Source organism: Pseudoalteromonas sp. SG45-1, assembly GCF_014164135.1.
Taxonomy (GTDB): domain Bacteria; phylum Pseudomonadota; class Gammaproteobacteria; order Enterobacterales; family Alteromonadaceae; genus Pseudoalteromonas; species Pseudoalteromonas distincta.
Genome location: NZ_JACJEP010000003.1, coordinates 1 through 115,343, shown reverse-complemented (window position 1 = coordinate 115,343; position 115,343 = coordinate 1). Strand labels below are relative to the sequence as shown.

At 39.5% G+C, this 115,343-nt stretch carries 117 protein-coding genes, 3 tRNA genes and 1 other RNA gene (1 of these 121 running past the window's edge); 71 read left to right on the top strand and 50 right to left on the bottom strand.

Annotation, left to right across the window (positions count from 1 at the left end; all coding sequences use genetic code 11):
* Positions 1–800 carry the 3' portion of a thiamine phosphate synthase gene (gene thiE / locus H5117_RS04295; protein WP_182736249.1) on the top strand. 736 nt of this gene lie to the left of the window's left edge, so 800 of the gene's 1,536 nt are visible here — the last part of the coding sequence; its start codon lies off the left edge, out of view; it ends in the stop codon at positions 798–800.
* A 35-nt stretch (positions 801–835) separates the two neighbouring features.
* Positions 836–1,585 carry a HesA/MoeB/ThiF family protein gene (locus H5117_RS04290; protein ID WP_182719903.1) on the top strand — a complete coding sequence of 250 codons (750 nt, stop codon included), beginning with the start codon at positions 836–838 and terminating at the stop codon, positions 1,583–1,585.
* A gap of 813 nt (positions 1,586–2,398) precedes the next feature.
* Here H5117_RS04290 and asd read toward each other — a convergent pair.
* Both asd and rsgA read right to left on the bottom strand, forming a co-directional pair.
* Positions 2,399–3,265, bottom strand: a complete 867-nt coding sequence (gene asd / locus H5117_RS04285) for an archaetidylserine decarboxylase (RefSeq protein WP_004336058.1) — start codon at positions 3,263–3,265, stop codon at positions 2,399–2,401.
* A 15-nt stretch (positions 3,266–3,280) separates the two neighbouring features.
* The gene (gene rsgA, locus H5117_RS04280) at positions 3,281–4,339 is read right to left on the bottom strand and encodes a small ribosomal subunit biogenesis GTPase RsgA (RefSeq protein WP_004336055.1); all 1,059 of its coding nucleotides are present in this window, start codon (positions 4,337–4,339) and stop codon (positions 3,281–3,283) included.
* A gap of 121 nt (positions 4,340–4,460) precedes the next feature.
* On the opposite strand from rsgA, the gene orn reads away from it, so the two are divergent.
* From orn to H5117_RS04260, 4 genes are all read left to right on the top strand, one after another.
* Positions 4,461–5,006, top strand: coding sequence for an oligoribonuclease (gene orn / locus H5117_RS04275; protein WP_004336052.1), 546 nt, complete (start codon positions 4,461–4,463; stop codon positions 5,004–5,006).
* 277 nt (positions 5,007–5,283) lie between these two features.
* Positions 5,284–5,359 (top strand) — tRNA-Gly (locus tag H5117_RS04270).
* Between the two features lie 43 nt (positions 5,360–5,402).
* Positions 5,403–5,478, top strand: a tRNA-Gly gene (locus H5117_RS04265).
* A 43-nt stretch (positions 5,479–5,521) separates the two neighbouring features.
* Positions 5,522–5,597: transfer RNA gene (locus H5117_RS04260), tRNA-Gly, on the top strand.
* Positions 5,598–5,831: 234 nt separating this feature from the next.
* Here H5117_RS04260 and H5117_RS04255 read toward each other — a convergent pair.
* The 3 genes from H5117_RS04255 to H5117_RS04245 form a co-directional block, all read right to left on the bottom strand.
* On the bottom strand, positions 5,832–6,260 hold the full coding sequence (locus H5117_RS04255) for a secondary thiamine-phosphate synthase enzyme YjbQ (protein ID WP_024595808.1): 429 nt from the start codon (positions 6,258–6,260) through the stop codon (positions 5,832–5,834).
* A complete protein-coding gene (locus H5117_RS04250; RefSeq protein WP_024595807.1) occupies positions 6,257–6,724 on the bottom strand; it encodes a chemotaxis protein CheX in 468 nt (155 codons plus the stop codon). Before H5117_RS04250 ends, H5117_RS04255 begins: the two co-directional genes overlap by 4 nt.
* 75 nt (positions 6,725–6,799) lie before the next feature.
* Positions 6,800–7,237, bottom strand: coding sequence for a transcriptional repressor (locus tag H5117_RS04245; RefSeq protein WP_002957918.1), 438 nt, complete (start codon positions 7,235–7,237; stop codon positions 6,800–6,802).
* 95 nt (positions 7,238–7,332) lie between these two features.
* On the opposite strand from H5117_RS04245, the gene H5117_RS04240 reads away from it, so the two are divergent.
* The 8 genes from H5117_RS04240 to H5117_RS04205 all read left to right on the top strand — a co-directional run bounded on the left by H5117_RS04240 (position 7,333) and on the right by H5117_RS04205 (position 13,008).
* Positions 7,333–7,953 (top strand): MarC family protein, encoded by a 621-nt coding sequence (locus H5117_RS04240; RefSeq protein WP_002957920.1) that lies wholly within the window; start codon positions 7,333–7,335, stop codon positions 7,951–7,953.
* Positions 7,954–8,076: 123 nt separating this feature from the next.
* Complete coding sequence (gene dusA / locus H5117_RS04235) at positions 8,077–9,009, top strand: tRNA dihydrouridine(20/20a) synthase DusA (protein ID WP_039485439.1); 933 nt, start codon at positions 8,077–8,079, stop codon at positions 9,007–9,009.
* A gap of 245 nt (positions 9,010–9,254) precedes the next feature.
* On the top strand, positions 9,255–9,935 hold the full coding sequence (locus H5117_RS04230; RefSeq protein ID WP_182736248.1) for a PspA/IM30 family protein: 681 nt from the start codon (positions 9,255–9,257) through the stop codon (positions 9,933–9,935).
* A gap of 9 nt (positions 9,936–9,944) precedes the next feature.
* The gene (locus H5117_RS04225; RefSeq protein WP_002957924.1) at positions 9,945–10,151 is read left to right on the top strand and encodes a PspC domain-containing protein; all 207 of its coding nucleotides are present in this window, start codon (positions 9,945–9,947) and stop codon (positions 10,149–10,151) included.
* A 172-nt stretch (positions 10,152–10,323) separates the two neighbouring features.
* Positions 10,324–10,650, top strand: coding sequence for a hypothetical protein (locus H5117_RS04220; RefSeq protein ID WP_002957925.1), 327 nt, complete (start codon positions 10,324–10,326; stop codon positions 10,648–10,650).
* A 79-nt stretch (positions 10,651–10,729) separates the two neighbouring features.
* Positions 10,730–11,239 carry a copper chaperone PCu(A)C gene (locus tag H5117_RS04215; protein WP_024595803.1) on the top strand — a complete coding sequence of 170 codons (510 nt, stop codon included), beginning with the start codon at positions 10,730–10,732 and terminating at the stop codon, positions 11,237–11,239.
* A gap of 8 nt (positions 11,240–11,247) precedes the next feature.
* Positions 11,248–12,234 (top strand): DUF2333 family protein, encoded by a 987-nt coding sequence (locus H5117_RS04210; RefSeq protein ID WP_182736247.1) that lies wholly within the window; start codon positions 11,248–11,250, stop codon positions 12,232–12,234.
* A gap of 3 nt (positions 12,235–12,237) precedes the next feature.
* Positions 12,238–13,008 carry a TIGR04219 family outer membrane beta-barrel protein gene (locus tag H5117_RS04205; protein ID WP_182736246.1) on the top strand — a complete coding sequence of 257 codons (771 nt, stop codon included), beginning with the start codon at positions 12,238–12,240 and terminating at the stop codon, positions 13,006–13,008.
* A gap of 33 nt (positions 13,009–13,041) precedes the next feature.
* On the opposite strand, the gene H5117_RS04200 is transcribed toward H5117_RS04205, so the two are convergent.
* Together H5117_RS04200 and H5117_RS04195 are read right to left on the bottom strand one after the other, a co-directional pair.
* Positions 13,042–13,929 carry a TIGR03899 family protein gene (locus tag H5117_RS04200; protein WP_182736245.1) on the bottom strand — a complete coding sequence of 296 codons (888 nt, stop codon included), beginning with the start codon at positions 13,927–13,929 and terminating at the stop codon, positions 13,042–13,044.
* Entirely contained in the window at positions 13,898–14,479 is a 582-nt protein-coding gene (locus H5117_RS04195; RefSeq protein WP_024606362.1) for an SRPBCC family protein, read from the bottom strand. Before H5117_RS04195 ends, H5117_RS04200 begins: the two co-directional genes overlap by 32 nt.
* Before the next feature lie 111 nt (positions 14,480–14,590).
* Between H5117_RS04195 and H5117_RS04190 the strand changes: the two genes are divergently transcribed.
* Both H5117_RS04190 and H5117_RS04185 read left to right on the top strand, forming a co-directional pair.
* The gene (locus tag H5117_RS04190) at positions 14,591–16,780 is read left to right on the top strand and encodes an EAL domain-containing protein (protein ID WP_182736244.1); all 2,190 of its coding nucleotides are present in this window, start codon (positions 14,591–14,593) and stop codon (positions 16,778–16,780) included.
* Positions 16,781–16,912: 132 nt separating this feature from the next.
* A complete protein-coding gene (locus tag H5117_RS04185) occupies positions 16,913–19,090 on the top strand; it encodes a YgiQ family radical SAM protein (protein ID WP_149602129.1) in 2,178 nt (725 codons plus the stop codon).
* 161 nt (positions 19,091–19,251) lie between these two features.
* Here the strand turns inward: H5117_RS04185 and H5117_RS04180 are convergent, their stop codons facing one another.
* The 13 genes from H5117_RS04180 to H5117_RS04120 all read right to left on the bottom strand — a co-directional run bounded on the left by H5117_RS04180 (position 19,252) and on the right by H5117_RS04120 (position 29,174).
* Positions 19,252–19,659, bottom strand: coding sequence for a protein disulfide oxidoreductase (locus tag H5117_RS04180; RefSeq protein ID WP_259404239.1), 408 nt, complete (start codon positions 19,657–19,659; stop codon positions 19,252–19,254).
* Positions 19,660–19,861: 202 nt separating this feature from the next.
* A complete protein-coding gene (gene mgtE, locus H5117_RS04175; RefSeq protein WP_002957935.1) occupies positions 19,862–21,220 on the bottom strand; it encodes a magnesium transporter in 1,359 nt (452 codons plus the stop codon).
* Between the two features lie 131 nt (positions 21,221–21,351).
* Complete coding sequence (locus H5117_RS04170; RefSeq protein WP_002957937.1) at positions 21,352–21,624, bottom strand: HPr family phosphocarrier protein; 273 nt, start codon at positions 21,622–21,624, stop codon at positions 21,352–21,354.
* 42 nt (positions 21,625–21,666) lie between these two features.
* Positions 21,667–22,512, bottom strand: coding sequence for an RNase adapter RapZ (gene rapZ / locus H5117_RS04165; RefSeq protein ID WP_002957938.1), 846 nt, complete (start codon positions 22,510–22,512; stop codon positions 21,667–21,669).
* An 18-nt stretch (positions 22,513–22,530) separates the two neighbouring features.
* A complete protein-coding gene (gene ptsN, locus H5117_RS04160) occupies positions 22,531–22,983 on the bottom strand; it encodes a PTS IIA-like nitrogen regulatory protein PtsN (protein WP_182736352.1) in 453 nt (150 codons plus the stop codon).
* A gap of 4 nt (positions 22,984–22,987) precedes the next feature.
* Entirely contained in the window at positions 22,988–23,275 is a 288-nt protein-coding gene (gene hpf, locus H5117_RS04155) for a ribosome hibernation promoting factor (RefSeq protein WP_007580301.1), read from the bottom strand.
* 26 nt (positions 23,276–23,301) lie between these two features.
* Positions 23,302–24,801: an RNA polymerase factor sigma-54 gene (locus H5117_RS04150; RefSeq protein ID WP_002957941.1), complete on the bottom strand. Its 1,500-nt coding sequence runs from the start codon at positions 24,799–24,801 to the stop codon at positions 23,302–23,304.
* A 69-nt stretch (positions 24,802–24,870) separates the two neighbouring features.
* A complete protein-coding gene (lptB, locus tag H5117_RS04145) occupies positions 24,871–25,596 on the bottom strand; it encodes an LPS export ABC transporter ATP-binding protein (RefSeq protein WP_002957942.1) in 726 nt (241 codons plus the stop codon).
* Positions 25,593–26,138, bottom strand: a complete 546-nt coding sequence (lptA, locus tag H5117_RS04140; protein WP_182736242.1) for a lipopolysaccharide transport periplasmic protein LptA — start codon at positions 26,136–26,138, stop codon at positions 25,593–25,595. The genes lptB and lptA overlap by 4 nt, the downstream gene beginning before the upstream one ends.
* Positions 26,128–26,682, bottom strand: coding sequence for an LPS export ABC transporter periplasmic protein LptC (gene lptC, locus H5117_RS04135; protein ID WP_002957944.1), 555 nt, complete (start codon positions 26,680–26,682; stop codon positions 26,128–26,130). The genes lptA and lptC overlap by 11 nt, the downstream gene beginning before the upstream one ends.
* Entirely contained in the window at positions 26,679–27,230 is a 552-nt protein-coding gene (gene kdsC / locus H5117_RS04130) for a 3-deoxy-manno-octulosonate-8-phosphatase KdsC (RefSeq protein ID WP_007580311.1), read from the bottom strand. Before kdsC ends, lptC begins: the two co-directional genes overlap by 4 nt.
* The gene (locus H5117_RS04125) at positions 27,231–28,202 is read right to left on the bottom strand and encodes a KpsF/GutQ family sugar-phosphate isomerase (RefSeq protein ID WP_002957946.1); all 972 of its coding nucleotides are present in this window, start codon (positions 28,200–28,202) and stop codon (positions 27,231–27,233) included.
* Between the two features lie 3 nt (positions 28,203–28,205).
* On the bottom strand, positions 28,206–29,174 hold the full coding sequence (locus H5117_RS04120; protein WP_182692636.1) for a calcium/sodium antiporter: 969 nt from the start codon (positions 29,172–29,174) through the stop codon (positions 28,206–28,208).
* A 255-nt stretch (positions 29,175–29,429) separates the two neighbouring features.
* Here H5117_RS04120 and H5117_RS04115 point away from each other — a divergent pair, with 255 nt between their 5' ends.
* Genes H5117_RS04115 through murA form a run of 7 tightly spaced genes read left to right on the top strand, consistent with a single transcriptional unit; the run spans position 29,430 to position 34,094 of the window.
* Complete coding sequence (locus tag H5117_RS04115) at positions 29,430–30,245, top strand: ATP-binding cassette domain-containing protein (RefSeq protein WP_080945050.1); 816 nt, start codon at positions 29,430–29,432, stop codon at positions 30,243–30,245.
* Entirely contained in the window at positions 30,245–31,024 is a 780-nt protein-coding gene (mlaE, locus tag H5117_RS04110; RefSeq protein WP_002957949.1) for a lipid asymmetry maintenance ABC transporter permease subunit MlaE, read from the top strand. The genes H5117_RS04115 and mlaE overlap by 1 nt, the downstream gene beginning before the upstream one ends.
* Positions 31,025–31,037: 13 nt before the next feature.
* Positions 31,038–31,586, top strand: coding sequence for an outer membrane lipid asymmetry maintenance protein MlaD (mlaD, locus tag H5117_RS04105; RefSeq protein ID WP_002957950.1), 549 nt, complete (start codon positions 31,038–31,040; stop codon positions 31,584–31,586).
* Positions 31,587–31,591: 5 nt separating this feature from the next.
* Positions 31,592–32,272 carry a phospholipid-binding protein MlaC gene (locus H5117_RS04100; protein WP_039485391.1) on the top strand — a complete coding sequence of 227 codons (681 nt, stop codon included), beginning with the start codon at positions 31,592–31,594 and terminating at the stop codon, positions 32,270–32,272.
* The gene (locus H5117_RS04095) at positions 32,265–32,558 is read left to right on the top strand and encodes a lipid asymmetry maintenance protein MlaB (protein ID WP_002957952.1); all 294 of its coding nucleotides are present in this window, start codon (positions 32,265–32,267) and stop codon (positions 32,556–32,558) included. Before H5117_RS04100 ends, H5117_RS04095 begins: the two co-directional genes overlap by 8 nt.
* A gap of 5 nt (positions 32,559–32,563) precedes the next feature.
* Positions 32,564–32,821, top strand: coding sequence for a BolA family protein (locus H5117_RS04090; protein ID WP_002957953.1), 258 nt, complete (start codon positions 32,564–32,566; stop codon positions 32,819–32,821).
* A 13-nt stretch (positions 32,822–32,834) separates the two neighbouring features.
* Positions 32,835–34,094 (top strand): UDP-N-acetylglucosamine 1-carboxyvinyltransferase, encoded by a 1,260-nt coding sequence (gene murA / locus H5117_RS04085; RefSeq protein WP_002957954.1) that lies wholly within the window; start codon positions 32,835–32,837, stop codon positions 34,092–34,094.
* Between the two features lie 86 nt (positions 34,095–34,180).
* On the opposite strand, the gene H5117_RS04080 is transcribed toward murA, so the two are convergent.
* The 3 genes from H5117_RS04080 to H5117_RS04070 all read right to left on the bottom strand — a co-directional run bounded on the left by H5117_RS04080 (position 34,181) and on the right by H5117_RS04070 (position 37,291).
* The gene (locus tag H5117_RS04080) at positions 34,181–35,263 is read right to left on the bottom strand and encodes a trypsin-like peptidase domain-containing protein (RefSeq protein WP_024595792.1); all 1,083 of its coding nucleotides are present in this window, start codon (positions 35,261–35,263) and stop codon (positions 34,181–34,183) included.
* Positions 35,264–35,365: 102 nt separating this feature from the next.
* Positions 35,366–36,718: a Do family serine endopeptidase gene (locus H5117_RS04075; protein ID WP_024606350.1), complete on the bottom strand. Its 1,353-nt coding sequence runs from the start codon at positions 36,716–36,718 to the stop codon at positions 35,366–35,368.
* A 129-nt stretch (positions 36,719–36,847) separates the two neighbouring features.
* Entirely contained in the window at positions 36,848–37,291 is a 444-nt protein-coding gene (locus H5117_RS04070) for a YhcB family protein (protein WP_002957957.1), read from the bottom strand.
* A gap of 134 nt (positions 37,292–37,425) precedes the next feature.
* On the opposite strand from H5117_RS04070, the gene zapE reads away from it, so the two are divergent.
* From zapE to H5117_RS04030, 8 genes are all read left to right on the top strand, one after another.
* The gene (gene zapE, locus H5117_RS04065) at positions 37,426–38,514 is read left to right on the top strand and encodes a cell division protein ZapE (protein WP_002957958.1); all 1,089 of its coding nucleotides are present in this window, start codon (positions 37,426–37,428) and stop codon (positions 38,512–38,514) included.
* Positions 38,515–38,797: 283 nt separating this feature from the next.
* Positions 38,798–39,226 (top strand): 50S ribosomal protein L13, encoded by a 429-nt coding sequence (gene rplM, locus H5117_RS04060; RefSeq protein ID WP_002957960.1) that lies wholly within the window; start codon positions 38,798–38,800, stop codon positions 39,224–39,226.
* Positions 39,227–39,234: 8 nt separating this feature from the next.
* Complete coding sequence (rpsI, locus tag H5117_RS04055) at positions 39,235–39,627, top strand: 30S ribosomal protein S9 (protein WP_024595789.1); 393 nt, start codon at positions 39,235–39,237, stop codon at positions 39,625–39,627.
* Positions 39,628–40,208: 581 nt separating this feature from the next.
* Positions 40,209–40,799, top strand: a complete 591-nt coding sequence (petA, locus tag H5117_RS04050; RefSeq protein ID WP_002957962.1) for a ubiquinol-cytochrome c reductase iron-sulfur subunit — start codon at positions 40,209–40,211, stop codon at positions 40,797–40,799.
* Complete coding sequence (locus tag H5117_RS04045) at positions 40,799–42,064, top strand: cytochrome b N-terminal domain-containing protein (protein WP_002957963.1); 1,266 nt, start codon at positions 40,799–40,801, stop codon at positions 42,062–42,064. Before petA ends, H5117_RS04045 begins: the two co-directional genes overlap by 1 nt.
* Positions 42,061–42,810, top strand: a complete 750-nt coding sequence (locus H5117_RS04040; protein WP_002957964.1) for a cytochrome c1 — start codon at positions 42,061–42,063, stop codon at positions 42,808–42,810. The genes H5117_RS04045 and H5117_RS04040 overlap by 4 nt, the downstream gene beginning before the upstream one ends.
* Positions 42,811–42,890: 80 nt before the next feature.
* Positions 42,891–43,517 (top strand): stringent starvation protein SspA, encoded by a 627-nt coding sequence (sspA, locus tag H5117_RS04035; protein ID WP_002957965.1) that lies wholly within the window; start codon positions 42,891–42,893, stop codon positions 43,515–43,517.
* On the top strand, positions 43,517–43,954 hold the full coding sequence (locus H5117_RS04030) for a ClpXP protease specificity-enhancing factor (protein ID WP_002957966.1): 438 nt from the start codon (positions 43,517–43,519) through the stop codon (positions 43,952–43,954). Before sspA ends, H5117_RS04030 begins: the two co-directional genes overlap by 1 nt.
* A 58-nt stretch (positions 43,955–44,012) precedes the next feature.
* Here H5117_RS04030 and dolP read toward each other — a convergent pair whose 3' ends face one another.
* The 4 genes from dolP to H5117_RS04010 are packed head-to-tail and all read right to left on the bottom strand — an operon-like array spanning position 44,013 to position 47,471.
* Positions 44,013–44,579, bottom strand: a complete 567-nt coding sequence (gene dolP / locus H5117_RS04025; protein ID WP_039485369.1) for a division/outer membrane stress-associated lipid-binding lipoprotein — start codon at positions 44,577–44,579, stop codon at positions 44,013–44,015.
* Positions 44,572–45,165: an SIS domain-containing protein gene (locus H5117_RS04020; RefSeq protein ID WP_002957968.1), complete on the bottom strand. Its 594-nt coding sequence runs from the start codon at positions 45,163–45,165 to the stop codon at positions 44,572–44,574. Before H5117_RS04020 ends, dolP begins: the two co-directional genes overlap by 8 nt.
* A gap of 32 nt (positions 45,166–45,197) precedes the next feature.
* Complete coding sequence (locus tag H5117_RS04015) at positions 45,198–45,569, bottom strand: YraN family protein (RefSeq protein WP_149602130.1); 372 nt, start codon at positions 45,567–45,569, stop codon at positions 45,198–45,200.
* 24 nt (positions 45,570–45,593) lie between these two features.
* Entirely contained in the window at positions 45,594–47,471 is a 1,878-nt protein-coding gene (locus H5117_RS04010; RefSeq protein WP_182736241.1) for a penicillin-binding protein activator, read from the bottom strand.
* Between the two features lie 61 nt (positions 47,472–47,532).
* Between H5117_RS04010 and rsmI the strand changes: the two genes are divergently transcribed.
* Together rsmI and rnpB are read left to right on the top strand one after the other, a co-directional pair.
* Complete coding sequence (gene rsmI / locus H5117_RS04005; RefSeq protein ID WP_154903851.1) at positions 47,533–48,390, top strand: 16S rRNA (cytidine(1402)-2'-O)-methyltransferase; 858 nt, start codon at positions 47,533–47,535, stop codon at positions 48,388–48,390.
* A gap of 41 nt (positions 48,391–48,431) precedes the next feature.
* Positions 48,432–48,809, top strand: an RNA gene (rnpB, locus tag H5117_RS04000) — RNase P RNA component class A.
* Positions 48,810–49,076: 267 nt separating this feature from the next.
* Here the strand turns inward: rnpB and H5117_RS03995 are convergent.
* Both H5117_RS03995 and H5117_RS03990 read right to left on the bottom strand, forming a co-directional pair.
* A complete protein-coding gene (locus tag H5117_RS03995; RefSeq protein ID WP_182736240.1) occupies positions 49,077–50,231 on the bottom strand; it encodes a lipase family protein in 1,155 nt (384 codons plus the stop codon).
* A 32-nt stretch (positions 50,232–50,263) separates the two neighbouring features.
* Positions 50,264–50,794, bottom strand: coding sequence for a DUF6795 domain-containing protein (locus H5117_RS03990; protein WP_154903853.1), 531 nt, complete (start codon positions 50,792–50,794; stop codon positions 50,264–50,266).
* Between the two features lie 320 nt (positions 50,795–51,114).
* Here H5117_RS03990 and H5117_RS03985 point away from each other — a divergent pair, with 320 nt between their 5' ends.
* Entirely contained in the window at positions 51,115–51,453 is a 339-nt protein-coding gene (locus H5117_RS03985; protein WP_259395014.1) for a transposase, read from the top strand.
* Between the two features lie 289 nt (positions 51,454–51,742).
* Here the strand turns inward: H5117_RS03985 and H5117_RS03980 are convergent, their stop codons facing one another.
* Complete coding sequence (locus H5117_RS03980) at positions 51,743–52,822, bottom strand: mechanosensitive ion channel family protein (RefSeq protein ID WP_182694723.1); 1,080 nt, start codon at positions 52,820–52,822, stop codon at positions 51,743–51,745.
* A gap of 127 nt (positions 52,823–52,949) precedes the next feature.
* Between H5117_RS03980 and H5117_RS03975 the strand changes: the two genes are divergently transcribed.
* Positions 52,950–53,903, top strand: a complete 954-nt coding sequence (locus H5117_RS03975; protein ID WP_182670939.1) for a YihY/virulence factor BrkB family protein — start codon at positions 52,950–52,952, stop codon at positions 53,901–53,903.
* A 3-nt stretch (positions 53,904–53,906) separates the two neighbouring features.
* Here the strand turns inward: H5117_RS03975 and H5117_RS03970 are convergent, their stop codons facing one another.
* Both H5117_RS03970 and H5117_RS03965 read right to left on the bottom strand, forming a co-directional pair.
* Complete coding sequence (locus H5117_RS03970) at positions 53,907–54,794, bottom strand: LysR family transcriptional regulator (RefSeq protein ID WP_182736239.1); 888 nt, start codon at positions 54,792–54,794, stop codon at positions 53,907–53,909.
* Between the two features lie 88 nt (positions 54,795–54,882).
* On the bottom strand, positions 54,883–57,987 hold the full coding sequence (locus H5117_RS03965) for an EAL domain-containing protein (RefSeq protein WP_182736238.1): 3,105 nt from the start codon (positions 57,985–57,987) through the stop codon (positions 54,883–54,885).
* Positions 57,988–58,188: 201 nt separating this feature from the next.
* On the opposite strand from H5117_RS03965, the gene H5117_RS03960 reads away from it, so the two are divergent.
* Together H5117_RS03960 and H5117_RS03955 are read left to right on the top strand one after the other, a co-directional pair.
* Positions 58,189–59,031, top strand: coding sequence for a pirin family protein (locus H5117_RS03960; RefSeq protein WP_182736237.1), 843 nt, complete (start codon positions 58,189–58,191; stop codon positions 59,029–59,031).
* Between the two features lie 21 nt (positions 59,032–59,052).
* Positions 59,053–60,027, top strand: a complete 975-nt coding sequence (locus H5117_RS03955; protein WP_182736236.1) for a glutathione S-transferase family protein — start codon at positions 59,053–59,055, stop codon at positions 60,025–60,027.
* 3 nt (positions 60,028–60,030) lie between these two features.
* Here H5117_RS03955 and H5117_RS03950 read toward each other — a convergent pair whose 3' ends face one another.
* The 3 genes from H5117_RS03950 to H5117_RS03940 are packed head-to-tail and all read right to left on the bottom strand — an operon-like array spanning position 60,031 to position 61,075.
* Positions 60,031–60,273 (bottom strand): hypothetical protein, encoded by a 243-nt coding sequence (locus tag H5117_RS03950; protein ID WP_024596383.1) that lies wholly within the window; start codon positions 60,271–60,273, stop codon positions 60,031–60,033.
* Between the two features lies 1 nt (position 60,274).
* The gene (locus H5117_RS03945) at positions 60,275–60,730 is read right to left on the bottom strand and encodes a hypothetical protein (protein WP_024596382.1); all 456 of its coding nucleotides are present in this window, start codon (positions 60,728–60,730) and stop codon (positions 60,275–60,277) included.
* Positions 60,731–60,736: 6 nt separating this feature from the next.
* Positions 60,737–61,075, bottom strand: coding sequence for a hypothetical protein (locus H5117_RS03940; protein WP_002957982.1), 339 nt, complete (start codon positions 61,073–61,075; stop codon positions 60,737–60,739).
* A gap of 496 nt (positions 61,076–61,571) precedes the next feature.
* On the opposite strand from H5117_RS03940, the gene mraZ reads away from it, so the two are divergent.
* The 16 genes from mraZ (at position 61,572) to lpxC (ending at position 79,306) form a co-directional block, all read left to right on the top strand.
* Positions 61,572–62,030 carry a division/cell wall cluster transcriptional repressor MraZ gene (mraZ, locus tag H5117_RS03935; protein WP_007582904.1) on the top strand — a complete coding sequence of 153 codons (459 nt, stop codon included), beginning with the start codon at positions 61,572–61,574 and terminating at the stop codon, positions 62,028–62,030.
* 28 nt (positions 62,031–62,058) lie between these two features.
* The gene (gene rsmH, locus H5117_RS03930) at positions 62,059–62,997 is read left to right on the top strand and encodes a 16S rRNA (cytosine(1402)-N(4))-methyltransferase RsmH (RefSeq protein WP_024606338.1); all 939 of its coding nucleotides are present in this window, start codon (positions 62,059–62,061) and stop codon (positions 62,995–62,997) included.
* Positions 62,994–63,320, top strand: a complete 327-nt coding sequence (gene ftsL, locus H5117_RS03925) for a cell division protein FtsL (protein WP_002957986.1) — start codon at positions 62,994–62,996, stop codon at positions 63,318–63,320. The genes rsmH and ftsL overlap by 4 nt, the downstream gene beginning before the upstream one ends.
* The gene (locus H5117_RS03920; RefSeq protein ID WP_002957987.1) at positions 63,317–65,134 is read left to right on the top strand and encodes a peptidoglycan glycosyltransferase FtsI; all 1,818 of its coding nucleotides are present in this window, start codon (positions 63,317–63,319) and stop codon (positions 65,132–65,134) included. The genes ftsL and H5117_RS03920 overlap by 4 nt, the downstream gene beginning before the upstream one ends.
* Positions 65,127–66,605, top strand: a complete 1,479-nt coding sequence (murE, locus tag H5117_RS03915) for a UDP-N-acetylmuramoyl-L-alanyl-D-glutamate--2,6-diaminopimelate ligase (protein WP_182736235.1) — start codon at positions 65,127–65,129, stop codon at positions 66,603–66,605. Before H5117_RS03920 ends, murE begins: the two co-directional genes overlap by 8 nt.
* Positions 66,602–67,984, top strand: coding sequence for a UDP-N-acetylmuramoyl-tripeptide--D-alanyl-D-alanine ligase (murF, locus tag H5117_RS03910; RefSeq protein WP_165743106.1), 1,383 nt, complete (start codon positions 66,602–66,604; stop codon positions 67,982–67,984). Before murE ends, murF begins: the two co-directional genes overlap by 4 nt.
* Entirely contained in the window at positions 67,984–69,066 is a 1,083-nt protein-coding gene (gene mraY, locus H5117_RS03905; RefSeq protein WP_002957990.1) for a phospho-N-acetylmuramoyl-pentapeptide-transferase, read from the top strand. The genes murF and mraY overlap by 1 nt, the downstream gene beginning before the upstream one ends.
* Positions 69,067–70,401 (top strand): UDP-N-acetylmuramoyl-L-alanine--D-glutamate ligase, encoded by a 1,335-nt coding sequence (murD, locus tag H5117_RS03900; protein WP_182736234.1) that lies wholly within the window; start codon positions 69,067–69,069, stop codon positions 70,399–70,401.
* A complete protein-coding gene (gene ftsW, locus H5117_RS03895) occupies positions 70,398–71,573 on the top strand; it encodes a cell division protein FtsW (RefSeq protein WP_024606332.1) in 1,176 nt (391 codons plus the stop codon). The genes murD and ftsW overlap by 4 nt, the downstream gene beginning before the upstream one ends.
* On the top strand, positions 71,570–72,646 hold the full coding sequence (gene murG, locus H5117_RS03890) for an undecaprenyldiphospho-muramoylpentapeptide beta-N-acetylglucosaminyltransferase (protein ID WP_182736233.1): 1,077 nt from the start codon (positions 71,570–71,572) through the stop codon (positions 72,644–72,646). The genes ftsW and murG overlap by 4 nt, the downstream gene beginning before the upstream one ends.
* Positions 72,647–74,098 (top strand): UDP-N-acetylmuramate--L-alanine ligase, encoded by a 1,452-nt coding sequence (gene murC / locus H5117_RS03885; protein WP_039485322.1) that lies wholly within the window; start codon positions 72,647–72,649, stop codon positions 74,096–74,098.
* The gene (locus H5117_RS03880; protein WP_058154153.1) at positions 74,095–75,015 is read left to right on the top strand and encodes a D-alanine--D-alanine ligase; all 921 of its coding nucleotides are present in this window, start codon (positions 74,095–74,097) and stop codon (positions 75,013–75,015) included. The genes murC and H5117_RS03880 overlap by 4 nt, the downstream gene beginning before the upstream one ends.
* A 1-nt stretch (position 75,016) precedes the next feature.
* Positions 75,017–75,802: a cell division protein FtsQ/DivIB gene (locus H5117_RS03875; protein WP_182736231.1), complete on the top strand. Its 786-nt coding sequence runs from the start codon at positions 75,017–75,019 to the stop codon at positions 75,800–75,802.
* Positions 75,799–77,031: a cell division protein FtsA gene (ftsA, locus tag H5117_RS03870; protein WP_182736229.1), complete on the top strand. Its 1,233-nt coding sequence runs from the start codon at positions 75,799–75,801 to the stop codon at positions 77,029–77,031. The genes H5117_RS03875 and ftsA overlap by 4 nt, the downstream gene beginning before the upstream one ends.
* Positions 77,032–77,052: 21 nt before the next feature.
* Positions 77,053–78,288 carry a cell division protein FtsZ gene (ftsZ, locus tag H5117_RS03865; protein WP_154903867.1) on the top strand — a complete coding sequence of 412 codons (1,236 nt, stop codon included), beginning with the start codon at positions 77,053–77,055 and terminating at the stop codon, positions 78,286–78,288.
* Positions 78,289–78,394: 106 nt separating this feature from the next.
* Positions 78,395–79,306, top strand: a complete 912-nt coding sequence (gene lpxC, locus H5117_RS03860; RefSeq protein ID WP_182736227.1) for a UDP-3-O-acyl-N-acetylglucosamine deacetylase — start codon at positions 78,395–78,397, stop codon at positions 79,304–79,306.
* Between the two features lie 81 nt (positions 79,307–79,387).
* On the opposite strand, the gene yjjG is transcribed toward lpxC, so the two are convergent.
* The 3 genes from yjjG to H5117_RS03845 form a co-directional block, all read right to left on the bottom strand.
* Complete coding sequence (yjjG, locus tag H5117_RS03855; protein ID WP_182711439.1) at positions 79,388–80,062, bottom strand: pyrimidine 5'-nucleotidase; 675 nt, start codon at positions 80,060–80,062, stop codon at positions 79,388–79,390.
* Positions 80,063–80,075: 13 nt separating this feature from the next.
* Positions 80,076–80,621, bottom strand: a complete 546-nt coding sequence (gene yjjX / locus H5117_RS03850; protein ID WP_100218333.1) for an inosine/xanthosine triphosphatase — start codon at positions 80,619–80,621, stop codon at positions 80,076–80,078.
* A gap of 63 nt (positions 80,622–80,684) precedes the next feature.
* Positions 80,685–81,584 carry a phosphoribulokinase gene (locus H5117_RS03845; RefSeq protein WP_002958002.1) on the bottom strand — a complete coding sequence of 300 codons (900 nt, stop codon included), beginning with the start codon at positions 81,582–81,584 and terminating at the stop codon, positions 80,685–80,687.
* A 157-nt stretch (positions 81,585–81,741) separates the two neighbouring features.
* Here H5117_RS03845 and H5117_RS03840 point away from each other — a divergent pair, with 157 nt between their 5' ends.
* Positions 81,742–82,617: a hypothetical protein gene (locus tag H5117_RS03840; protein ID WP_058154159.1), complete on the top strand. Its 876-nt coding sequence runs from the start codon at positions 81,742–81,744 to the stop codon at positions 82,615–82,617.
* A 75-nt stretch (positions 82,618–82,692) separates the two neighbouring features.
* Positions 82,693–83,058 (top strand): hypothetical protein, encoded by a 366-nt coding sequence (locus H5117_RS03835; protein WP_007376965.1) that lies wholly within the window; start codon positions 82,693–82,695, stop codon positions 83,056–83,058.
* Positions 83,059–83,140: 82 nt separating this feature from the next.
* Here H5117_RS03835 and H5117_RS03830 read toward each other — a convergent pair whose 3' ends face one another.
* The 6 genes from H5117_RS03830 to H5117_RS03805 all read right to left on the bottom strand — a co-directional run bounded on the left by H5117_RS03830 (position 83,141) and on the right by H5117_RS03805 (position 88,597).
* The gene (locus tag H5117_RS03830; RefSeq protein WP_182736225.1) at positions 83,141–85,714 is read right to left on the bottom strand and encodes a M1 family metallopeptidase; all 2,574 of its coding nucleotides are present in this window, start codon (positions 85,712–85,714) and stop codon (positions 83,141–83,143) included.
* Positions 85,715–85,862: 148 nt separating this feature from the next.
* The gene (locus H5117_RS03825; RefSeq protein ID WP_138488564.1) at positions 85,863–86,543 is read right to left on the bottom strand and encodes a hypothetical protein; all 681 of its coding nucleotides are present in this window, start codon (positions 86,541–86,543) and stop codon (positions 85,863–85,865) included.
* A gap of 99 nt (positions 86,544–86,642) precedes the next feature.
* A complete protein-coding gene (locus H5117_RS03820; protein ID WP_002958007.1) occupies positions 86,643–86,993 on the bottom strand; it encodes a DUF2750 domain-containing protein in 351 nt (116 codons plus the stop codon).
* A 17-nt stretch (positions 86,994–87,010) separates the two neighbouring features.
* A complete protein-coding gene (locus tag H5117_RS03815) occupies positions 87,011–87,589 on the bottom strand; it encodes a glutathione S-transferase family protein (RefSeq protein WP_024605976.1) in 579 nt (192 codons plus the stop codon).
* A 64-nt stretch (positions 87,590–87,653) separates the two neighbouring features.
* A complete protein-coding gene (locus H5117_RS03810; protein WP_002958009.1) occupies positions 87,654–87,935 on the bottom strand; it encodes a peptidylprolyl isomerase in 282 nt (93 codons plus the stop codon).
* Positions 87,936–88,021: 86 nt separating this feature from the next.
* Positions 88,022–88,597: a glutathione peroxidase gene (locus tag H5117_RS03805; RefSeq protein ID WP_182694709.1), complete on the bottom strand. Its 576-nt coding sequence runs from the start codon at positions 88,595–88,597 to the stop codon at positions 88,022–88,024.
* Positions 88,598–88,678: 81 nt separating this feature from the next.
* On the opposite strand from H5117_RS03805, the gene H5117_RS03800 reads away from it, so the two are divergent.
* The 3 genes from H5117_RS03800 (at position 88,679) to H5117_RS03790 (ending at position 92,463) form a co-directional block, all read left to right on the top strand.
* Entirely contained in the window at positions 88,679–89,167 is a 489-nt protein-coding gene (locus H5117_RS03800; RefSeq protein WP_039485299.1) for a GNAT family N-acetyltransferase, read from the top strand.
* A gap of 119 nt (positions 89,168–89,286) precedes the next feature.
* A complete protein-coding gene (locus tag H5117_RS03795; RefSeq protein ID WP_182711443.1) occupies positions 89,287–91,281 on the top strand; it encodes an ATP-binding protein in 1,995 nt (664 codons plus the stop codon).
* Between the two features lie 54 nt (positions 91,282–91,335).
* The gene (locus H5117_RS03790) at positions 91,336–92,463 is read left to right on the top strand and encodes a PleD family two-component system response regulator (RefSeq protein WP_182693580.1); all 1,128 of its coding nucleotides are present in this window, start codon (positions 91,336–91,338) and stop codon (positions 92,461–92,463) included.
* Positions 92,464–92,497: 34 nt separating this feature from the next.
* Here H5117_RS03790 and queG read toward each other — a convergent pair whose 3' ends face one another.
* The 4 genes from queG to H5117_RS03770 form a co-directional block, all read right to left on the bottom strand.
* Positions 92,498–93,631, bottom strand: coding sequence for a tRNA epoxyqueuosine(34) reductase QueG (gene queG / locus H5117_RS03785; RefSeq protein WP_024594635.1), 1,134 nt, complete (start codon positions 93,629–93,631; stop codon positions 92,498–92,500).
* Positions 93,632–93,697: 66 nt separating this feature from the next.
* Complete coding sequence (locus tag H5117_RS03780) at positions 93,698–94,918, bottom strand: methyl-accepting chemotaxis protein (protein WP_002958016.1); 1,221 nt, start codon at positions 94,916–94,918, stop codon at positions 93,698–93,700.
* A 45-nt stretch (positions 94,919–94,963) separates the two neighbouring features.
* Positions 94,964–95,668, bottom strand: a complete 705-nt coding sequence (locus H5117_RS03775; protein ID WP_024599309.1) for a glycerophosphodiester phosphodiesterase family protein — start codon at positions 95,666–95,668, stop codon at positions 94,964–94,966.
* Positions 95,665–96,531 carry a DMT family transporter gene (locus H5117_RS03770; RefSeq protein ID WP_024594632.1) on the bottom strand — a complete coding sequence of 289 codons (867 nt, stop codon included), beginning with the start codon at positions 96,529–96,531 and terminating at the stop codon, positions 95,665–95,667. The genes H5117_RS03775 and H5117_RS03770 overlap by 4 nt, the downstream gene beginning before the upstream one ends.
* Positions 96,532–96,690: 159 nt before the next feature.
* Between H5117_RS03770 and H5117_RS03765 the strand changes: the two genes are divergently transcribed.
* The 6 genes from H5117_RS03765 to rlmB all read left to right on the top strand — a co-directional run bounded on the left by H5117_RS03765 (position 96,691) and on the right by rlmB (position 102,842).
* Entirely contained in the window at positions 96,691–96,861 is a 171-nt protein-coding gene (locus tag H5117_RS03765; protein ID WP_164487629.1) for a hypothetical protein, read from the top strand.
* Positions 96,858–97,958 carry a sensor histidine kinase gene (locus H5117_RS03760; protein WP_182736223.1) on the top strand — a complete coding sequence of 367 codons (1,101 nt, stop codon included), beginning with the start codon at positions 96,858–96,860 and terminating at the stop codon, positions 97,956–97,958. Before H5117_RS03765 ends, H5117_RS03760 begins: the two co-directional genes overlap by 4 nt.
* Positions 97,958–98,572: a DNA-binding response regulator gene (locus tag H5117_RS03755; protein WP_024599310.1), complete on the top strand. Its 615-nt coding sequence runs from the start codon at positions 97,958–97,960 to the stop codon at positions 98,570–98,572. The genes H5117_RS03760 and H5117_RS03755 overlap by 1 nt, the downstream gene beginning before the upstream one ends.
* Before the next feature lie 98 nt (positions 98,573–98,670).
* Entirely contained in the window at positions 98,671–99,405 is a 735-nt protein-coding gene (locus H5117_RS03750) for an enoyl-CoA hydratase/isomerase family protein (RefSeq protein ID WP_182736221.1), read from the top strand.
* 201 nt (positions 99,406–99,606) lie between these two features.
* On the top strand, positions 99,607–102,102 hold the full coding sequence (gene rnr, locus H5117_RS03745; protein ID WP_058154169.1) for a ribonuclease R: 2,496 nt from the start codon (positions 99,607–99,609) through the stop codon (positions 102,100–102,102).
* On the top strand, positions 102,099–102,842 hold the full coding sequence (gene rlmB / locus H5117_RS03740) for a 23S rRNA (guanosine(2251)-2'-O)-methyltransferase RlmB (protein WP_002958023.1): 744 nt from the start codon (positions 102,099–102,101) through the stop codon (positions 102,840–102,842). The genes rnr and rlmB overlap by 4 nt, the downstream gene beginning before the upstream one ends.
* A 219-nt stretch (positions 102,843–103,061) precedes the next feature.
* Here the strand turns inward: rlmB and H5117_RS03735 are convergent, their stop codons facing one another.
* Together H5117_RS03735 and H5117_RS03730 are read right to left on the bottom strand one after the other, a co-directional pair.
* A complete protein-coding gene (locus H5117_RS03735; RefSeq protein ID WP_182736219.1) occupies positions 103,062–105,218 on the bottom strand; it encodes a TonB-dependent receptor domain-containing protein in 2,157 nt (718 codons plus the stop codon).
* A gap of 212 nt (positions 105,219–105,430) precedes the next feature.
* Complete coding sequence (locus tag H5117_RS03730; RefSeq protein WP_182736217.1) at positions 105,431–106,276, bottom strand: LysR family transcriptional regulator; 846 nt, start codon at positions 106,274–106,276, stop codon at positions 105,431–105,433.
* Between the two features lie 126 nt (positions 106,277–106,402).
* On the opposite strand from H5117_RS03730, the gene H5117_RS03725 reads away from it, so the two are divergent.
* The 7 genes from H5117_RS03725 (at position 106,403) to H5117_RS03695 (ending at position 115,233) form a co-directional block, all read left to right on the top strand.
* Positions 106,403–107,002: a hypothetical protein gene (locus H5117_RS03725; RefSeq protein ID WP_002958026.1), complete on the top strand. Its 600-nt coding sequence runs from the start codon at positions 106,403–106,405 to the stop codon at positions 107,000–107,002.
* 98 nt (positions 107,003–107,100) lie between these two features.
* Positions 107,101–108,183 carry a glycine cleavage system aminomethyltransferase GcvT gene (gcvT, locus tag H5117_RS03720; protein WP_182736215.1) on the top strand — a complete coding sequence of 361 codons (1,083 nt, stop codon included), beginning with the start codon at positions 107,101–107,103 and terminating at the stop codon, positions 108,181–108,183.
* 73 nt (positions 108,184–108,256) lie between these two features.
* Positions 108,257–108,646 carry a glycine cleavage system protein GcvH gene (gcvH, locus tag H5117_RS03715; RefSeq protein WP_149614718.1) on the top strand — a complete coding sequence of 130 codons (390 nt, stop codon included), beginning with the start codon at positions 108,257–108,259 and terminating at the stop codon, positions 108,644–108,646.
* A 175-nt stretch (positions 108,647–108,821) separates the two neighbouring features.
* A complete protein-coding gene (gene gcvP, locus H5117_RS03710) occupies positions 108,822–111,713 on the top strand; it encodes an aminomethyl-transferring glycine dehydrogenase (protein WP_182736213.1) in 2,892 nt (963 codons plus the stop codon).
* 800 nt (positions 111,714–112,513) lie between these two features.
* Positions 112,514–114,166, top strand: a complete 1,653-nt coding sequence (locus tag H5117_RS03705) for an ATP-binding protein (protein WP_182736211.1) — start codon at positions 112,514–112,516, stop codon at positions 114,164–114,166.
* Between the two features lie 460 nt (positions 114,167–114,626).
* Positions 114,627–114,794 carry a hypothetical protein gene (locus H5117_RS03700; protein WP_182736358.1) on the top strand — a complete coding sequence of 56 codons (168 nt, stop codon included), beginning with the start codon at positions 114,627–114,629 and terminating at the stop codon, positions 114,792–114,794.
* Positions 114,795–114,978: 184 nt separating this feature from the next.
* On the top strand, positions 114,979–115,233 hold the full coding sequence (locus H5117_RS03695) for a hypothetical protein (protein WP_182736210.1): 255 nt from the start codon (positions 114,979–114,981) through the stop codon (positions 115,231–115,233).
* Positions 115,234–115,343 lie beyond the last annotated feature (110 nt).

Genomic DNA, 115,343 nt, shown 5'->3' with positions numbered 1-115,343 from the left:
AAGCATATATAAACCAAGGGCTAAAACAGTCGGTACGCTATGGCGAAGGGATTGGACCGGTTGCTCATACATCGTTCCCCACTAATTTAGCTGACTACCCACAAGTAATTGAGCCAGGGAGCTGGCTTGGCGATGAACTCGATTTTGATGTGCCGCTTGATTTTAATATGGCTGCTGATTTTGCAACGTGCGAAAGTAAATCGCTTGGCTTATATGCAGTTGTAGATAGTACCGATTGGCTAGAAAAGTGCTTACAACAAGGCATTAAAACAGCTCAGCTGCGCGTTAAGAATAAAATCCAAGATGAGCTTGATGGGCTCATTAAGCAAGCCGTTGAGCTGGGAAAGCAATACAACGCACAGGTATTTATAAATGACTACTGGCAGTTAGCTATTAAGCACGGTGCATATGGCGTGCATTTAGGGCAAGAGGATTTAGACATTGCTAATTTAGCGGAAATTAAAGATGCTGGGTTAAGGCTTGGGCTTTCTACTCATGGTTTTTATGAAATGCTGCGTGCGCATAATTATCGCCCTAGTTATATGGCATTTGGTGCTATTTACCCAACCACAACAAAAGATATGACAGGCCAAATACAAGGTCTTGAAAAGCTCATTAAATTTGTACCTCTTATGCAAAGCTACCCAACAGTAGCAATAGGCGGCATTGATTTAAGCCGTGCTGAGCAGGTAGCTAAAACAGGCGTGGGCAGTGTTGCCGTAGTGCGTGCGATTACCGAAGCTGATAATTACGTAGAGGCTATAAGCGCTCTGCAAGTGGCCATAAGCAGTGCCAATTAAAACTAACAAGGGTAATACTAATAAGGCTGATAAACGTGAGTGAGCTAAGCGATAAAGAAACCCTGCGTTACAGCCGCCATTTATTGCTTAGAGAAGTTGGGCTTGAAGGGCAATTAGCACTTAAATCCTCAACGGTTGCAGTAGTGGGGGCTGGTGGTCTAGGTAGCCCAGCGCTTTTATATTTAGCCGCTGCAGGTATTGGAACGCTTATTTTAATTGACGATGATGAGGTTGAGCTTTCAAACTTACAGCGCCAAGTGCTTTATAAAATAAATCACTTAGGACAAAGCAAGGTCGCCGCAGCGGGTAAAGTATTAGCGAGTCTTAATAATCAAATAAACATAGTAACGCATTGTCAAAAGCTAGATGAGAGTAATGCAGCTAACATGCTCAAAGGTGCTGACATCGTACTTGATTGCTCTGATAATTTTAGTACTCGCTATAGTGTAAACCGTTATTGTATTAGCAATAAAACACCGTTAATTTCGGGTGCTGCACTCGCAACCAAAGGGCAATTAATGGGCTTTGATTTTAGGCAAAGTGATAGCCCATGTTATGGCTGTGTTTTTCCACAGGGCGAAGCTACACCGGTTATCAATTGCAGTAACGCTGGGGTTATTAGCCCGTTACTTGGTGTAATAGGCTCTATGCAGGCGCAACTTACGCTCAACTTATTGCTGGGGCATGCAGAGGGAGGTGTGTTTATAACCTTTGATGCGCTCACTTTAAAACAACAGCACTTTAAAGTGATTAAAGATTCAGAGTGTAAAGAGTGTGGTAAATAAGTTTTTGAGGGGCTTGTGCCTTTTATTAAATGTAGCGTTAAAGAATTAAAAGCTGCGCTTTTCGCGTGAGCAAGCTTCACGCCTACAATATATCAAACTTTTGCACCAAGCTTGTTGACGCACAGCTTGCTGGCGTGACGAGCAAAGCTCGTAATTTCTATGCTTTGGTGTCTTCTCATTTACTCCTATTTGTGCAATAAGATCTTAAGTGATTTATTCACAAAGAGGTTAAGAGGGCGCTTCGCTTTAGAGAAGTAAAAATAAATAATTACTATGTTTTATGTCTTCTCATTTACTCCTCTTTTACTTCTCTTTGTGCAATAAGGTTTTAAGTGATTTATTCACAAAGAGGTTGAGAGGGCGCTTCGCTTTAGAGAAGTAAAAATAATTACTATGTTTTATGTCTTCTCATTTACTCCTCTTTGTGCAATAAGGTTTTAAGTGATTTATTCACAAAGAGGTTAAGAGGACGCTGCGCTTTAGAGAAGTAAAAATACATAATTACTATGTTTTATGTCTTCTCATTTACTCCTCTTTTGCTTCTCTTTGTGCAATAAGGTTTTAAGTGATTTATTCACAAAGAGGCTAAGAGGGCGCTGCGCTTTAGAGAAGTAAAAATAAATAATTACTATGTTTTATGTCTTCTCATTTACTCCTCTTTTGCTTCTCTTTGTGCAATAAGGTTTTAAGTGATTTATTCACAAAGAGGTTAAGAGGGCGCTGCGCTTTTCGCGTGAGCAGGCTTTGCGCCTACAAAAATAAAAAACCGCGTTTAAATAACGCGGTTTTTTGATTTCTAATTAACGATTTATTTTAGTCGTTAATTTTTGCAAACGCAGTACCTAAGCGAGTAACCACTTCTGGTAGTTGGTCATCCAGTATTTCAGCTTTATCAGCACCCCATGCTAGTACCACAGTAGAGCCTAACTTAAAGCGACCCATTTCTTCACCCTTTTTAAGCGTGATAGCGTTATCGCCAGTGGTTGGGTATTTCCAACTAAATACATCGCTACCTGCTGGTGGCGTGACAGTACCTGCCCAAATAGTTTCTATGCTGGCTACAATTGTTGCGCCAACAAGTACCATAGCAAGCGGACCAATTTCAGTTTCAAAAATTGCTACTACTCGTTCATTACGTGCAAACAAGTTAGGCACGTTTTGCGCGGTAAGTGGGTTTACTGAAAATAAATCACCTGGCACGTAAATCATTTTGCTTAGTGTGCCATCAATTGGCATGTGAATACGGTGGTAATCTTTAGGTGCTAAATAAATAGTGGCAAACTTACCGCCTAAAAATGGTGTTGTATCATCTTGTGAGCCGCCTAGTAGCGCTTGTAAGCTGTAATCGTGACCTTTAGCTTGTATTAGCTGTCCGTCAACAATATCGCCTAGCTGGCTGATTGCGCCATCCACTGGATGAATGATTATATTGCTATCTTCTACCATTGGGCGCATGCCGTCTTTTAAAGGGCGAGTAAAAAATTCATTAAAGCTTTTATAATGAGCCGGATCTGGGTATTGGGCTTCGCTCATATCTACTTTATATTGCTTAATAAATAGTTTAATTAAAGTCGTTGTTAAAGCACCTGCTTTAGCTGCGGCTAATTTACCCACTACGCGTGAAATAAAGTGTTTTGGCATTGCGTACTGCATTGCGATTTTAAATTTGTCTAAACTCACAGTATTTATCCTAAATTATACGCGAGGCGCACGGGCGCCTGCACGGCCATCGGCCATTGTTTCTAAAATTCGGTGGTAGCTGTCAAAGCGCAATTGAGAAATTTTGCCATCTGCTACAGCTTCTTTAACTATACAGCCCGGATCGTTTAAATGTTTACAGTCTCTAAAGCGGCATCCGCCTATAAATTCTCTAAACTCTTTAAAGCACCAGGTTACACGCTCAACATCTAAATGCCATAAACCAAATTCTCGAATTCCTGGCGAGTCGATTAGGTTACCGCCACTTGGTAAATGGTGAAGGCGTGAAACAGTTGTTGTGTGCTGGCCTAGGCCGCTGTTTTCAGATACTTCTTTAGTTAATATTTCAGCGTTAGGTAATACAGTATTAACGAGGGTTGATTTACCCACACCACTTTGACCAACAAAAATGTTATTTTTACCAACAAGTACTTCTTTTAATTCATCAATACCATTACCCGATATATTACTAACAAGGAGTACTTGGTAATCAAGTTTACGATAGATATCGAGAACTTTTTGTATTTCGCTAAGACCTGCGTCATCAATTAAATCTATTTTATTGAGTACTAAAATTGGCTCAATACCCATATCTTCACAGGCTATTAAATAGCGGTCGATAATACTTGGGGTAAACTCAGGTAATACCGCCGATACCATGAGTATTTGATCAATGTTAGCCGCAATAACTTTTACGCCGTCGTAAAAGTCAGGGCGGGTAAGTTGCGAGCGACGCTCTTGCGTGGCTTCAATTACTCCGGCTAAATCACCTTCACTTACTTTGGCACGGCGAAACAATACCTCATCACCACACACTAAATTTGACACGGTACGTCGTATATTACAACGAAGTACATCGCCATTTTCAGTTTCGACATCGGCGTGTTGGCCAAAACGACTGATCACAATTGCGCTCTCGACCTGACCTAAATTATCGGTTTGCCACTCTTGCGCGCCTTTTTTAGCTGGTCTTGAGTCTGCGCTATTAATGCGCTTTTGGTGGTTGGCCTTGATCTGACGCGATTGGCCTTTACTTAATTTTTTCTGTTTTGCCACTGGAGGCCTATAACCTTAGTTAAATGTCGCTTTTCCTAAAAAAAGCTTTAGCTCGACGGTTGATGCTAATATGATATATCGAAATGCGTTGGATCTAAAGGAAAGCACCGCTTAGGTAATTATGACTATTAATAAATCAAATTTAATTTGGCTCGATCTTGAAATGACAGGACTCGAACCAGAGACCGATAAAATACTCGAAATTGCGACGGTTGTCACTGACGCAGACCTGAATATATTAGCCGAAGGGCCAACCATAGCTATTCATCAAAGTGATGAATTACTAAATGGTATGGACGAGTGGTGTACTACGCAGCATGGTAAGTCGGGTTTAACAGCGCGCTGTAAAGCAAGTACATTCGATGAAGAGTATGCCGTGGCACAAACGTTAGATTTTTTAAAACAGTGGGTGCCTGCAGGTGTATCACCAATGTGTGGTAATTCAATTGGGCAAGACCGCCGCTTTATGAATAAATACATGCGTGAACTTGAAGATTTTTTTCATTACCGCAATCTTGACGTGAGTACTATTAAAGAATTAGCACGTCGCTGGAAACCCGAAGTGCTTGCAAAAGTGAATAAAAAAGGCTCGCACCTTGCTTTGGATGACATTAAAGATTCGATTATGGAATTAAAAGTCTATAGAGAAAATTTCTTTAATTTGTAAAAAACACTTGCAAACACATCGGATTATTGTAGAATCCTGCCCCGCTCAAGACGATAACCCACGCGGGGTTAGTGTGTTTGAGTTGTTTTTATTGTGGTCGTTTTACATCCATAATTAAAATGCGGTACTAGCTCAGTTGCTAGAATGTTGAACGCGACCCGTCGCGCTTAAGCGTAAAATAACTGAAGAAATAAAAAATGCGGTACTAGCTCAGTTGCTAGAATGTTGAAAGCGACCTGTCGCGCACCAACGTAAAATAACTGAAGAAATAAAAAATGCGGTACTAGCTCAGTTGGTAGAGCGCGACCTTGCCAAGGTCGAGGTCACGAGTTCGAGCCTCGTGTACCGCTCCAATTTCTAACCAAAAGAAATTGTAGTGTTGAGTGAAAATATAATGCGGTACTAGCTCAGTTGGTAGAGCGCGACCTTGCCAAGGTCGAGGTCACGAGTTCGAGCCTCGTGTACCGCTCCAATTTCTAACCAAAAGAAATTGTAGTGATTAAAAGAAGTAAAATGCGGTACTAGCTCAGTTGGTAGAGCGCGACCTTGCCAAGGTCGAGGTCACGAGTTCGAGCCTCGTGTACCGCTCCAATCTTTTTATATCCTTTCAAAATTCTCTGTATTAAAAATCATAAATAAAATTATAATTTAAAATCTCTCTTATCTACTTTATTCTATGTACAATATTCAGCATTAAAGTTTTGGTTGTTAGAAATTATTACTTCGCGCGCCTAAGATTTACGTCTATAGAGTGGCGTATTTTGAATCTATGAGGGTATGGCTGAAGAAAAACAGAGGTTAACATTTTAAACCGAGAAGCTTGAGTTAAAAAAGCTCCCCCTGAATAGTTGCTATAACTCGTCTAGAGCCACCAGAATCACGATGTTCACCTAAATAAATACCTTGCCATGTACCTAACGCTAAATAACCATTTGAAATAGGAATACTTAACTCGCAGCCTAACGTACTGGTTTTTATGTGTGCAGGCATGTCGTCGTCACCTTCATAATCGTGGCGATAATAAGGCTGACGCTCAGGAACGAATTTATTGAAATGGCTCTCCATGTCCATACGAACAGTGGGGTCTGCATTTTCGTTTATTGTAAGGCTCGCTGAGGTATGCTGAATAAATAAATGCAACAAACCAACTTTATAACTCGCCAGTTCAGGCAGCTGAGACAATATTTCATCATCAATTATATGAAAACCTCGCGGGCGAGGCTTTAATGTAATTTGCTTTTGCTGCCAACTCATAGTTTATCGAAACTAACTTCAATGTTTGCATTACCAGCATCACAGCTAAATGGCATGATGATTTTTTTACCTTGGCTTTTGTGAGTAATTGTATGACCCTTACCCGATACCACAATAGGCGTTGCCATATCAAAGTCGAAGCCTTTCTCGCCAAGTAAATTTTTAGCACCACCTGTTACCATGTTGGTTATTTCGCCAACCATATCAGTAACTTCTTCATCTATAGCATCAGGGCGTTCGCCAAGCATACGCTCCATGATGGTTAATGCTAGTTCTTCATCAAATGTTATTGAAAATGATCCTCGCGTTTGCGGGCCAACCATCCCAATCAAACCTGATACATCACCACAGGCTATCTCATCAGTTTTAATGCGAGGTTTACCTGGCTTCAATTGAGTTTGAGCCATAGTGCTCAAAACATTAATTAAAGAAGATAAAAAAGGATTGATGAATTCTACATTCATAGTGGCTACTCTTAAATTTGTTCTGTGAAATGACTATATAGTTTGAGTATAGTCACTAAGGATAACTTTGAAGGATTATGATGCTCTGCAAGATTCACATTTACCATGTGCTTCTATTGTCTGCCCTGATACAACAAACCCACCTTCGGCAGCTAAATTATTTAGCTCATGCGAAATTACACTCGAGTGTAATTCTTTGACAAAACCACAGGTATCGCAAATTAACAATTGTACTGGGTGTATATGATCAAAATGATGACACAGCATAAATGCATTTGTGCTTTCAATTTTATGAATAAAACCTAGCTCAGCTAAAAAGTCTAATGCACGATAAATAGTTGCAGGTTTAGCACCCGTTTCAGTTATTTTTAATTGCTCAAGCAAATCGTATGCACCAACACCACCTTGTGCGCTGGCTAATAGGCGAAATACTTTCTCGCGGATAGGCGTAAAACGCGCGCCACGGTTGTCACAAACTTGTTTTGCTTTACTTACGAGTGATTCTATATTCATCATTACTCTTATCCTTATGCTACCGTGATATACTAACATACTGTGTTGTAGTTGCAGCGTTTTTATTAAGCGCTTTTTACCTAGGAAACCCAGTAATGCACGAACTATTAGCTATATTTATTTTCTTTTTTGCGGTTATAGACCCCATTGGTACTGTACCTGTATTTATTGCAGTCACACGTGGTGATGATGAGAAATTTAAACGTAAAGTTATATATAAAGCGGTAGGCGTATCTGCATTAGTGCTCTTATTTTTTGTACTTGCAGGTGAGCAATTACTTAACGCAATTGAAATTCCGCTTTCTGCTTTTCAAATAGCCGGCGGTATCATATTACTTATTTTTGCGCTCTCAATGATATTTGGTGAAAGTAAACCAGAAGCCGAAATTAAAAGTGTACGCGACAGCACTGAAACCGCTATTTTTCCGCTTGCGATTCCCTCTATCGCGAGCCCTGGCGCTATGTTAGGCGCCGTATTAATGACTCGTAATGAAGAATATACCTGGGTTGAGCAGTTACTAACGTCTTCGATGATGCTTGCTGTATTAGCGGTTGTACTGGTTTTGTTACTGCTTGCAACACATGTACATAAATTAATTGGTGATAGTGGTGCAAGTATAATAAGTAGAATTATGGGGCTTATTTTAAGCTCGGTTGCGGTTACCAATATTTTAAATGGCATAGCCCATTATTTTGGCTTGCAGGTTTTCTCTTAACATTGATGCTCGCTAGGCTTTTGTGTAAAATGCAGCGCCTTTTAAGCTGTGCTTAATAACTTTAATACCCTGAGGTTTGCTTTGAATAAATGTACTTTGGATAGACGCTTTTCTGTGGCCCCAATGCTTGATTGGACTGATCGCCATTGTCGTACTTTTCATCGCAAAATGACTAAACATACTGTGCTTTATACTGAAATGATAACCACAGGGGCTATTTTATTTGGTCGAGGCGACTACTTACATTTTAATAAACACGAAGGCCCAGTTGCGCTGCAACTTGGTGGCTCTGATCCTAAAGCGCTTGCGCAATGTGCAAAACTTGCAGGTGAGCGTGGTTATGACGAAATAAATTTAAATGTAGGTTGCCCGTCAGACAGAGTTCAAAATGGCCGATTTGGCGCATGTTTAATGGCTGAACCTCAATTAGTTGCTGAGTGCGTAGCAGCAATGAAAAACGAAGTAAGCATTCCTGTTACCGTTAAAACGCGTATTGGTATTGATGAGCAAGATTCGTATGAGTTTTTATGTGCGCTTATTGAAGCGTCTCATAAAGTAGGGTGTGATGATTTTATTATTCATGCTCGTAAAGCATGGCTTAATGGTTTAAGCCCGAAAGAAAATCGTGAAGTTCCACCGCTTGATTATCCACGTGTTTATCAACTTAAAAAAGATTATCCGCAGCTAGACTTAAGCCTAAATGGCGGTGTTAAAACAATTGAGCAGAGCCTAGAACATTTGCAACATATTGATGGTGTAATGATTGGGCGTGAGGCTTACAGCAACCCATTTATGCTCAATGACGTTGATGAGAAAATTTATGGTGATGCTGCAAACACGCAGTCACGCCACGACGTAGTGCGTTCAATGTATGACTACATTGAAGAAGAAATGCGTTTGGGTGCTAATTTTTGGCATATTGCACGTCACATGCTCGGTATTTTTCAGGGGCAGCCTGGTGCGCGAGGTTTTAGACGCCACCTTTCTGAAAGTGGTCACGGTAAGCAAGCTGATTTATCGGTAATGGATAAAGCATTAAGCTTTGTACCAGAATAAAAACTAAGCTTTAAAAATTCTAAATTTTAGCCACTTTCGAGTGGCTTTTTTGATCCTAAAAATTAGTCAAAATCATAATTTATTGGCCAATTACACTCTATGTTGTTCAGCTTAAAGTCACTAAAATTTAGAGTGATTGTTGTTTACCATTATGATTTTAAATGCTTTATTTTCTTTTTGATGGACTTGGCACAACTCTTGGAATCTTCTTGTTGAAATTAATTAAAAATCAACAGGAGAATACCATGGGAATATTTAACCGCGTAAATGATGTAATTCAATCAAACATTGTCGCCATGCTTGATAAAGCAGAAGATCCAAAAAAACTTTTAAACCTAATGCTTACCGAGATGCAAGATGCATTGAATGAGTGTCGTAGTACAGCAGCCGCTTTATTGTGTGAAGAGAAAGTAATTAATCGCCAAATTGATACTAAAAAAACAGAATTAGCAGCTTGGCAAATAAAAGCAGAACGTGCGGTTGAGAAGGGCAGTGATGACCTTGCTAAATCAGCTTTACTTGAGAAGCAACGCGTTAACGAAAGCATTGAAAATAAGCAAACTCAACTAGAAACATTGCAAGAGTCTATTGCAAAAATTAAGTCTGATTGTGAACGCTTGCAGCAAAAAATGGCTATGGCTAAAACTAAGCAAGCTCAGTTAATGCAACGCCATAATGTTGCTATTGCTAGAGGGCGAATCAGTACGCAACTACAAAGCGATAAAGTAGCTCATGCGTTGTCTCGTTTTGAACAAATAGAGCAGCGTGTTGAAGGTATTGAAGCTCAAGTAGAGGCTTATGAGCTGACTGATACAGCAAGTTCTACCAGTGCCCAAATTGAGTCGTTAGTTAAAAATGAAAAAATTGATGCTGAGTTGGCTCGCTTAAAGGCGAACTTAAATACTAATTTAAAACACACTGCTTAGGAGATTGCTATGAACAGCTTTAATCGTCAACAAGGTTGGTATAAAGATACTCTGAATAAAAAAATATCGGGTGTTTGTAGTGGTTTAGCCCATAGATTGGACTTTCCGGTTTGGGCAACACGCGTAGTTACTATTTTGTTGTTTTTGAGTTTTCCGTTTGCAGTTGCACTTGGCTATTTTATAGCGCATTGCTGCCTTGAAAATAAAGAGTATTAATACCAACAGGCATAAATATTTGAACAATTTAACGAATTAAATCACCCTATAACGTTGTTAAAAATTTTAATTTAGAACAGCTAGGTATAAAAATTTTTGCCTAGTTATAGCGCAATTTTCTTATCGTTAAATAGGCCTCATATATAAGCCGGTTGGTATAAGGAGAGTTACTATGAAAGCTTTGGCAGTATGTGTAATTATCTATTTATTACTGTTTACTGATTTAATAACGTTTGTGCAGATTGATTCTTGGCAGTTGCCGTTATGGATTGCTGACATTAGTTGGGCTGGGCTCGAGCTTGTAGGTGCTTTGGCCGCAATTATTGCTGTAGTTGCGGTAGTGGCTTTAATTACTATGGGATTAGTTGGTGCGGGTGTAGTGGCATTAGCAGGGACTGTTTTAGCGCTTTTATTCGGATCTATAATGATTGCATGGCCGTTACTATTTGTTGCAGTGTTGTGTTGGCTTGTTGCCGATAACAAAAAAGTAGCCTCTTAATCCTTAATTTGACTGACTATTATAGGTTAACTATGTTAAATTTAGCCTGTAATTTAAAGTTTTCATAAGGATAAGAATGATGACGAAACTATGTTTTTCGATGGCTTCTGCATTAATATTTAGTTTTTTTTCGTCATCGTTGGCGGCGCACTCAGGACACGATCATGGTTCTGATGTGGCTGTGCTCGAAGTAACTAACGCGCAGGTTAGAGAGTTTTTACCTGGCAGTACTTCAACTGTAGGTTATTTAACCCTTATTAATCACAGTGGAGCCGCAGCAACTTTAACTAAGGCAACTATTGATGGCTTAGGGCGTGTTGAAATACACGAACATTCACATGTAGACGGCATGATGAAAATGCAACAAGTTGAATCGGTTGAAATTAAGGCGCACGAAAGTGTCAGCTTTCAGCCTGGCGGTTATCATTTAATGGCATTTGAACCACAAGAGCCATTAAAAGTAGGACAAGAACGTAAACTCACACTATATTTTAGTGACGGTAATCGCTTATTTACTAATGCTCAAGTCGTGTCGCTTGAAGCGCAAGCTAAGCAGTCAAAACCATCTACTCAACACGCTCATCATTAGGAGTACACATGTCGCAACATAAAGGAAAAATAGCAGGAATAATTGTTTTACTGCTTATCATTTTTTACGCAATTGCTGTTTATTGGAGCACAGAACCTTCACGTTTTGACGTTGTTGCAAACGCGAAAGAGCAAGCGCACCTTCGTAATGAAAAAATAGTAACGGGTTATGTAACTACTTCTACATTAATTACGGTAGCCAATACCTTACTAGATAAACCGGGTGGCTACTTATCAAATGATGTAATACCACCAAGTATTATTATGGATGATATGCCAGCGTGGGAATATGGCGCACTAGAAATGGTACGTGATTTATCGCTTTCTATGCGAAAAGATTTTAGCCGTTCTCAATCACAATCAACGGAACATGAAGCCCTTAAAAAGGCGCAGCCGCAGTTTAATATAAGCTCTGAGGCATGGGCATGGCCAAGTGCCGAAGGTGAGTACCAAAAAGGTATTGACTACTTAATGGTATATCGTGGACAAATTGCTAATGAGCATGAGCGCGATAGCCAATTTTACGCACGAGCAGATAACTTACGTAGTTGGCTTAAAGAAGCTGAAAAACGTTTAGGTAGTTTAAGCCAACGTTTAAGTGCCAGTGTAGGCCAAGAAAAAGTGAACACCGATTTAGCGGGTAATTCATCTAATAAACAAGCAACTCTTGCGCCACTGCAACAGCAAGTAAGAACACCGTGGTTAGAAATTGACGATGTGTTTTACGAGTCGCGCGGTGCTACTTGGGCGTTACTGCATTTTTTACAAGCGATAGAGTATGACTTTAATGACGTGCTTGAAAAGAAAAATGCACGTGTAAGCTTACAACAAATCATACGTGAACTTGAGGCGACTCAAGAAACAGTATGGAGCCCACTTATTTTAAACGGCAATGGTTTTGGCTATGTGGCAAACCATTCTTTAGTTATGGCAAATTATATTTCTAGAGCCAATGCGGCTTTAATCGAACTCAGCGAACTACTAGCTCAAGGATAAAAAATGAAAAAGTATTGTTTAGCAGCAGCCCTTTCAATGGCATGTTTAGCACCAGCAGCGCAAGCTGACACTCTACTAGGTTTATACGTAGGTGTTGATGGGTGGAAGTCAGATAACGATGGTCAATTTTCTTATAAAAATAATGCATCTCAAGATTTTAATTTTGAAGATGAGACTTTTGTAAGTTACTACGCGGCACTTGAGCACCCTGTACCATTAGTTCCAAATATTAAATTAAAGTATACCGAGCTTGAGTTAAATGGTTCTGCGCTACTTACAGATACATTTAGCTTTAATGGCTCTGATTATGTTGTAGGCTCTACGGTAAATACTGTAAGTGATTTAACACACATCGATTACATTTTTTATTATGAGATTTTTGATAACGATTTAATCTCAATTGACTTAGGTTTAAATGCTAAGCAGTTTGATGGTGATATTGTTGTAAATGGTACTACTCAAAATGGTGGTGCTAACTTTACCGAAACAAAAGATTTCTCTGGTTTTGTTCCTCTTGCGTATGGCCGTGCCGAAGCCGGCTTACCATTTACTGGTTTAAGTGTATTTTTTGAAGGTAGCTTTTTGGCTATTGATGATAGCAAAGTACAAGATTACCAAGTAGGCGTAGCGTGGGAACTTATTGATAACCTAGCAGTAGATGTTGCTGTTAAAGCAGGTTACCGCTCTATGGTATTAGAACTTGATGATGTAGATGATATTACTACTGATATTGATGCATCTGGCCCATTTGCGGGTATTCAGGTTCACTTTTAATTAGTATTTTCTAATTAAACATAGCGTGGCATATTATTTTATTGCGTGCCACGCTAAATCAAACTCTCCCTCCAGCGCATTATTAATTAACTGCTTATAAATTTTATTTACAGGAAAATTAATGAGTTTAGATAACTCATCACCTGTTTGCGTGAATTTATAATAGCTCAATACCAAATCACTACTTTTTGCTTTTAACGTTACTTTTTGCGATAAAAATGAAAGGGTAAGTTCTTGTCCCGCTTTAAGCACTGCAGATTCAATTTCTTTTCTATACAGTAAATTAAGATCCATAAGTGTTAAAATATCAGGAAAACTAATACCTGTTTTTCCTAAATTTAGAGACACTTTATTGCCTTTTCGTAGCAAATCAAACAATGACGGTTTTTTGTAAAAGCCGAGTAAAATAAAGTGGCTGTCGTCTTTTTCGTTATAGCCTGAGAGCGATACACATTTTTGCAAAGAGTCAGCTTCTCGCTGTGTCATATGCTTTAACGTTTGCAGGCTTTTAATTGAAAACGTACCAGGGTTGAGTGTTTCTCCCGTTAAAATTTTGGCCCATAAAGTTTGCATTGACGCATTTGAAGTATCTTCGCACAGTGCGATAAAATGCTCTACCCAGTCAGCATCAGGTTGTTTAGTACTTGCTACATCGGGGCAAAACCCCATAGCCATTGCTAAAATTGACTCTATATTTTGTTGTTGTTTTATTAGTAGTAAATCTTGGCGCTTTTGGGCACGAGCTAAAACAGAGTTTTCACTGTTGATATGATAAAGCGGCTTAACTTGGCCTTTAGTATCGTAATTTTGTTCGGGGGTAGGCAGTACTCCGTTACTGCCTATTTTTGTTATAGGGTAACCAAGTAAGGATTCGATAATGTTAGCAAGGTTAATTCTCGCTTGTGCTGTCTTGACTGTCATGGCTGTGCATTGTCCTTTGTGAATGACTAAGCTGAGCAACAGTTTTAAGGTTATTTAACCCCATTGAAACTGTATTCCGGAGCACATATTCGCTCAAAATTGCGGTGTAACCCGATATTAAAGGGGCGGTTGTTTGTCCGTTAATCTTACATATTAAAGTGACGATACCGTTTTGCTCACTAAAATTAAAAGTCCCCCTAATAATATGCTCAGCATTTAAAAGTATATTAAAGCTGACCTTATTTTGATTCACCGAAGTTATGATCATTTCACCATACCCCCATTTTCCTTTCCAAGACTGATGAGCACCTAGGCCAGAGCTAGGTTCGCCCAAGGTAAAACGTATACTTGGGTCTACTTTTTCCCATGGAGACCATTTTTGCCATTGATTAAAGTCAGTAATAAGCGGTTTTACTGCGTCAATATTTGCATTGATTTCTATTGTTTTATTTACACTATAACTTTGAGGAAGTATTAGCCCTACCAGTACTAATACCAATAGCAATAACAGTACGCCTTTGATCAATATTTTTAATGGTTTAATAAGCACACCTTTTATTAGTTTTTTGAGTTGAAATACAACAACTTTTTATTAATCGACTATAGTATGAATTAGATTATAAACCAAAAATAATTTATAAATTGCTACCTAGGAGAGCGAATGTCGTCAGATCAAAACGATTTTTTATTTTTTGAACAAGACTATGAAGATGATGCAGTAATTGAGCCGACTAAGTTTTGGGATATTTTAATTGTTGATGACGAACCTGAGATCCACTCTGTAACAAAGTTAGCTTTGTCTGGGGTTGAGTTTTTGGGGGCAGGCTTGCGATTTCATGATGCCTATTCGGGAGCTGAAGCAATAGAGATTTTAGCTGAAAATAACGATATTTCAGTTATTTTTTTAGACGTTATTATGGAAACTGACGATGCTGGCTTGCAGGTTGTAAAAAGGGTGCGTGACGAATTAAATAATCAACATGTGAGAATTATTTTAAGAACAGGGCAAGCTGGTAATATACCAGAAGAAAAAGTAATACGTGAATACGATATAAATGATTATAAAACTAAAACAGAACTCACTCGCTCTAAATTAGTAACATCGCTCATAACCGCTATTCGCTCTTACGAGCAGGTATGCCAGCTTGAATATCAAAGTGATGCAATGAACACGATTGTTTCTGCATCAAAGTCTATTTTAGGGCTTACTGATATTAAGCAACTATGCAAAGAAATCATCAAGCACATGAGTATTATTTTAAAGTGTTCACCTCGGGGGCTTGTGTGCAGCAAATTAGACGGCGATGACTTTATTCAAGTATTAGGTGGTTGTGGGCATTACGAAGACTACTTTGGTGAAAAATTAATTAATGTTGATAGCAAAGTATTTAAACAAGTTGAGTTGTGTTTTGATTTATCAAAGCATCAACATACAGACTCAAGTGCAACATTTGTATTAAAAAGTAAGCATAGAAAAGCGGCTTTATATATAGAATGTGACCATGTTCCTTTGCAAGCACAATTGCAGTTTGCTGAAATCTTCTTAACAAATGTGAGTGTTGCCCTGGATAATATAAGGCTGTTTGTAAAGTTAAGAGATGCAGCTTATAAAGATGTGCTTACAGGTATTTCAAATCGTACCAATTTTATTGAACGGGTAGAGCGTTATCAAAAGCCGCACGTGAATGATTATGTATTTGTACTACTTGATATAGTTAATTTTGCAGATATTAATAATGGCTTAGGGCAAGAGGTCGGCAATAAAGTATTAATTGGCATTGTGCAAAGGTTAAAAGAAAACTACCCAACAGCTAAGTTACTATCTCGTATTGGTGCTGATGTTTTTGGTTTTATTATTCGCCGTGATGAACTCGACTTAAAAAAATTGAATGAGCAGTTAGGTGTTCCATTTTGCGCAGAAGAGCATACATTGCCTATCGATTTTAGATTGGGTTTATGCCAACAGCAAGACTTTCAAAGTAGCGGGATTGATACACTTAAAGTTGCTTATATTGCACTTAATCAAGCTAAAAAAACAAAACACAAAGAGGGAATTTATTACAGTGTAGACATGCAAGATAAAATGGCTTGGCGCATAGGAATTATTAGGCAATTACGCCATGATTTTGCTCGAAACAAGTTAGAGGTATGGTATCAACCTCAACTTTCATTAGATGACTTGTCTCTAATTGGGTGTGAGGCATTACTTAGGTGGCCTACCGGTAATGGGTCGTATATATCGCCAGCGGTATTTGTTCCACTTGCAGAAGATGCGGGCTTGATTGTTGATATAGGGCAGTGGGTTTTAGAGCAAGCTTGCCAACAACAAAAGCGCCTAGAAAATATGGGCACCGAAATTTGTATTGCGGTTAATGTGTCTGTTCCGCAGTTTAAAGTAAAAGGTTATGCTCAAAAAGTTAAAAATACATTATTAAAATATGGCGTTAAGCCAAAAAACATAGAATTAGAAGTCACTGAAAGCGTAGTAATGGATGAACTCGAAACTGTTATTAATACACTTAGAGAGCTTCAAGAGCTAGGGATGGAAGTTGCTATTGATGACTTTGGGACTGGCTTTTCATCGCTTAGTTATATACAAAGTTTACCCTTGGATAGATTGAAAATAGATCGTGCATTTATTAAAGATCTGCCAAATGATGACACTGGCGCTATTGCTGCCTTAGTTATTTCTCTTGGTGCTAAGTTGGGTTTAAAAACGATTGCTGAAGGCGTTGAAACACAAGAACAAGCTCAGTTCTTAAAAAACTTAGGCTGTGATGAGGTACAAGGTTTTATGTATGCTAAACCCATGCCTGAGCATGAATTGATAGAATTTATAAATAAACGCTAAAAAAAGATTAACTTATTATTTAAGCTAATGAACGATTTAGAATTTAAAGCGCGATATGCTTTGACTACTTTGTATATATAAAGAATTTAGTAGGGTATAATTCGCGCCTTTTGTTATTCTACGGCCACAATTATGAGCACACTCAAAGCTAAGCGCGCCTTATTTTCATACCCTAAATACTGGGCTGAATGTTATGGCACCGCGCCATTTTTACCAACTACACGTGAAGAAATGGATGCACTTGGCTGGGATAGTTGCGACATAATAATAATTAGTGGTGATGCGTATGTTGATCATCCTAGTTTTGGGATGGCGGTAATTGGCCGTGTACTTGAAGCGCAAGGCTTTAGAGTGGGGATTATTGCCCAACCTGCATGGGACTCTAAAGATGCATTTATGGAGCTCGGCAGACCGAATTTATTTTTTGGTGTAACAGCCGGCAACATGGATTCGATGATCAACCGCTATACAGCGGAAAAACGCATGCGCCACGATGATGCTTACACGCCTAATAACGTTGGCGGTAAGCGCCCAGATCGCGCCGTGATGATTTACTCGCAAAAATGCCGTGAAGCATACAAAGGTATCCCAATTGTTATTGGCGGTATTGAAGCCAGCCTTCGCCGTATTGCTCATTACGACTATTGGCAGGAAAAAGTACGTCGTAGTATTTTATTTGATGCAAAAGCCGATATTTTAATTTACGGTAACGCAGAGCGCCCGCTAGTTGAAGTTGCACACCGTATTGCGGCGGGTGAAACGATGGATACGATTCAGGATATTCGCGGCACGGCTGTTATTCGAAAAGAGCCTCTACCTGGTTGGCGTGGCAGTGATTCTACCGCTATTGATAAAATTGGTAAAATCGACCCTATTCCAAACCCATATGGCGCGGATGATGTTGGCTGTAGTAAATCAGAATTTAAACAAGCGGGTATTGATTTAAAAGCAGAAGCGGCAAAACCAATCATGGTTCAGCCTGCACGTCCTAAGCCGTGGGAAAAAACCTATGTTAAGTTACCTGCATATGAGCAAGTAAGTGTTAACAAACCTCTATACGCCCATGCCTCGCGCATTTTACACCAAGAAACAAACCCTGGTTGTGCAAGGGCGCTTTACCAACGACATGGCGATCGCTCTATTTGGGTAAACCCGCCAGCATATCCATTAGAAACACATGAAATGGATGCTGTATTTGGTTTGCCGTATCAGCGTATTCCTCACCCAAGTTATGGTGATGCTAAAATCCCTGCTTACGATATGATTAAAACGTCTGTTAATATTATGCGTGGCTGTTTTGGTGGTTGTTCGTTTTGCTCAATTACAGAGCATGAAGGGCGCATTATTCAAAGTCGTTCGCAAGAATCTATTATTGAAGAAATTGAACAAATTAGAGATAAAGTTCCCGGCTTTACTGGTGTTATTTCTGATTTAGGTGGCCCAACGGCGAATATGTATAAGCTGCGCTGTACTAGTAAAAAGGCCGAGAGTACCTGTAGACGCTTATCATGTGTGTATCCAGATATTTGTAAACACATGGATACAGATCATACGCCAACAATAGATTTGTATAAAAAAGCACGTGAAGTTAAGGGTATTAAAAAGGTATTGATTGCTTCAGGTGTACGTTACGATTTAGCTGTACGCGACCCGCGTTACGTTAAAGAATTAGTAACGCATCATGTAGGCGGTTACTTAAAAATAGCGCCAGAGCATACAGAGGATGGTCCATTATCAAAAATGATGAAACCAGGTATGGGAGCGTACGATCAATTTAAAGAACTATTTGATAAGTACTCTAAAGAAGCTGGTAAAAAGCAGTATTTAATTCCTTACTTTATATCTGCTCACCCAGGTACAAAAGATGAAGACATGGTAAACATGGCTTTATGGCTTAAATCAAACGACTTTAAGCTTGATCAGGTACAAAATTTTTACCCATCACCTATGGCTAATGCGACGACTATTTACCATACAGAGATGAACTCTTTGCGTAATATAAAAAACAACTCAGAAGTTGTTCCTGTACCTAAAGGCGCACGCCAACGTAGATTACATAAAGCTATTTTACGCTACCACGATGCAGCTGGTTGGCCAATGATACGTGAAGCTCTACGTAAAATGGGTAAAGCTAATTTAATTGGTAAAGGGCCTAACTGTTTAGTGCCAGAAGAAGGGCGCGATGAAAAAGCAGGTAAAGGTGGTAAAAAAAGTGGGCGTCCGGCACTAACGCGACATACTGGTTTTAGCCAATTTAAAAAGGCAAACACTAAGCCAAAAGTAGGCGGTAATCGTCAAAGTACACGTTAGTAATTTTATTTGCTAATAGATAAGGCTAATTGCGGTACGCGCTTTTTCATACGCAAATTAAGTAAGCCTTGCTCTTTATTATCTATTTTATTGTAGGTGATAAAGAGTGAGGTTTTAGAGCCCCCTCTCTTTAGATATCCTGTGCTAAGTTTAGCTTTTTTTTAAAGCATTGATGATAACCACAAACGCAATTTAAGTGACCATAATGGCTGAATGCCGGTGAGTCCTTGCGTCATTTTATTATCTTTTAAGATTATATAAGATGGCGTGACTTGTCCCTGCCAATCGGAAAATATCTCCCCGTGTTGATCGTTAACAGTACTGAAGCTGTAGCCTTGCTCATTTAAATAATCATGCAGCTCTTGATCAGAGCCTGATTTTATCGCGATGCTCACAACAGGGTATTTATTCTCGTTTGCGAGTTCGTTTATGGCAGGGGAGTTAATACTACAAATAGGACACCAAGTTCCCCAAAAATACACAAGCGTGGGTTTATCTTGGCTCATTGCTGCTAAATTAATGTTTTGCCCTTTATAGTCGATTAATTGTAATTGAGGATTTGCTGGCATGACAGGTTGCCGCCACCAATTGACGGCGGTATAAATGACGAAAAATATAGAGCCATATACCAGTAGACTTTTTAATATGGATACGCTTTTTTGTTTTAGCGTTTTTTTAGGTATGTCATTTTTATGTTTGGTATCCGTTGCCATAGCTACTGATTTACTCTAAGTATTTTTGCTGTAGTTTTTTACATTTAAAGCGTTTAATTTATATCAGCAACCATGTAGCAGTACCTAAAAAGGCGAATATACCAACAATATCAGTCACTGTGGTTAGCACCACACTCCCTGCAAGAGCAGGGTCTATATTCATTCTTTTAAGAATTATTGGAATACTTGCACCAGCAACACCTGCCACCACTAAGTTCATAAACATAGCGAAGGCGAGTACGCCACCAAGCATAAAGTCCCACTGCCATAGCGCAATAACACCCGCAATTAATAGTGACCACAAAATACCGTTTAGCGCGCCAATGGCCAGTTCTTTCATCATCAAGAAACGTTGGTTTGTTTGGTTTATATGACCTACTGCAATACCACGGATAACAAGCGTTAATGATTGGCTACCAGCAACACCACCCATAGAAGGGACAATACCGTTAAGCACAGCCAAAATAGGGAGCACATCTAAAGTGCCTTCAAAAAAGCTAGCTACAAAAGCAGCTGCAAGTGCGGTTAGTAAGTTAACTCCTAGCCAAACTGAGCGTTTTTTAGAGCTTTTTAGTACTGGCGCGAATGTATCCTCTTCATCATCAAGACCGGCTAGGCTTAATAAGCTATGCTCGGCATCTTCTCGGATTACATCAACGATGTCATCGATAGTAACACGACCGAGGAGTTGGTCGTTATCGTCCACCACTGGGGCCGATATCCAATTATGACGCTCAAATAATTGCGCTACTTCACTTTCATCCATTGAGATTGGGATAGACTCACAATCTTCATCCATTAAATCGCGGACAATTTTTTCTGGCGGATTAGTTAATAATGTACTCAGCGATAAAGCGCCTATAAAGCAGTTATGTTTATCAACAACATATAAATCATCTGTACCCTCTGGTAACTCACCACGCAGTCTAATATAACGAAGTACAACATCGAGTGTTACATCAGGGCGAATGGTCACCGTATCGGTGTTCATTAGCGCACCTGCTGAACGCTCTTGATATGACAGTGCTTGCGTGGCACGTTCACGGTCTTGAATGTCCATCGCGCTAACAACGTCTTTATAGACGGTATCTGGCAGGCTACGTAATACTTCACCTAAGTCATCGTGGCCCATGTCTTCAGTTGCGGCGGCAATGTGCTTAGGTTCCATTTGGGCAATAATGCCTAAACGAACATCTTCAGATAATTCTTCAAGAACATCACCCTGCACATCAGGATCGACCAATTGCCAAAGCAGTCGGCGAATTTTATGCGGTGATGATTCTAATAATAATGCGGTATCACAAGGAGCCGTTTTTGCGAGCATGCGCCTAACTTGAACAAATTGACCACTATTGAGTGACTTCGTCACCTGCTTTAGTTGCTGTAGTGGATAATCTTGTTCAAAAGCTTCTGGCATTGGCGTCCTTTATAAATTGTTATATTACTTTATGGGGGGAGGTGAGTTAACTGGCGTTACTAACCTATTTATTTTATATATCTGTTTTAATTGAAGCACTAGTAATGCGAATATTGTTTTTATAAAACAGGTTATTCTTGTTCATTAAAGCGTTGTGCTATTAATTCTCCAACAGCGTGTAAAGCTTGCTCAGAATCAGGGCCTTTACAAACAACTTTAACTTCTTTTCCTTGGCTACTTTCAAGTAACATTAATGCAAGTACGCTATCGCCTGCTGCTTCTTTGTCATCTTGGAATAATGTGATTGTCGCATCAAATTGTACTGCTAATTGCGCAAGCACAGTAGCTGCTCTGGCGTGTAAGCCTAATTTGTTTTTTATTAAAAAGGTATCTTCACAATGCATAACTTACTCTACCTAAGCTGAACAGGTGATTATTCAGCTATATTATTTTTCTTGTTCGCGATGGCGAATTTTTACATTGGGATGTGTCATTGCAAAACTTTCACCGATAGTTTGCGCTAAATACACAGAGCGATGTTGCCCACCTGTACACCCAATAGCAATGGTTAAATAACTGCGGTTATTTCGTTCTAAATGCGGTAACCACGTTTGTACAAATGTTTGAATTTGCCATGTGAATTTTTGCACTATGCTGTGATTAGCTAAATAGTCTTTAACCGGTTGATCTAACCCATTTAAAGGCTTCAACTCTGGTTCCCAGTGTGGATTTGGTAAAAAGCGTGCATCAAATACGTAGTCTGCTTCTTTTGGTATACCGTGTTTAAAACCAAATGATTCAAATGTGACAATCAGTTGCTTATCTTTTTTACCTAAAATCTTTTCACGAATAGATTCAGCGAGTTGATGAACACTTAAATCAGTCGTATCTATCATAAAGTCGGCGCGAGTGGTTAATACATCAAGTAATTCTTTTTCTTTTTTGATGGCTAAATCAAGCGGCAACGAGTCTATTGATAGTGGGTGTAATCTGCGTGTTTCAGAAAAGCGTTTGATCAATGTCTGATCGTCGCTATCTAAATAAAATAACGTAGGGTTTGCAAAGCCTGGTAAGTATTCAAGAATATCGTTAAATTCATCTTGTTCTTTAGGGATGTTGCGCACGTCTATGCTAACAGCAATTTTATCGTAGCTATCAGACACACTGCGAACTAATGAAGGTAGTAGGTTTACTGGAATATTATCTACGCAATAATAACCTAAATCTTCTACAACGCGCAAAGCAACCGACTTTCCAGAACCAGAACGGCCGCTTATGATAATTAACTCCATTTAACACCCTTTATAAAACTATGATTGATCAACAATAACTTGGTAAAGCTCAGTATCAGATTTTGCACTGCGTAACTGTTTACAAAAATCTTTGTTGTTTAGTTTATCAGCAATGGTTGCTAGAGTCTTTAAGTGCTGCTGGTTATCGCCATCTGGTATGATGAGTGCGACAAAAATATCAACAGGGCGATTATCGATTGCATCAAAGTTTATTGGAGTTTCGCTAACGAGCACTAAAGCCAAAGGCTCTTCTGCACCGCTCATTCTTCCATGAGGAATAGCAATGCCACGTCCTATACCTGTACTACCTAATTTCTCTCTGCTCATTAAAGCATTAAGAATATCTTGTTGCGGTAAATACGGAAGTTTGTCGTGAGCAAGTTCGCTAATGAACTCTAAAATTCTTTTTTTGCTATTAAAAAGGACCGCAGCTTTGCTGCAGTCCTGGCATATAAGTGAACTTAATTTCATCATATTAGTGTCGAGCAAGCTTCTCTTTGTGTTTGATTACTTGGCGATCGAGCTTGTCGATCAACGAGTCAATAGCGGCATACATATCTTGATGTTCTGTAGAGGCAAATAGCTCAGCACCGCTTACGTGTATTGTGGCTTCTGCTTTTTGATTTAATTTTTCTACATCGAGAATGACATGAACATTATTAATATGATCAGAGTGTCTTTCAAGCTTCGCAAATTTAGTATTAATATAGTCTCTTAGTGAATCGGTTAATTCTACGTGACGACCAGTTAAGTTTAGTTGCATAAGCATTACCCTCTTAGTTTAGCGTCTTAAATCAGACTTTTACGCTGATTTGACGGTGGAATAGCAAGAGATTCGCGGTATTTTGCGATTGTACGTCTCGCTACTTTAATTCCTTGCTCAGCCAATATATCCGCTATTTTGCTATCACTCAATGGTTTTGCTGAGTTTTCTGCTGCGATTAATTTTCGGATAAGCGCACGTATTGCTGTAGATGAACATTCACCACCGTTTTCAGTACTTACATGGCTTGAGAAAAAATATTTAAGCTCAAATATACCACGGGGTGTATGCATGTACTTTTGAGTAGTTACGCGAGAAATTGTCGATTCGTGCATTTCTACCATTTCAGCAACATCATTTAAAACCATTGGTTTCATGGCTTCAGGGCCATGTTCAAAAAAGCCTTGTTGTTGCTTAACAATACAATTAGTAACTTTTAATAGCGTGTCGTTTCTACTTTCTAAGCTTTTAATAAACCATTTAGCTTCTTGTAAATGTGAGCGAATAAACTGGCTGTCGCCACTTGATTTTACAGTGCGAGACATTGCTGCGTATTGGCTATTAACACGAATTTTAGGCATGCTATCTGGGTTTAATTCGACAACCCAGCGGCCTTTAATTTTTTTAACTGACACATCAGGAATAACATACTCAGATTCTTCCCTTACAATAGTATCTGCAGGTTTTGGGTTGAGAGTATGTATTAGTGTCATTACTTCTTTAAGCTCTTCTTCTTTGAGCTTAGTTTTTTTCATTAATGTACGATAGTCGCGAGCTGCTAATAGATCAATATGCTCGGTTAAAATCATTTTCGTTTCATTAATATAAGGTGTTTCTTTATCAAATTGATTAAGCTGAATACACAAACACTCTTGTAAACTACGTGCAGCAATACCAACAGGATCAAACAGTTGGATGCGTTTTAATACCGCTTCAATTTCATCAAGTTCGACTTCGTTATCATCTTCGTTTTCTTGATTAAAGCTTTCTAAAATCTCTTCGCAGCTTAGTGTTAAAATACCTGAATCATCGACAGCTTCTACAATAGCAATAGCAATAGCTTCGTCTGTAGGGCTAAATGGCGTTAGTTGTAATTGCCACATTAAATACTCATGGAGCGTTTCAGTAGAGGCGCCTTGGTATATTGATTCGTCTTCAGGCATTGGACCTGATGAGGCTGCAGGAGCGGCACTCATGTACTCATCCCAACTGACATCCATAGCCATGTCGTCACTTAGCGTGTCTTTTGCAAGTGCTTCACCAGTATCTTGTTCGTATTCGCTCGGAGCATCATCAGCAGATGCGCTAACAGTTATGTCATCGGTATCAGCTTTTTGCTCGTTTTTACCAGCAGCGTCTTCGGAATAGTCTGCCTCTTCAACCTCTAATAGTGGATTACTGTCGAGAGCTTCTTGTATTTCTTGCTGGAGATCCAATGTACTGAGTTGCAACAAACGAATAGCTTGTTGCAACTGTGGAGTCATTGTAAGTTGCTGGCCCATGCGCAGCTGTAGTGATTGCCTCATGTATCTCTAACAATCCTTTTATGTTGTTATAATTAATACTAGCAGATGCTTAAAGACATGGCGTAAATGTTACAGCCTAAATTGCTCGCCTAAGTAAACATCGCGTACTGTTTTATCATTTAATACGTGTTCTGGAGTACCTGATGCAATCAGCTCCCCATGAGAAACAATGTAGGCTTTTTCACAAACATCAAGGGTCTCTCTTACGTTATGGTCGGTAATTAATACACCAATCCCACGATTTTTAAGATGTTCTATTATTTTCTTTATATCTAATACCGAAATAGGGTCAACACCGGCAAACGGTTCATCCAGTAATATAAATTTAGGATCTGCTGCCAGCGCTCGTGCTATTTCTACACGACGACGTTCTCCCCCCGATAATGCCATACCTTGGCTATCACGAATGTGTTGTATGCTAAATTCATCTAATAAGTTATTGAGCGTGTCTTCTCTGGCTTGTTTATTTAGTTCTTTGCGCGTTTCTAAAATGGCCATTAAGTTTTGATAAACAGTCAGCTTTCTAAAAATCGATGACTCTTGTGGTAAGTAGCCTATGCCTAATCTAGCACGACTATGCATAGGTAAAAGAGTAATATCGTTATCATCAATAGATATTTTACCTTTGTCGCTAGGAACAAGCCCTACAATCATATAAAAAGTCGTTGTTTTACCAGCACCGTTAGGGCCAAGTAAGCCAACTATACTGCCAGCTTGTACTTCAAGGCCGACGTTTTTTACAACTTCACGACCTTTATAGCTTTTTGCCAATAGTTCTGCTTTTAATGTGCTCATGGTTGACCTTTATCGCCTTTTTTACTTTTTTTAGTTTCGATCGGTACTAAAATTGTGTGAACGCGGTCAGTTGAGTTTTCATCTTTTTCGGCACTGATGAGCTGCTGCTCTATGTCGTAGGTAATGCTTTTAGCATTTATTTTTTGTCCGGCTTGCGATACTTGTGCATTACCAACAAGCGTTAAAAAACGCTTAGATACATCATAACGTACTTCGTCAGCACTGGCGCTCATAGTCGTGCCGTCTGGTTGCTTTTCTTCAAAGTGCGCAGGGCTACCTGTGGCAATTAATAATTGTTTATTATCACCAAGTTCATCACGTTTGTGTACTTCGAGGCGATCGGCTGTAATGCGGCGATTACCGTGAATAATCTCAACGTTTTTCTCAAAAATACCCACATTAGCTTTCAATTGACCTTCTTGCTTGTCGGCACTTATTGAAATTTGATTGGCAGCAGGTTGCGTGTTTTGCTCTGCAGCACTACTATTAAACGCTAGTATAAGTGTAGGAATTATAAGTGATTTTAATATTTTATTGGTCATAATATATGGTTCGCGTATGGTTAATTAGTTTTATCACTTCGGTTTTCAAGTCGGCTTCTAGGCCTTTACCGGTGATTTTTAAATTGGGTCCAGTGATAATGACGGGTTGCTCCGAACGCATTGTTAATAACTTTATATCAACCTGAATATTATCAGCATTGATTTTGTCTATCATGGCGTTATCGGTTAAATTTTTGGCAACCACATTACCTTCTAAAATTAATTGTTTATCTTCATATAATGTTGCTTCGTCTGCATTTATTTGCCACGTTTGTTGCTCGTTATATAAAGTAAAAATGGGTTTTTCAAAAAACGTGAAACCTAATTGCTGGTATAGCTCCATTTTAGCCGCAGTGACTTTGTGGCTAATTTTACCTTGCTCATCATAGGCTGTTTGTTTGAGCTCAATAGCTATGTAATCAGGCTTAGCAACAACTTCAGGCTCAGCCTGAGGCACAATATTTGTTTGTGTAAAATAAGGGTACCAAAGCCAAACCATACAGCTAATGAATAAAACGCTTAATATTATGCGCGCTGCATTCATGAACTAGTGCCTTGTGTAGTCAATGCTTTACCATTTTCAAGCATGAGCAAATCGGTGAGTTCTCTCACAGCGCCAAAACCACCAGGCATTTGCGTTACATAATGTGACAAACGCTTAATAAGAGGGTGGGCATCATTTACTGCAACGGCAAAGCCTACTAACTCCATAACAGGCATGTCAGGACCGTCATCACCAATATAAGCAATTTGTTCATCGCTAAGGTTGAGTTTATCTTTTAATTCTTGATAGGCAATGAGCTTATTTTCTTGGCCTTGATAAATATGCTGTACGGTTAAGCTGCTCATACGTTGTTGTACTATCTGTGAATGACGACCAGTAATAACAGCTACTTCAAAGCCACTGTTTATAAGTGCTTTAATGCCAAAACCATCTTTTGTATTAAATGCTTTTAGCTCTTCACCTTGATTGCCAAGGTAAATACGGCCATCAGAAAATACACCATCAATATCGCATATAAGTAGTTTTACTTTTTTAGCGCGTGCTTTTGCATCATCGCTCAGCGGTTGATAGAGTTCTTCAAATTGCATTTATAACACTCCTGCTTTTAATAGGTCTTGCATATTTAATGCGCCAATAGGTTGGTTTTTCTCATTGACGACGATTAGGCCATTTATACGTTTACGTTCCATAATATTGAGCGCTTCAGCGGCTAAAATATCTTGCGTAGCTGTAGTGCATGACTTAGTCATAACAACATCTATTTGTGTTGTATGAATATCAATTCTTTGTTCTAAAATGCGACGTAAGTCACCATCGGTAAATAACCCTACGAGTTGCTGATTTTCATCAACAATGGCTGTCATACCTAATCCTTTAGCTGACATTTCTATTAGAGCATCTTTAACTGTTTGTGAAACATCAATAATAGGCGTATTTGCGCCGCTGTGCATAACATCTTTTAAAGTAAGTAATAAGCGCTTGCCTAAACTACCACCTGGGTGAGATAGCGCGAAGTCATCAGCTGTAAAGCCGCGAGCTTCTAATAATGCAACTGCCATGGCATCGCCCATCGCAAGCGTTGCAGTGGTACTTGATGTAGGGGCTAGACCCAATGAACAAGCTTCTTTTTCTACTTTAATGCACACATGTACATTAGCAAGGGTTGCCATGGTTGATTGTGTATTGCCAGTCATCGCTATCATTTTGGCACCAAGTCGTTTTAAAACCGGAATGATATTTAAAACTTCGCTGGTTTCCCCTGAATTAGAAATAAGCATAACCACGTCATTTTTAGTGATCATACCTAAATCACCATGACTTGCTTCACCAGGGTGAACAAAAAACGCTGGGCTGCCAGTACTTGCAAGGGTTGCCGCTATTTTATTGCCAATATGGCCTGATTTTCCCATGCCAATAACAATAATACGGCCTTCACAGTCGTACATTAATTGGCACGCGTTATGAAAATTTTCATCTACATATTGTGCAATATCACTAAGTGCTTGGCGCTCAACATCTAAAACGCGAAGGCCTTGTTCAATAAAGTTTAGCGTTGCCATCATTTACCCTACTTGACTAAAAATATACCCTTGGTAACCCAAAAACGCTATTAGCAATAAGCCGCCTTCTACCCTATTGATACGCTGGGTGCCTCTAAAGTTCAATGACATAATAATAAGAGCAAGTGTTGCACCAATCATAATTAATATATCTCGGCTTACTAACGATGGATCAATTGCTGAAGGATTAATAATACCTGCTAGAGGTAATACAGCTAAAATATTAAATATGTTTGATCCAACAATATTACCTAGTGCTAAATCATCTTCATTTTTAAGTACACCTGCAACCGAGGCGGCAAGTTCCGGCAAGCTAGTACCAATGGCAATAATTGTTAAACCAATGACTAAGTCGCTTAAGCCGAAGTATTTAGCAATATCAACAGCTGAGCCGATTAAAAAATGAGAACTAACCGGCAAGAGTACCATGCCAACAATTAACCAAAATACCGCTTTTTTAGTAGGTACGTCGTTTGGTACATCGTCGCAGGCTTCTGAGACAAATGGGTCATCTTGGTTTTTTGCACGCATAGATACAATGATTAACCCACCGATGAATACGATAAAGCCAACTAAAAGCGCAACACCTTCACTAAATGAAAAGTAGTTATCTGAGAACACATACCAAGTAGCTAAAGATACGAGCATCACTAATGGCATTTCACGTTTTAACGTACTAGATGAAACTGAAAGAGGGCGAAATAGAGCAGTGATACCTAACACAAGTAAAATGTTTGTAATATTAGAGCCAACAGCATTGCCAACGGCTGTGTCGGTTTTGTTAGCTAAAGCGGCAGAGGCTGAAACCATCATTTCAGGGGCTGAAGAGCCCATGGCTACAACGGTCAAACCAACAATAAGTGTAGGTACACCAAAGTTTTTAGCAAGAGCCGCAGCCCCATAAACAAACCTATCGGCACTCCAAACAAGAGCTGCAAAACCAAGAATTAAAATAACAAACGAGGTAACCATTGTGTTAAGCCAGTTATACAAAATACGGATGGCGCGAATAGTAACAAAAGCCAAGATGAAAGTATAAATAAAAGAGTAAGGTCAACTAGGTAACAATGTTGCTTTTAAACAGCTAATTTAAAAATTTAAGCCGGGGTTAAGCTGTTTTGAGCGAGTCTTATAATCCTTTTCATGGGTGTATTACAAAATCTTACGAATTGTTTTTTCCATCTTTGACAAAAAAGCTTTAAAATAGGGGCACTAGTGAACATTTTTATGGAGAGCGACTTGTCGCAATCAATAGTAGAAGTCAAGGATGTTAGCTTTTCGAGAGGCAATAGAACCATATATAAAAATATGAGTTTTAGCGTTCCTAAAGGTAAAATTACTGCGATTATGGGGCCAAGCGGAATTGGCAAAACCACTATGTTGCGTTTAATTGGTGGTCAGCTTAAACCAGATTCAGGTGATATTTTATTTGAAGGTGGCAGCATTCCTAAAATGTCTCGTAAAGAGTTATACGAAGCACGTACTAAAATGAGTATGCTTTTTCAAAGTGGTGCGTTGTTTACTGATATGTCGGTATTTGACAATATCGCGTTTCCTATAAGAGAGCACACAAAGCTAAGTGAAGACCTGATTCGATTAGTTGTGTTAATGAAACTGCAAGCGGTTGGACTACGTGGCGCTAAAGATTTAATGCCATCTGAGTTATCCGGCGGTATGGCAAGGCGTGCTGCACTTGCACGCGCTATAGCACTTGATCCAGAGCTAATCATGTACGATGAACCATTTGCAGGGCAAGATCCTATTTCGATGGGCGTATTGGTTAAGCTAATTAAGTCGCTCAACGAAGTATTAGGTTTATCGTCTTTAATCGTGACGCACGATGTAACAGAGGTAATGAGTATTGCCGAACACGTTATAATTATCGCCGATCAAGGGGTAATTGGTTCTGGTACTCCAGATGAAATGCGTAATCATGAATCTCCTTTAGTTCAACAGTTTTTAAAAGGCTTGTCGGATGGTCCTGTACCATTTCATTTTCCGGCTCAGGCTTATGCAGACGAACTACTTGGAGAAAAAGCATAATGTTGGATTTATTTCAAAAGCTAGGGCATAAAACGCTAGGACGCTTTGCGGCCCTTGGTCGTTCTGCTTATATGCTGTTTAGTGCATTAGCGCATGTTCCTAATTTTAAAAAAGGCACACCGTTACTTGTTCGCCAGCTCTATATGGTTGGTTCGCAATCGTTACTCATTATTATGGTGTCGGGTTTGTTTATCGGTATGGTGTTGGCTTTACAAGGTTACACCGTATTGGTTGGTTATGGCGCTGAGGATAGTTTAGGGCCGTTAGTGGCACTGAGCTTATTGCGAGAACTAGGCCCGGTTGTTACTGCATTATTATTTGCAGGACGCGCAGGTAGCGCTTTGACCGCTGAAATTGGCTTAATGAAAGCTACAGAGCAACTTTCATCACTTGAGATGATGGCAATCGATCCGCTAAAACGTATTATTGCACCGCGCTTTTGGGCGGGTTTTATAAGCATGCCATTGCTTGCATTGATATTTTCAGCTGTAGCAATTATAGGCGCTCATTTAGTGGGGGTAGATTGGCTGGGAGTTGATACAGGTAGTTTTTGGTCAATCATGCAATCGCAAGTGTCGTTTCAGCAAGACATACTAAACGGTATTATTAAAAGCTTTGTATTTGCCATAGTGGTGACCTGGATTGCGCTTTATAAAGGATATGACTGTGTGCCGACCTCAGAAGGGATCAGCAAAGCAACCACCGAAACGGTTGTTCATTCGTCATTAGCAGTTTTAGGTTTTGACTTTATTTTGACAGCGGTAATGTTTACCAGCTAATAGGGTATAGATAATGAATTCACGGAAATTAGAAATTTTAGTTGGTTTTTTTGTAGCACTTGGCATTTTAGCTTTTGCGATGCTTGCACTTAAAGTTGCCAATTCAGGTATTAGTGGCTCTGGCGAAACATATACGCTTAATGCCAAGTTTGAAAACATCGGCTCGTTAAAAGCGCGTGCGCCAGTAAAAGTAGGTGGTGTTGTAATTGGCCGTGTTGAATCAATTTATGTTCACCCACAAGAGTTTTTACCAGTCGTTAATATGACCATTGACGCACAGTACTTATGTCGTTTTTCAGACACAAGCTCAATCTCTATTTTAACGTCGGGTATTTTAGGTGAGCAGTACTTAGGTATTCACCCTGTAATTTCTCCAGATTCTGCTAAGCAACGTTGTTTAGGCGAAACAGTGACAGAAAACAAGCAAGATGAAGCAATTGACGATTTATTTGGTGTGGAAAGTAAAGCACTAGGTGATGGCGATTCAATCACTGATACTAAGTCTGCCATTGTACTTGAAGAATTAATCGGGCAGTTTTTATTCAACCAAGGTAGTGAGTAATTATTATGTTGAAAAAGTTTTTAGCTATTGTAGCAATTGGCACAATGACGCTAACTCAAAGCGTAAGTGCAGCAGATGTGAAATTAGTCGATCCTAATAAAATGGTACGCCAAGTTGCCGATAATACATTTGCGCGCATTAAAAAAGATCAGCCATTAATTGTTAAAGATCAGGAATACCTTCGCGTAATAGTTGAAGAAGAATTAATGCCTTATATCGACTATAAATATGCAGCACTTCGTGTACTTGGCAGTGAAGTATCTAAAGTTCGTGCAATTACCGACGAGGCTGAAAAGGCCAAAGCAATTAAAGAAATTCAACGCTTTATTGGTGTATTTAGAGAGTACTTAGTTGCTACTTATGCAGGTGTATTTACTCAATACACAAACCAGAAAGTTGAGTTTGGTGCAGAGCAAGCGTTTAAAGGTAAAGACGTCGTTGTTGTTAAGACTAAAATTATTGAAGACGGTAAACCTGATATCAGAATCGATTTTAAAGTACGCGAAGACCGCGACGGTGAATGGCGCGCGTACGATATGATTGCCGAAGGTATTAGTTTACTGGATGCAAAGCAAAGCGAGCTGCAAGGTATTTTGCGTCAGCAAGGTATTGATAATGTAAGTAACCTTTTAGAGCAAAAGAGTCAGCTACCAGTTCAGTTTAGAGGCAGTAACTCGAATGACTAAATTGGCAATAAGCCAAGTTGATGGACAACATTTTGGAGTAAGCGGTGAGCTTACTCGAAATTCAATTGGCGATGAACAGCTTCTGAACAATAAGTTATTAACTAAGCATAAAATCATCTATTTCGACCTAAGTGGAGTATCAAGGGTTGACACAGCTGGCTTAGCTTGGTTAATTCACTCTTTTGCAGAATTAAAGCAGCAAGGCATTCGCCTTGAATTGCAAAACCTACCTGAGCAATTGCAAAATTTAATGCAATTGGGTCAGGTTACAACCCTATTTGAGTGAGAGTTATGGAAACTAGCCAAGTCGAAACATTATTACGCGAAGAACTTCAATTAGCTGAAGTACATGTAAAAGCCAATGGTAGTCATTATGAAGTTGTTGCAGTAGGCGAATGCTTTGACGGTTTAAGCCGAGTTAAAAAGCAGCAGCTAGTTTATGGTCCATTAATGAATACAATTTCAGATGGGACAATTCACGCAGTATCTATTCGTGCATTTACTCCTGTAGAGTGGAAGCGTGAACAAAAATTCATTTTACCGCAATAACTAGGGCCTCCTAATGGATCAATTTGTAATTCAAGGTGGCACTTCACTTGCTGGTGAAGTGACTATTTCGGGCGCTAAAAATGCCGCACTTCCTATCTTATTTGCTTCACTATTAGCTGATGGTAAAAGTATATTTACTAATGTACCGCGTCTTCGCGACATAGTGACTACTGAAGCCTTATTAAAAACTTTAGGTGCAGATGTTAATTGGCAGGGCGATACGCTAGTAATTGACGGTGCAACGGTTAATAAAACATTAGCGCCTTACGACTTAGTAAAGCAAATGCGCGCCTCTGTGCTTGCATTAGGCCCTCTAGTTGCACGTTTTGGTGAGGCTCAAGTGTCTTTACCTGGTGGGTGCGCTATTGGTGCTCGCCCTGTTGATATCCATATTCAAGGTTTGGAGCGCATGGGCGCACAAATAAACGTTGAAAATGGTTATATTAATGCCAAGGTTAATGGTCGCTTAAAAGGCGCTGAAATTTTTATGGAAATGGTAAGCGTAGGTGCTACCGAAAACCTATTAATGGCAGCGGCCCTCGCTGATGGTAAAACCATACTTGATAATGCGGCACGCGAGCCTGAAATAATTGATTTAGCTAACTGCCTAATTGCTATGGGCGCTAAAATCACAGGTGCAGGTACTAGCCGCATTGAAGTTGAAGGCGTTGAGCGTTTAGCTGGCTGTGAACACAGTATTTTACCTGACCGAATTGAAACTGGGACGTTTTTAGTCGCAGCAGCAATGGCTGGCGGTGAAGTACTTTGTAAAAATACAGACTTTCATTCTCTTGAGCCTGTGATTGAAAAGCTACGTGCTACGAATGCGCACCTAGAAGTACATAACGATAGTATTTATCTTGATATGCGCGGCCGAGAACTTAAAGCCGTGAATATTAAAACAGCTCCACACCCAGGTTTTCCTACGGATATGCAAGCTCAGTTTACAGCATTGAATGTAGTAGCAAATGGTAGTGCAACGATCACAGAAACGATTTTTGAAAACCGTTTTATGCATGTACCAGAGTTGCAGCGTATGGGCGCTAATATTCGTTTAGAAGGGCATACCGCAATTTGTGGTGAGACTGAAAGCTTAACGGGTGCGCAAGTGATGGCAACCGATTTACGCGCTTCAGCTAGCTTAATTTTAACGGGTATAGTGGCACAGGGTGAAACGGTTGTTGACCGTATTTATCACGTTGATAGAGGCTATCAGCGCATTGAAGATAAGCTAAGTGCGTTGGGTGCAAACATTAAACGTAGAAGTAGCTAAGTAGATAACTAGTTAAGCTATTTAAAAAAGGTCGGATACGCAAATTGCTATCCGACCTTTTTATTGACGATTGGTATTACTCTTTATTAGAGCTTTGTTTCAAGCTCAGCTACCACCACCATGATTTTTTCTATTTTGCCATCTCTGTATAGCTCAAATTCTATTTCTTTACCGGGCTCCGTATTACCTATTTTTTCAAGCACTTTTTGTGGGTTTGCTACCGAAAGCCCTGCAATTTTAATGACGATATCTTGCTCTTCAATACCCGCTTGCCATGCTGGCCCCAAAGGGTCTAAATTAGTAATGCGCATGCCGGTAACCGGCGTTAGGCTGTCGTTTACTTCTTTACCCGTACTATCTACTGCTGTGCCTTCAAAGCCTAAATAGCCGCGCACAACCCGACCGTGACGAATGAGTTTACCCATCACTTTTTTAGCAAGTGAGTAAGGAACCGCAAAAAATATTCCTTGAATATTCAAGTTCTCACGCGTTTTAAATTGTGCAGAAGTAATGCCGACTAAATCACCATTGGAGTTAACTAATGCGCCGCCGGAGTTGCCCACGTTAATAGCTGCATCCATTTGCAATAAGTTATTGTAAGGGCTATCTGTAATTTTTTGCTTACCCGTTGCACTAATAATGCCTTGAGTGATTGTTTGCCCTAAGTTAAGCGGGTTGCCTATAGCAAGTACAACATCGCCTACATTTGATACATAGCTATCGTTTACGGGAATCACCGGGAGGTGATCTGCATTGATTTTAAGTAAGGCTAAATCAGTAATGGTATCAAAACCAATTAGTTGCACATCAAAAAATCGTCGGCCATCGGTTAAGATAACCATAATTTGGTCTGCATTATTCACAACATGGTAGTTAGTAAGAATATAACCGTCCTGCGACATAATGACGCCAGAGCCTAGCTCTTGTACCGTGTTTTTTCTTTTATAACGAGGTTCTTTGGAAATGCTTTCTGAAAAAATAGTAACTACAGAAGGAGCTGCTCGTTTAACTGCATCAGAAAAACTCAAGTGACTCGCACTCATCGCGCTTGGAAGGGGAACATTAGGAAGTAAGGCGGCTCGCATATTAGGGCTGAAAAAAACCACTAAAAAAGCAATACTTAGACCTGCAAATAAAGGGGGAAGAATAAATTTTATTAATTTCAGCACAGTTTTCTTATTATGTAAGTGAGCAATCTCTTTATGATGACATAAAAAAAATAACAGCGGCAAGTGCCACTGTTATTTTTATTACATTAATAGTGCTATTTATTACTGAATTAAAATAAATATAGACTCACGACCACGTTGCACGCCAAGTACGATATTACCTTTAGTGTTTTCGATAATCTTATTCATATCACGAATAGTCTCTACTCGTTGGCGATTCACTTGCATAATAATATCACCTTCTTCAAGGCCAACACGGGCAGAAGGTGAGCGAGGGTCTACAGACGTAACCTCAACACCTTTATTACTATTTTTTTGCACGTTTTCAAGTGTCGCGCCTTGGAACGCAGGATGCAGCTCTTCGCCTGTCGCTGTAACACCTGATGCACCATCAAGAGTTACTTTTACCGTTTTAATTTTACCATCGCGGTAAATACCTAGTTTTATTTCGCGGCCTTCACCTAGCGTAGCAATTTTGCTGCGCAGCTCGTGGAAACCACTAATATCACCGCCATTAATGCTAACAATTACGTCACCTGCTTTTATACCTGCTTTACTTGCAGCAGTGTCGTCCATTACTTGCATTACATAAGCACCTTGTTTAACGTCAAGTTGCTGCGCTTTAGCAAGGCCTGCATCAAGTGGGCGGCCAGAGATACCCAGCGAACCTCGGCGTACTTCACCGTGTTCAACAATTTGATCAACTAAGTTTTTCATCATGTTTGATGGAATGGCAAAACCAATACCCACGTTACCGCCAGAAGCACCTAAAATCGCAGTGTTAATACCAATCAATTCACCGTTTAAGTTAACTAATGCACCACCAGAGTTGCCTTGGTTAATAGCAGCATCGGTTTGAATGAAATCTTCGTAGCCCTCAATATTTAAACCACTACGACCAAGAGCACTAACAATACCAGATGTAACTGTGTGGCTAAGTCCAAATGGGTTACCAATAGCAACAGCAAAGTCGCCCACTCGTAAACTGTCTGAATTTGCGAGTTTTATTTCAGTTAAGTCATCAGCGTCTATTTGTAAAAGAGCGATGTCTGATTCTGTATCAGTACCAATTTTAGTTGCTTCAAATTCACGGCCATCTTCGAGGGTTACTACCATTTTTTCGGCATCTTGGATTACGTGATTATTAGTGACTACATAACCCTCATCAGCATCAATAATCACCCCAGAGCCTAATCCACTAAATTGACGCTTTTGACTGCGAGGCTGTTGCTGTCCAAAAAAGTATTCAAGCGGATCTGCACGGCGGCGTACTTCTTTTGAGCCTGAAACTTGGATACTTACAACACCTGGAGATATTTTCTCTAGCATGGGGGCAAGAGTTGGTAGTTGTTGACCATTTACTGCAATTGGCATTTTTGCATAAGACGCTACTGGGCTCATTAACAAGCTTGTAGATAAAATAGCTGCGCTGATAAGTGATAATTTCATTTTCATAGTCAGGGGTAACTCCACTTAAGATAAAGCAAAACAAAAAGGGCTACTTTACAGCAGCCCTTTTCGGTTTATTAAGATAAAACAACAAAGCTGTTATATCTAAAGACTATGGGGTCAAAAAAAAGTTCATCAAGATGCTTTAGAATGTTCTGAAACTTTATTTTGACCAGCAAATAAACCTGATTCACCTGATACATAATCAGCTGGTTGTGCTGCGGCTGTAGAACGATCGCATTGACGCTCTTTTAATGAAGCCTGCAGTTGTTCTGTTGTTTCTTTTGAAAAGAATGGTTCAGCTGGTGCTTTATTTCTATCTTCTAGAAGAAGCTGGTTTGTTTCTTCAACGTGACTAAGCAGTTGATCATAGTTTTCTTTCATTTTATTTACGAGCTTACCAGTATTCGCTAAATGATCAGCTACATCTTGGCGATACTGCTCTAACGCATTTTCAGCTTGCTCTGCTTGCTCTTTTAATTCATCTTGTTTGAACTGTTTTTTAGTAACAAATGCGCCAATAAAAAATGCTACAACAGCAACAATAACAATCAAACCTACCCACATAACTGTGCCCATAAAAACTACCCCTTTGGGAAAATAACTAACGAATGCCGATTCAATTATAAATCATACTAAGTGTAATATACCCCGAGTTATGATGCGTGTTAATATGCTTTGCAAATTAAACTGTGTTTTAACTGTAAATAGATATGACTCCTTGGCAAACATACCAACAAGACTTAAAGCGAGATGACTTTGTACACGACGCAGCACAAGAAAATGCTGTGCGCCATTTACAACGTCTATACGATGACCTAACTCAGACAAAGCCAAAACAAAAAGGCTTTTTTGCTAAGCTATTTAGTAAAGAAGAACCTGCGCCTGTAAAAGGTTTGTACTTTTGGGGGGGAGTAGGGCGTGGTAAAACTTATTTAGTTGACACTTTTTACGAATCATTACCGGGCACACGTAAAATGCGTGTGCACTTTCATCGATTTATGCACCGAGTGCATAACGAGCTTAAAAAGCTAAATAATACGGCTAATCCATTAGAAAAAATTGCTGACACTTTTAAAGCAGAAACAGACATTATTTGCTTTGATGAGTTTTTTGTACAAGACATTACTGATGCCATGCTATTAGGTGGCTTAATGGAAGCGCTATTTGCACGGGGCATAGTACTTGTAGCAACCTCTAATATAGTGCCAGATGAACTTTACAGAAATGGCTTACAGCGAGCTCGTTTTATGCCAGCTATTGAGCTTGTTAAAAAAAATACCGAGATAGTTAATGTAGATTCAGGTATCGATTATCGCTTACGTACTTTAGAGCAAGCTGAAATTTTTCATAGTCCGTTAGATGAAGATGCGGATAAAAACCTATTTGAGTACTTCGATAAGTTATCGCCAGAGCCAGGGCAATTAGATGAGCCGATAGAGATAGAAGGGCGAAAAATCAAAACGCGTAAAGTAGCTAAATGCGTTGTGATGTTTGAGTTTAGTGAATTGTGCGAAACAGCACGTAGCCAGGTCGATTACATGGAGATTAGCCGCTTATACAATACGGTGATTATTTCTAACGTAAAACAGCTAGGTCAAACTAATGATGATGCTGCTAGACGTTTTATTGCTTTAGTGGATGAATTTTACGAGCGCCATGTAACTTTAATTATATCGGCTGAAAAACCTATTACCGAACTTTATACCCAAGGTAATTTAAATTTTGAATTTAAGCGTTGTATTAGTCGTTTACAAGAAATGCAATCCTTAGAATATTTAGCTAGAGAGCATTTAGTTTAAATAAGTAAGTAAATGTGTAATAGGGCAACTATAAAAAAAGAGGTACATATATAGTACTTCTTATTTCTGAAATTTCTTGTGGAAAAAACAACCGGCGAGTAGCAATGTGTTTTAAGTGCTGGTATACTCCCGCGTCTGCCACGTTGCGTTCTATGTCCTCATATAGTCTAGCCACTTGTGAGCGGCGCAAAAGTCTAAAACTCGAAGGGGTTATAGCAAACTTAGAGCAGTAGTTAATATTAACTACTTGTGGTTTTAATTGAAAAACATTGGATTTTTATAAATGAAAACGTTTGTTGCTAAACCAGAAACAGTAAAACGTGACTGGTACGTAGTTGACGCTGAAGGTAAAACTTTAGGTCGCATCGCTACTGAAATCGCTCACCGCCTACGCGGTAAGCATAAAGCTGAATACACTCCTCACGTAGATACTGGTGATTACATCATCGTTATCAACGCTGAAAAAGTTACTGTAACTGGTAACAAATTCAAAGATAAAGTGTACTACGCTCACTCTGGTTTTCCAGGTGGCCTTAAGTCTACTACTTTTGATAAACTTCAAGCTGCAAAGCCTGAAATGATCATCGAGAAAGCTGTAAAAGGCATGTTGCCACGTGGTCCTTTAGGCCGCGCTATGTACCGTAAACTTAAAGTTTACGCAGGTACTGAGCATAATCATGCTGCACAACAGCCTCAGGTTCTAGACATTTAAGGAGCACCATCATGGCAAATCAATACTACGGTACAGGTCGTCGTAAAAGTTCAAGTGCTCGCGTATTCTTACGCCCAGGCACTGGTAACATCGTAATCAACAAACGCTCTCTAGAAGAGTATTTTGGTCGCGAAACAGCACGCATGGTTGTTCATCAAGCTCTTGAGCTAGTTGATATGACTGAAAAATTTGACCTTTACATCACCGTTTCTGGTGGTGGTACAACTGGTCAAGCTGGTGCTATCCGTCACGGTATCACTCGTGCACTTATGGAGTTTGACGAGTCACTACGTCCACAACTTCGTAAAGCAGGTTTTGTTACACGTGATGCACGTAAAGTTGAACGTAAGAAAGTGGGTCTTAAGAAAGCGCGTAAGCGTCCACAGTTCTCAAAACGTTAATCTATACGTTATCAAGAATTCAAAAACCCAGCTTATGCTGGGTTTTTTGTTTTCAAATCAAAAAGTTTACATTTGCTACTTAATTTAAATTTGTTTATAGCGGTCGCCATACTTGGTATTGCTGTAATTAATGATGATCAAATTTATTAATAACTGCGTATTAATCGAACGAAAGTTAAAAAACACTCAGATAGCTGCAAAAAAGTTAAATAATTATCGTAATTAGTTTAAATCCATCAGTTAATTGGTGGAATTTTTTGCTACAATTGGCGTGGAAGTAAAATGAGTGAGTTTAACGACACTATGTACAGTTTTTACTGTTTCCTCTTAGTGGTGTTGATCTCGGTCAGTATATTGTTTTTACAGAAGCGTTATTATAGTCGTTCGGCTTTATTCTCGAGCTAGCTTAATCAAATTTTTGATCAAGTCAGGTTTATTCGAGCATAGGGCTTTGAATAACCTTGTTTTAATCAAGGGTTTTAATTATGATCGCTTCTATTTTAAAAATTTCGAATAATTAACCTGCTGTAACTGATGTTCTCAATATAGCAAGTGTTGAGAATCATAGTGGAGATAAGTGGATGAGCAATGCGCCTGTAGACAATGGCCGACGTCGCTTTTTAACCATAGCTACCTCTGTTGTAGGTGGTGTTGGTGCGGCTGGGGCTGCTGTTCCTTTTATTGCGTCTTGGAATCCAAGTGAGCGAGCTAAATCTGCGGGTGCGCCTGTAGAAGTAGATATCAGCAAACTTGAGCCTGGACAATTAATACGTGTCGAGTGGCGTGGTAAACCTGTATGGGTTGTATCACGTACCCCAAAAATGCTTGAGCAGATGAAAGAACATGAAGGTCAACTTCGTGATCCGCAATCGCAAGAGCCACAACAATTAGAATCATCAACAAATGATTACCGTTCATTACGTCCAGAAATATTTTTGGCTGTAGGTATTTGTACGCATTTAGGATGTTCACCAGGCTTTTTACAAGGTAATTTTGGTGAGAAAGTAGAAGGGACTGATGACGGTTTCTACTGCCCGTGCCACGGTTCTAAATTTGATATGGCTGGTCGAGTATTTCAATCGGTACCTGCACCATTAAACTTAGAAATACCACCTTATACTTTTCTAGATGACACCACTATTTTAGTGGGCGAAGAAAGAGGGGTAGCCTAATGTTTGGTAAGATTATTGGTTGGATAGACGACCGAATCCCAATGACACGTGTTTGGAACATGCACATTGCACAGTATCCAGCACCTAAAAACTTTAACTTCTGGTACTTTTTTGGCTCACTAGCCATGTTAGTACTAGTAAACCAAATCCTAACAGGTATTTGGTTAACGATGAACTTTGTTCCGTCTGCTGAAGGTGCTTTTGCCTCGGTAGAGTACATCATGCGTGATGTAGAATATGGCTGGTTACTACGTTACTTGCACTCAACAGGTGCATCAGCGTTTTTCATCGTTGTATATATGCATATGTTCCGTGGCATGATCTACGGTTCTTACCAAAAACCGCGTGAATTACTGTGGTTATTTGGTATGTTCATTTTCTTAGCGCTAATGGCTGAAGCATTCATGGGATACTTATTACCATGGGGCCAAATGTCGTTCTGGGGCGCACAAGTAATCATTTCATTATTCGGTGCTATTCCGGTTATTGGTGATGACTTAACACTTTGGATCCGTGGTGACTACGTAATATCAGGTGCAACGCTTAATCGCTTCTTTGCATTACATGTAATTGCACTACCACTGGTTATTGTAATCTTAGTTTTCTTACACATTGTTGCTCTACACGAAGTGGGTTCAAATAACCCTGAAGGTATTGAGATTAAACGTAAGAAAGGCTCAGTAGCTGAAGAAGATAAGCCTAAATTTAAATTCCACGAGTATTACACTAACAAAAAAGACATTGTTGATGCGATACCGTTCCACCCTTACTACACAGTTAAAGATATTGTGGGTGTGGTTGGTTTCTTAATACTGTTTTGTTGGGTTGTGTTCTTTATGCCGGCGATGAATGGCTTCTTTTTAGAAGGTCCAAACTTCGAGGCAGCTAACCCACTTAAAACACCTGAGCATATTTTCCCGGTTTGGTACTTTACGCCATTCTATGCAATCTTACGTGCAATCCCTGATAAGTTAATCGGTGTTGCGGCGATGGGTGCATCGATTGTAGTACTTGCATTACTACCTTGGATAGACCGTGGTAGAGTTAAATCGGTTCGTTACCGTTGTGGTTTCCATAAATGGAACATTGCAGGCTTTGTTGTAACTTTCGTTCTTCTTGGTTGGGTGGGTGCAACTCCACAAACTGATATGAAAACGATTATTTCTCAAATCTGTACTGTGACTTACTTTATGTTCTTCGTACTGTTGTTTGTATACAGTAAGAACGAAAAAACTAAGCCATTGCCAGAGAGGTTAACGAAATGATGAAGAAGCTTATTATTGGTTTATTTGCTTTATCAGTAAACTTGTTGCCTAACATGGTTATGGCAGCAGGTCCGTCGGTTCCTTTAATGGAAGCGAATAACGACCTTACTGATCAACCATCTTTACAACGCGGTGCAAAGTTGTTCATGAACTACTGTCTTGGTTGTCACCAAATGCAGTATCAACGTTATGAGCGTACTTTTCGTGATATCGGTATCCCAACAGAAGTTGGTTTAGAGCAGTTAATTTTTGACGGCTCTAAAGTAGGTAGCCATATCACCAACGCAATTACAAAAGACGATGCAGCAAAATGGTTTGGTGCGGCTCCGCCGGATTTAACTCTAATTGCACGTGTAAAATCACCAGATTATATTTACACGTACCTAAAATCGTTTTATAAAGATGAATCTCGCCCGTTTGGAGTTAACAATATTGTTTTTCCATCGGTAGGTATGCCTCATGTTCTTCAAGAACTACAAGGTTTACCAACGCCTATCACTAAAGAAGTAGAAGAACATGGCCACACTGTGACCAAAGTTATTGCTACTGAAACTGATGGTACGGGTGAATTAAGCGTAGATGAATACGACCAAGCGGCTCGTGATTTAACAAACTTCCTTGAGTACGTGGGTGAACCTTCACGTCTTGAATCGGAAGCACTAGGTATTAAGGTAATAGGATTCTTAATAATTCTATTTATCTTGGCATTTATGCTTAAGAAAGAATACTGGAGAGATGTTCATTAACTTGAACATTTTTAAAGGTAATTTTGCAATAGGGGCTTAAGCCCCTTTTGCTGTTTTAGTTATTTAATGGAGGTATAGGCATGGCCGTAGCTGCCAATAAGCGCCCTGTAATGACCCTTTTTTCTGGTGCTAACTGTATGTATAGCCACCAAGTACGTATTGTACTTGCGGAAAAAGGTGTAAGTGTAGATATTCATTTGGCTGAAAAAGATAACTTGCCAGAAGCACTTCACGAAATTAACCCTTACGGCACAGTGCCAACACTGATTGACCGTGAGCTTGGTTTATACCAGGCAAACATCATCATGGAATACCTTGATGAGCGTTTTCCTCATCCTCCACTAATGCCTGTTTACCCGGTAATGCGTGGTCGTAGCCGCTTAATGATGCATCGTATTGATACTGACTGGTACAGCCTAGCTGACAAAATCAGTAACAACACGTCAGATGCTGCTCAAGCTCGTAAAGAGCTAACAGAAGCATTACTTGCTGTAGCACCTATTTTTAGCGAAGCACCTTACTTTATGAGTGAAGAGTTTAGCTTAGTAGATTGTTATTTAGCTCCACTATTATGGCGTTTACCAGAGTTTGGTATTGAGCTTAATGGTGCAGGTTCTAAAGAGCTTAAAGAGTACATGATCCGTTTATTTGAACGTGAGTCATTCCAAGCCTCTTTAACTGAAGCTGAGCGTGAGATCCGTTTATAATGACGCCTAATCGTCCTTATTTATTACGTGCTTTTTTTGATTGGATAGTCGATAACGAGTGTACACCGCATTTAGTGGTAGACGCTGGGTTTGCAAATGTACAAGTGCCAACACAGTTTGTTCAAGACGGACAAATTGTTTTAAACATAAGTCCATCAGCGGTCACACAGTTTTCGTTAGACTTAACCCAACTTAGCTTCAATGCGCGCTTTGGTGGTCAGCCAATGCAAGTGTATGTGCCTCTAGGTGCTGTGCTTGCAATATACGCGCGTGAAAATGGCGAAGGAACAGTCTTTACTGCAGATGAGTTTTTAGAGGACGAAGACGATTTTGTGCCTGAGCTTGAAAGTGTTGATTCATCAGCTGAATTTATTGATGAAACACCACCAGAAAAGCCACAGAAGAAAAAAGGCTCTCATTTACGCGTTATTAAATAATAAGTAAATGCAAAAAAAAACCGCTTAATAAGCGGTTTTTTTATGTCTGTATTTTACTTTACATATATTCGAATACTTTAATTACACGCTCTACGCCAGATACATTTCGGGCAATGTTTACAGCTTGAGTAGACTCAGAGTCAGATACTAAACCCATTAAAAATACTTCAGCGTTTTCAGTAACTACTTTAATGTTATTACTGCTAATGTCTTTTGCTGTTAGTAGCTGAGCTTTTACTTTAGAAGTTAACCAAGAGTCATGCGTTTGTGTAGTAATACCAATATTTGAGCCAATACGAATTTGGTTATGTATCTTACGAATACCTGAAACGCCCTCAATGGTGCGCTGCGCTTCGTTTCTCATTTCTTCATTAGATACTTGGCCTACAAGTAAAACAATACCGTTAACGCTTACAGCGCTTATATTGGCAAACTTTTCAAGGCGTTCTACTTCGCTAAGTGCAATACTGGCTTTTATTTCAATATTGTTATCGTCAATTTGAGAGCCAATGGTACGGCGATCGTTCGCTGCAGTTACTGCACTGGCTGTACCTGCAACAACAGCAGCTGCGCAGCCTTGTAGTAATACAACAGTACCTAAAACAATAAGAGAGCGTTTAAACATAATTTTCATCCTGAGGGAAAAGCGTTAAATCAACAAGTTCGCTTAAACAATGTAAGTTAACTAAATGGGATTCGATAATGCGGCTAGGGCGTTTAGATGGGGATCTAATTTCAACATCGTTAGGGCCAAGTAGGCCAACCAACTCGCCACCATCATCACCAACCATAACTATGACCTTCATATCTTTAGTTAGTGCAGCTTCAACGGCAGAAATAACATGTTTTTCGTTACCGTTAATAGCCAGTACAAGCAATAAATCACCTTGCTGAGCAAAAGCGCGGACTTGGCGAGCAAATGTATCGTGATCGTCTACCTGAGTACTTTGCCCAAGATTAACGTTTTCTTGCGATAGAGCGATTGCCGGCAAACAAGGACGCTCGGTTTCATAGTGATTAACCAATACTCCCGCCATGTGCTGGGCGAGCATGTGGCAATTTGCAGTACCGCAGCAAATGAGTTTATTTCCGTTGATCAGACTTTGTGCAATAGTAAATGCAGCTGACTCAAGCGCACTAGGTAGCACTTCACCAGCAGCGATTTGAACTTGAATGCTTTCTGTAAAAATTTCTTTAATTGTGTCTTGCATAGCCTACCAATAATTTATCTTTGTATTTGCGTTTAAAATACATTTTTAAGCCAATTAATATTAGGAGATGCTTCTCCTGTAATGGCTACATAATCAATTCTTAGTGCTTGGTTAGTTAAATTTTTAGCTGCTAAGTAATGATAAATACTACGTTTTAATCGAGCTTGTTTTTGTGGGCTAAGTGCATAGTTGGCACCGCCACGGGCATTATTTTTGCGAAACTTGACCTCAATGAATACAAGGGTGTCGCCTTCTTTCATAATGACATCAAGCTCGCCAAAGGGGCAGTAATAATTACGTTCAATGGGTGTTAAGCCTTGAGTAACTAAGTATTTTTGCGCTTCAAGCTCATAATACAGGCCTTTTTCGCGACTATTGTGCCACAGCTCTTTAAACCACGACATGCCGCCCCCTTAACTTAATAAAGTTTAATTTATAGTTTGTATATCACCCGCTGATTGCATAAACAATGGTACCGGGCGTTGTGTTTCTAATTGCACAGGCTTAATGCGACGGTTTGTATATTGAGCCCAGTCGAGCATACGTTCTATATGGCCGCTGGTATTAACAGATAGCTTACCACTTAAACCACTATATTGATTGCCTGGCATTACGCTTAACTGTCTAATGTCATGTAATATTGATACAGCATCGTACGCCATTGCAAATAAGCGTTGGCTAATATCAATTTGCTCAGGCCATAGAGAGTTGTACTGCTGGCGTAAATTATGTTGTTTAATTTGTGAATCAAGCATCCACGGTAATTCTGTGAAGTATAGGCCGTCTAAGTCGCCTTTGTCTGTACTGTCAATTTGTTTACTATGACTTTTAGAGCTTGCATAAAGTGGAATGCGATCAGCAAATGTACTGACGTTTACATCAAGGTAAGGTTTAATTAAGCGAGTTTCTATGGCATCACCCAAAATATAAATAACGTCTATATCACTGCGTGAACGCGTTTCGTTTTCTACTTCTTGCTTAAATAATGCTTTAACTGTTTGTATGCGATCTTTTGACTTATCAACTTCTAATAAGCTGGTAATTGTGTTTGGCATATCTTTTTTATCGTTATAAAAACCGATTTGTGGCTTGGTTTCGCTGTAGCGTTGCCACTGTAGGTTAAAATAATCAACTAAACGTTGGCCATTTGCATTATTTGGCGCAAGCAGCATAGGCTTTTGATAGCCCTTAGTTAAAAAGTGTTCCAGAGCTTGTTGTACTTCGTGCTCAGGGTTCAATGCAAAGTAATAATGCTGAAGCGAAATGCGCTCACCATCAAAGGTGTTTAAATGCAGTACCGGAGTATCAATAAGAGTTTGTGCATTGGCTAGTTTATCAATATTTGCTTTAAGTAGAGGACCAATTACAAAATCAGGCTTTATTTCTTCAAGTTGCGCTGCGATTTCCTCAGTGCTTAGGTTTTCATCAATAAAAATAGTGTCGTTGATAGTTTGCGTATCAAGTGCAGCTAACACACCCGCTTTAAGCGCATCACCTAAGCGTTCGTTAGGGCCTGATTGTGGAAGCAACACAACTAAACGCTCTATATTAATAGGGGCGAGCTCAGTAAGCATTTCGTCTTGTTCAGGTAATACAGAAAAAGCCGGATGCCCAATATAGCGCCTGCGCCAATTATTAATTGCTTGGTCTAGCTCCACGCCACTACTTGCATATACTTGATAGTATAGACCAAGGTTTACCCAGCCTTGCTGGATAACCGAACCACGGTTAAAACGTTCAAGCGCATATGAAGAGAGCTGTTTTAAGTTATCCCACAAATTTTGATTGAGCTGAGGGATTTCTATATTGTTTTTTGTAGCTGTTTCAGAAGCTCTAAAGAAATAGGGGGCAGCTTTTTTTGGAAAATTTTGCGATGCATAAATACTGGCTGTTAAAAACTGATGCCAAGCAAAATGCTCAGGTTGAGTAAGTTGTCCGTCTAGCGATTGTAAAATCACCAAAGCTTGATCATTCTTATTCTGTTGTTTTTGTGCAAATGCAATATAAAGACGGTTTTGGATTTGATCAACACTTGCGGTTAATTCAAGCTCATTACCAATTTTCTCTAACAAAGGCCAATTTTGCTCACTAATTGCAGCATCACGGGCGCTATACAATAACTGTATTTTATCGGCACCTTGGCGGTTTTGCGCCAATTGATAGATAGATTGCGCACTGGTTGCCTGATTTTGCAGTGCATTAGTGCGGTTACTTACGTTATCGCTGTTTTTAGTTGGTTTTTCGGTTGTGCTACACGCCGATAACCCTGACAATATAATTAATAGACTAACTAGTTTAAGTCGCACAATGATTTCCCAATACGTTAACGCGATTTGCTTATATTACTGACTGACGCAGGAGACCTCAATGTTAAATGAGGAGAATTCACAGAAAATTGGCACTCTTTACATTGTTGCCACCCCAATTGGCAATTATGACGACTTAAGTCACCGTGCCATTGCGACATTATCGCAAGTTGACTTAATAGCTGCTGAAGACACTCGCCATACCGGCAAGCTACTTAGCCACTTTGGAATTAAGGCAAAAACGTTTGCATTACACGACCACAACGAAAAGCAAAAAGCACAACAAATTATTGATCAACTTAATCAAGGTTTAAATATTGCTTTAGTATCTGACGCTGGTACGCCACTAATTAGTGATCCAGGCTACGCGGTTGTAAATCTATGTCGTGAACAAGGCGCTCATGTTACACCTGTTCCAGGTGCATGTGCTGCAATTACAGCCGTATGTTGTTCAGGCTTACCAACCGATCGTTTTCAGTTTATTGGTTTTACGCCAGCTAAAAGCAAAGCTCGCCAAGACTTTTTTACCGAAGCTGTTAACTCAGGTATTACCAGCATAATGTACGAAAGTACGCACCGTATTATGGCAAGCCTTGATGATTTAGCACTAGCTCTTGGTGATGAGCAGCAAGTTGTGTTTGCTAAAGAGCTAACCAAAACCTTTGAAACATTTTTTAATGGTAGTGTAAGTGAGCTTAAACAGTTTTTAACAGATGATCCCACTAAGCAACGCGGCGAAATTGTATTAATGTTGCCGGGCAAACCAAAACTAGTAGACGATGTTCCACCAGAAGCGCGCAAAATGCTGGCACTGCTTGAGAGTGAAATGCCAATGAAAAAAGCCTGTGGCGTTGTTGCTGAATACTTTGGAATGAAGAAAAACGCTTTATACAAAACAATTATTGAAGAAAAAGAGTAAATTTTACTGCGCTTGGTATTAGCCTCATGTATACTGCGCGCCGAGTCAGCCAAGATGATCGCTGCCTGTGACGAAAATGATCAGGGGGAGGAAAGTCCGGGCTCCATAGGGCAGAGTGCCAGCTAACGGCTGGGGGGCGTGAGCCCACGACAAGTGCAGCAGAGAGGAGACCGCCAACCTCGGTTGGTAAGGGTGAAAGGGTGCGGTAAGAGCGCACCGGGCCGCTAGTAATAGTCGGTTGCAAGGTAAACTCCACTCGGAGCAAGACCAAATAGGGTTCTATCATTTTAAATAATGAACGCGTGGCCCACGTTGGAACCGGGTAGGTTGCTTGAGCCATAGAGCGATTTATGGCCTAGACGAATGATTATCACTTTCTTCGGAAAGGACAAAACCCGGCTTACCGGCTGACTCACTCATTAAATAGAAAGCCCGCAGTTAACGCTGCGGGCTTTTTTGTGCTTGTAAATTAAGGCAAGTAATTAGTTTTTGGCTATCTGTTTGCAGTACTCGTTAGAATTTCAACAAAGAGTGATAACCGGGCAGTGAGAAATTATGATGTATGAAGTCAAGATTTGGCCCCGTTGGCTTTTGCACATTGGCTTTTGTTAAATTTCACATAACACTAACAGCTTTACTTGTTAATAAAAAACCGCCATTTGGCGGTTTTTTTGTATAATTTCATTTTAGGAAGGTTTTGCTAATGCTATCGCTTCACCCGCAAGTGCGAAAATATTTTTAAGCATTAATTGTAAAATATGTCTAATCGAAGCGTAAGTAAAAGAAATTACCTTAAATGGATAGCCACAAAATGTTAGTATGTGCCCTAAAATCCCTTTTATATCTTTGGTACAGTTTTTAGAGAAGTCAATGCTATCAGCTAATGCTTTAGCTATCTGATCGTACACTGTGAGAGCGTTCGATAAATGATTTTGTATCGCATATAGCTTACCAGTATCACGTAAATGAGTTATTAAAGCTGCACCAATTTTCCTAGCCCATTTAGACGTGCGGCTACATTCGAGCCGTCTATCATAATCAAGCCTTACCTCTTCTTGAATTCGTTTTTCCATTCCTTTGTTGATAGCAGAGTAACTTTTGAAGTTGCTTGCTGTATGTAAATATCCTGGCGTCTCATTAGTCATACTATGTGCTTTTGGAGTAATAGTGGCAGCACCGTGTAAAATATATTCTTGTTCAGTATGCATAAATGGCCACACAGGCACTAAAGGAACTGGATCTGCGGCATGTACGCAACGATAGATGTTGTTATCTGTTGCGGACTCTGTTTTTACAGCAAAGCTATTATAACCAACGCGCGGCGCACCAAAAGTATATAATTTTACATTGGCACCGAAACGTTGCTTTAGCCAGTTAGCAGCTAAGTTTGCTAAAGCCCCACCTAAACTATGACCTACAACATGAATGTTTAACTTTTTCTTAGTGCTTTTTTTAAAGTATAGTTCTAACTGATTTTTGAAAGAGTTAAATGTATGGTTAAAGCCTGCATGTACAGGTTGATTATTACTACAAGTACTTAAGCCACAATGTAAATCAGTGACAACATCACGAACTTTAGCCGTGCCTCGTAAAGCTAAAACATAATCATCTTCATCTTCATATGCTCCTTTCTTACCCTCTGCAATGCAGCCAAAATTGGTCGAGTGGTTAAAAACTCGTTCGAGAATAGAACCACTTACACCTTTTATAGATTCTGATTCGAATGAAAATAAAGAGCTAATTCTTTCAAAATATGGATTAGCTCTCAAGCCTCTTTTGTCAAGGCTTTCGTATGAGGTAGCTGCAAAATTAGCAGCTATTGCAGGGCTTAAAACATTCATTAATATTTCCTTATAATTTAGTTTTTGATTTATTAATTATTATCCGTTTCAATTTCTGAAAGGTCAAAATAAGCATTTTGTTCCACTACTTCAAAATCATCAGACCAACGACAAATACTTAAAGCCTCAAATTTATAGCCTTCAGTTTTCTTATTCTGAAATTTAAAAAGAACCTTTCCATTAGAGATGTCGGCTATTAATTGCCTTAACTTTCTTGCATATTCCTCTCGATATTTAACGCCTGATAATCTAGAACCCCAAAGGCAATATTCTTCATTATTGTAGGATAGATAAATAGCTTGAGAAGTGAAAATCTCAGCAAGTGGGACTGCTGGTTGATTAGAACGGATATTAATTTCAGGTAATGAGAAGCCCCCATTATTATCCGTGTAAGTGAAATCTTCAACACTTTTACCATCAGAAAAATTCAATACTCTCTCTATTTTTACATTCGATAAAGGTTTGCCTTTTTCACTAGCTTGGCCTTTTACCTCAGGGCACAAGTGCACTTTGTAAGCACCAATATGATTACCAAACTTTTTAAGTGTTGTTAAAAATGACATAAACAAGAAGCCTTAAAAATAGGCTGTGAATTTTTTGTGGGGAGGCTACATGATTCCCTTGCAAACTTTAATATTCACATGCCTTTGTAAATAGATCTCATATGATAAACAAGCTTATATAAAGTACAATAGTTAAAACTTAAGATGTATAGATAAAGCGAAAGATAAAGCTGGGCGCGAAGAAAATGACTTTGAGCTAAGGTCATTAATATAAAGGTAGGAGGGTGTTAACTGCTTTTTAGCGATTCGGCAGGGTCAAATCTTACCTTCATACATCAATGATCTAGATTTATAGTTTATTGCTCATTGAGTTTATTATTATGGCTAGACCACTACGAATAGAGTATGAAAATGTGTTTTATCATGTGATGAATCGCGGAAGAGGGCGTGAAAACACCTTTTTGAGTGATGACGATTCTAAGCATTTTTTATACTGCATTGAGGAAGCCAGTTTTCGTTTTAATATTGAAGTGCATTCGTATTATTTAATGACCGATCATTACCACCTACTAATAAAAATCCCTGATGCAAACATGGGCAGAGCCATGAAACATATTAATGGTCTCTATACGCAATATTCTAATAGAACACATAATACAGATGGTGAACTGTTTAGAGGTCGATACAAGGCGGTGTTGGTGGATTGTAGTAGTAACTAGACCAGACTAGCTGTGGGCATCTGACCAATGAAGTAAATTTAAATCCAGAGAAAAAAGAAGCAATGCGGGCGGCATAAAATTTTATTTGATGCGACAACTAACTTGAAAAACTCCGCAAACAAAGGGCAAAAGTCGATTAATATCCTATAAAGCCTTTTGCCTTTTCATAAGATACTTCCTAACCAGCGTTAATATATATTAGCGTTGATTACTTATTTTGCTTATTTTGCTTATTGGGTCGAGAGTATTAATATTGAGCTAAATACTAATATATACAACTTCAGCATTATTAAATAATATTTTTACCTTGTTCTGGGTCTCTTGATTGCTCTGCTTGTTCACGTATTTCGTCGGTATCACTGCTCACATCATCAAGTGTTTTAGTTTGATCAACTGTTTCACTTTTTTCGCTTTGCACTTGCGATGGTTGTTTTTCCTCTAAATTAGAAACATTTTCACTAGGGTCGGTGAGTATAATTCTTTCTCGTGCATCATCAGGCATGCTGATGTTTTGTTTTGTGAACTCATTGACTAATTCGCGCATAAGCTGGGAAGCTACTTTTAATGGACTGTGTTGCTCGCTATTAACCCAAAAATACAAAACGAAGTTAATAGTAGATGAGCCTAAGTTTTTTATTAAAACCTGCGCAGGTGGATCGCTAAGCACCGCATTTTGTTGATTGGCAATAGCTAGGGCAAGAGTTTGTGCGCTGCGTATATCATTATCATAGCCAATACCAATTTCTACTTTTCCGCGCATTTTTGGATTGGCAGTCAGGTTTTTAATAGTATTTTTATATACCGTCGCATTGGGTATTTGAATATGATTGCCATCGTAATCAACAAGTGTGGTTGCTCTTGCGGTTACTTTTTTAACAACGCCTAAACGATTGTCTACTTCAATTACATCGTCGATTTTGAAAGGCCTCTGTATGCTCAGTAATAAACTAGCGATAAAGTTCTCAGCTATGTCTCTAAAGGCAAAACCTAATATAAGTCCTATTAGTCCCGTTCCACTCATAATGGCGACAGCAAACTCGGTAAGCCCTGCTAAACGCAGGAATAAGTACACGCCAAATAAAATAATTAAAGTGCTTATACTGCGCCTTACAACTAGATGAACTAGTTTACTGTCAGTCATGTAGTCAACAGGCTTTATAAGCAATCGAGAAAGTGGCCCTGCAATTAAATAGCTTAATGCTAAAAGTATTATACCGAGTAATAGTGTGGGTAATATTTGCGCTGTTGCATGAAGTAATTGCACAGCTTGTTCATGAAAAAACTGCCACGTAAACACATCGCCTTGAAAACTTTGCGTGCTGGGAGGCGTATTGTTTAAAGCTATAATGTTTGATTGGCTACTAGGCATGGCTTATCGTCCGTGTTTGGTTTTTATAATCGCTAATATTAGGTAACAGCAAGTTTAGTACCAAATACTTTATTTAACTTGGCAAACATTTTGCTGTAGTAATGTAATACAAATATTGAGGTTTAGAATGAAAGAAGCTAAACGAGGACAGCAAGCTGAGCAGCCTGGTCATATCCCTTTTATAGGTTGGTGGGATATTGTTAAGCGCATTTTTAAGCAAATGAGTGAAGATAACTTATCTATAGTGGCAGCGGGTGTGGCATTTTATGCGTTACTTGCTATTTTTCCGGCCATTGCGGCGATGGTATCTGTGTATGCGTACTTTTCATCCCCCGCAGATATTAGTGATCATTTAAGTAAAATAGTTACTTTGCTCCCACCAAGTACCAGTGAACTAATTTTATCTCAGGTTTCTAGCCTTGCTAAAACATCAAGTGCAAGCTTGAGCTTAAGTGCAATTGGTACGCTTATACTTACCATTTGGAGTAGTTCTAAGGGCAGCCAAGCACTTATTACTGCGTGTAATATTAGTTATCGTGAATATGAAAAACGTTCATTTTTTAAAGCTCAATTAGTACGCTTTTTATTTTCGGTAGGGGCGATTGTTGTCGCAATTTTTGCGTTATTAATTATTGGTATTTTGCCTATTGTGCTTAATTTAGTGGGGCTAAAAGAAAGTATAGATTTATTAATTAAACTCATCTCTTGGCCATTATTAGCTTTTACCTTTAATTTTGCATTGGTACTTTTATATCGTTATGCCCCACACCGTAAACCGGCCAAATGGCGTTGGATCACGATGGGTTCGTCTATTGCTACTGTGCTTTGGATTTTGGCATCTATAGGTTTTTCTTTTTATGTGTCGCGTTTTTCTAGTTACAACGAAACTTACGGCTCACTAGGTGGTGTAGTGATCATGTTGATGTGGTTGTACATCAGCGCTTATATAATCACATTAGGTGCTGTTATTAATGCTGCAACTGAGCAGCAAACAGGTAAAGACAGTACTATAGGCCCAGCTAAAGAGCGCGGGCAGCGAGGCGCCTATGTGGCAGATCACCTCGATGTAAAAAATGAATAGCTATTAGCTAGCTAAGTTAGTGAGAGCCGTAAGCTGCTCTTTAAACTCTTGTGCTGCAGGACCAAGCCTGTCGTTGTCGTTGCACATTAAATATAAATTAAGGGTACGGGTTGTACCTTGGTCTAAATTAAGTGGGATGAGCGTTTTATTTTCAATTAAATGTGCTATTTGTGTTTTTGGCAGCCAAGCGTAACCCAAATTTTGACTAACCATATCAATAGAGTTGCGTATATGGCTGACTGTCCAGCGCATATCAGCACCTAACCAGCCATCATTGTGACTGGTGTGGGTTGCTGAGTCGCGAACTACTATTTGCCGGTGTAGCTTTAAATCGCGAAAGTTGAGTTGTTCAGTTTGTTGGTGTAATACATGGTCTTTATGCGCAACGGCTATAAACTCTATATCGCATAACGTACTGCAACTAATTCCATAGATAGGGATTGATGAAATGGCTAAATCAACCACTGAGTTATGTAGTAATTCGTTTGCACCGGTTAGCACGCTTTCTACTAAATCAATCTTTAAAAGCGGGTAAAGTTCACTCGTGTTAGCAAGTGCCTGGTATAAAATGGTGTGTGGAAAAACCTCATCAACAGCTATTTTTAACGTGCTTTCTACGCCTTCGCTTAGTGTACTTGCTACCGATTCTATTTTAGTTGCTTCTTCAATTAAAAATTCAGCTCTGCGTAAAATTAGTTTACCGCTATCGGTTAAAAATGCTTTACGACCTTTTACTTCAAGCAACTTAATTTGCAAGGCGGCTTCAAGTTTTTGAACAGCATGGTGTACGGTTGACTGACTTTTATGTACAGCCGCACTTGCGCCTGCGAACCCGCCATGATCTACAACCGCTTTAAACATTCGCCATTGCTCTAATGTTGCTTTTGCCATTTTTAAATCCTGTTACTACTTATATCTGATTGCTTAATTTGACCGCGCAGACGCATTATTTATTGCGTAACAGTGATTTTTTGTTTATTTATTTTAATAAAGCGACTTTTTTATCAGCTAGAAGTGCCATAAAACTGCTTTTATTTAAAGGTCTTGAAAATAAATAACCTTGTCCGTAATCACATCCGGCTTCAAGTAATAGCTGCATTTGTAATTCAGTTTCAATTCCTTCGGCGATTACTTTTAAGCCTAGTTGATGCGCCATAACAATTATAGCTTCACACAGTGCAAGTTCTTGACTGCCTACTTGGATATTATCAACAAAACGTTTATCTATTTTTAAATAATCGGTATCCATTTCTTGTAAGTAAGCGAGTGACGAATATCCTGTACCAAAATCATCAAGGGCAAGCTGCATTCCTGATTTTACTATTTCTTTTAAGCGACGTTGCGTTAATGCTTCGGGGTTAATCATTAGGCCTTCAGTTATTTCTGCCACAATTGAGGATGCAGGTAATTTTGCAGCTTTTAGCATATCGTACCATTCATCTATACCACTCTCTGGCGTGGATAACTGCACTGGCGACACGTTTACACTTATTTGAAAAGTGTCATCGGTTAGGGTTTTTATATCGTTAAGCGTTTGCAAGGTTTGAGCAAATACAAATTGGCCAATTGCATTTATTTGCCTAGTTTCTTCAGCAAGAGGAATAAATGCGACAGGGCTAATTAGGCCTTTTTCGGGATGTTGCCAACGAATAAGTGCTTCAGCTTTATGAATATGTAAATCATTCAAAGCAACAATGGGCTGATAAAACAACTCAAACTGTTCAAGTTCAATGGCACTTCGTAAGTCTTTTAATAGCACCATGCGCGCGTGTGCATATTCGCGCATGTCAGCAGAGAAAAATTCAAAACAGTTACGACCATTACTTTTTGCTTTATACATAGCCTGATCGGCTGCTTTTAAAAGCTGTTCAGTATTTTCACCATCATTAGGGGCGCATGCTATGCCCATGCTGGCGCTAATAAATAACTCTTCGTTTTCAAGATGCAAAGCCGACGATAGGCTAAGCAAAATATTACTGGCAATTTGATTAATATGACGCGTACTTTTTATACGATTAAACACAATAACAAACTCATCACCACCAATACGTGCCACAAACTCAGCATTTTTTGCCGACTGGACTATACGCTGAGATACGAGTTTTAATAAGTTATCACCATAGTGATGGCCTAATGTGTCATTAATATCTTTAAAGTGATCTATATCTAAAAGCATGACAACCAATTGATTGTCGGGAGTAACAATGTTTGAAAATCGTTGATTTAATCGCTCCTTTAACTCTAAACGATTTGGTAAGTCAGTTAGGTGATCATAGTGAGCTTGTCGCCAAATTGTTTCATCGGCTTGTTTTTTCTCAGTGAGGTCTGTAAATATCGCGATTCGACGAATAGGTGCGTTGTTTGTATCATAAACCGTATCGATTGTGAGCCACTCAGAGTATAGCTGCCCGTTCTTTTTACGGTTAATAACCTCGCCTTGCCAGCGGCCTGTTTGCTGTAATTCAGACCACATTTTATTGTAAAAATTCTTATCATGTTTTCCTGATGAAAGAATTGAAGAGGAGCGCCCAATAACTTCTTCTTTACTATATAAAGTCGTTTTGCAAAACGCAGGGTTTACATCAAATATTATACCCGCTGGATCGGTGATTGCCATGCCTTCACTACTGTTGTTATACACTAGCGAGGCAAGGTGGAGTGCTTCTTCATTTATTTTTCGTTGTGTTATATCTCTTAGCACAACAACGTATTCATTTTTACTTTGCATTGCACTAATACGCGCTTCAAAGCTGCGTTTAGGATCTGATTTTTCGAGTGTAAATTCTAAATTACTCGAAACATCAAGCTTAGATAACTGCGATAACAAAAGCTGAACATTGCTGTGTGAAAGTATTGATGATAAATGAGGTACTGCAGTGCTGTTTGGGTTTACTTGAGGCTTAAATTGCCCCGTTATGTTGAGAATATCGCCATGGATGTTAATTCTAACGTAACTGTCGGGTAGAGTATTAAGCAAGCTGGTAAGCTCATCGTGCTTGTTTTTTAAATTAGCTTCAGCTGTTAACCTAGTTTGCGCCATTGATTTAAAGCGCTGATAGAGAGTATTTAGCTCTGGATTATTTGGCTGTGTTTTTTGTGACGGCATTTCGCCCTTAGCCAACACGTTTGTTGCATTTGTTAGATTATTAATTGGGTCGATAATGCTGGTTTTAAGCAGCTTACGTGCAATTAAACATAGCACTAGCAGTGATAAAATAAACACACCAATCGCTATAAAAAAATTATTATTTATTTGCTTTAAAGCATGCGTAATAGGAAGTGCAATATGTATATTTAAGCTGTTATTACTCGGATCTTTATAAATAATAGAGTGATGAAGCATTCGATCTTCACCCTCAATAGATTTTATTTTTGTTAATGCCTCATTATCAATCGAAGAATCAGTTGCTAATAAAGTCTTTGCAATATTATCGCCAAGGGCTGCAGTTGTTGGTGGGTAACGCGCTAAAATTTTTCCATTAGAATCAGCGATTGCAGCAATAGAGCCAGTCGGCAGTTCAATATTATTAAAAGCATTGTTCCACCAGTCAAGCGCAACAACGATAACTACAACGCCCTGAATTACATTTTTTTTATTAATGATAGGCAACGCAAAGTTAAGGGTGTTTTTTTGCAAGTTTCTATCGTGCTGAAAATAACCTACCGACAATTGGTTACTTTTTAAGGCATTTTGAAAATACGCACGATCTGCAATACTTATTGTTTTGGTTAATCCGCTTGTTGTACACATAACAATGCCATTTGGATCTATAATCCCGATATTGGCAACATGGGCATAAATAGCTCTAAATTGATTAAAATAATTAGGGCAGGACGTTGCTATATTTTCTTTCTTACTTTCCTCTTTAGCCAAATAACGCGCTAAACGGTCAATATCATCGACTAAGTGCTTTTGCTGTAAAATTAATTGCTTAGCAATGTTTTCTACTTTTTTTTCACTTTGCTCAATAGAGTGGTGGCGTTCAAGCAGCAGAGTAAAAATAATTACAGCGGTGCCCGGAATACTTAGCAATATAAGCAAACGATAAAGCTGATGTTTGAGAGAATAAGTAAAAATAACCATTCCTTAGTTTCGTATTTTGCAATAACAATTGTAGCCAAATTCACTCCAAATAACCATAGTAATTATAAGGTTGAAAATGTAACCAATGAATCAATGTCGTTCTATTTTTTAGAACCTTAAGCTCGATTTAAAGACATAGTTGTTTTGTTTAATGAATGATTTAATAGCCTCATAAACTTATTCTTTAGAGTGAATTAAAAAATGAAAATATCAAAAATACTTACAGCTTATGCAACTCAAGATGGCGATGGCGTGAGCATTAGCCGTATACCTGGGTTTGATGGTAAATATTTAGATCCGTTTTTGATGATTGATGAACTTAAGTCAGACGACAAAAAAGATTATATGGGAGGCTTTCCAGAGCATCCGCACCGAGGAATTGAAACGTTTACTTATATTCTAAAAGGTGGCTTTGAGCATCGTGACCAAATGGGTAACAAAGAAGCAATTAAAGCAGGCGATGTGCAATGGATGAGCACAGGGCGCGGCGTCATGCACAGTGAAATGCCACTCGCTGATGCTATAGATGGTCTGCATGGCTTTCAAATTTGGATAAACATGCCAAGCGCAGAAAAAATGCGTGATTCACGTTATCAAGATACGACTAAAAACCCAGCTCCTAGTTTTACAAATACGCAAGGCGTGACGTTAAAAGCACTTGCGGGATCGTGGCAGTTCGAAAGTGAAACGCTTGCAAGCGAGCTGCAAAGTTTAGCTGCTAATGCGGCGCTCGCTGATATTACATTACCTGCTGGTAAAAGCATTTATTTAGAGCCTCTTAGCCAACAAAAAGTAATGCTTTATATTCATAGCGGCTCACTAATAATGAGCGACAATCAAACAATACCAGCGGGTAAGTTACTTATTTTAGAACCAGGCAGTGATATTAATATTAGCTCTGAACAAGGCGCTGGCGTTTTGGTTTTTGCAGGCGATCCACTTAATCAGCCAATTGCTCATATGGGTCCGTTTGTAATGACGACGCAAGCTGAAGTACAGCAAGCAGTGCGTGATTATCAAAACGGCGAGTTTGGCAAAATATAACGGTATTTTTAGGAGAGTTTTATGGGATTATTAGTTAACGGCCAATGGCAAGATAAATGGTACGACATAGATTCAAGTAACGGTAAGTTTGAACGCGAAACGGCGCAGTTACGTCACTGGGTAACTGTTGATGGTAGCGCTGGAATAACGGGCGAGGCTGGTTTTAAAGCACAAGCGAACAGGTATCATTTATATGTATCACTTGCGTGTCCTTGGGCGCATCGAACGCTTATATTTAGAGCGTTAAAAGGGTTGCAAGATTTAATTACGGTGTCGGTTGTTAGCCCTGATATGCTTGATAGTGGTTGGGCTTTTGATACGCAAAACCACAGTACTGGTGATGCTTTATTTAATAGTAACTACTTACATCAAGTGTATACAAAAAATAATCCTAAGTATTCCGGGCGAGTTACAGTACCCGTATTGTGGGATAAAAAGCTAAATAAAATTGTCAGTAATGAGTCTGCCGATATTATACGTATGTTCAATAGTGCGTTTAATGAGTTAACAGGTAATAACGATGACTACTATCCGGAGGCACTACGACCAAAAATTGATGAATTAAATGCGTTGATTTATCCAAATATAAATAATGGTGTTTATCGTACGGGATTCGCAACAACTCAAGATGCATACGAAGAGGCGTTTAACGATTTATTCAAAGCACTCGATAAAGTAGAAGGGATACTGAGCAAGCAGCGTTATTTAACAGGTAATAGCCTCACCGAGGCAGATTGGCGACTATTCACTACACTCATTCGGTTTGATAGTGTGTACGTTGGCCATTTTAAATGTAATTTACGCACAATTGAAAGCTATCCTGCATTAAGTGGATACCTTAGGGAGCTATATCAAGTTAAAGGAGTGGCTGAAACAGTTGATTTTTATCATATTAAGCGTCACTACTATTTTAGTCACACAATGATCAACCCAACACAAGTTGTGCCAAGTGGTCCAAGTATTGATTACTTATCTGATCACGGTAGAAATGTTTAGCGCTTAAGCTATCAAGTTCACTAGCCAGCCGTATTTTCTTACGAAGCTGGTTTCGCTTTTACCCGCTTGTACTGCTGCACCTGCGATAAAGGCACTTGAAAGCCCAACTTTGGTTACGGCAAAACGCTTTAGTCTATATTGGAACGCTGCATGATGTTGGCGTTTCAATTCACTGCGCGTATCCATTTGCTTACTTAGAGCATCAACGTTTTCATTAGGTGCTTTAATTAAGTAGTTAACTAACATACTAATTTCCTTGTAAGTTAAATAGCTGCTTTAAACTTTTAAGTGTTTTACTAAAGCCAATTTTATTGCTTAAGTAAACTGTATTTTTCCAAAGCCATATTAAACAAGCAACTTGTAGTAAAGTAGCTGTTGCTATACTTAGCCATACCGACCCAAAAACATCGTATACACCGTATCCAACAGCACCTAGAAATCCTGCCCACAACAAAACCAAACCACTGGCAAAGCATCCTAAAAATATAGTGATCAATGCAAGCGATCTAAGCGATAACCGCCATTCAGCTTTAGCAAGCTGGTGGGTGATCTTTCCTTGAGTTTGGTAATCATCCTTGAGCTGCTTAGAATACTCTAAAAGCATTGCAACATGATCTTGCCAATCGTCCTTTTGGCTATGTTGCTCAGTAGTTTGGTCTTGCGCATTACCATCCTTGGTTGCTGTTGTTTGTGGGTTATTCATCACTAATTACTTACGACGAAGTAGTGATGTGATTAACATACCCGCAGCAAAAGCAATACCCGCAGTTGCTAATGGATTTTCAGAAGCAAAAGCACGAGTTTTTGCAGTACATTCGCTTAGTTTTTCACGTGCAATAAGTTGTTTTTCGCTCAATGCATCTGCTGAGCTAGAAGCTCCTTTACGCACACTGCTTTCTGCTGTTGCAGCTTTGCTAGAAAGTGCATCTACAGCATCGTGCGCCGCTGATGTTGCTTTCTCTGTAAGAGGAGACTCAGTATTTGTTAGTTTAACGTCAGGCTTAACATCTGAAGTTGTATTTGGTTTCGTATTCGTTGCAGTAGCCATAATCAATCCTTAATAAGTTAAAAATTTAAATAGTGATTTAGATGATGCAATGATTAAACCAAACTTGTTATTTATTTTAACTGCCTGAATTTGATGTATTTTGTTTATTGTTTTTAATTTTTGATAATTAGTATTTTAAAATAAACAGTAACTATTACTACACGGCTAGGTAAATTTTACAAAGAGGATAAAAACGCCTTAAAAATTGTAAATATTCATTGGTTATTCAGTAAGCAATGCATGTAAACAGAAAGTTATAAAAGCAAAGCTGATATTTTTCTTTACCTCAATCCCACTTTTTCCCACGTAATTCAAACGCTTCGCTTGAGCCCTTATTTTTTCTAGCTTTGAGACTCACTAAAGCTGGTCAGCTTACTTGACAAAATGGCTTGTCAAGCCCTAAACTGGAGCACTGTGGTAAAAAGTGGTTTTTAGTGGATCTCATTGGATAAAATAAACAAAAAATTGAATAAAACAATTTCAAAGTAGGTTTTTTATGTTTCGTGGCGCGAGTTCACTGAGTTTGGATGATAAGGGGCGTTTTGCGGTACCGACAAAGTACCGAGAATCTCTGTTGTCTGAAGATCAGGGGACAGTTATTTGTACCGTCGCATTAAATGAACCGTGTTTATGGTTATATCCATTGGCTGAGTGGCTCGAAATAGAAAGCCGTTTAGCGAAAATATCTAATATGAATCCACGAGCTCGACGAATGCAACGTATGTTGCTAGGTAACGCTACAGAGTATCAACTTGATAAAAATGGTCGAATTTTGCTTGCGCCGTCATTACGTGCCCATGCATCTCTTGGCAAAAAAATCATGCTGGTTGGTTTGATGAATAAGTTTGAAATTTGGGACGAGGCGCGTTGGCACGAGCAAATGCAGCAAGATACTGAGCTTGAAAGGCTTGGTGATTTTGAACCTAACCAAGATTTAGATAATTTTACACTCTAACGGCACAAAAAAAGGCACACAATAGCTAATGACAGCGCAATTTGAACACGTATCCGTATTAATGGATGAGACCATCGATGCCCTTGCAATTAAGCCAGACGGTATATACATGGATGGTACATTTGGACGTGGTGGCCACTCTGGGCAAATTTTAGCACGCCTTGGTGATGAAGGTCGCCTGCAAGCAATTGACCAAGATCCACAAGCAATACAATCAGCTGAAAAATTTGCTGATGACCCACGTTTTGCAATTGCACATACTCGCTTTTCAAACCTATACGAAGTAGCACAGCAAAACGATCTAATTGGTAAAGTCGATGGCATTTTATTAGACATTGGTGTTTCGTCACCACAATTAGATGACGCTGAGCGTGGCTTTAGTTTTATGAAAGACGGCCCACTCGATATGCGTATGGACCCTACAACAGGTCGCAGTGCAGCACAGTGGTTAGCAGAGGCTGAGTTGGATGATATTACCCACGTAATTAAAAAATTGGGCGAAGAAAAGTTTGGTAAACGCATTGCACACAAAGTACTTGAAGTTCGTGAGCACACGCCAATCACAACTACCAAGCAGCTTGCTGACCTTGTTGATGAAGCTGTACCGGTAAAAGATAAGTTTAAGCACCCTGCAACACGTACTTTTCAGGCGATTCGTATTTATATCAATAGCGAGCTTGAAGAGATTCAAACAGCGCTACAGTCTGCAGTTAAAGTGCTAAAGCCAGGCGGACGTTTAGTGGTGATTTCGTTTCATTCTTTAGAAGACCGTATTGTAAAACAGTTTATTAGAAAACAGAGTAAGGGAGAAGCATTACCCAGAGGTCTGCCTTTAACTGACGCACAAATAAATAAAAATCTGACGTTAAAAGCAGTGGGTAAAGCTATTAAGCCAAGTGCTGCAGAAGTAGAGCGTAATCCACGTTCTCGTAGTTCTGTACTTAGGATTGCACAGAGGTTGGGATGAGTAAAAAAGCGAGCTATCGGCAACCTAATTTATTCTTTGAAATATTAAAAGGCCTAGGAGCTAATAAGCTAACCTCGGCCTTGTTGGTTGTGATATTCGCTTCTAGTTTAGCTGTTGTGCAAACAACCCACTTAGCTCGTGGCCAACTTATACAGCAAGATCAATTATTACAAGAACGCGATGAGCTCGATTTAGAGTGGCGCTACTTACTTGTTGAAGAAGAATTTTATTCGCAACATGCACGCATTGAAGAAGTAGCTACATCACAATTGAAAATGAAAAGACCTACGAGTCAAGATGAGCAGGTAATAATAGTACAATGAGAAATAGAGGCAAAAAACCAGTCACTAATTTAATCACATGGCGCTTTATGCTGGTGTGTGCAGTTGTGTTTATGGTGTTTGTAACACTCGTATCTCGCGCTGCTTATTTACAAGTAATAGAACCTGATAAAGCACGTTCAGAAAGTGACAAACGTACCGTGCGCGTTGAAAAACTACATGTGCAACGCGGGATGATTTTTGACCGTAATGGTAAAGAGTTAGCGGTAAGTGTGCCTGTTGTAAGTGTATATGCTGATCCTAAAGCATTGCACAAGTCGCTAGTCTCTAAAGTAATTAAACAAGCACGTAAAAGCGGCGAAGATCATTTATCTTTAGCTGAAAATACCGCTGAGCTTGATAAGCGTACTGCACTTTATTATAAAAACGATTTACGCTGGCGTGAGCTTGCTGATGTATTGCGCATTGATCCTAAGAAGATTAACTCTCGACTATTAAACGATCCCTCGCGTCGCTTTGTTTATTTAAAGCGCCAAGTTACTCCTGCTGTAGCAAATTATATTGGCGATTTACGCCTACCAGGTATTCATTTACTAGATGAATCTAAACGCTATTACCCCGCCGGTGAGGTTACCGCGCATGTTATTGGTTTTACTAATATAGACGGTAAAGGCATTGAAGGTATTGAAAAGCTATACGAAAACGCTTTAACGGGCGAGGAAGGCCGCCGCACTATACGTAAAGACGCACAAGGGCGTGAAGTAGAAGTGCTTGACGAGCGTGAGCGCGTAGAGCCAGAAAGTATAGAACTAAGTATTGACCAGCGAATTCAAGCTATTGCCTACAAAGCTGTAAAATCAGCTGTACTGACTTACAAAGCCACATCGGGCTCAGCTATGGTAGTTGATGTTAAAACCGGTGAAGTGCTGGCAATGGTAAATAGTCCTTCATTTAATCCAAATAACTTAAGCGATGCTGCACCTCATAAGCGTCGTAATCGCGCAATTACAGATTTGTTTGAACCAGGCTCAACTGTTAAGCCTCTAGCCATTTTAGCTGGGCTAGACTACGGCGCCATTCAGGCAGATGACACGATTGATACCTACCCAGGTTGGATGCGTTTAGGTGGTAGTTTAGTTAGAGATACTCGTAATCACGGCGAACTAACACTGCGCGAAATACTAAAGTACTCCTCAAATATGGGGGTTGCGAAGGTTACTCAGTTAGTGCCTAAAGATTACCTTGTTGGCTTATATCAAAAAGTAGGCTTTGGCAGTGACACCGGTACTGGAATGGTAGGTGAAAGCAGCGGTTTGTTTTATCCAAATCGTCGTTGGTCTGACTTTGAAATTGCCACTTTATCATTTGGTTATGCAATTTCGGTAAGTACTGCGCAAATGGCGCGCTTTTATACCATGTTAGGCGCTGGTGGAGTTAATCGACCACTGACTATTTTAAAGCAAGATAATATACCTGAAGGCGAACGTATTTTTAAACAAAAAGACGTAGAAGCCGTAGTCCACATGATGGAAAGTGTATTTGAAAAAGACGGTACTGCTCGCAACATAAAAGTTGATGGGTATCGTGCTGCCGGTAAAACAGGTACATCTAAAAAAGCCGTAGCAGGTGGTTATGGTGATGAATATGTAGGTTACTTTGCAGGTGTAGCACCGGCAAGTAATCCTCGTTTAGCCGTGGTAGTTATGATTAATGAACCAGGTGGTGATGTGTACTATGGAGGTGCCACCGCTGGCCCTGCATTTGCAGAAATCATCTCTAACGCATTAAGAATATTAAACGTAGCGCCTGACAAGGAAGAGGTTGCGTACGTACAAGGTAAAGATAACGATGCGTGATTTAAAGGATATTTTAAAATACATCGAAATAGATGCGCCCTCGCAACTGGTAAAGCATTTACGCCTTGATAGCCGTGAAGTAACGCCAGGTGATGTATTTGTTGCTATTAAAGGCCATACACTTGATGGCGGACAATTTATTGCTAAAGCAATTGAAAATGGCGCAATAGCTATCATTGCTGACAGATTATGTGAATTTGAAAGCAGTTTTGAGCCACTGTATTTAGTCTCAGAGCTTGATAAAAAGCTTCCAGAATTAGCTAGTCGCTTTTATAGCCAACCAAGTCAGACTCTTGATTTAATTGGTGTAACAGGTACAAATGGTAAATCGACTACCACAGCAATGATTGCCCACTTAGCACAATTTTGTAGTACTGAGTCGGCTATTATAGGCACTTTAGGTTATGGCCATCCTGATAACTTAATTCCACTGATAAACACTACGCCTTCAACAGTTGATTTACAGCATATTTTGAGCGATTTAAATTCGCAGCATAAAAAGCTGGTAGCCATGGAAGTATCATCTCATGGGTTAGTGCAACAACGCGTTGCTAAATGTCAGTTTAAAGCGGCTGTGTTTACTAATCTTTCGCGCGATCACTTAGATTACCATGGTGATATGGCAAGTTACGGTGATGCGAAATTAATGCTTTTCCGTGATTTTGAGCCGCAAGTTGTAGTGCTCAATCAAGATGACTTTCAAGCTGAGCAATGGCTTGAAAAGTATGATTTTAATAACCTAATTTGTTATGGCCGCAAAAACTTAGCTCCTAAGAATGCCCGATACGTTTATTTTTCTGATGTTGAATATTCAAGTGAAGGTATTTCGGCGCAGTTGTCGACAAGTTGGGGTGATATTTCAATTAAATCGCCTCTGTTTGGCGAATTCAACTTATATAACTTAACGGCAGCGCTCGCTACATTACTAGGGCTAGGTTATCCGCTTGAACAACTAGTTGCTGGTTGTGCGCAGTTACAGCCAGTCGCTGGTCGAATGCAAGCTTTTAGTCAAGCTGGCATGCCAACGTGTGTTGTTGATTACGCCCATACACCCGATGCACTTGCACTTGCATTACAAGCATTGCAGTTGCATGTGCCAGGTGGTGTAAGTTGTGTATTTGGTTGCGGTGGCGACAGAGACAAAGGTAAGCGCGCATTAATGGCGCAAGCTGCAGAGCAAAACGCTAATAAAGTGATTATTACCAGCGATAACCCTCGAACAGAAAATCCTGATGACATTATTGCAGATGTAGCAGGCGGTCTAACCCATCCTCAAAATGCACATCTAGAGGCTGATAGAGCAACTGCAATTCGTTTTGCTATAGAAAACGCTACAGCTGATGATGTTATTTTGATTGCAGGTAAAGGCCACGAAGATTATCAAATTATAGGCGATAAGCGCATCGACTTTTGCGATCGCCGCTATGTACAAGAACAACTAAAAAAAGCAGTAAGAGGGATAACACAATGATCCCAATGGATTTTGATTGGTTAGCTAATGTGCTAACAACCGATTATCAAGGTGATAATCAACACGTGCTTAATATAAATACTGATACTCGCACAGTGTGCGATGGCGAAGTGTTTTTAGCACTTAAAGGGCCAAATTTTGATGGCCATAAATTTATAGCTGAGGCTAAACAAAAAGGCGCTATAGGCGTTATTGTTCAGCACAAAGTTGATGTGGATATTCCACAATTTATAGTAAGCGATACACGTATTGCACTAGGTACAATTGGCACCGCTGTTATGGCCCAAGTGGCGCCTAAAACAATTGCAATTACAGGGAGTGTAGGCAAAACCACCGTAAAAGAAATGTGTGCAGCAATTTTGTCGGTTCACGGTGATGTATTAGCTACTAAAGGTAATTTTAACAACGATATTGGCGTCCCTCTTACGTTATTGCGCTTAGAGCCTCAACATCGTTTTGCTGTTATTGAGCTAGGTGCAAATCACTTAGGTGAAATTGCTTACACAACGGCAATGACAAAACCAGATGTGGCCGTTGTATGTAATGTTGCAGCAGCTCACTTGGAAGGTTTTGGTAGCTTAATGGGCGTTGCAAAAGCTAAAGGTGAGATTTTTGATGGCCTAAAAGATGACGGCGTTGCCATTGTTAATTGCGATAGTGAATTTAGCCAGTATTGGTTAGATAAACTTGAAGGGCGTAATGTTAAACGCTTTTCTACAACCGAAAAACTAGACATTTGGGCAGAGAACATCACGCTTGATGCCAATGCACGTGCAAGCTTTACGCTTTGCACTAAAAACAAGCAAGTGCCTGTTACTTTGGCACTACCTGGTAAGCATAATATTAGTAATGCACTTATCGCTGCGGCGCTGACCAGTGAATTTGATGTAACCCTTGAAGAAATAGCCAATGCACTTGCCACAATGGGTGATGTAAAAGGGCGCGTTAATTTAATTGAAGTGTCTGATTTACTTACCGTGGTTGATGACACCTATAATGCCAATGTTAAGTCGGTAAAGGCTGCGATTGACTTGTTAAGTGATATGCAAGGTCACCGCATTTTAGCACTCGGAGATATGGGGGAGCTTGGTGAAGATGCACGTAAGTATCATCAAGAAGTTGGCGAGTATGCACTTGAACAAGGGATTGATGAGTTATTTACATTAGGCGTGTTAAGTAAATACGCAAGTGATGTGTTTGAACTTCCTAATCGCCACTTTTCGAGCCGCGAACAGATGCAGCAAAAAATTCAAGAAAGTATTAATAAAGTGAATAAAAAAACAACAATAGTAGTGAAAGGATCGCGCAGTTCTCGCATGGAATTATTAGTAACCGATTTAGTTAATGGCCAGCAACAAGCCATCAATGGAGTATCATAATGTTAGTTTGGCTGGCAGAGTATTTAACACAGTATTTTAGTGGTTTTCATGTTTTTTCGTATTTAACGCTACGTGCCATTTTAGGTATTTTAACTGCGTTAATTATGTCTCTTTATTTAGGGCCTAAGTTAATTCGTGGTTTGCAACGTATGCAAATAGGTCAAACAGTTCGCGACGATGGTCCGCAATCGCATTTGTCTAAGTCGGGTACACCGACTATGGGTGGCTTACTTATTTTAGCGGCTATTTTTACCAGCACGCTACTTTGGGCCGATTTATCAAATAAATATGTGTGGGCAACACTGTTTGTAATTGGCTCATTAGGTATTGTTGGCTTTGTTGATGATTACCGTAAAGTTATTCGTAAAGACCCAAAAGGTTTAATTGCTAAGTGGAAGTACTTTTGGCAATCGGTCATTGCATTAGTTGTAGCTACTGCTTTGTACTTTACCAGTGCTCAAGCATCTGAGACATCTCTTGTTGTTCCATTTTTTAAAGACGTATTACCACAATTAGGTTTGTTTTATATTGTGCTTACATATTTTGCCATAGTAGGTACATCAAACGCGGTAAACCTGACAGATGGTTTAGATGGCTTGGCGATTGTGCCAATTATTTTGGTGGCTGCAGCATTGGCAATTATTGCTTACTTAACAGGTAATATTAACTTTTCGGCTTACTTACATATTCCACATTTACCGCTAGCGAGTGAGCTTGTGGTTGTGTGTACTGCCATTGTGGGCGCAGGGCTTGGCTTTTTATGGTTTAACACTTACCCAGCACAAGTATTTATGGGCGATGTTGGCTCATTAGCACTTGGTGGCGCATTAGGTATTATTGCTGTTTTAGTACGCCAAGAATTACTGCTTATTATTATGGGCGGTGTATTTGTAATGGAAGCACTATCGGTAATATTACAAGTGGGGTCGTATAAATTGCGCGGACAACGCATTTTTAGAATGGCGCCGATTCATCATCATTATGAATTAAAAGGTTGGCCAGAGCCTCGCGTTATTGTGCGCTTTTGGATTATTTCTGTTGTGCTAGTGCTTGCTGGCTTAGCTACTTTAAAGATTCGATAAATGCAGTATTTAAACGAGATAAAAAACAAACAAATAACAGTGCTCGGACTCGGTGTAACCGGTCTGGGCATTGTGCGTTTTCTATTATCTCATGGCCTCGCCCCCAAGGTCGTTGATAGCCGAGCAACCCCGCCGGGGATTGATTGGTTAAAAGAGCATGCGCCAAATCTAGATACCCACTTTGGTAATTTAGATGACGCTGAGCTTTGTTCAAGCAATATGATTATTATAAGCCCTGGGCTTAGCTTAAAAATACCAGCTGTTGCAAATGCAATTAACGCAGGTGTTGAAGTGATTGGCGACGTTGAGTTATTTGCTCGTATTAATACAAAACCAGTTGTTGCTGTTACGGGCTCTAACGGTAAATCAACCGTGGTTACCCTCGCTTATGAAGTATTAAAAGAAGCCGGCTATAAAGTTGCTTTGGGTGGGAATATTGGCACAGCGGTACTTGATTTACTCAACGATGATTTTGATGTGTATGTACTTGAGTTATCTAGTTTTCAGTTAGATACCACAACGAGTTTAAAACCTGTGAGTGCAACGGTATTAAATGTGTCAGAAGATCACCTTGACCGATACGACAGTTACCAAGCTTATATAGACTCAAAGCTAAGTATTTATGGCGGTGCAGAGCTTATTGTTGTCAATGCAGACGATATTCAAACACATCCAGTTGAGCGCGGTACAACCCCCCTAATCAGCTTTGGTGCTCAACAAGGTGATTACCATTTAGCGCAGCATAATGGCGAAACTCATTTTATGCTTAAAGGCGATGCCTTTTTACCTGTTGATACGCTTGCGGTAGTGGGTAAACACAATTATTTAAATACGCTTGCAGTAATGGCGCTTTTAAGTCCGTTTGAAGTAAGTAAAGATCAATATAAGAACGCGTTAGGTCAATTTAATGGGTTGGCTCATCGCTGCCAATTTGTAGCTGAGCTTAACGGTGTAAAGTATTTTAACGATTCAAAGGCAACGAATGTTGGAGCGACCATTGCTGCAATAGATAGCTTGGCTAGTGATGGTGAAAACCTGATTGTTATTGCAGGTGGCGATGCTAAAGGCGCTGATTTAAACGCACTTAAACCCTACATAGAACAGCATGTAAAAGCATTAATTTGTTTTGGTAAAGATGCAAGTGACTTAGCTGCGATTACCAATAAAAGCTATTTAACTAACAATATGGAAGAAGCCGTTGCTTTGGCCAACGTACTTAGTAGTACAGGCAATATTGTTTTGTTAGCACCTGCATGTGCCAGCATTGATATGTATAACAACTATATGCAGCGCGGTGATGACTTTATTCAATGTGTTATGGCAGGGCAACTATGATTGCTTTTGCCGATATAAGAGATGCATTAACACCAAAACCTTCAGGTCAGTTGTATGATGTACCGCTGCTGTACTGCGTAATTATGTTAATTGGTGTTGGTTTTATCATGGTAACCAGCGCTTCAATGCCGACCGCTGAGCGGTTATTTGATGACCCATACCATATTACTATTCGCCACAGCATGTTTTTGGCAATGTCTTTTGTGCTTTTTTGGATAAGTGTTTGTGTGCCAATGGATTGGTGGAAACGTTCCAACCCTTATTTATTAATACTAGGCATGGTGTTGTTAATAGCGGTATTGATTGTTGGGCGTGAAGTGAATGGTGCTAAACGATGGATACCTATTGGCCCTGTTGGTTTTCAGGTTGCTGAGGCCGCTAAATTATACTTTTTTAGTTATATTGCGGGTTATTTGGTAAGAAAACGCGAAGAAGTACAAGAAAATATTAAAGGCTTTGCAAAGCCAATAGCTGTATTTGCAGTGTATGCGCTGCTTATTTTGCTGCAACCTGATTTAGGCACAGTGGTTGTTATGTTTGTAACAACGGTTGGTTTACTGTTTTTAGCTGGCGCTAAATTATGGCAGTTCTTTGTACTTATTCTAACTGGCGTCGGTTTGGTTGTATTACTGATTATTGTTGAACCATATCGAATGGCGCGTGTTGTCGGCTTTTTAGACCCTTGGGATGATCCTTTTGGTAAAGGTTATCAGTTGGTTCAATCTCTAATGGCTTATAGCCAAGGTGGTTGGTTTGGCCAAGGCTTAGGTAATAGTGTACAAAAATTGCAATATTTACCTGAAGCGCATAACGATTTTATTTTTGCTGTAATAGGTGAAGAACTTGGTTTAATAGGCGTTGTAAGTATTTTAATGGTATTAGCTACTTTAGTATTTAGAGCGTTATTAATAGGCCAACAAGCGCTTAAGTGTGGCAAAGAATACGAAGGCTATTTTTCGTTTGCCATTGGTATTTGGTTTGCATTTCAAACCATGGTGAATGTAGGTGCGAGCGCAGGTATTTTGCCAACTAAGGGTTTAACCCTGCCATTTATTTCTTATGGTGGCTCAAGCTTGTTAATTATGACCATTGCCACGGGCATTTTATTGCGCGTTGATTTTGAAACCAAAATGGCAACCAAACAAGCCACCTCACGTGGAGGCAAGCGATGAGTAAAAAATTAGTAGTAGTGGCTGGTGGAACTGGCGGACACATTTTTCCTGGTATTGCAGTGGCTGATTATTTAAAACAGCAGGGCTGGCAAGTTAGCTGGATTGGCACACCAGATCGAATGGAAGCAAGCGTTGTACCTAAGCATAATATAGATATTGATTTTATTAATGTAAAAGGTGTTCGTGGTAACGGATTAAAACGTCTTATTAAAGCCCCATTCATGGTAGTTAATGCAGTATTGCAAGCGCGTAAGGTATTGAAAGAACAGCGCCCTGATGTAGTACTCGCAATGGGCGGTTATGTTACGGGACCCACGGGAATTGCCGCAAAGAGTTTAGGTATTCCGTTAATTATTCACGAGCAAAACGCTGTAGCGGGTATGAGCAATAAACTGCTAGCTAAGGTGGCTACACGTGTATTAGCAGCATTTCCAAGTGCTTTTGCACAGGGTCAAGCCGAGCTAGTAGGTAACCCAGTTCGCCAAAGCGTTATGAATATAGCCAAACGCGATGTATCAAGCCCTATTAATATTTTAGTAGTGGGCGGCTCGCTCGGTGCACAAGTGCTTAATCAAACATTACCAGAAGCATTTAAAGTACTAAATAATACAGCTCCTATAAGCGTATGGCATCAAACAGGTAAAGGTCATTTATCTACTGTAGAAACAGCTTATAAAATGCATGGCTTTGCGGATGGTAATACAAAAATAGCTGAATTTATTGATGATATGGACGCGGCGTATAGCTGGGCTGATATTGTTGTTTGCCGCGCTGGTGCATTAACTGTTAGCGAAATTGCAGCAGCAGGTAAAATGGCTGTTTTTGTTCCTTTTCCACATGCCGTGGACGACCATCAAACAGCAAACGCACAATATTTAGTGATGGCTAATGGCGCATTATTAATGCGACAAGGGCAGTTTAATAAACAATCAATTGTTGAACTATTAAGCCCATATTTAGCCCAACCTTCATTAATTACTGAAATGGCTACAAATGCAAAAAAACAAGCCATTTTAGATGCCACAGCAAGCGTAGCAACGCACTGTGAGCAAGTAACAAATAAGAGAAAATAAGTGAAAGAAACGTCAGTACAAGAAAAACACACGCGCCCAGCAATGCGCCGAATAGAAACCATTCACTTTATTGGTATTGGTGGAGCCGGTATGGGCGGTATTGCTGAAGTACTCGCTTTTGAAGGCTACCGTATTACAGGTTCTGACATTGCTCATAGCGCTATGACAGATCGCTTAATTAAAGCCGGTGCTGAGGTATTTATTGGCCATCATGAAAATAACGTGAAAGATGCCAATGTAGTGGTTGTTTCAAGCGCGATTGATGAAACAAATCCTGAAATTATTGCAGCTAAAGCCGCAAGAATCCCTGTTGTGCGCCGCGCAGAAATGCTCGCAGAGCTAATGCGTTTTCGCCACGGTATAGCGATTGCGGGAACGCATGGTAAAACAACGACAACAAGCCTAATTGCAAGTATTTATGGACAAGCAGGGCTCGATCCAACTTTTATTATTGGTGGCTTGTTAAATAGCGCAGGTAGTAACGCAAAAGTAGGTAAAAGTGATTTTTTAATAGCAGAAGCTGATGAAAGCGATGCGTCGTTTTTACACTTGCAGCCAATGGTCTCGGTCATCACAAATATTGAAGAAGATCACATGGATACTTATGGCGGCAGTCTTGAAAAAATGAAAGACACGTATGTCGATTTCATTCATAACTTGCCGTTTTATGGTTTAGCTGTTGTATGTATTGACTCTGAAGTTGCAGCTGAGCTTATCCCGCGCTTTGGTCGCCCAGTTATTACGTATGGCGAATCGAAGGATGCTGATTATCGCATGAGCGACTTTAGCCAATCAGCTAATACGTGCACATTTACAGTAACTAACAAGCAAGGTGAGTGTTTAACTGCCACGTTGAATATGCCAGGTAGACACAACGCACTTAATGCAACCGCTGCGATTGCTGTGGCAAAAGATCAAAACATTGCGAATCATGCAATTTTAGAAGCGCTGCAGAAGTTTGAAGGCATTGGCCGTCGTTTTCAGCACTATGGTGAATTTGAAAACGAGCGGGGCAATGTGATGTTAGTTGATGACTACGGGCATCACCCTTCAGAGGTTGCAGCAACAATTGCAGCAGTACGTGAAGGTTGGCCTGATAAGCGTTTAGTAATGGTATATCAACCTCATAGATTTTCTCGTACACGCGACTTATACGAAGATTTTGTAAAAGTACTTGCTGATGTAGATCAGTTGCTATTGCTTGATGTGTATAGCGCTGGTGAAGATCCTATTGTAGGGGCCGACAGCAAAAGCTTATGTCGTAGCCTTCGTCAACGTGGCAAAGAGCCGCTACACGTAGCAACAAATGCTGAGCTTGCAGGTGTTTTGGCCGCAAATTTACAAAACAATGATTTAGTATTAACCCAAGGCGCTGGTAATATAGGTCAGTTAGTTAAAACATTAGCTGCAACGGGTATGTCGATAGAAAAACTTAAGCAAGGTGAAGTATGACTCAGGTAAACACACAATTTGGTAAAGTAGCGGTACTGCTAGGTGGTAACTCAGCAGAGCGTGAAGTGTCTTTACGATCGGGTCAGGCTGTTTTAAATGCGCTGCAAAATAGTGGTATTGATGCAATTGCATTTGACCCACAAAGTCGTTCTTTGTGGGAGTTAAAAGAATTAAATGTAGATCGCGTTTTTATCGCTTTGCATGGCCGTGGTGGCGAAGACGGCACAGTGCAGGGAGCACTTGAATTTATGGACTTGCCTTACACGGGCAGTAATGTACTAGGTTCAGCACTTGCTATGGATAAAGTACGTTGTAAGCACTTATTTAAATCAGCGGGTTTAAGCACTGCACCTTATACCGTAGTTGATGCTAAAAAAGGCTTTGATGCTGCAGCCATTATGGATGAATTTAAAAAGGTCATGGTTAAGCCATCGCATGAAGGTTCAAGCATAGGTATGGCGCAAGCAAGTACAACACAAGAGCTTGAAGATGCACTAGCTAATGCATTTAAGTTTGATAACCAAGTACTTGTAGAGCAGTGGATCACTGGTCGTGAATTTACAATCACGGTGCTTGGCGACGATGTACAACCAGTCATTGAGATGACGACACCTAATGGCTTTTACGATTACCAAGCTAAGTATCAATCAAATACAACCCAGTATCATTGCCCTGCAGATTTATCAGAGCAAGATACTAAGTACTTACAAGCCATATCGCTAGATGCGTTTGATTTAGTGGGTGCAAGTGGTTGGGGTCGTGTTGATGCTATGCAAGACGAGCAAGGGAATTTTTACCTGCTTGAAGTAAATACAGTACCAGGCATGACTGAAAAGTCACTAGTACCGATGGCTGCAAAAGCGAACGGGGCAACTTTTGAGCAATTAGTTGTTCGCATTTTAGAGCAAACGCTTTAATATGCATCCCCTTTTAGAAAAAGCTCAACAACTAAAACAGCAACTTAACTTAAATTGGTCGCTGATTTTTGGAGTGAGTTTTTTTCTGGTTGTGGTTATAGGCTTAGTACAAATAACCACAGTTGTATCTGATTGGTTAGTTGAAAATAAAGATGCTCAAATTAAGCACCTTACAGTGCAAGGACATCCCAAATACACAGATGAAACGGCAATTATAAAAGCAATTAAAAAAGCCGATTTAAGTAGTTTTTTTGAACTTGATGTTAAGCACGTGCAGCAGCTAGTTCAAGACTTGCCTTGGGTTGCTACCGCTTCGGTACGTAAACAATGGCCTGATACTATACAGGTGTATGTAGTTGAACATGAAGTAGTTGCTCACTGGAATAGCGACTTGTTGCTCAACCAAAGTGGCCAAGCATTTCAAGCCAGCAGCGATAAGTTAGATGATAACTTACCGCAGTTATATGGCCCAGAAGGTAGCGAAGAAGAGGCGTGGGTTGCTTTTAAGCAATTTGATGAAATGCTCAGAGTTAATGGTTTAACATTAACAAGTTTGGCATTATCGGAGCGTTTTTCGTGGCAACTTTGGCTAGATAACGGGATTCGCTTAAATTTAGGGCGTAAAGATAAAGCCAAGCGTGTACAACGTTTTATAGACGTTTATCCACGAATGGAACAACGTGCAGATGCACAAGTAGATACAATCGATTTACGGTATGATACCGGCCTTGCAGTAAGCTTTAAGCCAATGCAAGAAGAACAATTACAAAATAAGAGTAAGGCATGACTAAGTCAGCAGAAAGAAACCTAGTAATAGGATTAGACGTTGGCACCTCGAAAGTGGTTGCCACGGTAGGTGAAATCACCGCAGATAACAAGCTCAGCATTGTTGGTGTGGGCAGCCAAGTATCTCATGGTATGGATAAAGGCGGCGTTAACGATTTAAACTTAGTGTCTGAGTCTATTCGACGAGCAATAGACGAGGCCGAGTTAATGGCTGATTGTCGTATAAGCTCTGTGTATTTGGGTATTTCTGGCAAGCATATACAATGCCAAAACGAAAGTGGTGTGGTGGCAATCAATAACACCGAAGTCACTGACGAAGATATTGAAAACGTAATACATATTGCGCGTTCTGTGCCTATTTCAGCAGAGCGTAAAATGCTGCATGCATTGCCGCAAGAATACAGCATCGATATGCAAGAGGGCATTAAAAACCCACTAGGCATGAGCGGCGTTCGTATGGAAGCGCGTGCACATATCATTACGTGCTCAAACGACATGGCAAAAAATATCGAAAAATGTGTAGAACGCTGTGGTCTTGAAGTCGATCAACTTATCTTTACTGCCCTTGCGTCTTGCTATTCTGTACTAACAGATGACGAAAAAGAGCTAGGTGTTGCAGTACTTGATATTGGTGGCGGTACTATGGATATCACCATTTATATTAATGGCGCACTTCGTCACTCTGCCGTTATACCTGTAGCGGGTAACCAAGTTACTGGTGATATTGCAAAAATATTTCGCACACCTATATCACATGCAGAGTCACTCAAAGTACAATACGCATGTGCTAGTAGCCAAATGGCAAGTAGCGAAGACACAATTGAAGTACCAAGTGTAGGCGGGCGACCAGCAAGGTTGATGTCGCGCCATACATTATCTGAGGTGGTAGAGCCTCGTTTTAGAGAATTATTTGAGCTTGCGATGGAAGAAATTCGTCGTTCAGGCTTAGAAGACCAAATTGCGGCAGGTCTCGTTATAACAGGCGGAACTGCTAAAATGACTGGCGCTATGGAAGTGGCAGAAGACATCTTCCAAATGCCAGTAAGAATAGGCAAACCAATCGGGATGGTTGGTTTGACAGACTATGTAGATGATCCTTCGTACGCAACCGCTGTTGGTTTGTTACAATACGGGCGTACCATGCAATCGATGAATGCACAAAAGTCGAAAGTAGAGGATAACAATAATTGGTGGAACCGCATTACTAAATGGTTCCAAGGCGAGTTTTAAGACTCAAGTCGGAGAGTAAACATGTTTGATATAATGGAACAACACAGCGAAGAAGCTGTAATAAAAGTAATCGGCGTGGGCGGTGGTGGCGGTAACGCTGTTGAGCACATGGTAAAACAACAAATAGAAGGCGTGCGTTTTATAGCCGCTAATACGGATGCGCAAGCATTACGTAACTCTGCTGCCGATATTACAGTTCAACTAGGCACGCAAATAACCTCTGGGTTAGGTGCGGGCGCAAACCCTGAAGTAGGCCGTAAGTCGGCTGAAGAAGATGCAGATACAATTCGTGCCAGCCTTGAAGGCGCCGATATGGTATTTATTGCAGCCGGTATGGGCGGTGGTACAGGTACTGGTGCTGCACCGGTAGTTGCTAAAATTGCTAAAGAACTCGGTATTTTAACCGTTGCAGTTGTAACACGTCCTTTTGATTTTGAAGGTAAAAAACGTGCAGCAGCCGCTGAACAAGGCATTAATGAATTGTCAGAAATTGTAGATTCACTTATTACAATTCCTAACAATAAATTGCTTAAAGTTTTAGGGAAAGGGACTACACTTCTAGATGCCTTCGCTAAAGCTAATGACGTATTATTTGGTGCGGTACAAGGTATAGCAGAGCTAATTACACGTTCTGGTTTAATTAACGTGGATTTCGCCGATGTTAGAACAGTAATGTCTGCAATGGGTACTGCAATGATGGGAACGGCGTCTGCGTCAGGTCCTGATCGTGCACAAGAAGCTGCAGAAGCAGCTATCTCAAGCCCACTACTAGAAGACGTTGATTTAACAGGTGCTAAAGGTATCTTAGTTAATATTACCGCTGGTATGGACATTGCGATTGAAGAATTTGAAATTGTTGGTAATCACGTTAAAGCACTTGCGTCAGAAAACGCAACGGTTGTTGTTGGTGCGGTAATCGATCCAGAAATGACTGATGAGCTACGTGTAACGGTTGTTGCAACTGGTTTAGGCGGCGATCGTCGTCCACAGTTTGGTATTGTTGATAACGGCTTTAAAAAAGCATCAGGTTCTGATGTTGCAAGCACATCAAACCAAACGAGCAGCATGTACGTACCAAGTTTTGCAAGCCAAGATACAAACGCTGAAGAAAATACGACTAAAGAGCAAGCGCAAAGCAAAGAAAAAGCGCCTTCAACGAGTTCAAGTTCTTCAGCGCAAAATAGTAAAAAAGCAGATAAATCAGAAGGTGGTGATTATTTTGATATTCCCGCTTTTTTACGTAAGCAGGCAGATTAACATTTAATAATACTTTTGTTTGAAATATGTACAAATATTGAAAGGCAAAAGGATTTATGTTAAAATCCGCCGTCTAACTGTAACTGATTTAAAAGTGAGCATACCTATGATTAAACAGCGTACGATTGCACAAGTAGTCAAAGCCATAGGAATTGGACTTCATAAAGGTGAGAAGGTCACAATAACTCTCCGACCTGCGAGCGCAAATACTGGGATTGTATTTCGTCGTGTCGACCTTGATCCGGTTGTTGATTTTGAAACAACACCTGAAGCCGTTGGTGATACGCAGTTGTGTACCTGTTTAATTAACAAAGATGGTGTTCGCTTATCAACTACTGAGCATCTTATTGCAGCTGTTGCTGCAATGGGCATTGATAATCTAATTGTAGAATTGGACAACTCAGAAGTGCCGATTATGGATGGTAGTGCATTACCATTCATATATCTGTTACAAAAAGGCGGAATTGAAGAACAAAACGTTGCTAAACGCTTTATCCGTATTAAAGAAAAAGTACGCATTGAAGAAGATGGTAAGTGGGCTGAAGTTGAACCATATGATGGTTTTCATATCGACTTTGAGATTGCATTTAACCACCCAGCTATCAATGAAAGTCGCCAACGTATTGGGTTGGATATAACAACGCAAAGCTTTATTGAAGAAATTAGCCGTGCGCGTACTTTTGGATTTATGAAAGATATTGAATACATGCATGCAAACAACCTAGCGCTAGGTGGTAGCATGGATAGTGCTGTGGTACTTGATGAATTCAAAGTTTTAAATCCTAATGGCTTACGTTATAGCGATGAGTTTGTTAAGCACAAGATATTAGACTGTGTTGGTGACATGTTTATGACAGGTCATAACCTTTTGGGTAAAGTAACTGCATTTAAATCGGGTCATGATTTAAATAATAAATTACTACGTAAAATTATGGCTACAGAGTCAGCATGGGAGTGGGCAACATTTGAAACGCCTGTGACGATGCCTGCACCCGGTCTTGAGTTAGCTCCAGCCTAAAAGCAGTAAAAGAACAGCTCACAAACAGTTATAAAAAATGACGCTAATTAGCGTCATTTTTTTTGCGTAAAATTTACTCTATTATAACTCTAAAAGAGCTTGTAACTGATTTAAATGAGTTACTGTATAGGTTGGTTTTATTCCATCGGCTAATTGCTCACCAGGGTGTTGTAACCAGCAAGTATCAATACCTGCATTGTTGCCGCCAAGTATGTCGCTTGCAGCAGTATCACCCACCATAAGTATCTCGCTTTTATCTGGGTTACCCATTAGCTCAAATGTGTGCTCAAAAATCGCTTTATTTGGTTTTGCTATACCCACAAGTTCAGATATTACTAACCATTCAAACATATCTTTTAAGCCAGTATGCTCAAGGCGTACGGTTTGTAAGCGGGCAAATCCGTTAGTAATAATACCTAATCGAGCATTTGGCTTAAGTTTATTTAAAAGCTCAATAGCACCAGGTAATGGCTCGCAAATTTGCGCCATAGCATCTAAAAAAGCATCGTTTAGCTCTTTTGCGGGCACATTAAGTTTTGAAGCCCATTCATTAAAGCGTGTTACTTGTAAGTAATCTGCGCTAATAGTGCCATTTTGATAATCAACCCACAGCTGCTTATTGGTTTTTTGATAATGAATATAGTCGTCTTGGCTAAAATCTACGTTGTAAGCTTTAAACATGCGAGTCATGCCCGCTAAAATATCAAACCTAAATAAGGTTTCGTCTGCATCAAACAATACATAGTTGTATTTCATTAAACTTCCTAAATTAATTTGTTTGGCTGTAGAGATCTACGTGTAGAAAGGGCGCCATAGCTAAAGTGAGTGCTTGTGTATAGGTGCTTTCGCGCGTGGCATGATTGTTTGTAAGTAACCCAATAGCGCCCCCTTTTTGTTTAACGTTGGTGGTATTAAATGCTTTGTCCATTACATCGCCAAGCTCTTCGCCATTAAGTAATGCGTTATAAAGCACTTGAGGCAAGGGGAGGTTGCTGCTGCGCCCTACAACCTGATTTAAGGCATTATCAATAACTACGTAAGCAAAGGTTGCTGCACCATAGCTAAATTGCTCTGCACCGCCTTCCATTGCCACGTAGTAGTGAGCTTGGTAATGCTCTTTGCAATAATTAACACGGTTTTGTGCGCCAACACGTGTTTCTTCTTCGCCAATAGGTTGATCTGGCACATTGGATGGAGCATCAACACCTTGGCAATCAATTTCATGTTCAGGGAAATACATTGCAAAAATATGTTTAGCAGCGTTAATTTTTACAGGGTTTTTAGAACCCACAATAATTTTTAATGAGTACAACACAATGTCCCTTATTGTTACTAAAATCAGCAGTGTACGTGAGAGAGCTCAATCTTAGAAGAGGAGTTAAATAGGTATATCCAAAGGTGCTAAGTTTTCCAGTGCACGCTTTTTCAAAATAATATCTTTAATAAGTGGAGTAAGAACCAGCTCCATAGCTAAGCCCATTTTGCCCCCTGGTACTACAAGCGTATTAATACGAGACATAAAACTGCCTTCGATCATCCGTAAATAATAAGGAAAATCAACATCATCAATCCCCCTAAAGCGAATAACTACAAAGCTTTCATCAAGAGATGGAATATCTTTGGCGCTAAATGGGTTTGATGTATCAACGGTCGGCACGCGTTGAAAATTAATATGGGTACGAGAAAACTGCGGGGTAATATGATTTATATAGTCATCCATACTGCGCACAATAGAGCCCATAACCGCTTCGCGAGAATGGCCTCGTTCGGATGTATCGCGTATTAATTTTTGAATCCATTCAAGGTTAATAATTGGAACCATGCCTATTAATAAATCGACATGCTTTGCAACGTCTACATCTTGATCAACTACACCACCGTGTAACCCTTCATAAAACAAAATGTCAGTATTATGGTCAAGATCTTGCCAAGGTGTAAATGTACCTGGTAATTGATTGTACGGAACGGCTTCATCAAAGGTATGTAAGTAGCGGCGTAACTTTCCTTGACCTGTTTCGCTATAGTTTTCGAACAGCGTTTTTAAAGCGCCAAAGTCATTGGCCTCTCGGCCAAAGTAACTAATATGTTTACCTTCTTGTTGTGCTTCTCGAACTTTTTTATCCATTTCGGGGCGAGTGTAACGATGAAAGCTATCTCCTTCGACAAAAGCCGCTTGAATATTAAGGCTACGGAAAATATGTTTAATTGCATTCGTTGTGGTGGTTGTACCCGCACCAGATGAACCCGTAATCGCAATAATAGGATTTTTAGCTGACATGTTAATTCTCTTTTTTAGGACCAGGTTTTATAACCAGACTAAACTTAACATTATTTTAAGTCGTTTGGGTATCTTAAGAGTTGACTGACTTAGCTCAAGTGACGCCATCAGCAAATAACGTTATCATGAGGTGCTTAAAATTAAAACGAGAGAAAGCATGAAACTTATTAAACCATTACTTGGATTATTTTCTATAGCAGCGCTGAGCCCGATAGTGGTGCAGGCTAGCATGCCAAAAAGCCAAGTATTACTTGCTGATTTAAATACACCTTTCGGGGTACAAGTTAGTATTGTGAGCGATAAAAATAGTTATAACAACCAACCGCACTTAACAAGTACAGGTTTATACTTTACTCATGAAGTAATTAATAAAGGGCAAAGCCAAACTGATATTGCTTATTATGATTTCACGTCAAAAAAAGTTACCAATATAACTAACTCTCCCGTAAGCGAATACTCACCAACAGTTATGCCAAGTGGTGATGCGATATCAGCGATTGTTGTAGAAGCTGACGGTAAGCAAAAATTGTGGCAATACCCACTCAAAAATGAAGATGCGCCACGTCGTATTTTTGATTGGATTGAACCTGTTGGATACCATGCATGGGGTGTCCAAAATGATTTAGTGATGTTTATTTTAGGAAAGCCTCACACGCTCCAATATACTTCTGTTGCACAAGCGAAGGGGGAAATAGCTGCCAGTAATATTGGCCGAACGCTTATTTATAACAACTCAATGGCTGCATTTTTATTTAGTTACACTAAAAACGAGCAACACATTTTAGCGAGTTTTAATCCACAAGATAAACAAGTTGAAGATCTATTAAGGTTACCGGCTCAAGTTCAAGATTTTATTTTAAAAGATAATGCGACCATTGCTTATGCTATTAAAAACCGCGTTTATCAGCGTAAACTTGATGGAAGTGATGAAGTATCGCAATGGCTTAATTTAAGCACCTACTGCGAAACAAATATAACAAGAATGAGTTACAACAATGAAAAACTCGCTTTTGTATGTGATATAACAAAGTGAAGCAGACAAATAAATTCAGATTTTATTGTGTGTATGCGTTAATCTAATACGCAAATTAACTAATAGGGATTACACGTGGCTTATAGTGCAGACGAGCTGACAGAACAGCTCATTAAATTACAGTGCAGAAGTAATTTTAAGATTAAAAATATTGCAGAGTACATGTTAGTAAACTCTAAAGAAGCATTTTATACCCACAGCGAAAGCGGCAAGGGTAAAATAGTAATTCGCCCAGCATTTGAAGTGTTTAGCGATGATTTTAATGATATTGATGGCGTGACGCGTGCGCAAGGGTACTTCCATAGCAGTGAGATGACACGCTTTCCTACGCGCATTTTTAAAAGCGCTCAACCTATTCACTACGGTGTTGCGTTTAAAATAAATTCTGAGCAAGCAGCCAAAGATTTTATAGCCAAGCTAACTATGATTATTGGTAATTAATAAAGCAAAAATATAAACGTAAAAAGCCGCTGAATTTATTTTCAGCGGCTTTTGTATTTTTATAGCTCAATAAACCTAATAATTACTTACTTTTTAAAAAGCTATTAACCGATTCAAGTTCACGTGTTTTAAGCGTGATACAATCGTTTGTGCTTTCTTCAAGCTTACTTAATGTACGAGCGTAACCAGCTACATCAGCTACTTTTTCGTTAAAGAAGGTTTTTGTTGTCGCTAAACTTTCTGCATCACAGCTTGCAGTTGTAAAGTACGGCAAGTTAGGTATAAAGAACGGCGGTAAGCTTGCTGTTACTTTATCGTAGTTACTGTAAACCCAATCAATAAATAATGCTTGGCGCTCATCTGTGTAACTTTGACCTGACAAAATAGTACGCATGTCAGATGCCGTTACTTCATCCGTTAAGCTATAAGCTAATACCGCTTTTTGTAACTCAGGTTTACCAAAAAAGCCCATAGCTGCAAGCATGTTTGTGCGTACTTGCGGATCTTTAGTCGTTTTAAACGTTGTCATGAATTGATCAAGCAGCGCTTTGTCACCATGAAAAGCAGCAAGAGTTAAGTACGTACCCGCTAAGTATGGGTCTACCTTTTGTGGATCATTTAAATAAACCTGCGTTTGTTCTTTGGCTTTATTGATGACGTTTTGATCTTCACCATCAAAACCTAAGCGTGATACAACGGCTGCACGAAGTTGTGCAATAGCACCATCTTCACCCGCTTTTGCTTCTAAACCATATTTTTTAGCAGCAGGCGTTACTGCACCGCGAATAAATTCAGGCCATAGGTCTTTATTGCTATCGTCTTTAAAAGTGCGCTGTTGCGACACTAAGTAACCTAGTGCGGTATTTGCTACGCGAGGGTGGCTATCGCTTACGAACACTTCAAGTGTTTGCATTAACTTAGCAGCAGATATAACACCAGCATCAAGTAGCGCATCAGTAGCAGATAGTAACGCTAAGCGTTCACGGTCACTCAGTACGCTTGGCGCCTTTTTAACAAGTGCGCTAAATTGTGCATCATCCATTACCCAGCGGTAGTAGCCTAATGCACCTTGGTCGGGATAAATCCACTCTGGTTCAAAGTCTAAATCTAGTGTTTGGCTTTGTTTATTAAGTAATACGTTTGCTGTTTTCACTTTATCGCCAGCACCATATTTAATTGCCACCGGTACATTCCATAACTGCTCTGGCGCATCAACGCCTGCGTTTACAAAGCGGCTTTGTGAAATAGTTACTTTGCTACCTTGTTGAGTTACTTTAACTAGTGGGAAAGAAGATTGCTCAATAAACGATTTTAAAACACTCGCTACGTCTTTATTTGACGCTTTACCAAGTGCTTTCCATAAGTCGGCCGCTTCAGCATTTTTATATGAAAACTCTTTTAAGTAGCTTTGAATACCTTTTTGAAATGCATCTTCGCCAATCCAGTTTTCAACCATAGCAAGTACTGAGCTGCCTTTACTGTAAGCAAGACCTAAACCGTCCATAATGTCGGCTTCAGTTTTAATTGGCTTACGAATAGGCTTGGTGCTTAGGCGTGCATCAAGTGCCATTACGTTGTTTTGTGGCAGGTCTAAGTGCGATTCAAACTCAGGGTTAAGCTGTTTAGTAATTTTTGCAGCCATCCAGCTAGCAAATGCTTCGTTTAACCATAAGTCGTTCCACCATTTCATGGTTACTAAATTACCGTACCATTGGTGAGCAAGTTCATGAGCAATAATTGATACATTACGCTGTTTTTTACTGCGTGTTGCTGCAGCTAAATCAACTAATAAAATATCTTCTCGGTAGGTTACTAAGCCTGAGTTTTCCATTGCGCCAAATGGAAACTCTGGTACCGCTACTGAGTCTAATTTTTTGTAAACGTAAGGAATACCAAAATACGCTTCAAGTGCGCCTAGTACTTTTGGCATGTTTTCTTTTGCGTATTGGGCTAAGTGAATTTTACCTTGAGGGGTAATTACACGACCAGGAATTGGCATGCCTTTAATATCTAATTCTTCAAATGGGCCAACAGCCATCGCGACTAAGTATGAAGGAATTGGCGGCGTTTTATCAAAAAAGTGTGTGGTCATATCGCCATCAACCGTTGTTTTTAGTTCTGGCGTATTTGAATATACTTTTTGTGATGTAGGCGCGGTAATCGTTAACTGAAATGGAATTTTGTAACTTGGCTCATCAAAAACAGGAAATGCACGGCGTGCATCACTCATTTCAAATTGAGTAAATAAGTAAGGTGTGCCTTGGTCTAACGTTTTGTATAAACCAACACTTTGACGGTTATATGGCGCTGAAAAATCAACTTTAAGGGTGTATTTACCTGGTTGAATTTGCTCATCACAGCTAAATTTAACTTTACCTGTTTTAAGCATTTCGTTGTTTAAGTCACAGTTTTCGTCGCCAAGCAGTTGCGCCATTTTAACAGCGTAAGCTACGCCATTTAATTCAATGTATTTTGTTGGTTTTAGTACTTCTAGGGAAATCTCAGTCATCCCTGTGAATGTATCTTGGCTCGGATCGAGTGTTAACGATACCTGTTGTGAACTTGGTTTTGCGAGTTTTTCAATAACGAATTCGTTAGCGTTTGCAGCACCCATTGCCAAAGCAACGCTCACTGTTAAGAGGCTTTTAAGAAACATAGTGATCCCTAGATTGTTGTTGTTAGAAACTACCCTAAATAGGCTTTTTTATGCTCATATTATTAGGGGGTTAGATATCCTAACAGTTTTTTTTAATAGAGTAATTGATTATAACGATGACTTTAAGGGGAAATAGTAACAAAGTTTGTCAGTGGCTTTCGCGTGTTATAAAACGCTGCCAATGCAGGTGTGAGTTAATAATACGTATTTTTTGGATCACGTTATTTAATAAAAGCACGTCCTTAAATTCATTATGTGGGTATTCGTTAAATCCCATGAGATAATTAAAGGCGTCTTTAGAGTTGGCTTGCAGAGCATGTATACGCACTTGTTGCTCAAAGTTAAGACGAAGGCTGCTTATGGCTGTTTTCATACCGAGTTGATCAACGTTTGGTATATCACACTTTTGTAAATAGCCGGCTCGCTCACCTTCACCTGAAAACCAAATACGGACTTTTTCACTGTATCTGCCAGTTTTAGCGGGTAAGTCGAACATTAATCGTTGTTGATTTTGTGATTTTATGAATGCTAAATATTCATTAAACCCGGCATCTATAAGTGCCTGATGCACTGGAACTAAGCGAGGTTTTATCTTACCGTGAGTATGAAAATTAAAACATAAGACATCTTTTTCAAGGGACAGATCATCAAGCGTTAGATAGCCAATTTCATCGCTATATGCACCACTGTAGTATGCAATTAGAGGAAGCCAAAAATGCCAGTGTTTTGGTTGCTCACGTGCAACTTTAAAATCACCGTATATATATCCATTATAAAGAGTGTGCAGTTCCATGGCTGAAAAGGGCCGGCGACCAAGATGGGTTTTCAACGTAATACCTTGAAAATAATGATGTGTTTTATTTTATACCCAACTAGCAGTAGATGCTAGTCGGGTTTTATCCGCTCTTAAAATAAAGCGTATAAAGTATTATTCACTTAATGCGCGAGCTAAACCAGTAGGTTCAATCTCTGTACATACTTGGTCATCATTCCAGTTAATGCCAACAAGTGCGTTATCTTCATTTAAATCTTCAACCCATGCATCTAAAAATTCATCAAGATTTATTTCTACAGGGCTGTAGTCTTTCCACTCTTCTTTACATTGCGCTTTAGCTGCTTCTTCACTTTCCCAAAGCAGTAGTACGTCAGTTTCGTCAAATTGGTTAGAATCGCACACTACAAAGCCATTATCTTCTGCACCAAGTGCCCAAATTACTTCGCTAACACGTACTTTTTCTACAAAGTTAACTAGTTGTGATTCAATTTCGATATCGCTCATGTGTTTACCTTTTTAAATTAGTGACGAGGATTAGTATCTATTGCTGCTTGACGCTTGCCATATTGCTTATGAAAAGCAACAAGCTCTGAATACTGACTAAAGTCAGTTAATTCACGAAAGCAAATCCAATCAAGCAGGCAGTATAAACTGATGTTGAGGTATTCACAGCTTTTAAATTCTTCATCGCTTAAATGGGTATTTAAAAAGCTTAATGTTTGTTCAATTCGTTCGTTTTGCAAATTAAAAAAGAGTTTATCGCTTTTGGTGTCAAATCCAGAGCGTTCACATAGCAGCATTTCTACTAGCGAATCGTTACAGGCATTTATAGTCGTAAGTAAGTGCTCTTGCGGCCACGTTAGTTTTGGTTGACCTGTTTTTTCAAGTAAATAGCGCAATATAGAATTAGAGTCACTAAGTGTTAAGTCGCCATCTACCAGAATGGGAATCTTTCGAGCTGGATTTTTACTGGCCATAGTAGGGCGATCTTGCTCAGAAAATATATCAAGACTCACAAGCTCTAGTTTACAGTTGTTTTGTTGTGCCCAAATTCTAATTCGGCGCACGTAAGGTGAAGGTACAGAACCAATTAATTGCATAATTACTCCATAAAAAAGCCGCATAAGCGGCTTTTATAAAACGTTACTTACGATACAGTTAAATTTATTCTGAACGGCTAGTAACTTCAAGTAAATGATAACCAAATTGAGTTTGCACAGGGCCTTGTACTTGGTTAATTGGAGCTGAAAACACAACTTTATCAAACTCTGGAACCATCATACCAGGACCAAACTCACCAAGAGCACCGCCATCTTGACCTGATGGGCAGTTTGAATGCGCTTTGGCTAATTCAGCAAAGTCTTCGCCTTGCTCAATTTTTGTTTTTAAGTCTAAGCATTGTGCTTCACTGTCTACAAGTATATGTCGTGCGCTTGCTACTGTCATAAAATCTCCCGAGTATAGTGTGGTGTTTTTTTAACCGAATTAAAATATCATTCTAGTTAGTTTCAACTAATTGTACCAGTATAAACTTATTTATCAGAAAGCACAGTTTCAATTGCAGCAATCATTTGTTCTGAATCAGGTGCTGCTTTGCTGTTAAACCGTAAAACCGTCTCACGATCAGCAGACACTAAGTACTTATAAAAGTTCCAATTTGGAGAGCTAGTTTGCTCATTCAAATATTTAAAAATTGGATTCGCTTTACTACCACGCACTTCGCTTGTAGCAAACATAGGAAAGGTTACACCATAATTTACAAAGCATACTTTTGCAGTTTCTTTTTCACTATCCTCTTCTTGAAAAAAATCATCAGAAGGGAACCCTAATACGACTAAACCTTGTTCTTTGTATCGTTGATATAGCGCTTCAAGGCCTTTAAATTGGGGTGTAAAACCACAGTTGCTTGCCGTGTTTACTATTAATAAAGGCTTATTTTTAAATTGGCATAAATTAATAGATTCTTTTGAGCGAAGCTTTCGAACATCGACATTGGTAAAATCTTGACAGTCTTGGGTAGAGGTTTGGTTAATAGTTGATGATGTTTCAGCGTGGAGTGGGGCATTAATAAATAAAGCCATTAATCCTATTATAATTTTTTTTAGCATTACATTACCTAAACTTTTCAATTGTTTGATTGGATAATCATACGCTAATATGAAACAAATTGATCAACCTTTGAATGACCTATGACAACCCGTTTAGCAACTATTGATGATCTTAATGAAATTGTAGCCATTTATAACGAAACCATTGCAGGGCGAATGGTAACTGCAGATACCGAAGAAGTTACTGTTGACGAAAAGCGTGACTGGTTTAATAGCCATAACGATAAAAGGCCTATTTATGTTTACTGCGAAAATAACCAAGTACTTGCTTGGGTAAGTTATAAATCGTTTTATGGGCGTCCTGCTTACGATGGCACAGTAGAGATGAGCATTTACATTACCCGTAAAGCACAAGGTAAAGGGCTTGGTAAAAAGCTAATGATATTTGCTCAAACACAAGCTAAGCAATTAAATATTAAAGTATTGCTTGGTTTTATTTTTAGTCATAATTTACCCAGTGTTAAATTATTTAAGCATTTTGATTTTGAAATATGGGGCGAGTTACCAAGCGTTGCCATAATGGATAACAAGCCCTACAGCCTGACTATTTTTGGAAAGCATCTTAAATAAACTGTTTTTTGAAAGCTTGTAATATTTTTTTACAAAATAACGATAGGGCTTTATGCCAATTAAATAAAAATAGACTACGCTATTAGGATATTAAGTTTATTAATTTGAAGTGTGGCTTGATGATTCGAAAAATATTAATTATTGATAGTAGTAGTGTCATCGCGATGCGTGTGAAAGTGCTTTTAGAATTAATAGGGTGTGAGGTCGAATTAATTCATTTCAGCATGCTAGACATGTATACCAATATAGGCGATTACGACTTAGTTGTTGTTGCCCATGGTGTGCCTGTTGATTCTATAAAACCGCTTGTAAGCGAAGTAGCGCAAGAGCGCTTTATGCTGCTTGCGCCAAAAGCACAAAGCGGTGAACAACTAACTGCGTTTAGCGAGCTAAATCATATTGCGCCTGACGCAACCGTGGTCTACCCATTTTTTTCTAATAAAGAAATTACTTCTCTTTTAGAGAGCCTATTAGAATTAGGCTCTAACCATATTTTGCAATTACCTACTATTTTACTCGTCGACCATGTTCCTGAACGTCTCGAAAAAATGAAAAATAGCTTAATCGGTGCTCATATCGAGACTCATACTGCAACAACCTCCGCAGAAGCTTTAGAAATTAGTAAAGAAAAGCAAATAGATATACTGATAAGCGATTTTATTTTAGATGACGGAACAGGTTTAGGAATTTTTTCAAATTTAAAAGTAACCCAACCGCATTGTCGTTGTTTGTTATTTACCTCACGCCCTGATCAAGTTTCAATGATCGACGCAATTCGTCAAGGTGTAGAAGACGTACTTATTAAACCTTTAAACGATAGCTCACTATTACAATCAATACATAAATTATGGCAAACAGAGTTATTAAAACGTCATAACGCAGAGCTTGTAGAAAGGCTACAAGATACGGTTGATGCCCTAATTGAAAAAGACAGCCTACTTCAGGTTATTTATAAACATACGCCCGATGCAATTATGTTATTTGAAAAGTGCGGTAGAGTGATAGAAGCTAATGATGCTTGCTTGAGACTATTTAACTTACCGTTTAATGAACTCGAAGGTAAATCAGTATTTGATTTTTTAGATGATGATTCAATTTTAGGTATTAAAGATAAGATTTCGACATTAAATAGTAATCGACAATTTAGCTGCGATTTACGTTTATCTAAAACAGCAGGAGGTTATATACCCTTAGTTGGCTCTTTTAATGAGATAGATCACCATGGCGAAATAGCACTTGCGGTCATATTTAAAAATGTAACCCATCTTAAGCAAAAAGAGGATTTATTACTTGAAGCAAAAGATGTTCTTGAAGAGCAAGTAAGAGCGCGTACTTCACAACTCGAGCATGCTAAAAATGTGGCTGAGGCTGCAAACTTAAGTAAATCAGAATTTTTAGCAAACATGTCGCATGAACTTCGAACACCTATGCACTCTATTTTAAGCTTTTCTCGTTTTGGTTTAAGTAAATTAGAAGCGGGAGATTTTGCAAAAGAAAAACTCATTAAGTATTTATCGCGAATAGAGAGTAGTGGTGAGCGTTTACTGTCGTTACTAAATAATTTACTCGACCTATCTAAGCTAGATGTAGGCAAGTTTCCATTTAACCCTCGTCCCTATAATTTAGCGAATATTATTAAAACAAGTATTGATGATGTGTCTGGTACGGCAATGGAAAAAGAAATTGAGATTATATTTACCGCACAGCCATTACCTGTAATTGCACAATGTGATGAAGAGCAAATAAACCAGTTACTTCGAAACGTACTAGGTAACGCACTTAAATTTAGCGAACCTAAAAGTAAAATACGGGTAAATTTAGAGTCAGATAATAAGCTTGCTACTATAGAGGTTACCGATAATGGGGTCGGTATACCAGAAGATGAGTTGGAGCATATTTTTACTAAGTTTGTGCAAAGCAGTAAAACAAATAGTGGTGCTGGTGGCACAGGGTTAGGCCTTGCATTGTGTAGAGAGTTTGTATCTTTACACCAAGGTGAAATCACTGCACGTAACAACGAAAATGGTGGTGCAACTATATCTATACAAGTGCCATTAGAAATAAACTTAGACGAGCATTTAGCTGAAGATCAGTTAATACAACACACTAATTAATTGTTTTTTGGCATACCAAGTAACTTTTTAAAGAATTTGAATGGATGATAAATTATGGCCTTAACTAAAATACTTGCCGTTGATGACGAACCCTTTAACCTTGAAATTATTGAGGAAATTTTAGAGGAGCTTGATTTTGAATTACAAGTAGCAACAAATGGTCCTGAGTGTTTAAACATGGTTGAAGGTTATATGCCTCAGGTTATATTACTCGACGTAAGTATGCCGCAAATGAACGGCTATGAAGTATGTAAAGCACTTAAAGCAAATCCAAATACCGCACACATTATTGTTATGTTTGTTTCTGCTCGCGGCACTGTTGAAGAACGCATGGAAGGCTATTCTGTTGGCGCAGAAGATTATATTGTAAAACCTTTTGGCCATGACGAACTTAAATCTAAGCTTAAAAATTTAAATCAAGTACTCGTTGAAAAGCAAAGTCTAGAAAAGCAAGTTGAAGATGCAACATCAACTGCATTTAATGCAATGGCCAATAGCAGTGAAATGGGGCAAATAGTTAACTACGTTGAAAACATAGGCTTTATTAACGATCCTCAAGAGCTAGGTAAAGCGCTTGTAGATTGTCTGCAGTCTTTTGATTTACAAAGCAATGTAGAATTTAGAGAAAATAATGAAATTAGCCACTTTGCGCTAAACGGCGTGTGTTCACCTATTGTGGTGGAGCTATTTGAAATGCTGAAAAACAAAGGGCGCTTACATGAGTTTTCGCACCGAATTTTAGTTAACTATGAATTGATTAGCTTACTCATTTTAAATATGCCCGATCATGACCCTGATAAGCATGGTCGTATACGCGACCACGTATGTTTTATTGTCAGTGTTACCGAACAGCAGCTACGCGCCATTATGACCAAGAAAATGCTTGAATCACAACGAGCGAAACTTAATGCCGTAGCAAGTACTGTTCATAGTAAGTTTCATAGCTTAATTAGCTTGTTGAATGAAAACCGTCAAAACAACGAAAAAGTGTTTAAACAGTTACAAGAAGAGCTCGAAGAACGTATCCCATCAATGGGACTGGATGAAGATCAGGAGGTGTTTATTTATAAAAAAGTAGATGAAACTATCCAAAACTCAGTAGCAAGAGAAGAGTCTGTTAAACAAGTCAAAGCAGCCTTTACAGAGATAGAACAAGATCTATCGTTACTTTTGAAAAACTAGTTACTTCGCAATATAAAGGTTTACTTAAGCGGTGCTATGCATCCCTTGGTAAGCCTTTTTCTACAATTCTAATTAACCTAGCTGTTTTACGAATTTGTAATCGTTGTTTATCGTTTTGCTGAGCAAGTGCCCATTCAATATGCTCTAAAACAAGTTCGCTGCATATTTGGCTTTTATCTTGTAGGGCATTAATAATAGCGGGGCTGAACTCTGCATTACCTAAACCAACTGCTAAATTACGTAACCAACGTTCGTGGCCAATGCGACGAATAGGGCTGCCTTCGGTGTTTTTTAAAAATGTAGGCTCATCCCAAGCAAACAGCTCAAGTAAATCTTTATCTTTTAATTGAGTGCGAGGATGAAAATCATTTTCGTCAGTTATTTGTCCATAACGATTCCAAGGACATACCAACTGACAATCATCACAACCATAAACACGATTGCCTAATAAAGTTCGGTACTGCTCTGGTATTGGCCCTTGGTGTTCTATGGTTAAATACGATATACATTTACGTGCATCAACAACGTAGGGCTCTACAATTGCACCTGTTGGGCAAAGAGTAATACAAGCAACGCATTTACCGCAGCCTTCAAAGGTGTTTTCTGCATCAATTGGTAGAGGTAAATCAATAAATAGCTCGCCTAAAAAAAACCACGATCCAGCTTCTTGGTTAATTAATAACGAATGCTTACCACGCCACCCTAAGCCGGCTTTTTCGGCAAGTTGACGCTCAAGTACAGGGGCTGAATCTACAAAGGGTCTAAAGCCATACTCGCCAATTTCTTGCTCTATTTTTTGGCCGAGTTTTTTTAAACGATTACGCATTAATTTATGGTAATCGCGACCTAATGCATAGCGGCTTATATATGCTTTTTCTTTATTTTTTAAGGTTTTTGCAAAGCCAGCATCGGGAGGGAGATAATTCATTTTTACGGATATAACACGCTGTGTACCAGGCACTAATTCAGCAGGGCGGGCGCGTTTCATACCGTGGGCAGCCATATAATCCATCGAGCCGTGGTAGCCTGCATCAAGCCAACGTTGCAATTGGGCTTCGTGCTTAGATAAGTCAATATCAGTAATGCCCACTTCGCTAAAGCCAAGCTCTTGCCCCCAGGTTTTTATTTGTAGGGCTAATTTTTCATAGTCTGGGGTAGGGTTGCTCACACGCTTTACACACTTAAATTAATAGCTGCGTAATTTACCATATTTCTCTGAGCCCGAAAACGCTTCTTAGTGCACAAAGCGCTTTAACTGTTGTTGGGTTTGCAAGCTAAGCTGTTGAGATTGCTCGCTATCGGCTAATGCCGTATCTATTTGTTGTTTAGCTTGCTCCCCTAAAGCTACGATTTGCTCTACCGATTGGTGAGTCGTACTTTGTGTGCCCTCAAGCAAATGTACAGCACTGGCTATTTGTTGCAGCTGCTGCTGGTTGTGCTCAAACTCACTAAGCATTTTAGTAAAGCCATCACAGGTTGCACTAATTGAGCTTTGTGCGTTATTAGAGTGAGTCATTAATTGCTCTGACTCTTTATTTGTCTCGTTTACCAAATCATTCATCTGACTTATAAAGTCGCTAATCTGCCTAGTTGCGCCACTTACCTTTATTGAAAGCGTGCGTACTTCGTCTGCAACTACGGCAAATCCTCTGCCAGCTTCACCCGCTCTAGCTGCTTCTATTGCGGCGTTGAGGGCTAACAAATTAGTTTGATCAGAAAACTCTTCAACCATTTTTAAAATACTACGAATGTTTTCACTGTTCTCTTTTAGTCCCGCAATTGTATTTGAAAAGCTACCTAGCATATTAGTAATAAGTTTTACCTGCTCTACTAAAGCAGCGAGTTCTGACGCAGATAGTTTTACAAAGTTAAGGTGTTCATTATTAACGTTATGTACGCTATCTGTATTATTTACTATGTCTTGTAAGCTTTGGGTTATTTGCATACTGGCATTAATAATACTGTGGCTTAGCTGTATTTGTTGCTCACTTGATTGCTCAGTATTTTTCATTGATTCAGTGACTTGTGTATTGCTGTGTGCACTCGCTTGAGCACTGTTATATGTTGTGCTGAGTAACTCACTTAAATGGGCAGTAAATATATTGTATTGTGAACTTAAATCTTTAAATTCGTCATACGAAAAGTGGGGAAGTTTTGCTGCTAAATTTGCATCTTGTTGGTTTATTTCTATCAAAGTATCGCGCATAGCAGTAACAGGGCGAACAATTAAAAAACGCATATAAAAAAGAGTAAAAATAAAACCAGATATAATCACAAGCGTAAGCAGCCAAAATAGCCCTGTACTTTGCTGTTGTTCGCTTAAACTCTGATGCAGCCAAAATAACGTAATTGCTTGGAACAATAATACAAAACTTAAATTACCGACTATTTTACGGGTTAACGTAAAAAAGAATGTTTGCTCTATATAGTTATAAATTTTCATGAAACCACTCATTATGCTCAAGCCCTACGATTGTTATTTAAGTGAGGGGAATGTAAGTTAGCCTTTTTGTAACGACAACAAGTAAGCTTTGGTTCGCGCTGGGTAATTTGTAAAAATTCCGTCTATGCCATACTCAAGCATTAGCGCTATATCTTCTTCCCTATCGACTGTATAAGCATAAATCTTTAGGCCTCTTTTTTTTGCATCCTCTGCAAAGGCCTTATTTATAAAGGTTTTATCTGCATGTACGCTATAAGCGTTTAAATCACTAGCAAACTTTGCATAGTTAATTGGAATAGAAGAAGTAAGGGCGCCTATTTTAAGCCATGGTAGCTTGTTTTTAAGCCACTGTAGTTGATGATGATCAAACGATGATACTAAAATATTGGTTTTCGATATTTTTTTAGCTTCAATGTTTTGTTCTAATTGAGCCACAAACCTTTCTAGTGCAAACGTGTGTTTAAGCTCAATATTTAATAAAGATTTATTGTTATTCCAATCAAACAGCTGCTGAAGAGTAGGAATTTTTTCACCATTTCCAGCATCAAGCTTAGAGAGCTCATGAGCGGTAAAGTTACTCACCCTGCCTTTACCGCTGGTGGTTCTATCAAGCCATGAATCGTGTATTACCATGTAATCATCGAAGGAACTTTGAATATCTACTTCAATACCATCAACACCTACTTTTAACGCTTCTAAAATAGCGCTTTTGGTGTTTTCAGGAAAATCCCCACTGGCACCACGGTGTGCAAATACTTTCATTGTCGAGCCTTTTTAGTGATTGACCACGTTTCAAAACAAGCGGCACTCACTATGAGTGCTCCACCAACTAACGTCATAACAGTAGGACGTTCATGAATAATTACTATAGCCAGTATGGTGCCATAAAGTGGCTGCAAGCAAGAAATTAACCCCGCAGTTGCCGCTGATAGATGCTTTAAACTTGCTGCAAATAACGAGTGCGGTGTAGCTGTAAATATAACACCCGCTACAGCAATTAAAATCAGGTCATGATTACTAACCTCATACACTGGTACTTCTATAAATGCACACAACATAATGCTTGCCACTAAGGTTTGATAAAACATCGTTTGCGGCCCGCCATATTGGCTAAAGTAGCGCTTATGAGTAATGTTTCTTATTGAAAAAAACAATGCTGATATCACACCTGTTATTACACCTAGGGTTACATCATCGCCCAAGTTTGCACTTGGTACTAATAAGTAAATACCTAAAACAACCACCGCTGCACTTATTATATCTTTTGCTTTTGGCCTGCTTTTATTAAATAAGGGTTCTAAAAACACCGTCATTACGGGGTAGCTAAAAAATGCCAGCATTCCAATAGTTATACCGGCCATTTGCATACCAGCAAAATAGGTAACCCAGTGAATACCCACCGCAACACCTAAAAATAACGCAATAAGATAGTCTTTAGGTTTGTTGAGTTTAATTTGTTTTTTTTGAAAATAAAGCATGGCTAAAATAGCCATTCCTGCAATTGCAGTTCTGTAAACGGTAATATCTAAAGCATTTAAACCAATAAGTTTGGCAAATAGAGCGGTCCCGCCAAAAAGTAATACCGCTATGTGTAAATAAATTAAACTTTGTTGCTGAGGCTGCATTTAGTTTCCTTGTTGTACTTTTTGAATATATTAACATTGCTTAAAAATTCTTAAGATGAATTTTTTACCGCATGACAAAAGTCATTAAAGTTGATGACACTTCACACTCTTATTATTTTTGTACGCGGGCATAGTTACCTTACTCAACAGGAGGTAATTATGAATTCTTTAATTTTAATCAGCTTAACTATTAATGAAGTGCTAGAGGCATTAAGTTTTACTATTACGTACGCAGATTGCTTTATGCTGGTATGCATTTTTATGTTATTTATATTTATTAATAAAAATAGTGCTATAAGTAAAAATAATATGCCAGAGGTATTAGTATGAGCTCGTTAAGCAGCTTTTCTCAACAAAGTGATAAAGGTTTTTGGAAATATGGACATTTAATTTTTACCGGCTTTTATTTACTCCCGCTAATAATTAATTTTGCGAGCTTTACAGTTAACCAAATTGTTATGTCTTTAGCCTTCTATATTGCTTTTATTCTTTTGTATGTAAAAGCAATAAACTGTAAAAGCGCAGGGGTGACTAAGTTATTTGTAGCCATGCTCTTAATTTGTTTTTGCGCTACTTTTTACACCACAGGTACGCCTACTTTATTTGGTTTCGTAGCCTATATAGCAGGCTACTCTTACAGCTCCCGTCAAAGGATTTATGCTGCGATCGCAATTATATTCACGGTTTTATTAAGCACATATATTGGAGATATAGGTAAGGTTCAATACTTTTTAGGCGTTGCTTTGATTCTATGCGCCACATTATTTAGTTACGGTATTGCAGCAAAAAGAGAAAGCTTATACAAAAAGCGCGAACAAGAAAGCGCTAACCAACTAGAGCAATTAGCAGCTATTGCAGAGCGAGAACGAATAGCTCGCGACTTGCATGATATTTTAGGTCATTCACTTTCATCTATTGCTTTAAAAGCTGAGCTTGCTAATAAATTAAACCAAGGAGAGCGCTACGCTCAAGCAAATAGCGAAATTGCACAAGTGGCCGATTTGGCAAGGCAGTTACTTAGCGATGTAAGAAGCGCCGTAAGTGATTTAAAACAGCTTAATCTTGTCAGCCAAGTAGCACAGTTAAAGCAAAGGTTAATAGAGCAAGGATTTAACGTTTCATTTAATGTGGTTTTAAATGCTCTGCCCGCTAAAGTAGAGGGTATAGCAGGCCTTGTAATTAAAGAGGCAGTTACTAACTTATTACGCCATAGCAATACAAAAAATTGCGAAATAAATATAGAACAAACAGCGCAGCAGTTACTTATAACCGTAATTGACCATGGTCCGTGCAGTACATTGAATTCGGGCAATGGCCTAAATGGTATTAAAGAGCGAGCAGAGCAACTAAATGGCAGTGCAGTATTTGCCTGTGGCGATAATTTTACTTTAAAAGTAGTGCTTCCAATTACAGCTAAGGATTTATAATGATCAGAGTATATTTAGTGGAAGATCAGGCGCTTGTACGCGACGCAGTAGCAGCATTGTTAGGGCTTGATTTTAATATTGAGATTATTGGTCAAGCAAGTAACGGGCAAGATGCACTTAATGCAATTGAGGCGCTTGATAGTGATTTGCATCCCGATATAATTTTAACCGATATAGAAATGCCAACCATGAATGGTATAGAGCTTAGCGAAAAAATAGCCGCTAAATTTCCTGCTATAAAAATGGTTATTATGACTACATTTTCTCGTGCGGGTTATATTAGGCGAGCGCTTACGACTGGCGTAAAAGGTTTTATTTTAAAAGAAGCACCAAGTGAAGAGTTAATAAATGCGCTTAAAAAAGTAATGCAGGGACAAAAGGTAATTGACCCAGAGCTTGCTATTAATGCATTAGACGACGCAGATCCACTTACGGATAAAGAACGAAAAGCCCTTAAACTTGCAAGCGATGGCCTTAAAACAAGCGACATAGCCAAGCAGCTATTTATTAGCGAAGGGACTACGCGTAACTACCTATCTGATGCCATTGCAAAATTAAACGCCACTAACCGCATAGATGCTGCGCGTATAGCTAAACAAAAAGGGTGGCTTTAATTAGTGGGTTTATAAATTATAAGCAAAGTATTACTATGATATGTAAAAGTAACGAACAGCGCTTAAAATTGGCTTAAAAAGCGCTAAAAGAGGTTTTAATGGCAAATTTAATAGAACTAACAACCAAAAATAATATCGCTATACTCACCATGAATACTGCTGAAAACCGCCACAACCCAGCGTTTTTGGCTGAGTTTAATTTACACCTAGACCACATTGAAGCAGAACAAAATATTAAGTCAGTTATTTTAACGTCTTCAAGTGATAAAAACTGGTCATTGGGTATCGACCTTCAATGGATGTCTAATCCAAGTATTTTACCTGCAGCAATTTCAGACTTTATGATTCAAATAAGTGACTTATTTAAACGTATAGTTACTTTTCCTATGCCTATTATTGCTGCGTTAAACGGGCATACCTATGGTAATGGTTCTGTACTTGCGTGTGCGTGCGACTTTAGATTTATGAAATCAGACAAAGGCTTTTTTTGTTTTCCTGAAGTGGATGTAATGGTGCCGTTTGTTCCATCGATGTTTCCTATAATTAATAAAGCTATTTCGCAAACTTTCTTTAATCGTCTAGCTATGTCAGGAGAGCGGGTTGGTGCACAGCAGTTGCTAGAGAACAAAGTAGTTGAAGCTGTGTTTGCAAATAACGACGAACTACAAGCGGGTGCACTTGAGTTTGCCCAGCAATTTAATAAAAATCGTTGGATTTACGCTCAAAATAAAACACAAATGAATAAGCAGATTTTACTTACAATGAAAGAAGAAGACCCAAGCTTTATTGATAATATAAGTAAACTGCTGTGGAAAAACCTACAAAAAAAATAGTATAGATTTTAGCATTGCTACGAGATGACTAAACACTTTGCAGTTAAGGGATCGTTAAGCCCCATTGCGCTAGATTTTTAAACTATACAGCAAGGTAAACAGCAAGGTAAAAGTGCTTTCTTAAAAGTTTAATAGCTTTTACCTGTCTCATTATAACTATATGGGTTAAAATACCTACATAACCAACTAACAAGATAGTGAATGTCAAACCAAGATCCAAATCTCAGTCGAGAACAAGAAAAGTACGAAAACCCAGTCCCTAGTCGTGAGTTTATACTTACTCACCTTCAAGAGCGTTCAAAGCCTGCTAACTACGCGCAATTATGTGAAGAACTAGCAGTAAACGATGACGAACGCCAAATAGCATTTAAACGCCGCCTTCGCGCTATGGAGCGTGACGGACAGCTGTATTTCAATAAATTTAAATGCTACGCCCTAATTGACGAAGCCGGTTTAACCAAAGGCAAAGTAATAGGCCACAGAGACGGTTTCGGCTTTTTAGAAGTTGAAGGCGAGAGTAAAGATTGGTTTATTGCTAAGCACCAAATGAATATGGTGTTACATGGCGACATTGTACTAGCTAAAGGCACTAAACGTGGTTCTGGCTCAAAATGCGATGCACGTATTATAAAAGTGCTTACTAACGAGCGCGCGCCAATTGTTGGCCGTTACTTTGTTGAGCACGGTGTTGCTGTGGTAGTCGCTGAAGACCCGCGCATAACGCAAGATATAATGATTTTACCAGGCAACGAAAACGGTGCCCGCCATAACCAAATGGTGCAGGTTAAAATTACGCAAAATCCAAGCCGTAACATGAACGCGGTAGGTAAAGTTATAGATGTACTTGGTGAGCATTTAGCCCCAGGTATGGAAATTGAAGTTGCACTGCGCAATCACGATATTCCACATGTATGGCCAGAAGAAGTTGAAGCACAAGTTGCTCACCTAGGTGAATTTGTTGAAGAAGCTGACAAACAAGGTCGCGTAGATTTACGTGATTTGCCACTTGTAACTATTGATGGCGAAGATGCACGCGACTTTGATGACGCCGTATACTGTGAACCTAAAAAATCAGGTGGCTGGCGCTTATGGGTTGCCATTGCCGATGTATCGCATTACGTAGGAATGAACACGCCGCTTAACAAAGAAGCAATTTTGCGTGGTAACTCAGTGTATTTTCCTGAGCAAGTAATTCCGATGCTACCAAAAGTGCTTTCTAACGGATTATGTTCGCTTAATCCAAAAGTAGATCGCTTATGTATGGTTGCCGAAATGACCGTGTCGAGCGCGGGTAAACTTTCCGGTTATAAGTTTTACGAAGCGATAATGAACTCGCATGCACGTTTAACTTACACCAAAGTAAATGCCATTTTACAAAACGACGAAAAACTACGCGAAGAATACTCAGCCGTTGTGCCACATTTAACTGATTTACAGCAAATGTACATGGCACTTAAAGCTGCACGCCAAGACCGTGGTGCCATAGAGTTTGAAACCCTAGAAACACGTTTTGTATTTAACGCTCAGCGTAAAATAGAATCAATAGTGCCTGTTATTCGTAACGACGCGCACAAACTCATTGAAGAATGTATGATTTTAGCCAACGTATCAGCGGCTAAAATTCTTGAAAAGCACGAAGCAAGCGCGCTTTATCGCGTGCATGACGAACCAGACCAAGAAAAACTAGGTAACTTTACTAAGTTTTTAGGCGAGTTAGGTATTGAAAGTACATTAAGCGACGAGCCAACACCAAAAGAAATAACGCAAGTATTAGCGCGACTAGGTGACCGCCCAGAAGCTGAACTTATTCAAACTATGTTACTGCGTTCAATGAAACAAGCTGTATATCAGCCAGATAACATTGGTCACTTTGGTTTAGCGTTATCGGCTTACGCGCATTTTACATCGCCAATACGTCGTTACCCAGATTTAGTAGTGCATCGTGCTATTAAAGCCGTAATAAAAGCACAAGGTCAGCAAACGTCTGGCGAATACGCTTATACCGACGATGAAGTTGATCAACTAGGTGAGCAGTGTTCTACAACAGAGCGTCGTGCTGACGATGCAACTCGCGAAGTAGCTGATTGGCTTAAATGTGAGTTTATGCAAGACCATGTAGGTGAAGAGTTTGATGGTGTTATTTCATCGGTCACTAACTTTGGTTTGTTTATTCGTTTAGATGATTTACAAATTGATGGGCTTATACACGTTACTAATTTAGGCGACGAGTTTTTTGCGCATGATGCTGCAAAACACACCCTTATAGGTGAGCACTCTCACAAAGTTTATCGCCTTGGCGATAAAGTAACAGTAAAAGTTGCGTCGGTTAGTTTAGACGATCGCCGTATAAACTTAACGCTTAAAGGCGATGTTGCACAAGACAGATACTCACGTCGTCGTGCACCAAAAAAAGGTTCAGGTAAGTCTGAGCATGCGCCAGCAAGTGTGCGTTCGCAATTAAAAGCAGGCAAAGTACCAGGTAAAAAGTCGCACAGCGATGACAAACCAAAAGGTAAAAAAAAGCCAGCAAATAAAGATAAAGGCAAGCCTGCAAATAAGTCTGCAACAAAACCTGCAGATAAAAAAGCAGCAGACTCTGCCGTAAAGAAAAAACCAAAGAAGAAGGCCGTTAAAAAGCCTAAAAGAGCAGGCAAAAATGCCCGCAAACGTACTAGCCCAGGAGCAGACAATACGTGAGTAATGAATTAATTTTTGGCTTTCATTCTGTTGAAGCAATTTTAGAAAGCGAACCAGAGCGCTTTGTAGAAATTTACGCCCTTAAAGGTCGTGACGACAAACGCTCAACTCCGATTATTGATGAAGCACGTAAATTTGGTATTTCAGTACAGTTTATGCAGCGTAAAGCCCTTGATAGCAAATCAAAAGGTGAGCAGCATCAAGGTATTATTGCTAACGTAAAAGCAGCGCCAACGTTTAATGAAAAAGATCTTGATGCGATAATCGCTCGTGAAGACACACCGTTTTTACTTGTGCTTGATGGTATTACCGATCCGCATAACTTAGGCGCATGCCTACGTAGTGCAGACGCGGCAGGTGTTCACGCTGTGATTGTACCTAAAGATAAGTCGGCTAAGCTTAACGGTACCGCACGTAAAGTTGCATGTGGCGCAGCCGAAACAGTTCCGCTTATTCAAGTGACTAACCTTGCGCGTACGCTTCGCGAAATTAAAGATGCAGGCGTATGGGTTGTAGGTACCGCTGGCGAAACTGATAACCACGTATTTGACGCAAGCTTAACAGGGCCAATGGCTATTGTTATGGGCGCAGAAGGCGAGGGCATGCGACGCTTAACGCGTGAGCATTGCGATATGCTTGTTAAAATCCCAATGGCGGGTACTGTTTCAAGCTTAAACGTATCGGTAGCCACGGGTATTTGTTTGTTTGAAGTATTACGCCAACGTAACGCAAATAACTAATATATAAAACGATAAGTTTTATGTATTAAAAAGCCGAGATTGAAATTCAATCTCGGCTTTTTTGTGTCTGTAATTTCCGCTTTAACTTTGCACCAATTGTACTGAATTGATGCTCTATTATAGCTATAGGAAAATAACTCTATAGCAAGGCAAAAATAACGAAATATAGTTGTTCTTATATGAGTTATTTTTAACGCAGCTAGAGAGCTATTTAACTCGTTAGAATGAGTATGTGTAGCCCATCTGTACCGTACGCGGCTTACCTGGCTGAATGCCACCGTTTGAACGGTTAGCAACGTATGTTTTATCAAACAAGTTATCAACGCTTAGGTATACTTTTTGATTTTCATCGATTAAGTATTTAGCAGCTAAATCCCATACTACGCGGCTATCAATTGCGTTTAAGCCCGACTGCGTTAAGTTAGCATGCGCATCAGATACGTAACGTATTTGGCTGTTAACTACAAACGTAGAAAACTCAGCACCTAACGATAACGCTACTTGGCTTTCTGGTACGTAAGGCATTGCATCGCCTTTTTCTACCGCGCCCCAAATTTCTGAATCAAAATCGTTTTTAAACTCAGAGTCTGTGTAGGTGTACGTTAATTTAACTGGGAACATAGCTGTATCAGTTGCAAACTTACGTGCTGCACTAAATTCAAAGCCTGCTACTTCTACTTCACCGTAGTTGTATTGGTCGCCAATGTTGTCGTCGCTACAACCAACCGCTGCAGTACAGTTACCGTGCATGTTGTCGTAATCTGAGTAAAAAGCAATTACTTCACCGCTAAAGCCATCCATATTAAAGCGAGAGCCAAACTCAATGTTTACACTTTCTTCTTCTTCTTGGTCTGCATTACCAGGTGCTGCTGGTGCATACCCTTTTTGAATGCCCGCAAGTAGCGTTACGTTTTCGTTAAGCGTGTATGTAGCACCTAGTGACGGCACTAAAATTTCAGTGTCGTTCGACACATCTTTAGTTAAACCGTTGCTGCGTGTTGGATCTGATTTAGACCACTCTTCACGCGTAATCGTAATGTCTTCATAACGAAGACCTGCACTTACTACTAATGCATCAATTGTCCACTCGTCTTGAATAAACAAGGTGCTTGCTTCTGCACTATCTACGCGGTTGCTATCAGAGCCCGGAACGCCTTGCTCTGTAAGCGTTAAGCTTAGGTCTTGATTAAGTGTGTATTTGTCTTCCCACTGAAAACGATCCATTTCGTCTTCGTGGTAACGTACGCCAACAGTCACATAGTGATCGCCTGCAGGAATATGTAATTCAGACTGAATACCTTTAGCTTGGTAGTCGCGGTTATTAGCTTTAACACCAATACCTTCAATGCCTTCGCTTGTTGGGTTTGCTTCAAAATCGCTGTACTGCTCAAGAGTACTTAAACCTACGCTGCTGGCTTTATACCAGTTACGATGAAAATCGTTTAAGTAAGCCGTTGCTAAAAATTCATAGCCATCACCAAAACGGTACGCGTAGTTAAGTTGGTATGCGTTATGGCGAGTATTCATTTCATCGTTTTGCGATGCAGCATAACGACGGTAAGGACTTTCTTGATAGTCTTCGTCAGTTAAGCCCATGTATGTTTCGTCTGATGTTTCGTCAGAGTACTTAATTTTTAGCTCAAGATTATGCGCATCGTTTTGACCAAACGTATGGCCAAACTTTAATAGTAAATCTGTTTTTTCAAAGCCGGTGTTGTCATTGCCTACTGGCAGCTCTTTAAAGCCGTCTGCGCCGTAAGTAAATACTTCAATTAAACCCGCTGTGTTATTTTTTTCTTTACCAAAGTAAGCGTGGCCTTTGTAGTAACCGTCGCTACCAAGGGCTGCATCTACCATACCTTTTGAGCTATTTGGCTCAGTTGGTAAGCTGCGCGAAAGTAAGTTTAAAACACCACCTGTAGTACGCGGGCCGTACTTAACTGAGGCTGCGCCTTTTAATACTTCAATAGATTCCATACGACCCATAGTAGGGAAGTAGTATGCAGAAGGTGCTGAATATGGTGCTGGTGCAACTAATACACCGTCTTCCATTACTGATATTTTATCGTTACGGCCAGTACCTGTACCGCGCATACCAATATTAGGACGAAGGCCATAACCGTCTTCTTCTTGCACGTAAACGCCCGGAACAGACGCTAAAACGCGAGAAATATCGGTAAACTGGAATTTTTGCAGATCTTCTTCAGAAATAAACGTAGCTGAACCAGGAATATCGTTAATTGCTTGCTGAGAGCCAATAACAGTAATTTGTTCAAAGCGTTGTTCTTTATTGCTGGTGTCTTTTGCTATTGCAGTAGCACTAAAAGACAAAGCAACCGCAGTTGCTAAAGTAGATACTAAAAACTTAGGGTTCATTGTGTTCCTAATCATGTCAATTATCTTAATTGGCGCAATTTGAACACGTTAACGAATGCGAATCAATGTTATTAACTATTTAATTATTCAGTTTAATAGAACTAAAAACACCTGCTTATGCAACTTAATTAACTAAATTGTTTCTTTTGTATTGTTTTGTAATTGTTTTACTAACTATAAAGGCTGAACGAATTATATGTGCTACGTAAGCGCTAGCCCAAGCGTAGAGCTATAAATTCAGCGAGTTTATCTACCGCATTTTCCGACTCACCCGAACTTTTAACCAAGCTAATACCAATATTACCAAGAGCTGGTAAATGCTTGGTTTGAACCTGATAGTTAAGCTCACTCGGTACTGTACTTTTGGCAAGTACCGTAATACCTAAGCCTTCTTTTAATGCAGCAATAAGGCCGGTTAAATCGGCGTTGCTATAAACTATTCGGTATTTAATGCCTGCACTTTTTAATGCATCAGTAGCACGGCGACGATAAATACATCCCTCTGGTGCGGTAACTAGGGTAACCACCTCATTATGCGCAAGTGACAGGTCGCCTACCCACACTAGTTCGTCTTGCGTAAAAATAGGAAACTTATCAGAGTTGAGTCGCTCATTTAGCGCAAGTACTAAATCAAACTGGTCTTGGCGAGAAGCCGAAAGCAAATGCTTACTTAAACGCGACTTAACCTCTAACGACACCTCAGGGTAGAGCGCCACAAAGTCGCCAATAATTGAGGGTAAAATACGCGCTGCAAATTCGCTCGGAATACCCAAGCGCACTTTACCTGCAATGTTTTCTGAGGTGAACTGCTGCAAAATAGCATCGTTGTGTTGCATCATTTGTTTTGCCATAGGCAATAATAGCTCGCCGTACTGGTTTAATACTTGGCGCTGCCCTTGTTTTTTAAATAGTTTATAGCCAAGCACGTCTTCTAAGCGCTTGATTTGCAAACTTACAGCAGGTTGCGAAAGGCCAAGTAAATCGCCTGCTTTAGCAAAGCCACCTATTTCAACTACCATTACAAAAGTACGTAAACCGTCTGTTGATATGTTTTTCATATTTAAAATTACAATTTATATAGCCATATATATAAGTATTATTTATCAATTGATAAATAATTACAATTTGTTGTTGATAGACGTGGGCAATATACTTTTGTAATCGAAAATACACAGGTGTTTGTTATGACTTTTAACCCAATAATGTTTGCCCGCCACAGCAACGCAAGTAGTGCGGTTACTAACGCTTTGCAAACTAACAACAATCACGTTGTAATGGATTTTAGCGGAACCGAAACCAGTGTATTTTTAAGCACTATTTTAGGCCTTGATTTAACTAAGCTTACCGCCAGCGGTTTAGGCTTAAAAGGCACGCTTGATGGCGACTATAATTCTGACTACAGTTTTGCTGTTTATTACTTTAGCGAAACCGCCTTTAGATTCGTACTACCACACAACGCAAGCCTTCAACTACAAGCGCTTATAAACGAGCAGCAATTACGTTTTGATATTGATTATGTAGTACGCACCGACCTAGCAAGCTTTATTTTAAGTGGCGACAACGCATTTGATACCCTAGTTAATGCTTTTAAATTAACACCAGGTTTGCGCCTTTCTGACGCGCAACTTTGCTACGGTGCACAAAGCGGTGATGTATTTATTACCGCCATTGATAAAAACGACGAACAACACTTTGTATTAGTAGCTAAACAACAAGAATTACAAAAATGGCAAAGCTACATGCAAGCGCAAGGCTTTGCACTTATGCATAGTGAAGCCGCATAACGAATAAAAACAACAGGCGAGCATAACAATGTTTATCTGTTTTTATATCTATTTAAGCCACGCCCTAAACAGGGTTAATTTAAACGTGAAGGAATGTTATGACTTCTAAAACTGTACTACATGCTAAGCACCTAGAAGCGGGCGCAAAAATGGTTGATTTTCATGGCTGGGAAATGCCAATCAACTACGGCTCACAAATAGAAGAACACAATAGCGTACGTACCGACGCTGGTATGTTTGACGTATCACACATGACTATTGTTGATATTGAAGGGCCTCAAGCAAAAGCATTTTTACGTAAGCTAGTAGCTAACGACGTTGCAAAATTAACCGTACCAGGCAAAGCGCTTTACACAGGCATGCTTAACGAGCAGGGCGGTGTAATAGACGACTTAATTATTTATTTCTTTAGTGAAACGTTTTACCGCCTAGTTGTTAACTCAGCGACGCGTGAAAAAGACCTAGCGCATTTAGCTAACGTATCGAGCGACTTTGACGTAACTGTTACAGAGCGCCCAGAGTTTGCAATGATTGCAGTGCAAGGCCCTAACGCTAAAGCAAAAACAGCTACTCTTTTAAATGCTGAGCAACAAGCCGCTGTTGAAGGTATGAAGCCATTTTTTGGTGTTCAAGTAGGTGATTTATTTATTGCCACAACGGGTTATACTGGCGAAGACGGTTACGAAATAGTAGTACCGAACGACCAAGCAGCCGATTTATGGCAACAACTGCTAGACGCAGGTGTTAAGCCTGCTGGTTTAGGTGCACGCGACACGCTACGTTTAGAAGCAGGTATGAACCTTTACGGCCTAGATATGGACGAAAGCGTATCACCACTTGCAGCTAACATGGCATGGACCATTGCATGGGAACCAGAAGATCGTGACTTTATTGGTCGTGACGTACTTGTTAAGCAACGCGCAGAAAAAAGCACTGACAAACTAGTTGGCTTAGTGTTTGAAGAAAAAGGCGTTTTGCGTAGCGGTTCTAAAGTAATTGTTGATGGTGGGATAGGTATTATTACTTCTGGTACTTTTTCACCGACACTTGGTTTTAGTGTAGCCCTTGCACGTGTACCACGTTCAACAGGCGATACAGCTCAAGTAGAAATGCGTAAAAAATTAGTAAACGTTAAAGTAGTAAAGCCTAGCTTTGTACGTAACGGTAAATCAATAATTTAAATAATTTGGTTATATCAATCAGTGTAATTACAGTGATTGATATCCTCCCAATATAAACCAAAGGACAAATAAAATGAGCAACATTCCTAGCGAGTTAAAATACGCACCTTCACACGAGTGGGTTCGTGACGAAGGCGACGGTACATTTACTGTTGGTATTTCTGAGCATGCACAAGAACTTCTTGGCGACATGGTATTTGTTGAATTACCAGAAGTTGGCGACGAAGTAGACGCTGGCGAAGACTGTGCAGTAGCAGAGTCAGTTAAAGCAGCATCAGACATTTACGCACCTATCAGTGGCGAAATTGTTGCTATTAACGAAGAACTTGAAGACTCACCAGAAACAGTAAACAACGACGCTTACGGCGACGGTTGGTTATTCCGTATTAAAGCATCTGACGAGTCTGAACTAGACAACTTATTAGACGCTGAAGGTTACTCGCACACTATCGACGAAGAATAATTATTCTTTGTAGATAACTAAAAGCCCCGTGTGTTTTATTTAGATATCGGGGCTTTTATGATTTTACAGTTAACTTTTCCATACAAAGTAAGCTGTTAAATTATAAGAATTTTAAGTTATTGCTGTTTACCCATCAGCAGTAGCCACATTTTTTGGATCATAGGAATCTGGACACATGTCAAACGCCAAATCTCTTGAAGAACTAGAGCAAAAGCAAGATTTTATTCGCCGCCATATTGGGCCAAGCCCAGCACAAGTAAGCGATATGCTAAGTGCTTTAGAAGTATCGAGTGTGCAAGAGCTCATTGACCAAACTGTACCGGCTAGCATTCGTCTAGAGCAACCGTTAACAGTTGGACAAAGCCGTACTGAAGTTGAAACACTAAGCTACTTAAAATCAGTAGCAAGCAAAAATAAAGTTTTCAAATCGTACATTGGCCAAGGCTACCACCCAACTAACGTACCGCACGTAATTTTACGTAACGTACTAGAAAATCCAGGTTGGTATACAGCGTACACACCGTATCAGCCAGAGATTGCTCAAGGGCGTTTAGAATCATTATTAAACTTCCAAACTATGACCCTAGATTTAACCGGTCTTGATTTAGCAAGTGCGTCACTACTTGACGAATCAACAGCGGCTGCAGAGGCTATGGGCCTTGCAAAACGCGTATCAAAAGCTAAAAAAGCCAATGCCTTTTTTATTGCCGACGACGTACACACACAAACAATCGACGTAGTAACAACGCGTGCCGAGCAGTTTGGATTTGAAATAATTGTAGGTAAAGCAGAAGATGCCGTAAACCACGACATTTTTGGCGCATTGTTCCAATACCCAACTACATCGGGCGAAGTGGTAGACATAACTGACCTAATTGCTGGCGTACAAAGCAAAAAGGCGATTGCCTGTGTTGCTGCCGACATAATGAGTTTATTACTGTTAAAAGCGCCGGGTAAACTAGGTGCAGACGTAGTACTTGGTTCGGCTCAACGTTTTGGCGTACCTATGGGTTACGGCGGTCCACACGCTGCATTTTTTGCAACACGTGACGCATACAAACGTTCATTACCAGGTCGTATTATTGGTGTATCTAAAGACCGTTTAGGTAACGACGCACTACGTATGGCAATGCAAACGCGCGAACAACACATTCGCCGCGACAAAGCCAATTCAAACATTTGTACAGCGCAAGTATTACTTGCCAACATGGCAGCGTTTTACGCGGTGTACCACGGCCCACAAGGCTTAAAAACTATCGCGCAGCGTATACATCGCTTTGCTGATATTTTAGCAAGTGGCCTTAAAGCTAAAGGCATCGCACTTAAGCACAGCACTTGGTTTGATACGCTAACAGTAGTAAGCGATAGCAAAGACGACGTAATAGCGCGTGCAATTGCAAAAGGCGTAAACTTTGCAACAAACCACGAAGGCGAGTATTCAATTTCGGTATCAGAGACTACAACACGTGCAGATATCGCTGAGTTATTCGATATTATTTTAGGCGAAGGCCATGGCCTCAGTGTTGACGCTATTGCAGCCGACGTTGAAGCAAATGGCAGCGAGTCAATCCCTGCAAGTTTAGTACGTGACGACGAAGTACTAACGCATCCAAACTTTAACAGCTACCACAGCGAAACAGACATGCTTCGCTACATTAAGCGACTAGAAAGCAAAGACTTATCGCTTAATCACTCAATGATCTCGTTAGGCTCATGTACCATGAAACTAAACGCGACTGCTGAGATGATCCCAATTACGTGGCCTGAGTTTGCAAACCTTCACCCATTCTGCCCGCTAGATCAAGCAGAGGGTTACCAAATTATGATTGGCGAGCTACACGACTGGTTAGTAAACATTACCGGTTACGATGCAGTATCACTACAGCCAAACTCTGGCGCGCAAGGTGAATACGCAGGCTTAATCGCGATTCGTAAATACCACGAATCACGCGGCGACGCACACCGTAATGTATGTTTAATCCCAAGCTCTGCGCACGGTACTAACCCTGCATCAGCGCAAATGGCGAGCATGAAAATTGTGGTAGTTAACTGCGATAAAAACGGTAACGTAGACATGGTTGACCTTAAAGCGAAAGCTGAGGAAGTGTCTGAAAACTTATCGTGTATTATGATCACATACCCGTCTACGCATGGCGTATACGAAGAAACAATTCGCGAAATTTGTGACATTATTCATGAGCACGGCGGCCAAGTTTACATGGACGGCGCAAACATGAACGCGCAAGTTGGTGTAACAAGCCCAGGCTTTATTGGCTCAGACGTATCGCACTTAAACTTGCATAAAACGTTTTGTATTCCACACGGTGGCGGTGGTCCAGGTGTTGGCCCAATTGGTGTTAAATCGCACCTTGCGCCGTTTATGCCAAACCACAGCGTAATTAACGTACCAGGTACTAACATTGGTAACGGTGCAGTATCGGCAGCGCCTTACGGCTCAGCCGCTATTTTACCTATTTCATGGGCTTACATCACCATGATGGGTTCAGAGGGCTTAAAGCAAGCTACTGAAATGGCAATTGTTAATGCTAACTACTTAACGCATGAGCTAAGCAAGCACTTCCCAATTTTATACCGTGGTCGTAACAACCGTGTTGCTCATGAATGTATTGTTGACTTACGCCCGCTTAAAGAGCTATCAGGCATTACTGAAATGGACGTAGCTAAGCGCTTGCAAGACTACGGCTTCCATTCACCAACAATGTCGTTCCCAGTAGCTGGCACATTAATGATTGAGCCAACTGAGTCTGAATCAAAAGGTGAGATTGATCGCTTTATCGAAGCTATGGTGTCAATTAAAGGCGAAATTGAAAAAGTAATCTCTGGCGAATGGTCAATCGAAAACAACCCGCTAGTGTTTGCACCGCATACACAAGGCGACGTATTAGGTAACGAATGGGACCGCGCGTACGACCGTTTTTACGCTGCATTCCCAGTACCTGCAGTGGCTAAAAACAAGTTCTGGCCAACCGTTACACGTATAGATGATGTATACGGTGACCGTAACTTAGTATGTTCATGCCCAGCGGTAGAGACATATCGCGATTAGTAATTTTTAAAATTTCCAAATAAAGATTGGGAATTTATAAAATTTAAAAGCCGTTGCAGCAATGCAACGGCTTTTTTGTGCGTGGTGATAAGCCATAAATTATATGAACGTTGGGTAGAGAGCAACGAAACCCAAAGGGTTAGTTAAAATTGTAGGTCGTCCTTTAGGGCGATAAGTGAATTTCACCACAGAGATCACAGAGGCGCTTCACGCTACACCGAGGTTCAATATTGCTGTAGGAGTCGGCTTCAGCCACGAATGATTTAACACCAGTAGATAGAGTTAACCACCGTAGGCGCTAAGTTTGCTGGCGTGTGTAATTTGTAGGTTGGGCTTTAGCCCAAAAAGTTGTATCACCTTGGCTGATGGTTTTTATTGCTAACTTGCTAACTTTTATCGGGATAAATCCGCGACCTACATTAGAAACCTTATTCAAGTTTTTTTGCCAGATTGCTGGCGGCAACCAAGGGGCGGCTGCCGCCGACCGCCCCTTGGAACCCCACGGCGCCCCGAGCATCACGCTTAATCCTTCAAAACACAATTGATGTGAACGTAAACGCCATGAAAGCACATCCATGTGCAAGCATGGCTTTCATTTCATCCATGAAATGCATTACTCATCAATTGCTTATTCTCAAGGCGTGATGACGGGGGAGGGTGTTAAACTTGAGATTGGTGTTTAGTCTTGGCAAGAAACAAGATCTGATTCTCTGCATTTGCATCTTATTTTGTTATAAACACTTAATTTATTGGGTAAAATATGATTAGATAGATTCAAAATATTGTAGGGAAGCTGAATTGTGGCAAAAGTCGAAGTTGATACTAAAGGAATTAAAAATCGTTTAAAATCATATAAATCATTTAAGGCAATTTCTGAATATATCTGGAATGGCTTTGATGCTGGCGCAAGTCAGATATTAGTAGACTTTTCTTTTGATGAAGACGTTGGCAATATTAATTCTTTAAGTATTTCTGATAATGGTTCAGGTATCGATTTTTCTTTGTTAAAAGATAAGTTTAAACCAGTCTTAAAGTCAGAAAAAAAAGATCTACTGAGCTCGAACAGTTCATCTCTACTTCATGGTAAGAATGGTTTAGGGCGTTTAACATTTTATCATTTTTCTGCTAATGCTATTTGGACTACAACATATAAAAAAGGTAATACTTACCAAGAGTATTCCATTAAAGTCGATAGTGATACTCTAGACGATTATAATGAATCCTCACCAATAAACTCTCCAAGCTCTACAAGTAAAACCGTAGTTACATTTCACGGATTTGATGCGAAATTTTCTAAACTGTACTTCGAATCACATGTCATAAAATTTTTAAAGAAAGAGTTTTGCTGGTTTTTGGAACTAAATAACAGTTTAGGATTTAGCATAATAATAAATGGCGTTCCTCTAGATTATGATGCCTTAGTTGGAGAACGTGATTTTAAAGAAATATGCATTTCAGATTATAAATTTAATATTAATTACATTCGTTGGAAATCAGCCCCTAATAACCAACCATCTAGGTATGTTTTTACATCATCTACTGGTTTAACTAAGCATTTCCAAACAACTAAATTCAATCGAAAGGGTGACAGTTTCCATCACTCATTAACAATCCAAAGTGATTACTTTGATAACTTTATCGTTGGTAAGCAGAATGGGACTCAAGATCATTTTAATACGTCAGCCACTGATGAAGAGTTCAAAGAATTAATAAGAGAGTTAGACAGTTTTGTTAGAGGAAAAAGAACACCTCTACTGCATCAATTTGCTAAAGAACTTGTAGAAGATTATGAAAAGAATGGTATTTTCCCTACTTTCAACTCAAGTGACAAGTATCAAGTGTTAAAAGCTCAGGATCTTAAATCAACTGTTCAGTCTTTATATGAGATTGAACCCGCAATATTTAAGGAACTAAATAAAACTCAAAAGAAAACTTTTGTAGGATTCCTTAATTTAATATTAGACGGTGGTGAACTTGAGAATCTCTTTAAGATTCTGGAGAGTGTTATTGATATAGACTCTGCTCAAAGAGAGCAATTTGCTAAACAATTAAATGTTACTAAATTAGGCAACATTATTGAGTCAATAGATTTAATTGTTGATAGAAAAAGATCTGTTGAAGATTTAAATAAACTTGTTTTTGATAATTCGTTATATGCTAAAGAAGTTCCTCATTTACAAAATAAAATGGAAAAGTGTTATTGGCTACTTGGAGAACACTTGAGATTAGTCACAGCAGCTGAACCAAAGTTTCAAGAAGCACTAGATAGATACTCTTATTTATTAAGAGGTGAGAAGCCTGAAGAAACTTCTAAAGAGCTAGTCGAAGGTGAGCATAAATTAAAAGAAATGGATTTATTCTTAACTACTAGAACTATTTATAATGACAAAATAGAAAATATAGTGGTTGAATTAAAGCACCCTACTAATGTGAAGCTTGGAAAAAAGAAATAGACCAAGTTTTTAATTATTACCACCAAATTAAATCTACAGATGGGTTTAATACTAATCAAGAGAGCTGGAAATTCTATTTAATAGGAAATAGATATGATGGTAGTGAATTCATTGAAGAGCAAATAGATAATTTAAAACATTTTGGAGAAAAGTACCTAGCATATAGAGGTAAGTACGATGTTTATGTTGTTCTTTGGGAGGAGTTATTTACAGACTTTGAGATTAAGCACAACTTCCTTTTAGATAAGCTATCCATCCAACGTGATAACTTAATTGAAGATGAAGAACTATTATTAGCTGACGATTTTGCCAATGTAGAAAGAAGTTCTGACCAAGCTTCTGAGGTTACGCTAGATAAAATGACGTAATTAGAATACCAGTAGGCTCACCGATTAGGACTAAAGGGGTTCAGACATCAAAGGTCTAGATTTATAGTTTACTACTCATTGAGTGAATTACTATGTCTAGGCCGCTGCGAATAGAGTACGAGAACGCATTTTATCATGTGATGAACCGTGGAAGAGGGCGTGAAAATACCTTTTTGAGTGATGACAGCTTTAAATATTTTTTATATTGCATTGAGCAAGCAAGCCTTCGATTTAATATTGAAGTGCATTATATTGTTTAATGACAGTGAAGCGCTTTCATCCACTTTTTTTAAGTTAATATAGTTTTTTATAAATTGTACTTCTCATGAGCTTAGAAATGTTTTATTGATTCACTTTTCAATATATGTAAGCATTGAGACAGCACAAATTACTACATGCTGTAGTATGCTTTTTTAGGGAAAATTAATAACGCAAGGAGCGGACATGACTAACCAATTCTTAGTACCAAACGACTACGCTATTCATATTGTAGAAAAGCGAATGAGTATCGATGCTTTAATAATCGCACTCTATAACACTCCCTCTGAAAAGACATTCAAACACTTTAAATTTGTAAACTCACACATTGTTGATGGCTATGCAAAACCTGGGCAGATCGTATTGATATCTCCAATCAATACAATGGAATGCACTGAGCTAGAACAGCAATTTCAAGCTTCAGCCTGTAGTGGTCAATAAAATTTGGCCACAGTTTTAGAATCTTGATATCTAACCTCAGATTCATTTGGCGCTAAACCGGCATTATAATGATGCGGCCTAACGTTGTTGTAATATCCGTTGATATAATC

What these genes read in the sequence shown, in the direction of transcription:
- H5117_RS03760 (WP_182736223.1), top strand. Translation starts at nt 96,858, where the DNA reads ATGAGCTCGTTAAGCAGCTTTTCTCAACAAAGTGATAAAGGTTTTTGG.
- H5117_RS04240 (WP_002957920.1), top strand. Translation starts at nt 7,333, where the DNA reads ATGCACGAACTATTAGCTATATTTATTTTCTTTTTTGCGGTTATAGAC.
- H5117_RS03970 (WP_182736239.1), bottom strand. Translation starts at nt 54,794, where the DNA reads ATGGCAAAAGCAACATTAGAGCAATGGCGAATGTTTAAAGCGGTTGTA.
- lptB (WP_002957942.1), bottom strand. Translation starts at nt 25,596, where the DNA reads ATGAGCACATTAAAAGCAGAACTATTGGCAAAAAGCTATAAAGGTCGT.
- rnr (WP_058154169.1), top strand. Translation starts at nt 99,607, where the DNA reads ATGTCAAACCAAGATCCAAATCTCAGTCGAGAACAAGAAAAGTACGAA.
- H5117_RS04115 (WP_080945050.1), top strand. Translation starts at nt 29,430, where the DNA reads ATGGAGAGCGACTTGTCGCAATCAATAGTAGAAGTCAAGGATGTTAGC.
- H5117_RS03755 (WP_024599310.1), top strand. Translation starts at nt 97,958, where the DNA reads ATGATCAGAGTATATTTAGTGGAAGATCAGGCGCTTGTACGCGACGCA.
- H5117_RS03770 (WP_024594632.1), bottom strand. Translation starts at nt 96,531, where the DNA reads ATGCAGCCTCAGCAACAAAGTTTAATTTATTTACACATAGCGGTATTA.
- mraZ (WP_007582904.1), top strand. Translation starts at nt 61,572, where the DNA reads ATGTTTCGTGGCGCGAGTTCACTGAGTTTGGATGATAAGGGGCGTTTT.
- H5117_RS03795 (WP_182711443.1), top strand. Translation starts at nt 89,287, where the DNA reads ATGATTCGAAAAATATTAATTATTGATAGTAGTAGTGTCATCGCGATG.
- hpf (WP_007580301.1), bottom strand. Translation starts at nt 23,275, where the DNA reads ATGCAACTAAACTTAACTGGTCGTCACGTAGAATTAACCGATTCACTA.
- murE (WP_182736235.1), top strand. Translation starts at nt 65,127, where the DNA reads ATGCGTGATTTAAAGGATATTTTAAAATACATCGAAATAGATGCGCCC.
- H5117_RS03955 (WP_182736236.1), top strand. Translation starts at nt 59,053, where the DNA reads ATGGGATTATTAGTTAACGGCCAATGGCAAGATAAATGGTACGACATA.
- H5117_RS04200 (WP_182736245.1), bottom strand. Translation starts at nt 13,929, where the DNA reads ATGACAGTCAAGACAGCACAAGCGAGAATTAACCTTGCTAACATTATC.
- H5117_RS04090 (WP_002957953.1), top strand. Translation starts at nt 32,564, where the DNA reads ATGGAAACTAGCCAAGTCGAAACATTATTACGCGAAGAACTTCAATTA.
- sspA (WP_002957965.1), top strand. Translation starts at nt 42,891, where the DNA reads ATGGCCGTAGCTGCCAATAAGCGCCCTGTAATGACCCTTTTTTCTGGT.
- H5117_RS03960 (WP_182736237.1), top strand. Translation starts at nt 58,189, where the DNA reads ATGAAAATATCAAAAATACTTACAGCTTATGCAACTCAAGATGGCGAT.
- H5117_RS03840 (WP_058154159.1), top strand. Translation starts at nt 81,742, where the DNA reads ATGAAACTTATTAAACCATTACTTGGATTATTTTCTATAGCAGCGCTG.
- murD (WP_182736234.1), top strand. Translation starts at nt 69,067, where the DNA reads ATGCAGTATTTAAACGAGATAAAAAACAAACAAATAACAGTGCTCGGA.
- gcvT (WP_182736215.1), top strand. Translation starts at nt 107,101, where the DNA reads ATGACTTCTAAAACTGTACTACATGCTAAGCACCTAGAAGCGGGCGCA.
- yjjG (WP_182711439.1), bottom strand. Translation starts at nt 80,062, where the DNA reads ATGAAATACAACTATGTATTGTTTGATGCAGACGAAACCTTATTTAGG.
- H5117_RS04215 (WP_024595803.1), top strand. Translation starts at nt 10,730, where the DNA reads ATGACGAAACTATGTTTTTCGATGGCTTCTGCATTAATATTTAGTTTT.
- rsmI (WP_154903851.1), top strand. Translation starts at nt 47,533, where the DNA reads ATGTTAAATGAGGAGAATTCACAGAAAATTGGCACTCTTTACATTGTT.
- H5117_RS03880 (WP_058154153.1), top strand. Translation starts at nt 74,095, where the DNA reads ATGACTCAGGTAAACACACAATTTGGTAAAGTAGCGGTACTGCTAGGT.
- H5117_RS03730 (WP_182736217.1), bottom strand. Translation starts at nt 106,276, where the DNA reads ATGAAAAACATATCAACAGACGGTTTACGTACTTTTGTAATGGTAGTT.
- H5117_RS03700 (WP_182736358.1), top strand. Translation starts at nt 114,627, where the DNA reads ATGTCTAGGCCGCTGCGAATAGAGTACGAGAACGCATTTTATCATGTG.
- H5117_RS04125 (WP_002957946.1), bottom strand. Translation starts at nt 28,202, where the DNA reads ATGGCAACGCTAAACTTTATTGAACAAGGCCTTCGCGTTTTAGATGTT.
- dusA (WP_039485439.1), top strand. Translation starts at nt 8,077, where the DNA reads ATGCTTGATTGGACTGATCGCCATTGTCGTACTTTTCATCGCAAAATG.
- H5117_RS04205 (WP_182736246.1), top strand. Translation starts at nt 12,238, where the DNA reads ATGAAAAAGTATTGTTTAGCAGCAGCCCTTTCAATGGCATGTTTAGCA.
- H5117_RS03820 (WP_002958007.1), bottom strand. Translation starts at nt 86,993, where the DNA reads ATGAGCGATATCGAAATTGAATCACAACTAGTTAACTTTGTAGAAAAA.
- H5117_RS04245 (WP_002957918.1), bottom strand. Translation starts at nt 7,237, where the DNA reads ATGAATATAGAATCACTCGTAAGTAAAGCAAAACAAGTTTGTGACAAC.
- lpxC (WP_182736227.1), top strand. Translation starts at nt 78,395, where the DNA reads ATGATTAAACAGCGTACGATTGCACAAGTAGTCAAAGCCATAGGAATT.
- H5117_RS04170 (WP_002957937.1), bottom strand. Translation starts at nt 21,624, where the DNA reads ATGCATTGTGAAGATACCTTTTTAATAAAAAACAAATTAGGCTTACAC.
- H5117_RS03990 (WP_154903853.1), bottom strand. Translation starts at nt 50,794, where the DNA reads ATGTCATTTTTAACAACACTTAAAAAGTTTGGTAATCATATTGGTGCT.
- H5117_RS03805 (WP_182694709.1), bottom strand. Translation starts at nt 88,597, where the DNA reads ATGCTAAAAAAAATTATAATAGGATTAATGGCTTTATTTATTAATGCC.
- lptA (WP_182736242.1), bottom strand. Translation starts at nt 26,138, where the DNA reads ATGACCAATAAAATATTAAAATCACTTATAATTCCTACACTTATACTA.
- H5117_RS04030 (WP_002957966.1), top strand. Translation starts at nt 43,517, where the DNA reads ATGACGCCTAATCGTCCTTATTTATTACGTGCTTTTTTTGATTGGATA.
- kdsC (WP_007580311.1), bottom strand. Translation starts at nt 27,230, where the DNA reads ATGCAATTTGAAGAACTCTATCAACCGCTGAGCGATGATGCAAAAGCA.
- H5117_RS03920 (WP_002957987.1), top strand. Translation starts at nt 63,317, where the DNA reads ATGAGAAATAGAGGCAAAAAACCAGTCACTAATTTAATCACATGGCGC.
- H5117_RS03995 (WP_182736240.1), bottom strand. Translation starts at nt 50,231, where the DNA reads ATGAATGTTTTAAGCCCTGCAATAGCTGCTAATTTTGCAGCTACCTCA.
- H5117_RS04190 (WP_182736244.1), top strand. Translation starts at nt 14,591, where the DNA reads ATGTCGTCAGATCAAAACGATTTTTTATTTTTTGAACAAGACTATGAA.
- H5117_RS04075 (WP_024606350.1), bottom strand. Translation starts at nt 36,718, where the DNA reads ATGAAAATGAAATTATCACTTATCAGCGCAGCTATTTTATCTACAAGC.
- ftsW (WP_024606332.1), top strand. Translation starts at nt 70,398, where the DNA reads ATGATTGCTTTTGCCGATATAAGAGATGCATTAACACCAAAACCTTCA.
- H5117_RS04070 (WP_002957957.1), bottom strand. Translation starts at nt 37,291, where the DNA reads ATGGGCACAGTTATGTGGGTAGGTTTGATTGTTATTGTTGCTGTTGTA.
- rapZ (WP_002957938.1), bottom strand. Translation starts at nt 22,512, where the DNA reads ATGGAGTTAATTATCATAAGCGGCCGTTCTGGTTCTGGAAAGTCGGTT.
- H5117_RS03980 (WP_182694723.1), bottom strand. Translation starts at nt 52,822, where the DNA reads ATGCCTAGTAGCCAATCAAACATTATAGCTTTAAACAATACGCCTCCC.
- rsmH (WP_024606338.1), top strand. Translation starts at nt 62,059, where the DNA reads ATGACAGCGCAATTTGAACACGTATCCGTATTAATGGATGAGACCATC.
- H5117_RS04150 (WP_002957941.1), bottom strand. Translation starts at nt 24,801, where the DNA reads ATGAGGCAATCACTACAGCTGCGCATGGGCCAGCAACTTACAATGACT.
- H5117_RS03845 (WP_002958002.1), bottom strand. Translation starts at nt 81,584, where the DNA reads ATGTCAGCTAAAAATCCTATTATTGCGATTACGGGTTCATCTGGTGCG.
- H5117_RS04015 (WP_149602130.1), bottom strand. Translation starts at nt 45,569, where the DNA reads ATGTCGTGGTTTAAAGAGCTGTGGCACAATAGTCGCGAAAAAGGCCTG.
- ptsN (WP_182736352.1), bottom strand. Translation starts at nt 22,983, where the DNA reads ATGAAATTAAGTTCACTTATATGCCAGGACTGCAGCAAAGCTGCGGTC.
- mlaD (WP_002957950.1), top strand. Translation starts at nt 31,038, where the DNA reads ATGAATTCACGGAAATTAGAAATTTTAGTTGGTTTTTTTGTAGCACTT.
- H5117_RS03800 (WP_039485299.1), top strand. Translation starts at nt 88,679, where the DNA reads ATGACAACCCGTTTAGCAACTATTGATGATCTTAATGAAATTGTAGCC.
- ftsA (WP_182736229.1), top strand. Translation starts at nt 75,799, where the DNA reads ATGACTAAGTCAGCAGAAAGAAACCTAGTAATAGGATTAGACGTTGGC.
- H5117_RS04095 (WP_002957952.1), top strand. Translation starts at nt 32,265, where the DNA reads ATGACTAAATTGGCAATAAGCCAAGTTGATGGACAACATTTTGGAGTA.
- H5117_RS04220 (WP_002957925.1), top strand. Translation starts at nt 10,324, where the DNA reads ATGAAAGCTTTGGCAGTATGTGTAATTATCTATTTATTACTGTTTACT.
- H5117_RS03940 (WP_002957982.1), bottom strand. Translation starts at nt 61,075, where the DNA reads ATGGCTACTGCAACGAATACGAAACCAAATACAACTTCAGATGTTAAG.
- gcvP (WP_182736213.1), top strand. Translation starts at nt 108,822, where the DNA reads ATGTCAAACGCCAAATCTCTTGAAGAACTAGAGCAAAAGCAAGATTTT.
- H5117_RS03830 (WP_182736225.1), bottom strand. Translation starts at nt 85,714, where the DNA reads ATGTTTCTTAAAAGCCTCTTAACAGTGAGCGTTGCTTTGGCAATGGGT.
- H5117_RS04210 (WP_182736247.1), top strand. Translation starts at nt 11,248, where the DNA reads ATGTCGCAACATAAAGGAAAAATAGCAGGAATAATTGTTTTACTGCTT.
- murF (WP_165743106.1), top strand. Translation starts at nt 66,602, where the DNA reads ATGATCCCAATGGATTTTGATTGGTTAGCTAATGTGCTAACAACCGAT.
- orn (WP_004336052.1), top strand. Translation starts at nt 4,461, where the DNA reads ATGACTATTAATAAATCAAATTTAATTTGGCTCGATCTTGAAATGACA.
- H5117_RS03725 (WP_002958026.1), top strand. Translation starts at nt 106,403, where the DNA reads ATGACTTTTAACCCAATAATGTTTGCCCGCCACAGCAACGCAAGTAGT.
- H5117_RS04225 (WP_002957924.1), top strand. Translation starts at nt 9,945, where the DNA reads ATGAACAGCTTTAATCGTCAACAAGGTTGGTATAAAGATACTCTGAAT.
- H5117_RS03750 (WP_182736221.1), top strand. Translation starts at nt 98,671, where the DNA reads ATGGCAAATTTAATAGAACTAACAACCAAAAATAATATCGCTATACTC.
- H5117_RS03945 (WP_024596382.1), bottom strand. Translation starts at nt 60,730, where the DNA reads ATGAATAACCCACAAACAACAGCAACCAAGGATGGTAATGCGCAAGAC.
- H5117_RS04020 (WP_002957968.1), bottom strand. Translation starts at nt 45,165, where the DNA reads ATGCAAGACACAATTAAAGAAATTTTTACAGAAAGCATTCAAGTTCAA.
- murG (WP_182736233.1), top strand. Translation starts at nt 71,570, where the DNA reads ATGAGTAAAAAATTAGTAGTAGTGGCTGGTGGAACTGGCGGACACATT.
- H5117_RS03780 (WP_002958016.1), bottom strand. Translation starts at nt 94,918, where the DNA reads ATGAGTGGTTTCATGAAAATTTATAACTATATAGAGCAAACATTCTTT.
- dolP (WP_039485369.1), bottom strand. Translation starts at nt 44,579, where the DNA reads ATGTTTAAACGCTCTCTTATTGTTTTAGGTACTGTTGTATTACTACAA.
- H5117_RS03810 (WP_002958009.1), bottom strand. Translation starts at nt 87,935, where the DNA reads ATGACAGTAGCAAGCGCACGACATATACTTGTAGACAGTGAAGCACAA.
- H5117_RS03875 (WP_182736231.1), top strand. Translation starts at nt 75,017, where the DNA reads ATGCATCCCCTTTTAGAAAAAGCTCAACAACTAAAACAGCAACTTAAC.
- H5117_RS04120 (WP_182692636.1), bottom strand. Translation starts at nt 29,174, where the DNA reads ATGGTTACCTCGTTTGTTATTTTAATTCTTGGTTTTGCAGCTCTTGTT.
- petA (WP_002957962.1), top strand. Translation starts at nt 40,209, where the DNA reads ATGAGCAATGCGCCTGTAGACAATGGCCGACGTCGCTTTTTAACCATA.
- H5117_RS04230 (WP_182736248.1), top strand. Translation starts at nt 9,255, where the DNA reads ATGGGAATATTTAACCGCGTAAATGATGTAATTCAATCAAACATTGTC.
- lptC (WP_002957944.1), bottom strand. Translation starts at nt 26,682, where the DNA reads ATGAATGCAGCGCGCATAATATTAAGCGTTTTATTCATTAGCTGTATG.
- H5117_RS04180 (WP_259404239.1), bottom strand. Translation starts at nt 19,659, where the DNA reads ATGCCAGCAAATCCTCAATTACAATTAATCGACTATAAAGGGCAAAAC.
- mlaE (WP_002957949.1), top strand. Translation starts at nt 30,245, where the DNA reads ATGTTGGATTTATTTCAAAAGCTAGGGCATAAAACGCTAGGACGCTTT.
- H5117_RS03965 (WP_182736238.1), bottom strand. Translation starts at nt 57,987, where the DNA reads ATGGTTATTTTTACTTATTCTCTCAAACATCAGCTTTATCGTTTGCTT.
- H5117_RS04255 (WP_024595808.1), bottom strand. Translation starts at nt 6,260, where the DNA reads ATGAGTTGGCAGCAAAAGCAAATTACATTAAAGCCTCGCCCGCGAGGT.
- H5117_RS03985 (WP_259395014.1), top strand. Translation starts at nt 51,115, where the DNA reads ATGGCTAGACCACTACGAATAGAGTATGAAAATGTGTTTTATCATGTG.
- ftsZ (WP_154903867.1), top strand. Translation starts at nt 77,053, where the DNA reads ATGTTTGATATAATGGAACAACACAGCGAAGAAGCTGTAATAAAAGTA.
- gcvH (WP_149614718.1), top strand. Translation starts at nt 108,257, where the DNA reads ATGAGCAACATTCCTAGCGAGTTAAAATACGCACCTTCACACGAGTGG.
- H5117_RS03695 (WP_182736210.1), top strand. Translation starts at nt 114,979, where the DNA reads ATGACTAACCAATTCTTAGTACCAAACGACTACGCTATTCATATTGTA.
- H5117_RS03950 (WP_024596383.1), bottom strand. Translation starts at nt 60,273, where the DNA reads ATGTTAGTTAACTACTTAATTAAAGCACCTAATGAAAACGTTGATGCT.
- H5117_RS03790 (WP_182693580.1), top strand. Translation starts at nt 91,336, where the DNA reads ATGGCCTTAACTAAAATACTTGCCGTTGATGACGAACCCTTTAACCTT.
- rplM (WP_002957960.1), top strand. Translation starts at nt 38,798, where the DNA reads ATGAAAACGTTTGTTGCTAAACCAGAAACAGTAAAACGTGACTGGTAC.
- mgtE (WP_002957935.1), bottom strand. Translation starts at nt 21,220, where the DNA reads ATGCCAGAAGCTTTTGAACAAGATTATCCACTACAGCAACTAAAGCAG.
- H5117_RS03815 (WP_024605976.1), bottom strand. Translation starts at nt 87,589, where the DNA reads ATGCAATTAATTGGTTCTGTACCTTCACCTTACGTGCGCCGAATTAGA.
- H5117_RS04100 (WP_039485391.1), top strand. Translation starts at nt 31,592, where the DNA reads ATGTTGAAAAAGTTTTTAGCTATTGTAGCAATTGGCACAATGACGCTA.
- mraY (WP_002957990.1), top strand. Translation starts at nt 67,984, where the DNA reads ATGTTAGTTTGGCTGGCAGAGTATTTAACACAGTATTTTAGTGGTTTT.
- H5117_RS04185 (WP_149602129.1), top strand. Translation starts at nt 16,913, where the DNA reads ATGAGCACACTCAAAGCTAAGCGCGCCTTATTTTCATACCCTAAATAC.
- H5117_RS03765 (WP_164487629.1), top strand. Translation starts at nt 96,691, where the DNA reads ATGAATTCTTTAATTTTAATCAGCTTAACTATTAATGAAGTGCTAGAG.
- H5117_RS03975 (WP_182670939.1), top strand. Translation starts at nt 52,950, where the DNA reads ATGAAAGAAGCTAAACGAGGACAGCAAGCTGAGCAGCCTGGTCATATC.
- ftsL (WP_002957986.1), top strand. Translation starts at nt 62,994, where the DNA reads ATGAGTAAAAAAGCGAGCTATCGGCAACCTAATTTATTCTTTGAAATA.
- H5117_RS04045 (WP_002957963.1), top strand. Translation starts at nt 40,799, where the DNA reads ATGTTTGGTAAGATTATTGGTTGGATAGACGACCGAATCCCAATGACA.
- H5117_RS04250 (WP_024595807.1), bottom strand. Translation starts at nt 6,724, where the DNA reads ATGAATGTAGAATTCATCAATCCTTTTTTATCTTCTTTAATTAATGTT.
- H5117_RS03735 (WP_182736219.1), bottom strand. Translation starts at nt 105,218, where the DNA reads ATGAACCCTAAGTTTTTAGTATCTACTTTAGCAACTGCGGTTGCTTTG.
- H5117_RS04040 (WP_002957964.1), top strand. Translation starts at nt 42,061, where the DNA reads ATGATGAAGAAGCTTATTATTGGTTTATTTGCTTTATCAGTAAACTTG.
- zapE (WP_002957958.1), top strand. Translation starts at nt 37,426, where the DNA reads ATGACTCCTTGGCAAACATACCAACAAGACTTAAAGCGAGATGACTTT.
- H5117_RS03775 (WP_024599309.1), bottom strand. Translation starts at nt 95,668, where the DNA reads ATGAAAGTATTTGCACACCGTGGTGCCAGTGGGGATTTTCCTGAAAAC.
- murA (WP_002957954.1), top strand. Translation starts at nt 32,835, where the DNA reads ATGGATCAATTTGTAATTCAAGGTGGCACTTCACTTGCTGGTGAAGTG.